The organism is Neobacillus sp. (genome assembly GCF_031988165.1).
GTDB lineage: Bacteria > Bacillota > Bacilli > Bacillales > Cytobacillaceae > Neobacillus > Neobacillus rhizosphaerae.
This window is the reverse complement of record NZ_DALZYO010000010.1, coordinates 51624-136629: the sequence shown is the minus strand read 5'-3', so window position 1 is coordinate 136629 and position 85006 is coordinate 51624. Positions and strand designations below refer to the sequence as shown.

Sequence of the window (85006 nt, the reverse complement as noted above, 5' to 3'; positions counted from 1 at the left end):
TCAACTTTTGCTGTTGTTCCATTGACAAGGACAAAATTTAAATAATTATCTGCGACTGTTCCAGTAACGGTGACGGTTTCTTTATTCAATTTACTTCCATCCGTTGGCGAACCAATCGTTAACTCCGGCGCATCGGCATCATAGGTTACATTTACAGGTGCGGAAGCATCCGTCATCCCTTGTGCTGTAGATGCTTTTGCCGTTAATTGGTTCTCACCCTTATTGAGTTTCACGTCAACAGAATATTTGCCATCATCCTTTGTATCAACAGCCGCAACTTCTACGCCTTTATTAAATATATGAACCTTTGTCTTTGGTGCAGCTTCACCTTTCACAGTTACTGTTTCAACGTTGGTGAACGCTCCATCAACAGGAGAGGTAATCGATGGTTCTGTTACTTCATAATCAACCACTGCACGAATCATATAGTTGCCTTCTGTTTTCGGGGAAGGTGTCCATTCCCCGCTTACCAACTGCCAGCTTCGATACGTATTTGGCCCATCATCATCTGTTGCCAAACCAGGAACATATGGACTGTCTGCGGCTTGGATGTAGACGATATAGAAATCGCCTTCAACAATAATTCCATGGCTGCTTAAATCTACTTGCGTCCATTGACCATTACGAAGGGCTGTAGCATCAAAAGGTCCCGCCAGCTTTTTACCTGGTGCTCCGCCCGGGCCAGAAGCATCATATACGGCTACTTTAAAGGCAGTACCACCTGGATCTGGCCACTCTCCATCCCCGAATCGGAACAAGCCACTTCTAACAAATGCTTTTTTGTTCCCTTTCTCTAAGGACATTTTTACACCCCAGCCATTTCCGGCATCGTAAAATGCACGTGCATTTTCCGCAGTTCCATCGTCATAGCCAATTTCACCTGGATAACCAATGAACGGCTTAATATCGAAATTTTTCTCGATATTTCCTTTTAGTTTAATGCTAGCTTCTTGACTGTAATAATGTGGAGATATGACCTTAAGTGTATAATCACCTTCGTAGGCCGTAATTGAAAAATGTCCGTTTTCATCCGTTTGGACAGGCTGAACATGTGCATCTTCTATAACATATACAGTCGCCCCAGCAACTGGCTGTCCTGATGCCTTATTCTTGATCGTTCCCGAAACAGTTCCCTTCACTTGTTCCTGAAGTGTAAAGTTCGCTGTTTCTTCTCCGTCCTGTGCTATCGTTACTGATTTAGTTTGCGAGTGATGGCCATAGCTTTCAGCAATGACCGTAAATGTTCCTGCTGCATGTGTCATCTCAAAGCTTCCATTTGTCGGATTAGTGGCAACAGAACGACCGGTTTCCACAACCGTTACTTGAGCCTGCATAGGTAATTGCATTGGAGCAGACTTTTCAGTGCTTGCTTCCTTTTTCACCTCAGGCATCATCATAGTTAACTTATCCGGATTGACCTTTTCTTTTTTAACAGAAGCTGCTGCAGACTCATCATTTTCAGTTGTGACGTCCACCTCTGCTTTTTGTGATGTAGCATGTGGTGCATTTGTTAAACGAACATCATCAATATACCAGCCTTGCTTTGTCACACCGCCATCAGTTGTGATGTTGAAAGCTACATAAATTCTTTGGCCAGCATATTCACTTAAATTCACTTCACCGTCAATCCAGCCATTTGACAAATTATTAACGCGAAGCTTTTGAACCCAGTTCACACCGTCTGTTGAAACAAATACATGCCCAAAATCATAGTTTTTTTCAAGCTCATACCATTGCTTAAATTGGAGATAACTGTTTCCTTCAGGCAAATCAATTGGCGGCATCTGTAATGAAGCGTTTGCTTTACTAGCATAATTTCCAGTTAGATTTGTCGCATATACTTTTTCACCGGAAAAAGCTTCCCCAGGACCGTTAGTTGGCTTACCCCACTGCCAAGAATTGTTGGCACCGTAAGAAGTCCAGCCATCAGGATTACTTTCAAAATCAGCAACATAGCCTACAGTAATCCCTGGAAGAACAGTGGCCCTATGTTCACTAACAGATTCATTTCCACCGAAATCAAGAGCTTTCCACTTATATACGAAAGCATTGCCTGAAATGTCTGCACCAGGAATATTCACGCGGTAAGTTCCATTTTTGTAATCGCCGCTAATCCGCTGGGCAGCAACAGTCGTCCATGAACCATCTTGCTTTTGATATTGGAGCGATACATTTGTTACACTAATATTATCAGCAGCGGAAGCTTCTAACGTTAACGGCATACCTGCAAAAACCGCGCCAGGTTGGGAATGTGTTAACACCGGTGCTTCACTGTCCGTTCCTTCTTTCGTTACCTGGCCTTTTAGTTTTCCTAAACCAGAAACAACAGCAGATACGGCATCAAATACATTCAATAATCCTGAGCCATAACCGTTATTTGGTGATGTTGGATATTTGTTGTCAGTTAAAGGAATGGCTGTTGTTTGTAAAATTCGTTCTAGATCATCCACTGTTAAGCTTGAATTTGCTTGCTTAAGTAAGGCAATGGCTGCTGAAACGTGCGGACCAGCCATCGAGGTTCCATTCCATCCGCCTTCATAGCTGCCACCAGGGACAGCAGAACGAATATTGACACCCGGTGCTGAAAGTTCCGGTTTGATTTCCCCATATGGAGAAGGCCCAAGTAAGGAAAAGCCTCCAAGTTTGTTGTTAATATCAGTGGCCCCTGTAGCGACTGCTTCTGGGTAGTTTGCCGGATTAGCTACAGATCCAGGGCCGCCAGGATTACCTAAGTTTGTATTTCCTGCAGAGAATTCCGGGAAGATTTCTGCCGCTCTCCACGCCTGAACCATCGGACGGTACCACTCATCTAGCCCAGGACCACCGCCCCATGAATTATTGATAACATCTGGTGCCTTATCAGGATTTCCACCTGGGGCCATCATCCATTCACCAGCTTCTAATAAATCTGCATCCTCGCCACCATCTGGCGTGAATGCCTTTACCGCAATCCACTTTGCACCTGGTGCGACACCGATGATATTGGAACCATTCGGCTCTGAACCAACCATAGTTCCTGTTGTATGTGTTCCATGCCCGTGATCATCATATGGTGTAGTTTGACCACGAGTTGCATCAAACCAGCTATACGTATTATCCGCTTGACCTGTTGCTGGATTATAACCGCGATATTTTTCCTTTAATGCCGGATGATTCCATTGCACTCCGGTATCAATCGAACCAATGACAACCCCGCTGCCATCGATCCCCATTTCCCAAACTGCAGGGGCTCCTACACGATCAATATTCCATTCGATCGAATTGGTTCCTGCTGCCGGTTCTTGTACAGCTGTACCTGAGGATTTTTCCGGAACGAACAATTGTCTTGTTTCGTTCGGGAGGATTTTTTCAACCTCTAGAAATGCTGCTGCTTTTTCCATTACTTCTTGTGTTGCTGTAACCGCAATCGCATTCACGATATAGTAGGAATGAACATCCTTGGCCTTTCCAGCCTTCACTTGCTCTTCAAGAAACGCTAACACGTCAGACTGTGTTTCTTTTGCCGTTGCTTTTAACTCGGAAACAATTGTGTTTCGCTTTAATGATTTTGTTTTTGCAGGTGTCGCCTTCTGCTGCTTGGCTTTATCCTCAGCTGCCTTGGCAACTTTAGCTGAATCCACCTGCTCTTTCATTTTGATAAGAAAGGTAACTTTATCTTGATCAGCAAATTGCTTGTACAACGAATTCGTTACTTTTTGCTTTGGTGTTGGCAGCTCATCCTTGGCTGAAACACTTACTCCTTTTGTAGCAGCGTCAGCATTCATTTGCGGTTGCAAGAGCAACGGCAATACTAGAATGGCTGTAAGTAGAATCGATAACCATCGGCGTTGTTTTCTTTTCATCCTCTTACCCCCCTAAGTATTCTCCTTCATCAATGAATCTACTACCCTCCTTTCTGGTGCACACTATATGTAAATAACTAGGTGCTACTTTAAAAATAGCCCTTTAAAAATGCCTTTTGTGTCGAATCTTATCGTATAAACTAGAATATTCAGAAATTGATACTTTAGTTGTTATTGGGAAAATTAGAAAATTAGTCCAAAATGAAGTCGACAGTGCTTGTTTCATATTTAAGCTAAATCCTTTTGACTAGTTTCATCATCTTTTTCGAAGATGATGTTCCATTTTTTTCTAAAAACAATTCGATGGTCCTAGTTTAATTAATACATAGAAATGGACAAATACTCACATTCAGTAATTTAATAGTTTTTTTTTCCCCACTCCACATCGTAGAAAACGCAAAGCCGTTCCACGCCACCATCTGCTATGGAGTTACAATTCATTCAAAGAACCAACCTACCATAATTAAGACGGTGTAAGCAGCGCTAAGCGGAGCTTCACCAATTTGTATTCGAAAATGTTTATTTTTTCTCAGATTTCGAATTTGCTTTGTAACTTTTTCAATTGGGGAGCGTCTCTCTAATAACTAAAGAGGAGGTAGCAAAATGGAGTCCTTTAAAGACCAAATATTTTTTCGGTGGTACGAGGATTATAGTGCATCAATTTTTAAGTGCATATATGCTATTGTCCAAGAGCCACAAACAGCAGAAGATCTGATGCAGGAAACCTTTCTTAAGGTATTTGAAAAGTATACAGCATCAAAGAAATAAATAAGGTAAAATTAAGTTATCCAAACGAAAAGGGGTAGTTCCCGCTCCAAAAAGTTGCGGAACTGCCCCTTGATTTATTGCGTTTGCAATGAAAATGATGCAACAGAACGAACCATCTTTCTATGTATCATTACAAAAAAGATAGTTTTTCTAGTTCGAGATTTTTTATCTTTTTACTTTTTTATTGGGGTGACCACGGAAAATAAACTTTCTGTTGGATCAGATACATTAAATTCAATGATCTTATAGCCATTTTCTCCTTCTTTGAACTCGTTTTTCCTTGCTGTTATTAATTGATTGTTATTCATTATTTTTACTTCCTCCCTAACATTTCTCACACAGAAGTTACTATATGACGGAGAATCAAATTTGTGCATGAATTTTAAAACAATTTATCCTATTTTTTTATTTTTGGTTGTAAAACCTAATAAAAACGGCCGTCGACTTAGTCGACAGCCTGAAAATATCTTTCTACCTTAGCTCCATTGAACATAGGTGTATGATGTTTTTTTGACATGTCAAAAAATGCTGAGCCTTATAATTTACTTTGTACCGCTCTTAGCTTTCGCTCCATTGAATGTTCCTTATCCCGCCGGTCATCAATTCGGATATTGGTGCAAACTCTTTGGACACCTTTTTGAAACGGCACTTCATGAATCTCTTGCACAATGTGTAGCAATTGCTTTAGATCGCCTTCAATTAGAGTGCTCATCGGTGTTAATTGAAACTTAATTTGCCCTTCATATTGGTGAAGGACTTTATGAATATCAGCTACATATTCGCTAACACTGGAAGTAGCTGTTCCTACCGGAATGATTGTAATATCAATAATAGCCATATTTATTCCTCCTATTTTCCCATTCTCTCTAAATGATTACAACAGAAAATGGAACTGTCCCCTTCATTATCTCTTTGAAATGAAAATGATGCAAAAGAACCGTCCCGACGCTTCAATCATGTACCGCAAAAAGTTCGGTATGGAAGGTTTGATGGCGCAGGCAATGTGCAGTAATCCTTCTTTTCTGGGGAATCCGCATAGGGCTTCGACAGAACACCCAGTAGTCGCTCCATTACACTGTAATCTTCTTGTTCCACTACGGCTTCAAGCGACTCTTCGACTCGATGGTTCCGTGGGATCACCGCAGGATTACTGTTTTGCATCAACTGCTGCGAGGATGCCTTCGATTCCTCCTGTCTTTCAAGTCTCGCCTGCCATAGCTCATGCCACTGTGTAAATTCTGGCGTCCCAATAAGAACCGTTTCCTCTAGTTTTTCAAAAGTTAAGGCTCGGAAGGTATTGGTATAGTCGGCACGATACTTCTGCATCATACTGAGGAGGCCTTCAACAAGGGATTCATCCTCTTTCTCTTCATTAAATATTCCCAGTTTTGCTCTCATTCCCTCTAGCCAATTAGCTTGATATAACTCCATATAATTTGAAATCGCATCCTGAGCAAGTTTAACAGCCTGCTCTTGATCATCATGCAGCAGCGGCAAAAGGGTTTCAGCAAAGCGCGCCAGATTCCACCCGGCAATATAAGGCTGATTGCCATAGGCATAGCGGCCTTGCCTGTCAATCGAACTGAATACCGTTTCCGGGTCATAATGATCCATGAAAGCGCAAGGACCATAATCGATCGTTTCTCCGCTAATGGTCATATTGTCGGTGTTCATCACTCCGTGGATAAAGCCAACCATTTGCCATTTGGCTATCAGTGCGGCCTGACGCTTGATCACTTCCTGAAGCAGCGTAAGGTATCGATTTTCATCCGCTTCAACGTCTGGATAATGGCGCTTTAGTGTAGAATCAGCTAGGATCTGGAGTTCCTCCACTTGGCCCCATTTTGCAACGTATTGGAAGGTACCGACGCGTAGTTGACTAGCAGCCACTCGGGTGAGAATAGCACCAGGCAGTTCGGTTTCCCGGATGACGGACTCACCGGTGGTCACCACGGCTAGACTGCGGGTGGTAGGAATACCAAGTGCATGCATCGCTTCGCTAATAATGTATTCACGCAGCATCGGTCCAACGGCTGCTCGACCATCGCCCCCACGAGAATATGGCGTTCTCCCTGGTCCCTTGAGCTGAATATCAAACCGCTCACCTCGGGGAGTGGTCTGCTCCCCTAGTAGCACAGCCCGACCGTCCCCTAACATCGTGAAATGCCCAAATTGATGACCGGCATATGCTTGAGCAAGCGGCATAGCCCCGTCAGGAATCCGGTTGCCAGCAAGCACCGCTACCCCAGCTTCGCTTTGCAGTGCTTCGACGTTTAACCCCAGCGATGTCGCCAACGGTTCATTGAGTATGATCAGATTCGGTAAGCGAACAGGGGTTGGGTTGTGCCTGGTAAAAAATGATTTCGGTAGACGAGCGTAACTGTTGTCAAAGTTCCATCCTGTTTCTTTTATGTCTTTTATCATCGGATCTCCTTTTCTTCTTAAGTCTTTACGTATCCTAGTTTTTTCTTATACCTAAAATAAAAATCATAAACATTTCATGATGTTTTTAGTAATTAACTTTCCAAATCAACACAAGGTATCTCCTTTTAGTGTCTTCTATTACCATTTATTATATCCTTTCCACCCATAGATGACGCCCTTTAAATATTTTTTAAATCTGCTGTTCCTCCATCCTTATATATTCCAATTTAATCGCAAAACTGGAGGTTTGTTGAGTATAGCAAGACTTAAATCTACAAAGATAAAAAGCACTGTCAGTAATAATAAAATAATATAATTACATACTTTGAAGCCAGTCAAAATTTTTTATTTTAGTACTTGGTCTAAATCTAACTAGAATCATATATTTTATAGTGAGGATCCAATTTGAGCATTTTTTTTGTAACACATTCCATTTGAAATAGGTGAGGACAAAATGTTTGCTGTTCATTTTTTCGAAAACAAAAACCTTTTATTAACTCAGCTGCTTAACCGAGTACCTTCCGTAGGTGAAGATTTAACAATTAAAGGTCGTAAAGGAAAAGTTGCAAGTGTTATCAGTATGGATGAAAAAAATATCCATGTACAAGTTATCATAGAAATCGTTAAGAAAAATAAACTTATTGTAGATAATTCAAAAAAGAAAAAAAGGTAAATAATATTTGTATACTCCCTCCTTAAGGGATAATAGTGTTATTCAAAAAATTGAGAAGGAAATCAATACCAATTATGCTTTGAAAAGTCGTTTGTAATGATACTAAGGTTAGGTTGAGTAAACATATGAAAACAAAAAGAACGCACATGTTAGATATGTCTAATAGGTGCGTTCTTTGCTGACACTCAAAGTTCAATGAGTACCATAATTATTGCTATATGTGACAATTTGTCCTGTTTATTGGGATGTTATTCGCAATTTTCCACTTCCAAAGTGAACAATTGTATTCTTTCTCTGCTTCCTTAACCTATCGATTAAAGGGGAATCGTCCCCTTACTTATATCAGATAGTTTGAACTAGATAAATATAGTGTTATCCAGTCCATTCTAGTTAAATTAATTATCGAGAACGACTTTTTAACGAAAATAGTGCAAGTATAAAGATTTTTTTACTAGAAATAACTAGTAGAATGAAAATATTAGTCATGCCATCGTCATTATGTCGGCTAGAGCAGTGGGTATGTCAACCTTGGTTACCTGTTATAAACAACTGCTTCCAGCCTTTCAAGAAAAATCGTACCCACAGAGACTCAATATCATGTCTTTAACCACATTTCTTTGATATGATGTACACAAAAATAAAAGGTGAATTGTACCTGCTTTTATTCGCTGATACTGTATATAAAGAGGCAATATTTGAAAAGAAAAAAACATCTCTAAACGTTTATGTTAGTTCAGATAACATTATACCCCACTAGTAATAAAGGAATTAGGATAAAACCCCAATATCATTTCCGCCTCAACGCCTGCAAAATTTCCTGTTCGAGAAACACATGATTCAATATGAACTCGAAAATTTAGTACATTAATTACCTAATAAAAAGGTTTTTGGGAATATTTGTAGAATATAAATCTATAATATAGAAAATAAATAAACTGTCCGTTACTCAACAAATACTCAACTATCCTGAAAATTAAATTTTCCTTCAGAGGAGAGCGTTAATTAATAAATCTATGAAATATAGTTGACTGGATTAAGGTTAGTATCAGTATTGACACTTCCTAACCATTTTCATTCACTGTGGTGCAGCTCTGCTGCATGAGTGGCTAAAGGGCAGGATTCAAGGAACAGGAGGTATAGATATACTTAGTAGAAAATTATTTGCAGCATTTTTAACGTCAATCATTGATTTTTTTATCGTACCAATATTTTTTACTTATGATTCTGATTCCTATTTTTCAATAGGATTAGCGGTAAGTATGGTAACTGTGCCTGTGATATTTGTCGTTGGTGTGCTTACGTCAATGGCAATTGAATCATTAGGTAAAAGTAACCACGTAATTTTTTCTTATGTAAAACATTTGATGTGTGCCATTCTTTGTGCGATATTATTTTCATTCACTAGCTCTGACCTTTTAATAACGGCTTTTTATGTTTCCATTGTTTATGTTACGACCTTCTTTATCATTGATTGCATCATTAAAAATGTTGAAAAAAGAAAAGAACAAGTTATAACAAATTAGGGGGGGGGTTGAGGATTCACCTCCCGAAATAACAAAAAAAAATCAGAGTTGACCTATAAATTGGGTACAACTCTATTTTTTGTTAAAAGCAACAATATAAATTAACATAGCCAGCTAAAAAGAAACCGTTTATATATTTTGTAGAACTCACCATATAGTTAAAAACAAAGACACAAAAATAATCTTTTATTATCTTTAAAGAGAGATCTATATTATGGAAAAAATTTCAATCATTACTGCATAGAAAATAGCAAATAATATTAGTTAGCAGAGTTGGACTATGAACGGAAGAAAAATCTAGGATTAAAAGAATTAGTTTTGGTTGTGCTCAAAAGATTTGGTGAAAGTGTCCCAGACCAAATTTAATAACTTGGGTTGAGATGTTTTTTTCACCAATGGTATTACCAAAGATATAAAAACCCTTTGATAATGAAAATTTTATAACCGAATAAAAATTAGATTGGAATTAAAAGATTAGGTAAACATCTAAACAAGAGAGGATTATTTGGGTCTTTTCCTTTGTAGTAGGGATTAGTTAATTCTTCATTTTTCATATGAAAAGGAGTACGACCGTTAAGTCTTACCTCAGATTGTAGGCAAAAGGCATCCGAATGACTATACGGATGCCTTTTTATTAAATTTATGTTCGTAAGAGCAGAATTTAATCCTAGCCTACTCCCATTATTACGCCATTTTAGGATTTTTCCATAAGCAACTGGCCCTCTTTTTAGTTCATTTTGTTGCCAATAAGACACTTTCTCTGTATCATTACATCAATCTTATATTGTTCGTAAACCGTTACTAATTTAACCGACTCATTTCTTTAATAAGTTTGAAGTCTATAGCATTTTTCCATCGGGCCCTAGTTTATAACCATCAATAGTAGTATTAAACGCCATAGCTCCACTACTATAAAAATAGTACCAATTGCTTCCTATATATTGCCAACCTGTTTGCATGCCACCTGAAGAATTGAAATAATACCATGTGCTTCCAATAGACTGCCAACCTGTTTGCATTGCTCCTGATGAATTGAAGTAATACCATGTGTTTACAATTGATTGCCAACCTGTTTGCATTGCTCCTGATGAATTAAAATAATACCATGTGCTTCTAATAGACTGCGAGCCTGTTAGCATTGCTCCTCCTGAATTGAAATAATACCATTTGCCCCCAACAGACTGCCAACCTGTTTGCATTGCACCTGATGAATTGAAATAATACCATGCACCTCCAATAGATTGCCAACCTGTTTGCATAGCACCTGAAGAGTCAAAATAATACCATGTTCCTTCAATGTATTGCCAACCTTTACCTGAATTCGAAAAATCTATAATTTTGTTCGCATAAAGATCCCATGGTGTTCTTGAACCTTGGTTGTGTGTATAAAGTGTTCTATAACCCTGTCCATCATTTCTAAAGATTCCCATCGAAGGAAATAGAGTATGATATCCTCTCATATTAGTTGTTCCATCTCGATATATTTCAGAGCGAAATTCATAATCGACAGGAGGAGCAAAAGTATAAAATGGATTCCCTGCCTTGTGTAAAAAATTAATATCCACCATAGATTGAGTTTTTTTGGTTACGCCTAAATAAACATTTTCACCTGAAGCTAGTTTTTCAGATTCATAAATATATTGTCCATTCGAATTCTTAGAATACTGTTTAGTAATTCCAACACTTTTAGTTTGTATAACACTTCGATCACTCCAGTTTATTGTTGCAGTTAAAGAAGACCTAGTACTCCCATAGGCATCGATTGTTGTTCTATTATCAGTAGAATAGTAATATTTTGAAGATCCTGGGCCTGGAAGATACCCATTGTACTTATCAGTATTCAAAATCATAGTGTTAATCCTAATCGATGACTGGGATGGTAACGATTGTAAAGCACTAACTATCCGCGAATTAACAAATTCATCCAAGGATATAGGTGCACTTAATTTTGGAAGAGTATTAATTTGTGTAGATATTACAACTATGTCATATGGATTATTTTCTAAATCAGTGATAGCTGTCTCAAGTTCAGAATGTTCAGAATCATGCGTTTCATCTGAATTTTCATTCTCTTCTTCATCAACACTATACTGTTTTATTGGAACACCCTCACGAAATTCTTCTTGTTGTACTCTTTTTGCGTAAGCAATTAACTTATGCTTCAGATCTTGTATCTTTTCGTCGGAGAATTTAACTTTTGTTTCAATAGTATAGTTGTATACCGTATCTTCACTAAGATTTTCATCGACAAACAAGCTGTCTAATACAGTACCAAGAAGTTCTCCATTCCTGTATACATTGTATTCTTCCGATTTTTCTACTGATGGCCAATCTAATACAATACTATTGTCATTAGCAATAACATCAACCCCTATATTTCTATATGTTTCATCCTCAATAGGGGTAAAAACTTTCAAATAAACATTATCAATAATAGTATCGTTATCATCAATAGCAGAAATAGAGTATTCATTTAAACTTCCTTCATCCAATTCTTCTTGAGTAAATTCAGAAATATTACCTAAATAAACTACATCCTCACCACATTTAACAACATACTTTTTTGCCCCTTCAACATCGTTCCAATCTAGTAAAATATGATCTGGCTTTTTTTTAATGACGAACTCACCTAATTTGAAAACACCCTTTTTTTCAGAAACCACACTAGAAATACTACTCCAACCAGCTCCAGTAAAAATTAAAACTAACGACAATAAAGATACCAACAACTTCCTGAATTTCATATTTCAACCCCCTTTCGAGAGTATTCTACCATAAATATTACTATAATTGTAAAAATAAGGTAATTTTATAATATTACTATTTTTTTGTGAGTTTACAAAAAAAACAATAGGATAAATATTGAAAGTATTAATGTTACAAATGGAAAGAATATTGGATAAAATAATGTTAGGTACCCTATAATTTCCTTATACTTCACATTTTAGGTCATTTATGCAGCTTAAACTCTTCCGCTGCATCTTTTTTTAACACAAGAGATTCAATAACAAATGCCTTTTCAAATCCATCTTTTATCGCATTCGTAATCGAACCTGGATTGTTAGCGTCGCCTATTACATAGACATTATGAAAATGTTTGCGATAGGACTCTTCTAATGGATTATAGGCCCCCGTCCCCATGGATAACACAACATGATCCACTTCCAATTCCAATTGAAGTGCTGATAATTCATCCTCGACAATGATGGAATTTGCAAGGATCTTAGCTACTTTTTGACCTTCGAAAATCTCGACATTTGCCTTTTTCAAACGATTTAGGAGCATCAATCTTGTGGGGGCTGAGACTTTTTCACCAGTGGTAGTAGGGATTTCAACCAATGTCACGTCGTTCCCCATTGCAGCAAGCTGTCTGGTTACACTATAACAAACCATCCCACTTCCGATTACTGCGATTCTTTTGTTCCTAAATGCTTTTCGTTCCAAAAGAACATCTTCATAATCACACACATTTGTAAGGTCATTTCCTTCTATATCCGGAATAATGGGTATAGCACCAGTTGCTAAGAAAACAGCATATGGCTCTAAAGATTTAATCATTTCTACTGAAGCCTCAGTATTAAGGCGAACATCAACATGTAATCGTTCCATTTCATTGCGATGATAATCAATCATCCAATTCATTTTCTCTTTTGGTATTGGTGAAGTCACTAGGTTCAATTGCCCACCAAGTTTATTGTCCTTCTCAAATATGGTGACACCATATCCCTTTAATGAAAGAACTCTTGCCGCTTCCATTCCACCAGGGCCACCACCAACGACAGCCACATTCCGCTTTTCCTCTATCGGCTTGATTTCTTTAAACTCTCGTTCTCGTCCTGCCCTAACGTTGACCGAACACTGAACATGAGCAAGGGATCTTGTACAATGAAGACAACAAATACACTTGCGAATCTCTTTTTCGCGGCCTTCCAATGTTTTCTTTGCCCATTCAGGATCTGCGATATGGCCTCGTCCTAATGCAATAAAGTCGGCTCTTCCCTCTAATAAAATGTTTTCCGCGAATTCTGGTTCCCGAATCACCCCAACAGTAATCACTGGGATTTTCACTTCTTTTTTAATTTCCTCTGCAAGGTAAACTCTCCAGCCTTGTTCGAATAACATCGATTCTATTATTTTATCCATAGAATTATAGTTTCCTGCACTGGCATGTAGTCCATCTACTCCTATTTTTTCTAAATATCGGCTAATTTCCTTGCTCAATTTTACGTCTTGTCCACCTTCATCAAACTCATCCACACTTAGTCGTACCGTAACGGGGTAATCCTCACCACATTTTTCCTTGATACCATCAACAATTTCCTCTATAAATCGCATTCTATTTTCAAAGCTGCCGCCATATTCATCGGTACGGAGATTAGTATTAGGACTTAGAAACTGGTTAATTAAGTAGCCGTGCGCACCATGAAGTTCCACGCCATCAATGCCTGCGATTTTACATCTGAATGCACCCATTACAAACTTATTCACTAAATCTTTCACTTCTGCCGTCGTTAATTCCCTTGGTTCTTCTCCTACCGCAGCACAAGTTACCGGACTCGGAGCTACAATTTGTTTTCCACCGGTGAGCTGCGAATTTGATTCTCTACCTGCATGATGAAGCTGAACAAATATTTTTGCATCATATTTATGTACTGCATTAGCTAATCGATGCATCCCTGGTATGAAACGACCTTCATCTATTCTTAGTTGATTCATCGTCCCTTTCCCTAATTCATATTCGATAGATGTAAATTCAACAATAATTAACCCAGTTCCGCCTCTAGCTCTTTCTTCATAATAAGCAATTTGATGGTCTGTGATCTCACCATTAGGACCTGCCAAGTTGGTTCCCATTGCAGGCATCACAATTCGATTCTTCAAAACTAAATTCCCAATGGTTCCATTTTCAAATAAATGATTATACTTCATTCAAACTCCTCCTTAAAGTTTGTTCAATACTTCACATAAGCTATTATAAAAAAAATATTCCCAACACTAATTATAAACGAACGAATCAGAAATACTGTGAAATTGAAGTGACATTTATTTGCTGAAAAGGTATCGGCCATCAGAGTACCCAATAGTCTCCCATTTGCAAGAAGGGCACCTTTTGTCCATGCCTCCCTGATCGTTTCATGCCATACATATTTGCCTACTAGACGGAAATAATACGATTGATATTTCAAGGCAAAAAAGAGGGAGACATTATTATGAACTATCGAATATTTAAAGTGATTAACCAGTTTGCTGGGAATTCTCGTATTTTAGATTTCATTATGATCACCATTTCCAAGAGAGCTCGGTTTGTCTTTCTTTTCGTGTTACTCTTTCTTTGGTATCGCAACTGTTTTTGTAAAAAAATGACATTAAATGTTGGTGTAACAGCTAGCGCGACGTATCTGCTCAGCATGGTGATTAAACTATTCTATTTTAAGTCAAGACCGTTCTTGAACCATGGAGTTCATCTTTTACCTCCGGTCCCATCAAAAAAAGACTCTTCGTTTCCAAGTAAACATACTGCTCTTGCCTTTGCCTTGGCTGCTTCTGTGTTTGTTTATCACCGAATATTGGGCTTGAGCTTGTGGGTGATTTCCATCCTAGTGGGGTTATCACGTATTTGGATGGGACAGCATTACCCTTCAGATATCATCGGCAGCGCCATCCTTGGAAATGTCACCTCCTTCGTGGTTAACCTAACTGAACAGCTTTGGACTCCTTTTGTAACTAGTATCTTTCGTTCGTACACTCATTTACGTTCTTCTTTCCGGCAATTATAAAGTAAACTTGAGGGATCATCCATCTTAGCTTGGATCATCCCTTTCTGATTTTCTTCCTACCTTCACTTTTACCCCACTTTTTTGTTTAGCATTGTTATACTCCCGAATCATGACCTTCGTTTCTTATGTTAATTTTTGATGAGGGAATGGATTATTGCTATACTCAACCTATGAAAGAGTTTCAGTGAAAAATAAGGTGAGTAAATCATGAAGAGATATGCTAATTTGGATCATGTGACAAGTAACAAATCGTTTAAGGATATGAGAAAGTGGCAGAAAGAAAGAAGAACGAAAGTGAAGGATTTATCAGTTAACATCGAACAGTGTCCAGATAAAAAGGTGAAAGAAATAAACGAAAACAGCGGCCAGACCTCTTATACATGGATTGGTCACTCTACCTTTTTGATTCAGCTGAATGGTGTAAATATTTTAACGGACCCTGTGTGGGCCAAACGGATGGGATTTCAAAAACGATTAACAGAACCGGGTATTTCATTAGCAGACCTGCCGGAGATTGATCTAGTTGTCATCTCTCATGGTCATTACGACCATTTAGACTTTCCTACTCTGAAAAAATTAAAAGGGAATCCCCACTACTTTGTCCCTGTTGGATTGAAGTCCCTTTTTTTCAAAAAAGGCTATCAGAAAGTGACCGAGATGAGCTGGTGGGAAAGGGTCGAACACGAAGGAATAACCGTTCATTTCGTCCCAGCCCAGCATTGGACGAGACGGTCGCTGCGAGATATGAATACTTCCCATTGGGGCGGCTGGATTTTTCAAACCCCACAAGAATCGTTTTATTTTGTTGGTGATACTGGCTATTTCAGCGGCTTTCAACAAATAGGAGAGCAATTTACAATTGATACGGTATTTATGCCGATTGGGGCATATGAACCGGAATGGTTTATGGCCGATGCCCATATTGCACCGGAGGACAGTGTCAAAGCTTTCATTGAATTAAAGGCAAAATCCTTCGTGCCAATGCATTATGGCGCCTATCGGTTAGCAGATGACACGGGACCAGAGGCATTAGACAGCTTATACCGTGAATGGGAAACCCAGCAGCTTCCTCAAGAACAATTAAAGGTGCTCTTACTTGGCGAAACCGTGATAGAATCGGGTGCCTAATTTGGCAAAAAGTGCTTATCACGGTTCGTAAAAGGAAACCAAGACCTTACCTAGAAACGTAAAAAGGCAGGTGAATTGAGGTCCTATGATCACCTGCCTCTTTTTTTCAATTTATAAAGACTCATTTTTATTTCCTTTTCCATTTTTCGAAAAAAAACCTCCAAACCTTTGTTCGCCGCTCCTTCTAATACCCGCTGACCAGCTAAAGCAAGTGCACCGGTTAGCTGAGCATCAGCACTAATGGTTAACTTGGATTCTCCTTGGAGTTCAATAATATTTATCCCTGCTTTAGCATCTATCTCCCCAAGAGTACTTTTCCCTTGAACAACTAGCTGATAAAAAGATGGCGACCTCTCATCAACTAGCCGAATTTCAAGAATTAAACGATCTTGAATGGGACCAATATTAATCTCAAATTCAGCTTGGTATACTCCTCTTGAACTTTCTATAAATGACTTACAACCTGGGAGAGAGTTCCTAAGAACTTTTTCATCTTTTATATACTTCCAGACAATTTTCCTTGGCAAACCGAAGTAATAATCGTACTTGACTTTCAACGTTTTCCCTCCAATTGAATACAGGATAAAATAATAAAGGGTCCTTCACCAAGTCATCATTCAATCCTTTTTATCATTCACTATAATTATTATTCAAGGGGGAAATGAAAATGTTCAAAAAATGACATGAAGGCGTGTAATCAACGGTTTACAATACAAAAAGGCATCGAAAAAATCGATGCCTTCTCTTGGTCATTTCATTACTAAAAATCATATCTAATATTTCAAAATTGGTTTTCATATTCGAGCTCGGAGGCTTTGGGAAATAGATTCCCGTTTAGTTTAACGAACTTAGTGTTACGTTTAATTCTTTTGATCTCGAACTGAAAATTTTTATTTTTATCATGATCAATAAGAAAGCGAGCAGAGCAAATATAATTCCACTCCAGATGAGTTGATGTATCCCCAGTTGAGATATAAACCAGCCGCCGATTGAAGTTCCTAAAGTAATTCCCAGATTAGAAAATGAAACAAACAAGCTGTTACCGAACTCGGGAGCTTCCTTCGCCTCAGTGGTTAGCCATGTTTGACTGACAATAAGCCCGCCGGAATGCACTATCCCCCAAATAAATACGATAATAATCATCGGAATGAAATAAGAGCCCAAATAATAAGCGAACAAGTAAATTATCATATATAGGAGAGGGAATAGTATAACGGTCTTTGTTATACTTTTTTGCAAAAAGCCCCCAAATAAAAAATTCCCCAAAATCATGATGAGACCGAAGGCCATCAACATCATACTAATCCAGGAACCATTCATATGTGTAAGTTGTCCAAGATATTCGGCAAAGTAGCTGTACACGGAGAACATAGATGCAAAAATAAAAATAACTGTCACGATATTTAACCACAATTGAGGTTTACGTAATATACTAAGCTGCCTACCATAAGACAATTTTTCCTTAACAGGCATGGAAGGAAGCCAAGCTAATATTCCTACAAAGGCAATCGCACTTACAAAAGCCCCAAACAAGAAAGCAACCTCTAACGAAAACTGTTCCGCGAGATAAGAAGTCAAAGGCACACCAAAAGCAAACCCGACCGTTATTCCAGCAAAAACCTTTGTAACGGCTTTTCTGCTTTTTTCCGGAGGGACAAGTTTTGCTGCAGTTTCAAGGGCTACTGAAAAAAAGACGGGATGAAAAATGGCAGGAAGAATACGGAAAGCTAACATAACTTCGAATTTTGTGGTATAGGCATAAACAAAGTTTGAAATCGTAAAAATAAGTACAGCGGTTAAGAGAATAACTTTACGATTAATACCTGAACCGAGTAATGTCAGAAATGGACCTGAAATAGCAACAACTAAAGCAAATATACTTACAAGTCCTCCTGCCTGTGATGTTGATATATTAAATTTTTGAGTGATCTGGGGTAGAACCCCTACAATTCCCATTTCAGTTGTAATAATGCTGAATACACCTAAAGCTAGCATTATAATCAGTAAAGGGTTGACCTTTTTCATAAAAAAACTCCATTCCTTTGAGCTAAGACTGTAGAAAATGTTCACTTTCTAGTCGCTGTCTCTTTATTATAGTTAAACAAGATTTGCCATTCATAAAATCACATATTCATATATATAGATATGAACAAATAAAAAAAAGAATATCCTCCTTCCATTTAAAGTTCCTTTTGGATGTAATCGACAAATTCCTCTATAGTCTTTTCGTTCCGTCGGTAATACGTCCACTTCCCTATTCGATTTGATTCCAACAACCCAGCTTTTTGCATTGTTAACAAATAACTAGAAATGACTGATTGGGCAAGTCCTGCTTTAGCTTGAATATCTCCTACACATATACCAATTTGAAAATTGAGACCTTGTTGTAAATAGAGCTTTTCATCAAAGAATTCCTCTGGATTCTTTAGCCATAGCATAATTTGACGCCGTGTCTCGTTTGATAAAGCTTTGTATATCAATAAAGGTTCCATAAATACCATTATATCTATTTTTATAGATTTGTAAATATAGAACTACTCAATACATGGATACAAAAACTCTAAGTTAAAAGCTTAACAACTGAAAATAATGTCAAAAATAAAAACTTCACTGTAAGTATAGAATATTTAGTGAATCCTTCCAAACGAACCATTTCATTTGTTCCCGAACCTGAATAATAAAAAGATTGAAGGAGCATCAAATTTAAGGTGCTCCCATTTTGTCGTTGGGATAGAAAACGGAACCCGTTAAGAAGATCTTGTCTCTTTTTGTGTGGAATCAGTCATGAAAGTTCGTCCCATCTGTCGTTGCTTTGACGATGCCCTTGCGAATGACAAAGTCTCCGAGGTGCTCGCCTTCCTGCCGTTCTTTCGCGTAGTGGGAAAGAATGACACTCAGTTCTTTCAAAATTTGCCCCTCACCGATGTTTTCGAGGTACATTTTGCTTAGGCGACTGCCATCATGGGCCGCTCCGAGATACATATTGTATTTTCCTGGCGCTTTGCCGATAAAGCCGATTTCGCCGAGCGCGTGTCTAGCACATCCGTTCGGACAGCCGGTCATCCGAATGGTAATATCTTCGTCCCGCAGGCCGTGATCATCAATAATCTCCTCGATCTCGCTTATCAAAATCGGCAAATATCGTTCTGCTTCAGCCATCGCCAATCCGCAAGTCGGCAGAGCAACACATGCCATTGAGCTACGGCGAAGAGCGGAATAATGCTTTCCATCTGTCAATCCGTATTGTTCAATAAGTTCATTAATCTTTTTCTTTTGCTGGCTAGAGACATTGGCAATGATCAGGTTTTGATTGGCCGTCAGATGGAATTCGCCAGTATGAATTTTGGCGATTTCGCGCAGGCCAGTCTTCAGCTGATATTCATCAAAATCCGCGACCCGGCCGCCTTCGACAAACAGCGTAAAATGCCAGCTTCCTTGAACGCCTTTTACCCAGCCATAGCGGTCGCCGTTATGGTCAAAATGATATTGTCTAGCTTCATCCAGGCTCCAACCGAGGCGATTTTCCAGTTCGGATTTGACAGTTTCCAGCCCGAGTCGATCCACAGTGTACTTAAACCGGGCATTTTTGCGTTCAGAACGGTTTCCGTAGTCGCGCTGAATCGTAATGACTTTTTCAGCCAATTCATTCATTTGGTCCGGTTTACAGAAGCCGATTACTTTTGCGAGCTGCGGATATGTCGCTTTGTCACCGTGCGTCATGCCCATGCCTCCGCCAATCGCCACATTAAAACCAACAAGCTTGCCTTCTTCAACAATTGCAATGAATCCAAGGTCTTGTGAAAAAATGTCAACATCATTGGATGGCGGCACGGCGATACCAATCTTAAACTTCCGCGGCAAATAATTCGGACCATACATTGGTTCAACTTCTTCCACTTCCGGGGTGCTTGCCACTTTTTCTTCATCCAACCAAATTTCATGATACGCTCTTGTGCGTGGCAATAAATCATTACTCAATTTTTTCGACCATTCATATACTTCGGAATGGATTTCAGACTGATATGGATTAGAGGCGCACATGACGTTACGATTCACATCGCCACATGCGGCAATCGTGTCCAAAAGGGCGGCATGTATTTCCTGGATCGTTTTTTTCATATTCCATTTTAAAATTCCATGTATTTGAAATGTCTCTCGTGTAGTTAGTTTCAAGGTGCCATTGCCATATGTTTCGGACAGTTCATCCATGACGAGCCATTGATCCGGTCCTGCTACACCACCCGGCAAACGTACGCGCAACATGAACTGATAGGCAGGTTCAAGTTTTTGTTTTTGGCGTTCATTGCGGAGATCCCGATCATCCTGCAAATAGCTGCCATGATGCTTCATCAGACGGTTGTCATCATCAGGAATTCCTGCGCTGATAGGGTCCTGCATCACTTCCTTCAAAGTGCCGCGCAAATAGTTGCTTCTTTCTTTAATATCTTCAACATCACTTGGTTGACCGTCCGGCGCTTTTAAAATTTGCTTCACCATGTTGAAAAGACTCCTTTCCATCCAAAATCAGTATACATCCCGCTGGTAACGTTTTTGTTGTTGCAAATCGGCAAAATAAGCTTCTGCTTTTTCATGGCTCATGCCGCCTTCTTTTTCGATAATCTTAATAAGAGTTTGATGGACATCATGAGCCATATATTTCTCATCGCCGCATATGTAAACGGCTGCTCCTTCTTCAAGCCACTCGAACAGTTCTTTGCTGTGTTCAAGCATACGGTGCTGCACATACACTTTTTCTTCCGTATCACGCGAAAACGCAACATCCATTTTTGTCAGCACGCCGGCTTTCAGCCATTTTTGCCATTCGGTCTGGTAAAGGAAATCCGAAACGAAATGCTGGTCACCGTAGAACAGCCATGATTTCCCTCCCGCTCCCATTTCCTCACGTTCCTGCATAAATGAACGGAACGGTGCCACACCTGTTCCCGGTCCAATCATGATGATCGGTGTGTTCGGGTTCTGTGGCAGCTTAAAGTTTTCGTTATGCTGAATATAAACCGGAAGTGTATCCCCTGGGTTTAGACTCTCAGCGGCAAAAATAGAGCAAACGCCCTTTCGTTCGCGGCCATGTGCATCATAGCGAACGGCACCGATGGTCAAATGCACCTCGTCAGGATTCGCGCTTAAGCTACTCGCGATCGAATAAAGACGAGCAGGGATTTTTCGAAGAATGGAGACAAACTCTTGGGCAGTTTCGCCCCATTGACCAAAATCACGGACCAAATCAAGCAAATCACGACCTGTAAGATATGCTTTTAATTCTTCCTCATTGCCTGGTGATAACAGCTCATGTAAATCCTCATTCGCTGAAAGCTTTATCGCTTTTTCAAGAAGCGGTTTGGTTAAAACAGTAATTTCAAAATAAGAGATGAGCGCTTCTTTTAGCGGACGAACGTCTCCCTGCTTATTGACCGTCACCATTTCATCTGGATCCCATCTCAATTCCTCAAGAAGTATGTCAACAAGAAACGGATCGTTTTCCGGATAGATACCGAGACTGTCACCCGGTTCGAACGTAAGTCCTGATCCTTCAAGTGATAACTCAAGGTGGCGCGTTTCTTTATTCGAGCCACGTCCATTCAAATTGATGTTTTCAAGCACTTCTGCTTTAAACGGATTGGTTCTGGAGTATACAGATTCTACGGCTTGAGGTGCAGATTCATGAGCTTGATGTGCAGATTCGTGAACTTGAGGTGCACTTCCGTCTTGTGTTTCACTTAAGCTGTCAAGGACTCCATTAAGCCATTCGGCCGCTGACTCATCATAATCAACGTCACAATCAAAGTGCGGATAAAGTCGTATGCCGCCGAGTTCTTCTAGCCGAGTATCAAATTCTTTTCCCGTCTGACAGAAAAATTCATATGAGCTGTCCCCAAGTGCCAAAACAGAAAATCGGAGGTCGGCCAGCTTTGGTGCCCGTTTGCTGTGAAGAAATTCATGGAATGTGAGGGCGCTATCTGGCGGGTCGCCTTCTCCGTGTGTACTTACAACAATGAGTAGGTTTTGGACTTCCTTTAACTTTTTCGTTTTAAAATCGCTCATGGAAGAGACGGTTACTTGAAAGCCGATCCCTTCTAGCTTCCTTGCCGACTTCTTCGCCAGTCCTTGCGCATTACCTGTTTGTGATCCGTATAGAATGGTTATTTCTTTTGAAATTATTTGCTCGTTAATTTGAGCAGGAAGCGTTCTCAACTGTGCACTGGGGATTCCAGAAATGGAGAATAATTGGACCGCGGCAAGGTAGCCGCTTAGCCAGATTTTCTGTGATTCTGTTAACGTCGGTAGAATGCGGTTAAGGAGCTCTACCTGTTCCTGATTAAACGGACTGTTCATTACTTGAAGTTGCAACAATACCCACCTCACAAAGGAATATAAGCTTATCGTACGTCATTTATTTTTTGTTTTCTCTAAAGTGATTGGATATCAATCTGTTTCAGAATTAAGATTGCTTATTCATTTGATTATTGATCACTATTTTTTTTTCCGGTTACGAACAATAGGAACCTTTTATTGGTATAGTGACCTAATACGCCCTTTTTTCTGGGTTACGGGTGTTATGAACCTTTCATAACAACCATTGGCGCTCTTTTTTCTTGGGTACGGGCCTTATGAACCTCTCATAACGACCATAGGTACTCTTTTTCTAGGTTTCGACTACTAAAAATCTGCCACAACCTCCCTGCTTGTTGCCCGTTCGATTACAATATCTTCAATAATTTGTTGGCAGCTCAAAGGGCCAGTGAAGTAAATCGGCTGGCCTTGCTTTTGCCGCTTAAGCACCTCTTGGTTTACTTCAGCGATAAGGAGACCTGAAAATAATAAATAAGGAACGACGATTACCCTGCCGTCAGCTTTTTCACTAATAATCTCCAATCCCTCTCGCAGCCTTGGTTCGGCAGCAGCTAAAAAAGAAACAGAAACACGTTCAATTCCAAGCCGATCCCTGATTCCACCCGCAATCTCGGCAAAGTCAGTTTGAATCCCAGGGTCACTACTTCCCCTTCCAACGATCAATAAACGATCCTGTGGGAACACGTTAACTAAAGTTTTCCTGACAAGTTCAGCCACTGCATCAAGAATTCCCCCCTGTACACCGAAAGGATCCTTTACATTTACCTGAATTTGAGGATATCGGGCCTGCAAAAAAGACAGCGTTCGAGGGATATCCTGTTTTATGTGCCCGGCTGCCAAAAGGAACAGAGGGACAACGGTGATTTCAGTCGCGCCCCTTTCCACACACCGCATGAAGCCTTCCTTAATCAGCGGCTCAGTCAACTCAAGAAAGCTGATTTCCTGTATGGGCACATTTATCCTCCTAATCACTCTTTGGATAAAGGAGTTTACCTCCTCTGTCCCTTTTTCTGAGCGTGTCCCATGGCCAATGTAAAGAATTGCTTTCAAACGAATGCCCCTTTCTGAGCTCATCCGTGGACGACTGGTAAATTCGGCACAATTTCCTCATGAAACCAGTTCAATTTTTTGTGTAGACGGACGACCTCTCCAATAACAATCATGCTTGGATTGGATATCCTCGCTTCTCTCACCAACATATCTATCGTCTCAAGCGTTCCTACCACTGTTCTTTGGTCGGTTAATGTACCCCAATGAATGAGAGCGATTGGTGTCTGCGGTGATTTGCCATGCTCGATTAATTGTTTTACTATGCTCGTTAGGTGTGAAACCCCCATATAGACACAAAGGGTGTCAACTCCATTGGCTAGATGGTACCACTGGTGCTCCGCTTCGACATCTCCTGCCTGGTGCCCGGTAATAAATGCAAAGCTTTTACTCAAGCTTCGATGGGTGACAGGAATACCTGCATATGCTGAAACCGCAATACCAGCCGTAATGCCTGGGACAATTTCAAACGGGACATCATGCCTCACGCATTCCTCGGCTTCTTCACCACCGCGCCCGAAAACAAAAGGATCTCCTCCTTTTAAACGGACGACCTGATAACCCTTTTTTGCGTATTTCACCAGGAAATGGTTGATCGTTTCCTGCTTCATTGTATGGTAATGTGGAAGCTTGCCGCAGTACACCAGTTGTGCCCCTTCTTTCGCATGCTGCAAAAGTTCAGGATTTACTAGCCGATCATATAGGATGACATCAGCTTTTTGCAGGCATTGCAATCCTTTTACCGTAATCAGATCAGGATCACCTGGACCCGCACCTACTAAATAGACCTTGCCACCCATACCCCAAAACATCCTTTCTCAATTAGATCAGGTTCTTTTCTTGAAGGTATTTCAAAATTTGTTCCACAGCGTCTTTCACTGTCAAGAGGTCAGAACGTATGGTGATTTCCGGTCGTTCTGGTGCCTCATAGGGGGAATTGATGCCTGTAAATTCCTTTATTTCGCCGCTGTGAGCCTTAGCATATAGCTGTTTGGGATCACGGCGTTCACATTCTTCCAACGGGCAGTCGACGAAGACTTCAATAAACTCCCCTCTCTCAAAAAGGGCTCGAACCTGGTCACGATCAGATCGGAACGGGGAAATGAAAGCGGTTGTCACGACTGTGCCGCTATCAACAAACAGTTTGGCAACCTCGCCAATCCTCCTGATATTTTCGGTCCGATCCTGGTCCGAAAAGCCAAGATCACGGTTTAAACCATGGCGTATATTATCGCCATCAAGGACATATTCATGGATTCCCTGACGGTGTAGTTCATTTGATACAGCATTGGCAATTGTGGATTTACCAGATCCTGAGAGTCCAGTAAACCATAGTACGCTACTTCCGTGCCCATTTTTAATACGGCGGTCTGACTTTGTTACAGTTGTAGCATGCCAGGTGATATTCGTTGCTTTCGTCATTGTTCAATCTCCTCTCTAAACCGTCTGCTGCTCTTTCAATCCATCAATCAGCACCTCAACGACTTCTTTCCGGCTAAAGGTCGACGGTGGAAGAGTCCCAGAGCGCAGCATCTCTCTTACCTTTGTTCCTGATAGAATGACTCGGTCCTCGTTGCTGTGCGGGCAGGTTTTATCTGACGCCATTCCCTCACATTTATTGCAATAAAAGCTATGTTCAAAGAACAATGGTTTGATACCAAGCTCCTCTACAGTAAATTCACTAAATATGAGTTGTGCATCATAGGTTCCGTAATAATTGCCCACACCAGCATGATCACGGCCGACGATGAAATGTGTGCAGCCAAAGTTTTTCCGTGCGATTGCATGGAAGATAGCTTCTCTCGGTCCTGCATAACGCATGGCTGCAGGATACACACCAAGCTGAACACGATCTGCGGGATAGTAATTTTCAAGCAGGACACGATAGCTTTTCAAACGGACATCGGCGGGTATGTCATCAGACTTTGTTTCTCCAACAAGTGGGTTGACGAATAGACCATCAACCGTTTCCAAAGCGGCTTTTTGGATATACTCATGGGCCCTGTGAATCGGATTCCTCGTTTGGAAGCCAACAACTGTCTTCCAACCCTTTTCTTCAAATAAAGCCCTTGTTTCTCGAGGTTCGAACCACACGTCGCTAAATACTCCTTTTTCTTGTTTTTTCACAAGGGTCACTTCGCCAACCAAGTAAATCGATCCTCTTTCATATAGTCGTTTAACCCCTGGATGGGCAAGTTCGTGAGTTTTATATACCTCAAGTGCTTCTTTGTCTAAATCCGGTTCAAACCATTCAGAAACTTTAATCACTCCATAAACTTGGTTTTCAAATACTAGCTTGATTTCTTCTCCTTCTACAAGTGTTCCGGCCGTTTCATAAGAAACAGGAAGCGTCACCGGAATGGACCAAATCGTTTGGTCCTGAAGGCGCATGTTTGCTACAACAGATTCATAATCGGCTTTTCCCATAAACCCTGTCAGCGGACTGAACAGCCCAACACCGATCAATTCCAGGTCGCTCAAAGCGATTGCGTCAATTTCAAGCTCTTTTTCTACATGGGTAAAATCAAAGTATGGGTCAAATGCATGAATAAGTTTTCCTCCATGAGGTCTTGGTAAAAATGACAACAGAATCAAACCCTTTCTCTTTTTTAAATGGTTACTCGCGAAAAATTTGCGATTTTTAAGAGTTTTTTTGAGGAACCACTCTTTCATTGATGTGCTTTAGGCGAATACCGACGTTTTATTTTTGATAATAAGACTTTTATTTGTGAATACATCTAGGTTATTTGCGAATATCAGATTTTTATTTACGGAGCAAATCTTTGAGTCTACATTCTAGCAATATTATTCTTTTACAACTTTCGGCGCTACCGTTATCGAAGTCCTTCTTTTCATTAATGACAGCACACCGAACACGGAAATCAAGACTCCTCCCATTGCAATGATTGGATAGAAATTATGTTCGATGATCAAATTTATCAGGGTGTAGGACAGGACCATCGATAGAACGGGTGAAACAATCCAAACAGTAAGCATTTGTACAACGATGTCTTTTTTCAATACCGCCCTGCCATGTTTGGCAAAGCCAATTCCGATAATCGAAGATGTCGTAATTTGTGTCAGCGGAACTGGAACCCCGAATAAGGATGCAACGGTAACAATGCTCGCGCCTGTGCCTGAGATCACACAACCTTCTTCAAGTCTGAGGGCCGTTATTTTTTTACCATTTGTTTCGAGAACACGTTGTCCTAGCAGAAGTGCCCCTATTGCCACGAATAATCCACCCCAGAAAATGCCGTTTTCCGTGCTGAGGATTTTGGCACCGACAAGCGGTCCAACCGCATTGGCTACATTATTCATCCCAGCTGAAAAAGCTTCAAACAACCCCATGATTACCACAAGAGCGGCAAGGAATGGAACAGATTTTCGCTCTTCCATCCATCTTTTGAGCCTCTTGTCTTTTAACAGGTAGCAAGCAAGGATGGCAATGACAAAAGCAGCTATAGGTGTAAGGAGCCAAAAAAACATAATCCAGACGAGATTGCTCAGAAATATAGATTGATAAACGATCCCTGCCCCGACCACAGATCCAACAGCAACCTCACTAGTAGAAAGTGGAATTCCAAAGATATTTGCCAAAAATAAAGACAAGGCTGCGGAAGCTAAAACGATCAAGGCAATGGGCACGGTAAAGGTGCTGCTAGGGACAATCCCATTGCCGATTGTTTTGACCACTTCACCACCGCCAAAATAGGCCCCGAGAAATACAGCGATACCGCAGAGAAACAAGGCCAGCCGTTTATTAACCACACCTGATCCATAGGAAATACCCATTGAAGCCGCTGCACCACTCGCTCCAATATTCAATGCAAAAAATAATCCTATCGTAATAGCCAATATTGTAAGCAAAAGAAAATTCCTCCTTTATACCGCATGAACGAGCAGTAATCCCCTTACTTAAAAATTTGATAAAACCTAGAGGGGAATGTGAAGGATTAACGATCTGTAAATACCGATTGGTCTAACCAGCAAATAGTAAAAGGGTGTGCGCCCCCGCTACTATTTGAAGTTTCCATTAGCGATCGTGCAAACCACACTCCGTTTTGTTGCTTCCCGCCCAGCGTCCTGCACGTGAATCACCACTAGCGCCTGTTGGTTGGGTACAAGGAAAACAACCAATGCTCGGGTAGTGATGGTCATGCAATATGTTGTACGGGAGGCCTTTTTTCTTGATGTAAGACCAAACATCATTCCATGTCCAGTGAATCAATGGACAGATTTTAATATTCTGGAATTTTTCATCTTTATTAATGAATTCTGTGTTTGCCCTTAATAGTGACTGTTCTCTGCGAAGCCCCGAGATCCAGGCATGTTTTCCTGCCAACGTCTCTCTTAATGGAATGACTTTTCGGATATTACAGCACTGATTGGGTTCCCTTTTCCATAAAGCCGAACCATATCGTTCCGCTTGTTCGTCGAGACTAAGGTTTGGTTGTTTCCGCTCAATTCTTAACGTCGGGAAACGTTCCTCTATTCTGTCAATGACCTCATAGGTTTCCGGAAAGTGTAATCCTGTATCTAAAAAAACAATATCGGCATCCTGTTTAACCTGCTGAATCAAGTCAATCAACACAATCGCTTCTGCACCGAAACTTGAGGCATATACAATCTCATCCCCAGGATAAGACCGGTAAGCCCACTCTAGTACAGAACGTGCTCCTTTTGTTTCATCATCATAATAAAAACTGTCAGATATTTGGTTCCAATTCTTATAAGTTATAGTTACAGTCATTGCTTCAAACCTCCTATTTACCCACTAAAAAAAGGCAGCCTCCCACGCAGATAAGGTGGAGACCGCCTCTAGTTTTTCTAGTCAGCGATTTTTATTCGAATGAAGACGAACCTTTTCATTTTTCTCAAGTTGCACAATTTTTCCATCTTGGACAATTAGTGTAATTGAGCCAAATTTTAATGCTACCAGCATTTTCTCAAGATATGCAAAGATTTCTTCCCTCTCATCTGATTTCAGCTTGAATCGCCCTCCTTTTAATAAAACATGAACATTAAGACAGGCGTTATGACTGCTGGTTAACACCTTATCATCCAAAATGAAAATCATTTTGCTGGAATTAGCACCTTGCTTTGCAGGTTGCCGGGCTTCATTGGGCCATTCCCTCAGCCACTCTTGATAAGCGTTTTAATAATTGATGAAATTAATCCTATCATACCAATAGGTTTTATGTAAATAAAAATTTTTTAATTTTTTAAATTTTGGATTTTCATTAACTTTTTTACCTTTATTGTAATAAGGTGGAGGGCGATGTCCATGTTAGAAAGCATTTTCATCAAATTGCCTATGAGTTTGTTAGGAAGGAATTAGCAATTGATACAATTCAGCAATAAATTGAAAGCACTTTTTTGATTGGATTGTAAAAAAAACGAGCAGTTCCAAATGGAAACTCCTCTCCTTCATAAAATTGTAATACTCTTGTAACGCAACTGTCAGAATGAATTGCTTAATATTTGATATAGTAAATAGTATGAACATTTAGAAAATTAAGGTAAAGTAACTAGAATGAAACTAAATTATTTTAAAAAGAAAGTAGTGATGTAAATGATCAAAAAAATGCTAACACTTTTGAGCTTAATCATCATGCTTGCTGCAGTTGGGAACGATTTATTCATCCAAAAGGTTAATGCGAAATCGTTAGGTGTGTTACAAAATCAAGAGGATTTGAATCCTATTAAGCTACCTACCACTCAAACGAATCAATTATCAGCTGAACCAGAATTTCCTAATTATCAAGGAAACATTGCCAGTATGAAGCTGCTTTCCACGAAGATTCAAGAGGATAATCAGGAAATATTAAAGATAAATAAGTCAGATGTCGATAAACTTGAAGAAGATATTAGTGTTTTAAATGGAAGGTTAACCGCACAGTCAAACAAAGAAGCTACTACCTCTATTGAAAGTGAATACATAAGTACGGTCATCAATGCAGGAAATAAGTATATTGGAAACTCTGTTTATGTGTTTGGTGGCGGAAGAAATGCCAACGATATTGCCAAAGGAAGATTTGATTGCTCCGCCTTTGTTCATTGGGCATTTGCACAAGCGGGTCTCGAAATCGGCTCTAATACAGATGCCATTAAAAAGGAAGGGCGTCAGATTTCTCCACAAGAAATGCAGCCCGGAGATTTAGTGTTTTTTGATACGTATAAAAAAGACGGACATGTAGGTATTTATATTGGAAATGGAAAATTCATTGGCTCACAAAGCTCTACCGGTGTCGCTATAGTAGAAATGACAAATAGTTATTGGAAAAACGCCTTTAAGGGGCATGTCATTCGAATTTAAGAAAAAAGGCTTACTTTTTACAACTGGGAATAACACTGTCTTTTTAAGCTGTTGATTCGCTAAACATGGATCACAGTCACTAGACATCCCGATTGTTGAAAAATGGAATTTTTACGTGAAATTACAACTTTTAGAAACTAGTTTTGTCAATTTAAGTCTATAGAGGAACCAGAAATAGTTTTTTTATCTAGGACCTTAATGTTAGGCCAATTTGGTCTTGTTTAAAGCCCTAATCTCTCCTATTACTATTAAAAAATAGATAAAACCATCTACTATTATGAGATGTTTTCTATCAAGTAAACTGCTAACTTTTTAAAGGACCTTCCCTAATGCCGCACCATTAATAGATGTATAACTTGAAAAGTGAATACTTTTCTTCCCTTGCTTTCATTATTTGGAAGCTAATAAAACTGGGTTTTCCAGCGATTTAGGACTAATTAACTATTATAAATTCAGACTTTTGTATATATTTCGATTATTGAAATAATGTTATCATTTACATGTACATATTACTATTTTAGGAGGTTGATGGATTGAGGAAATTGAAGAGGACTCTCATTTTTTTGGTTAGTTTTTTGACTGTGGCAGTATCTTCGACAGTCTACGCTGCACAACCGGGATTATCAGATTTCCCCCAACCGGTTGACTCCCAGTCTTGGACTCTTCCAAGGGATATGACGTGGAATGATTACCGTCCCGTTCCTGGGGTTGACTGGAACACTGCAAACATTAAAGCAGAAAGGGTCATCAAGGGTACACTAATCATTGTAGATTTCCAAGACAGAGAGTTTATCTTAAGCCAACCTGTAGGCTCGGAGATAGCCGGTAACCCAATTGGTACTGGAAATATACCTCGCAATCAGCTCGGCAAGTTTTGGGAAGATTTTCTCAACAAGCCTTCACCATCTAATAACTACCGAACAGTAAATGAATACTGGAGAGAGAATTCATTCGGTAAGTGGAAGATCGAACTTAAAGCCTTCGGTCCTTATAAAATGGATGGTAATGAATTCGAGGATGGACTTAACGAGTTCGGGCAAACAGTAAACATGCCTGCTGGTTTCAAAGGAAGAAATCTAAGAACTGAGGCAGTTGCAAAAGCTCAAGCTGATATTGCTGCTTCAGGAGAAAAGTTTGATTTTAATTTTATTGTCCATGCTGGCTACGACGAATCGGGAGTTTGGCAAGAGTTTGGCGAAATGATGTTTCAAAATGCTAATACGGTAACTAATCCATTCGGACCAATTGTTGCCGGTACGAATGTCCCTGGGATGCCTAACTCTGCTGTTACCCGCTATGTCCCATGGACCTCCTGGTATGCTGCTAAAAGTATTTGGTCAAGTGCCGGTGGAGGTACATCTATTCAAGGGGAAAATGATGGTATGGGTACCTTCGCCCACGAATTCGGTCATATCATGACCCTGCTTGATAATTACAACAATCCCTATGCAATTCCTGTATCCAGAACCTACTCCGGTCCATGGGAATTAATGAGTCGCGGTAGTTTCAATGGCCCAGGAGGTCCACACACACGCTGGATGGTCCCATCAACTTTAGGGGCATCCGCTCCATCACACCATATGCTTCGCAATAAAATTAAACAAGGCTTCCTATCACCTGATCAATATCTTAACCTTGACCGTGACAAGCTAGCTGAAACCGGGCCAGTCTTCGCTGATATCCTTGCACGAGAGGTACCGACTGGAAGCGAATTTGGGCGTACCGGATTACAAGGTATCAATATTACCATGGTCGATAACACTCCAGCTAACTCTCTAAACGACGATTGGCGTGCTGACATGCAACGAGGCGCGAAATGGTACAATAACTATACACTGGAAGTAGTCGATCGAGTTGGCTTTGATTCCTTTACCCCAGACTCAGGTGTATTGTTGGCGAAAACAAAGAATAGTGAATCGGCACCTAACATCTGGGTAGTTGACTCTCATAAGGAAGATATCAATCAAATAGACTTCAAAAGGCCTGATGGTTCACCTGCGATGGTTTCCAAGGGGGATTACCAACAGTTGGCAGATGCCCTCTTCAAGGCAGGGACCGCTGACGGCGTTGTCAGTGAGTATACAGATGAGTATAATCGTCTCCACTTCTACATTTTAGATAAGAAATATGACGCTAAAGGTGCTCTTTCTTATCGGGTGGCAGTACGACATATGGATGGTGCGGGTTCATTTGCTCGTGGCGTAGCAGTTACCAACGGTAGTTCAGAATTTGCTACACCAGGGAAGGTAGCAACCTATTACTTCAATGTAACGAATACTGGAAAAGCAACGGACCTTATCCGACTTAATACCCAAACCGATGCTGGCTGGGATATCCAGTTACAACATAATGTAATTGAAGTAGAAGCAGGTAAAACAGTAGCTGTCCCGGTTTATGTGAAGATTCCTAAAGGTGGTAATGTTCAACCGGTTCCGACCAACCTTACCTTTACAAGTACATCAGAGACTGAGCCAGGAAAGACAGCCACTTCCACACGCCGGGTTGGCCCTGGTAATGGAAAATAAGAAAAGCGCAAGCGCCCGTTAAGCGGCGTATGGACTGGAGCACTTTGACTGAGATAAAGGAAACACGGAGAGCGATAGCGATCCGATGTTGACTTATCGTAGGGAAAAGGGCGAAGTACACTAGCCGCTGGGCGCTGGAGCTGGACAATTCTCAAAGTCGAAAATTTTTTACTTTCTCATCTTTTAAAAAAAGCTAGTTTAGGAGGAAGTGCCGTAATGGTACCTCCTCCTCTTTCATTTTTATCGCGCTTCAAGGGACTCTATACATTAGGCTTTGTTCTCTTTGATGTTGATGATTTATTAAACGAAACGAACGGTGACCCAGATAATTTAACAAGCTAAGAATTAGAACAATTATTCAGTTAACATAATAATATTCCAATAAACTTTATTTCATAAACCGAATTGTTAATGTGGCCTTAGATATTAAATAAAACGGGCAGCCTCTTAAGGGAGACTGCCCGTAATTAATTTCATATCTAACATGGCCATTTATAATTGTGCGAATTCACTAACTAACGCATCGAAACGTTTAAGGGCCTGATTAATGGGTTCAGGTGTGGTTAAATCGACTCCTGTTTTCTTTAATAATTCTAGTGGATAATCGGAACTTCCACTCTTTAAAAAGTCTAAATAGGCAGTTAAGGTGGCTTGATCCCCAGTTAATAGCTTTTCGGCAATATGAATAGCGGAGGCAAAGCCGGTTGCGTATTTGTACACATAAAATGGTCGATAAAAATGAGGGATTCTCGCCCAGCCATATTTGACTTCCTCATCGAATACCACATCATCTCCATTGTATTGTCTAAACAAGGATTCGTATAATTGATTAAATACTTCTACGTTTAAAGGTTTACCTGATTCGGCCATTTCATGGGTAATCTTCTCAAATTCAGCAAACATAACCTGCGTATAAAAAGTTCCTCTAAATTGGTCAATAAAATGATTGAGTAAATGCTTTTGGATCTCATCTGTAGTTTCTTTGTTAAGTAGATAGTTTATCAGCAATACTTCATTCACTGTTGAGGCCACTTCTGCTACAAAAATACTGTAACCTGCTGAAATTCTCGGCTGGTGTGAACAGGAATACCAGGAATGCATCGCATGACCAAATTCATGGATCATGGTAAACATACTGTCTAAATCATCATGCTGATTTAATAGGACAAACGGATGTACACCATACACCCCTAAATTGTAAGCACCGGAACGCTTACCCGGTGTTTCCCGCACATCAATAATTCGGTCATCTTTAAATGTTTTCAGTGTACCTAGGTAGTCTTCTCCCAGCGGGGCTAACGCTTTCAAAATCGTTTCATAAGCTTCATCATATGATATTTCCATTTTTATCCCATTTACAAGCGGAACATTTAGATCATATTGACGCAGTTCCTCTATTGCTAGCTTTTCTTTTCGAATCGCGGTATAACGGTGAAGTGGGGCAAGATTTCCTTTCGTTGCTGCAATCAGGTTTTCATATACTTCTTTTGGGACCATGTCTCCGAACAGGCCTTTCTCTAAGGCTGACGGATAGTTCCTTAGGCGTGCAAGGGTTACGTTGGTTTTGACATTGGCAGCTAGGGTGGAAGCAATCGAATTTTTAAGCTGAAGATATGGTTTGTAATAGGCTTTATATGCCTCTTTGCGTTTATTCCTGTCGTCATCTTCAATCAGCTTTGAGTACATGCCACGCGTTAATTCCACTTTCTCTCCTTCATTGTTCGTTACATCGCCGAACTTGATATCGGCATTATTGAGCATATTATAGGTATTGCTTGGTGCACTGAGTGCTTCACCTAAATGGGATAAGATTTCTTCATTTTCCTTAGTTAACACATGTGCCTTATACCGGTATGCTTCAAATAGATCCTTTTCAAAGTATTGCAGCCGCGGTTCGTTTTGAATATATTCCTTCAAGGTGCTTTCTTCCAAGCTTAGTAAATAGGGCATAAAGAAGGATGTTGCTGCACTAAGTTTGACGGCGAGCTGTTTTGCCCGATCTACTAGTGACTGTGCCAATGTATCTCTCGTGTCCACATCTGATTGCAGCATTCCATACACATAAACTAGATTGAATTTGCTTGATACCTCTTCTTTTTCCGATAGATAAAGATAAAGGGAAATTCCATCGTGGATCGCACCATCATATTGTTTTAATTTTGCTGTCATCTGTTCGATGAAGTGATAATCCGCTTCCCAGTATTCTATGGATGGATAAATATCCTCGATATTCCATTTTTCTTTGTCTGGTACTTCTGCCCTGGATTTATATGTGTTCGTCACATGCATCCCCCAATTCTTTTTAAAAGTAACTATATTTTTTATTATAATGTATATTCAACTGGAAAATAGTGTAGGACTGGATTGTTTTCCTTTAAAATCAACATAACTCCTCCCCCCCCCTTCTTTCAAGAATATGTCATTATTTCCTGGTATGCGAGGAAAAGCTTCCTTTTTCACATGTCACCCATTAAAGTGGTAAAATAGTAAAGTAGCGAAACGAAGAATTTTGTCCACTAATTTTACAGACTGAAGGGTTTCCATTGATAAATCTTACAATAAACCATAACGATAAAAGGATTTCGTTCTTCATTACCTTATTTATAGCCTCTATTGGCGGCTTTGTATTTTCATTGCTTCATACCCCGATTCCGTGGCTGCTTGGGTCAATGATTGCCGTATTCATCGCTTCTAGATTTGGTAAAGTTTTGCTTTACTGGCCAAGCTGGATTCGAAATATAGGGTTAATGATCGTTGGCTATTCCATCGGATTATCCTTCACGAAATCAGCTCTTTTTGAAATTGGTGGGAAATTGCCTTCTATGCTTCTGATGACAGTTTTACTTATCGCCTTTTGTTCCGGAATTGCTTTTGTTGTCTCCAAACTTACTGGCGTAGACTATCCTACTGTTCTGACAGGAAGCATTCCCGGCGGCCTGTCACAAATGATTATTTTTGCGGAAGAAATGAAAGGAATCGACATCACGACAGTAACGTTTTTGCAGGTCGCAAGATTGATGATGATTATTTTCTTTGTACCTTTTCTCATTTTCGGACCGTTTTTTAAAAATACACCCACACATTCAGTATCGGATTTGGTCTCTAAAGGTGTCCAAGCACCGGAACATCTTGTTCCAATGATTCTTTTATTTGTTGTCATTTGTGGCCTTTTTGCTTATCTTGCAATGAAATTGAAGTTTCCTACTCCTTTTTTGCTTGGCCCGATATTAGGAACAGCTGCCTTTACAATATCTGGTCTGCATGGACCACAACTGTCACCTGCGATTTTAGACATTTCGCAATTGATGCTTGGCGGCTATATTGGACTGTTACTAAAGCCAGAAAAACTAGAACATAAAGCGAGAATCATTACACTTGCCATCATAAGTGGTCTGGTAATGATTTTAGGCTCATTAGGCTTAAGCTTTCTGCTTGTCTATCACAGCCATATCACCCCATCAACTAGTTTTTTAAGTGTCGCTCCAGGTGGTATGGATCAAATGGGAATCCTTGCCCTCGAAGTACATGCTGATTTATCCATGGTGACAGGATACCAATTATTTCGACTCTTTTTTATCTATTTTGCTGTACCGCCAATACTACGATTGCTATTTAAAATCGGAAGGAGAAAAAGAGTCGGGTCAATTTAATTCTCCGAGACCCCGCTTACCATCACACATTTAATTAAGCGGTTTCCATTTAGGAAACCGCTCAGCCTCATTCATTCTTCATTTTATTAATCCTACCATAAACACTTTCGGTCATTTTTTAAATAGGTATTTCAGATTGGTGTCACAGATTGGTGTCAGGCACCAATAAAAGGTTGAATTTTTTTTACACAGAGTTGTTAAACTAGTTAAAAAATGGAGCGAAAAAAGATGAAGAATAAATTAGCCATTCTAACTGATATTCATGGGAATCGTTCTGCGTTAACAGCCGTTTTAGATGAAATTGATAAAGATAAGGAAATCGAACATATCTATTGTTTAGGAGATTTAGTAGGGATCGGATATGAAACGAATGAGGTTCTCCAACTGCTATTCTCACGTAATAATATTTCTTTTGTCCTTGGGAACCATGATGAAGCAATCCTCGATATTATTTCGGGCAGAGAACCATACAGCAAGGGAAAGGAAAGAGAACATCATAAATGGATTACTTCCCATCTAGATCGAAAATTCATTCCATACTTAACAGAAATCCCCACCACTTTAACTAAAAGTTATAATGGAAAAATATTCCTTTTTGTTCACTACCATTTGAATGAACATAATCAGTTTTTATCAGTGGATAAAGAACCCGCATCAGAGAAACTTGACGAACTATACCGAACATCCAATGCGGATATTATTTGTTTTGGGCATCATCATGTCGTCCACCACTTTAAATCAAAAGAAAGATTATACCTTAATCCAAGTTCTCTGGGCTGCTATCACAAGCCCCTAGCATCCTATGCAATCATAACAATTGGTGAAAAAGGAGAATTAACCGTCACCTTGAAAGAAGTCCCGTATGACAATAAAGAGTTTTTATTGGGTTATAACAGACTAAATGTACCTGATGCTGATTATATTTTGAAATTCTTTCATGGTGATCAACATTTGAATTATTTGTAAGTTTCACTAAAGTTGCTTAGTCCCAGCTAATTAAGCCCTTTCATTTAGCGAAAGAAAAAAGCAGATACCATAGCTAAAAAATGAAAGGCTAACAGGAGCAAAATGGATATATAGTTTTTTTCATCCACTTAAAGAAAAAACTTAGATTAAATTCTCATGGATTTTATTTATCCGAATCTCATGTTTATGACGTCTTCTTTTCAGTCTTTTCGTTTTTTCTTTTTCGTAGAAATAATAAACAATAAAGTAAGAAATAAAGCTAAGGACGATACCAAAAAGGGTCATTCCGATTAAGGCATGAACTCCTCCGTGAAGGAGACCTACCAAACAATGGAAATCACCGTGCAATAATTTTTGAAAAGAAAAAGAGTCATTGTGACCTATTCTGACTCTCATTGGAAAAATAATTTTCCCAATTGTTCTGGCAAAAGGTAAAAGAATAACCGGGAGAAGGGACAGTTTTCCAATAACATTACCAATAATGGATGCAGGTAGAGAACCTTTCGCCAAACGGACAATAGGAACAAACAAGATATATATAAGTGAAGCCGTTGAAATTACTAACATTTCCAAGCCAAAGCCAAGGGCAAATCCCAATGATACCTTTTTCGCTCCACCAGGAGAACGAAGAAGTTTAGTGAAATTTAACTTAAAAGCACGTCCAAGTCGTTGAAAAAAATTATACTTTTTTTGTTTTATGCTCATAAGATAATCTCCCTTTGGAAAATAGTTAAGTTTATTATATTCTAAATAGGCGATTACTTCTAACCTTTTTAAAAATGTTTTTCATTGCGGGATAGAAGCAAGCTTACAATTTACACCAGTAACGTTTGTTCGACCATACAACTTATTTTACACATTAATTATTAAAAATTCATAAATTAAATATTAGATTATCGTTAAATAATATTTTGAAAAAAACTATTCATAAAGCCCACATTCTAAATAGATAAATAACGGAAGAATTGCACGAGGTAGGTTAGGATTGAGTGTTTTTAATTTGCATAGAACTCGATCGATAAAATTGGCATTTAAATATTGGTTAGTTGTCCAATCAATCTTAGTTCCAAGAAATATAAATAAAGTGTGAAGTGTTTTTCCTTCCAATTTGGCTAAAAGGTGGTGAAAAGATATGTATGGATCATATGGTTATGGTGGTGGCTACGGCGGCGGCTATGGCGGTGGAAGTACCTTTGTTTTAATCGTTGTATTGTTCATTCTCCTTATCATTGTTGGAACTTCTTTAATCTAAATTGAACGGTACACCGTTCAATTTTGGTGGTAAATTGTCCAATTGAATTTAATCTTCTAATGAAAGGAGGATGAATTTAATGACATTTGGATTTAGGGGATTTGATCGAAGAGACAGGTTTTTTCGGGATGGATTTAGAAGAAGACGGTTTTTTCCATTTGAAATTGAATTTGAATTAGAAAGAAGAAGACGATTTGAATTCGATAGAAGACGCAGATTCTTTTAAGTAAATATAGAAAGAGTGTGTTTCCTTGGGCCTCCGGGCTCTTTTTTTGAACCAATTTCATGTTCTTCCAGAATTATTACTTTCTCTTCTCCCTTGACGAAGCATGTTTTATTAAAATTCAATAAATATTTTTTTTTTAGGAAAAAGCATGACGAACAACAAAAGCAATACGATTTAGGTTCAATCGCATTGCTTTTGTTGTTGATAGTGGAATGAGTTCGGCAGAATTCTGTATTCCTCACCTGATTTAAAAACCCTTTATATTACTCAATTTGGATAAAGAATCTCATCAATAATTCCGTACTCTTTCGCTTCCTCTGCACTCATGAAGTAATCCCGATCGGTATCCTTAGCCACCTTTTCCACCGGCTGTCCGGTCCGCTCGGATATAATTTGATTGAGGTGCTCTTTTAGCTTTAAGATCCTTCGGGCCGAAATTTCAATTTCTGTTGCCTGCCCTCTTGCTCCACCCAATGGTTGATGGATCATGATTTCACTATTTGGCAGGGCAAAACGTTTTCCCTTCGTCCCGGCGAGCAGTAACATGGCTCCAAATGAGGCTGCCATCCCAGTGCATATCGTTCTTATATCTGGCTTAATGTATTGCATTGTATCAAAAATGGCAAACCCCGATGAAGTTACTCCTCCTGGGCTATTGATATAGAGGGAAATTTCTTTATCCGGTGCGTCTGCTGCTAAAAATAATAATTGGGCCACGACACTATTTGCAGTGTGGTCGTTTATTTCTTCACCAATGATAATAATTCTGTCTTTTAACAACCGTGAATAAATATCATATGAACGCTCCCCACGATTGGATTGTTCAATCACATATGGAATGGTACTCATTAAAAACTCCTCCTTGAAGCGATTAATTGGCTATGCTGCCATACAGAGAGTGCTTGTAGGAGAAAAAGGTTGAAACGACCGTAATTTCCCTGAGGTGACCTTAATAGGAACGTCTTCAATGCTTGTTATGAAAGGAATGGATTGAATCAAGAAGGCTGGGTCTTGATGTTTCAATACTTCATAAAAAATGTCCGAAAGCTGCTCTCTTTCTTCCTCATCCCAAAATGCTTCAAAGGAATACGGTTCTTCTTCTTCACTTGCTTTTTCTAAACGCTTTTTCGCACGATGAAGACTAGCCTTAACAGCCATTTCTGTCGTGTTTAAGATATCCGCTATTTCCTTCAGCTGATATTGAAACGCCTCTTTTAACATGAAGATAACGGCTTGCTTTGGGGTAAAATGTTTCACCAGCAAGTCTACGGTATTCATCATTTCATCCAGTTGATTCGTTACAGCGTTTTTAACGCTGCTGATATCAGCCTCAAACGTTTCATTTTTTCTTTTTCGAAGAATATCAACCCAATGATGGTAGGCAATTTTGTTTAACAAAGCAGGGCTCATCTGTTGCTGCTGATATTTTAATGCCTTCAGATAAGTTTCTTGGGCGATATCGTCTCCATCCCATGAGTTTTGCGCGAGAAAACGGCAATATCGCTGGAGTTTTGGATAATGTTTGATCCAACACCTTTCCTCCTGCTGTAACCTTTCTATTTTGTTATGACAAAGCTTCTGTGACATGGTTTTCACTCCTTTTTGCACTCTCTACCCTATAAACGTTTCTCGGTGAATAAAAAGATATGGGGTCATAAACTTTTTTTATAAGATAAGAAAGAAATTTTCGACTTTGAGAATTGTCCAGCTCCAGGGCGCTTGCGCTTTTCTTATAATATATGCTTTTTATTACAATTATCACATAAATCAGAGGCAGGCAAATCAGCTTCCCTTAATTTCTTAAAAAATTTGTACTTCATTTTTTTGAACTTTTCAATTAATGCAGACCGAAGGGTGTAATCGCTTTCAATATTGAAATAACATCGATGATTCCTTCAAGATTTTTTGAATTGAGAATTTTGGATGATTTTGCTGAAAAAAAGTGGTGGACTATTTTTTAAAGCCTGCTATAATCCATATAGATACTAATCAATATTTTAAAGGTGGGCATTATGGGGAACACTTGTAGGTATGTTGTCAACGCTCTTGGAAAAGGTGGGGAAACATATTATACTCTTTGTAAAGATAAACAAGAATTAAAGAATTGGATTACCAACAATAGAGAGAAAATAATTATGGATGAGATAATGATTACGGATAAACATCAAAGTCTTTTTTCCAAATGGTTCAGTTCTAGAAAACTATATTAAAAATGAGACGCCACTCTATTAGGAGTGGCGTCATTGTTTATTTATTCGTCTATTTCTCGTATTCACTTCCGCAATTCTATCATTACGAATCTTGGATTTCAAAAATAACATATTACTATTTTCCGAAGTCTTCTAATTCTAAATGTACTAGTGGCGCCTTGTGTTCATAGGTTTTCTACACCACTTCTTTTATCTCCACGTCCACGAATTTCCGTTTCTGAATATAGATAAGTCTGATGGATAAGGCTATTCCAGCTGCCAACAATCCGACGGTTAAACCAATCCAGTAGCCTCTTGCTCCCAAGCTGGTAAAATGGGCGAGTAGATACCCAACAGGGAGACAAATCATCCAATATGCGAAGAGGGTCATGATGAAGGAAAGATTCACGTCCTTATAGCCTCTTAATGCTGCCTGAGCTGTTGCCTGTACGGCGTCACAGATTTGAAAAAAGAGCGCAAAGATTAAGAAGTTTGCCGTTAAGTTGATGACGGCTGCTTCATTCGAATATAAACCGGCAACCTGGTAGCGAAATAAAACTAGTAAAATACCGGTAAATATAGCGATTAAGATAGCCAGATAAATGCCGAGCCAACTGTATTGTTTCGCATCCTTATAGCGCCGTGCTCCTACCTCATACCCGACAAGAACAGTTTGAGCCATAGAAATACTGATTGGAATCATGTATAGAAAGGATACGATGTTTAAGGCCGATTGATAGGCGGCAATTGTCGTGACGTTAAACTTACTTAACAAGATTGTCACTACGGCAAACATACTAGTCTCAAAAAATGTTGAAAGTCCCATTGGCACACCAATTTTTAAAATTTCTTTACATTTTTCCCACGAAATTTCCTTCATATTGGAGAAGACTTGGTAGGAACAAAATGGATCTTTGGTTTTCACGATGAATATTGTCATGCCCAATATGGCCCAATAGGTAATGGAAGTAGCATACCCCGCCCCTGCTCCACCTAGCTCAGGAAAGCCCCAATTCCCAAAGATTAGGACATAATTCAAGAAGAAATTAAGCGGCAACGCTAAAAGCAGGATAACCATTACGACTCTTGTTTTTCCTAATGCATAAATAAACGAGCGAAGCACGTTAAAAATAAACAAAGGAAGAAGTCCATAACATAAGCCAACCAAATAATCAAAAGCCGTTTCTTGGACACGAATAGGCAGTTTCATTTTATCTAAAATAGGATCTAGGAAGAAAAATCCTAGAATAATGACGACCGCAGCGATGATTACAGATAGGAATACTCCGTGCTTAACTACCGAGGAAACTTCATGGCTCTTCTTCTCTCCGAAGCGTTGCGCAGCAATTGGTGATACAGCAAGCAGGATTCCACTGATTCCCAAAAAAATCGGGCTCCAAATTGAGGAGCCAATTGCCACTCCGGCGAGGTCGGATGAATTATATTTACCTGACATAATCGTATTGAAAAAAACCATCGAAAACATGCCAAGCTGTGTGATTAAAATTGGAATTAATAAGACAAAAATTTGCTTTGTCTTTTCCTTGATCGTAAAAGTCTGATTCATAAAAGTATACTCCTTAAGATATTAAAGCTAAAAATTACATTATACCCCATTCCCGAGGATTAATCCTCAAAAAAATTTGAAATATCACCTGGTGTCAGGCACCAACTTGATTATTTTTCCAACTAAATCTTCCCTTTGGAGCTATGATTTTCTAAATTAATCTAATTTTCGGAATGGATAGGAGCGGTTGGAAATTTATTTTCCTTAAAAATAGGACCCCGTTAAGGAAGCCCTATTTCTTTACGATTTTCGATGGATTGTTGATTTTATATAACACCGCCACGTCTACAAGGAATTCTTCGGACACGTCTTTACCCTTAGCTAATTTTTTGGCCGTTACTTTCCCATCAAATTCAAGTGAATCTCCCTGGGCAAGTTCAAATTTCTTAAGTGTTTTGCTATGACTGCACCAACCAAGCCCAATGTCGATAGGATTTTCCTGGACAATTTGAACATTTTCTAAAACAACCACTTCATCATTTTCTTCATTAAATGGATTGTAGGTTAGCGCAAACTGTTTGACACTGGCCGTGAAATGGACTTTCTCAGTAGGAAGTTCCAACTTTGGAGCTTTCTCTTTCTTCGCCTTCGGTTCCTTTGTTTTAGCGGGCTTGGGAGCTACTTCCTTTCTCGGAGAGTCCATGTCCTTGGTCGTTTCGGTTTCTTCGACTGCAGTTGATTTAGGTTCTAGTGCCGCTGGTTTATCGCTTGCAGTTGTCAGAGGTTCTTTGTCCTCAACCGTCAACAGGCTTTCTTTTCCGAAACTTGATTGCTGCATTTCTTTCAAATAGGCTGGGTGGATGCAGCTTAAGTTGCCCTCTTGGAATTCAATCACAAGCGTATTAATATCCCCTGCACTCCCGTACGTTTCGAAACCTTTAATGGTCACATGACGCTGATTGTTTCGATCTTTGTACCAGAATTCCTTCTTCGCTTCCTTGGCCGAGGATAGCCCCCATTCCTTCAGCTTTTCTTTATAATGATCCTCATCATGAAAGGTTTCATAGTCCCCTTTTGGCGGAATATATTGCGTTTTTCCTGTCTGTTCAAGTAGAGCTCGCTGTTTAACCATCATTGCACTTCCTTCCACTATGTATGTGGTTTGATTATATCATTTCATGGAAAAAACATTAACCTTGATGGCTCTTTAGGGAAGGATTCGAATGCAATTTCGTTCAAGTAGGAGAGGATGGCTTGTGTACTGCAATGATTTTATATAACAAAAAAAGACTCTGCATGAGAGTCTTTTTCATTTATGTTGGATTTAATTATGCTTTGCGAACGTTAGATGCTTGAGGTCCACGTTGACCTTGCTCAACATCAAAAGTAACTGCTTGGCCTTCGTCTAAAGATTTGAAGCCTTCTCCTTGGATTGCTGAGAAGTGTACGAATACATCGTCTCCAGCTTCGCGTTCGATGAATCCAAAACCTTTTTCTGCATTAAACCATTTTACTTTACCTTGTTCCATTTGTATATCCTCCTGCTGTGCGCATTGCACACAATGTATTACTATCCTTGCTCAAATCTTCAAGACAGAAAGCAATTACACTTTTTCTTCTTGGCGACAAACAAAAATAATTCTCCTTTACTATAACAGAAACTATATGATAAAGCAAACCAATAAAAATCGAAATGGAGCAAGTTTTTTTCGATATTGCTTTTTGCGAACTAGTTTAAAAAATATTGTTGCCCAAAAGCATATATTACAACGAAGAATGGAGTAAACCTAGTTTAATATTCCTTTGAAAACTCATTAGTTCTCGCAAACATATACATTCCAAATGTTTTTCTTATCGATAATATCATGCCCATTAAAATCATATTGGAAAACAAGGAGCTGCCGCTACTAATCGTAGCGTTCCTTCCTCATTGACTTGTATTGCTTTCACCTTCAGTTGATGCCAAAAATCCCTTTAAAGCTTGCTTGTTTTTCTCGAAATCAATTTTTAGAACTGCTCCCACGTTAACCGTTTTATCCTCATATGAATTTTCAATTGGTATCCGAATACTTTCCATTTTTTTCGATTTCCCGGCAAGTAACCCTTTACCGATTGATAAAATAGTTGGCGTATCTACATTTGTATCAATATAAGGGGTAGCGACTCCAAGAATCTTTGGTAGATTAACTAGATTATGAACACTAACTGCTTGTTCTTTAATCTTAGAAACTGCTTCCTGCTGTCTTTCCACCCGGCCAAAATCACTTAAGCGATCATGGCGAAAACGAACATAACCTAACAATTTATCACCATGTAATATTTGTTTACCAGGATGAAGTGTCATCCCGATTCCATAGGACATCTCTTTTGGAATATCGACCTCAATTCCGTTAGGGGCAACGATGTCAACTATTTTTGAAAAACCTTGAAAATCGACAATGGCATAATAATTAATATCGACATCAAAATTTTCTTTAACCGTCTTTCTTACCAATTCAGGTCCGCCAATTGCGAAAGCTGCATTTATTTTTTGCTTGCCATGACCGGGAATATCTACATATGTATCCCTCATAATCGAAGCAATCTTCATACTCTGTGTGTTTTGATTGTAATGAGCAATCATTAACGTATCAGAACGTGCATGCTCCTCACCCCGTGAATCACTTCCAATTAGTAAAATATTAATCTCTCCATATTGAGGCTCCTTGCCTTGGAAGTCCTCAAACGTTTTTAGTTCGTCCTTATACTTGCCATTACTCGCTTCGGACAATCCACTTTTATATTGATAAATACAATAAATAACTACACTTACAAATAATAAAAGAACTGTTAAAAGGATGTTTCTAAGCCATTTTCGTTTCTTTTTTGTTCTTACTCTTTTTTCCATTTGAAATATCACCTATTAGAATCATTTTTATGTTAATGCTTTTGTTGAAATAAATCTAAAACAAGTTTTACAGCGATTGCATCATCTACATATCCAATTGGAAAGATGTAATCAGGAATTACATCTACCGAAATAATAAAATAAATGAGTACACTGCCAATGATGGCAAGCTCAGCAGTAGTACCATTTCTTAAGCGAAACCGCTCAAACAAATCCTTCAGCTGGCTGATAAACGGACCTATGCTGCCAACTTTCATAAGCTTTTTCTTAAAGCCATTAAGAATGGTCTCTTTTCCTTCATCAGTCTGAGAATATTGTTGATATTTCGCCAATTGCTGTTCAACACTCTCAATAGTAAATGTTTTATTGTATAATTCAGAGGATTCTAGAATACTTTGAATGCTGTCTATAGACGAGTGAATATCTGAATTCTGCTGTTCCTGAATTTGGTCAATGGGGTACCCTGCTGCTATAAATAAATCAGCAATAGGAACACTAAGACAGTCGGCCATTTTTTGTAAATGTTCAGGATTTGCTCTTCGTTTACCATTAATAATCCGTGAAATGGTAGCAGTATCAATTTTTGTGAACTCACTAAGTTTTCTCATTGATAACGACCGTTCCTTTAGCAAATCTTTTAATAATAAACCAAGATTACTAGGTTTCGGTTGATCTGACATACTTTTCTCTCCCCTCTTCGGATAAGCCAGGTTTATCTAATGAGATATGAATCTTCTTAATCATTAAAAGAGTAATAAATTAATTGTTCCAGTGAAATATACCTAATCGTTGACATTTTGTCAACAAAAAACCCACTTGGTGAATCTTAAAAGAAAGCTGTAAAAGCAATGATGATAATAATGATCCCACTAATGATTGTTCCGAATTCCCCCAGTGTAAAAGAGCCAATCCGAACGTCAGCTAATTTATGTCCTAATTTAACTCCTGCCCAAACACTAATAATACTGCCAATGGCAGCAGTTAGTGAAATCTCAAGCGGTGAAAACCCAAGTAACCCAGCACCTAAGCCATTGGTAAGGGCATTCGCCGATAATGCTACCCCAAGAAGCAATGCCTCCCCCAAACCAATTTCTCCGGAATTATCCACATCAGCTACCTCTGGATTCCTTAGAATTCCTTTCATGCTTGGGGATTGGTGTTGACCACTTTCAGTACTCACAGCAACTGTTCTTTTTTTACGAGGAGCCCCCAATAGAATAATTCTAATTCCAATAATTAATAGAAAAAACGCTCCAATGATCACAGGGAATATGCCTGGAAGAATTTTTGAAAGCCAAATTCCAAAGGTTATTCCAACTATGCTCATAAGAAAACAAATCAAGCCAATCAAAAGGTTGGCACCTAAACCAATTCGAATCTTTCGAATCCCGTAGGAAATACCTACTCCTAAATTATCGACACTGGATGAAACAGCAAAAGCCAAGATGATTAACCAAGACAATGTAAATCACTCCTTATTTTTTCACATTGTATTAATCAAATTGACCGATTGTGCTTATTTATCTCTAGAATGTTGATAAAAAGTCAACAGTCTCACTAGATTTCCTAGTAAACCAAGTGTGGACCTGCTCTCTTTGATAAATATAAAAGAAGCTTTTTAGCAGTATTTTCGGAAAAATTTCTATCAACAGTTTTTTACGCAAAATAAAGTTATTGTAAAATATATTTTTTTTGAAAAATTTTGTAGAAATAAATAAATTCGATTGTATAATAGACAATAGAATTTTAACGTGAAAATGGTGATAACACATGCGGGCATATAACGAAAAAATAAGTATCTATCATGGAATGGTGTCAACCATCGCTGTGAATCTCGCAAGTAATTTTTTCCCGATTTTTGCGATATCAATCCTTGGGGCAACAAATTATCAAGTAGGGTTTATCAGTTCTCTTCCTCCATTGGTCGCACTGATTATGACAATTCCAGCTGCGATTCTATTAAATCGGTTAGAAGCGCAAAAGAAAACGGTCGCCATGTCCGTTTTAGGGGCGAGGGCGTTATTTTTACTACTAATTGGTGTTATTTTTATCCCTTCTGCCTACCAAGCTTGGGCTTTTTTAATTATTATCGCTTTAATGAATGTGCCTGGGACGATTTCAAACATTGGCTGGCAGACGCTGATTAGCGGGATGATTAAAGATGATCGCAGAGGATCTTTTTTCAGTGACCGAAATCGGCTGTTAACGATTGTTGGAATGATTACAACCTTAATAATCGGTATTGTGATGAAAAAACAAACAGATAATGCTGCTGCCTACCAGTGCTTATTTTTCCTTGCGTTTGTTTTTGGATTATTAGAAGTGTTTTTCTTAATGAAGCATAAGGAAACCGTACAACCGAAGTCGAAAAAAGAGCAAAAGAACGCGTTGATGGATTGGTCCATATTTAAGGATCAGGGATACAAGTGGTTTCTGATTACGGCGTTATGCTTTAACTTCTCCTGGCAGATGGCTTGGGGCCTATTCAATATTTACAATGTGAGGTATGCACATGCGACGATTCTTTGGATTAGTATCTTTTCTGTTGCCAATCAGTTGGTGCAAATCTTCTCCTTCCCATTATGGAAAAAATGGGCAGAACAAAAATCAAACACGTTAATGCTCGTTTGGGTAGCAGCCGGGATGGCAACTGCGCCGTTTTTAACGGTTTTATCTACTAATCTAGTTTATCTTACCTTTGTGCAAATGCAGTCAGGCTTTTTTGTGTCAGGAACCACCCTTCTTTTGTTCAACCTCCTGTTGGAGCAATCTCCAAAGGAAAAAAGGACGTACTGTATAACCACCTATAACGTTCTCTTATCCTTTGTTGCCTTTATTGCACCACAAATAGGAATATGGCTACTAGAAGTAACCGGCATCCAGAAAGCAATGGAAATAAGTTCATTATTAAGATTTATTAGTGCCCTAGTTTTCTTGCTCATGTATATCAGATTCATGAAAAACAAAATACAATTGGGAAAATTGTAAATATTACGATGAAACGTATCATATTTTAGAAGAAGGTGATGATGGAAACAGGAGGTAAAAATGATTAAAATTAATAATCAGATTGTTAAACCTAATGAGCTCTTTCCTGAGATATCAAGCGCTGAACAGAAAACGATTATAAAAAAAATGGGGGCCTTAAATGAAGGCTATGAATACCACACTGTTAATCAATTAAAATTTGAACTTCTATTTAGAGAAAAAACGATGAAGGCAGCAGAAGAACTTAATAAAAGTGGCGCTAAGTTTACCACGTTTAGTTATGCATTTTGTAATAAGAAGTATTGGTATCGTTTAGGTAATGGCGGCTTCCTTCTTAAAGAAAATACTAGCCCTTCATCTGCCATACTAGACATCTTAAAAAATGGATCTCTATATGCATTTGAATGCTCCACTGCCATCGCCATTGTTTTATATATTGCCACTCTCTATTCAATTGGAAACACAAGGTTTAATACTCTCTTCGACCACCTGTATTTGATGGATTGGCAATTTGATGAGGACCTGCCGATTTTGCAAAAGTACGGGGATGATTATCTACCTGGCGATGTACTACACTTTAATAATCCCGATTTTGACCCGAAACAGCCGCATTGGCGCGCTGAAAATGTGATTTATTTTGGTGACGACAAATACTATGGTCATGGAATAGGTATCCGAAATGCAAGTACCATCATTGCCTTTCTCAATAAAAAGAGAAAAGATGAACCAAAGAATTCAGCTTATCTCATGAATATGATTACTAGGCCTAAATATCAATCGTTTTCCTACTAAATGAATTTTTCAAACTGGTTGCTTGATAACAAAGAGCTTGATTGAAGGATATACCTTTCATCAAGCTCTAAACATAGATTGGGTTATTTGACAAAGAGACCTATTTAGGATGGTTGAACTGGAGGGACTAGCTTGATCTCCCGGTTTGCATAAATGGCCTCTATTTCAGCTGATTGTAACAAGGTTTTAATCTCATTTGCTGGTAGTTTCATGGCCACGCCATTTAGGGCAGCTGTATAGGTATGGACAATGGTATAGGGGATTTGCTTTTGCCCGAGATACTTTTCAACATCCTTTCGAAAACGTTCATGACTGTCTTTGACATCCTGTTCAGCCTTTTCAATGGTTAACGGTACTCCGCTTGCTTTTGCCAGGGCTACAGCAACTTTTGCAGGTTTTGTTTTAAAGTGAATAATTATTATTACCTCTTCCTCACTTTTTAAATTGATCTTTGGGTCAATATAAATATTCTGCGTCATTACCTCTTCCCCCTTTGGTTCAATCTGTTCCTCTTTCTCTTGATAGATTTGTGTGAAAAATACACTAAAACCTAACACAGCCAGCAGACAAAAAAACAGTATTCCCTTACCCCGTTTTATCATAGCCATAACAACCTTCCATTAATCGGATAATTATAAGCTACTATTATTAACAACTTATTGTAATTTACTCCCAAAGCTTTTCGTTTTCTTGGTAATATCAATTAAATCAAAGGTACCATACATTTCCTTTTCAGAAAATCCCCAGAATGACCGTCTTAAAGATTTACAATCCCTTACCTTAAATATTTGGTTATAACCTTATTTTACCATCGGTAGCCACCGTCCGCCACAGGCGTACATTTGTCCACGAACGGTGCCTGACACCCTTAAAAAGTTATTCACCGTTTTAAGCCTTTATAAATTTTTAAATGCATCCGCTGCTTTTATGTTTTGTTTTATCATTTTGGTTTCTTTTAACCACTTTGCGGCTTTGTTCCAGGTTTCTGGGTCTTGGTAACCGAATGGTTTTTCTTTCGCATCCATGAGTGGCAGAAGGATTTCTAGGCTCTTTGTTTCGATATCCTTGTCTAGTGGTGATGATTTTTCCTCATGCTTCATTAGAAGGGATAACCCCTCTTCAGGATGGTCCACAACATATTTTTGTCCCTGCGTCATCGCGGCGATAAATTTTTTGAAAACGGCTGGTTTTTCTTTTAATCCTTTTTCACTACCGACCAAAACTAATTCATAATAATCAGGGACACCATAATCCGCAGGATTTAATGTACGCATAGGGTGACCCTCTTTTTCCAGCAGTAATTTCTCATGATTGATATATCCGCCGATAAGCGCATCTGTCTTTTTCGTTGCCATTGCAGGAATTAAATCCCAGCCGATATCGACCATTTTTACTTTCTCCGCATCCCCACCGTCCGATTTCATCATCGTGTGAATGATGGCTTCATCTAATGGAATCGTTGGATATCCAATCGTTTTTCCTTCCAGATCCTTTGGTGATTGAATCGGACTATTCGCAGCGACCATTAGTTGATTCAGTGGATGTCGAACGAGTGCGGCAAACGATTGGACAGGAATTTGCTCTCCACGTGCCACTAAAACCTCTGGTTGGTAGCTGATAGCCATGTCGACTTTATTAGCTGCAACGAGTCTAAGTGGATCATTTGTATCTGCAGGCATTTGAATATCCACGTCCAGGCCTTGTTCTTTAAAATAACCCTTTTCTTTTGCTACAAAAAGAAAAGAGTGCACAGCATTTGGATACCAATCTAGCATTAAGCTTACTTTCTCTAATTTCTCCCCACCTGCTGAATTTTTATCTGCCTCCCCTTTCCCACAAGCAGTTAATAATAAGAATAATAAGAGGCAAAACATGATTAAAAAGCTTTTTTTCATAGATTTTCCCTTCCCTTCTAGTTGCGAATTTGATTTTTTAATAGCATTTTTTCTATGAAACTTATGATTAAAAACAACACGATTCCTAGCAATGAGAGCAGGAATATTGCGGCAAACACGGCGTCCGCCTTTAGATTTCCTGACATTCTCCGGCTAAAATAGCCTAACCCAACACTAGCACCCAGCCATTCACCGATAGTGGCTCCGACCACACAGTAAACCACGGACATCTTCAAACCGGACAGGATAGATGGCAATGCCATAGGTAGCTGAATTTTTTTGAAAATGATCCAACGATTTGCACCCATTGTCAGCAGTAATTCCCTGTATTCAATCCCTCCTGCCTTCAGTCCATCATAGGTACTAACGACAATTGGAAAAATGGCGATTAAAATCGTAACGGCAACTTTACTCCAAATCGAATAGCCAAACCACATGATAAAGATCGGTGAAATCGCAATCAACGGGATCGTTTGCGAAATGACAAGAAACGGGTACAATACTTTTTCTAATGGACGGGAAAAGTGCATCCCTACGCCAAGAAGAAGGCCGCCTCCAAGCGATAAACCAAAACCAAGCAAAACCTCTTTAAGGGTAGCTGGCAAATGGTCCTCCAGCAATAGCTCGCGGTTTTCTATAAGCGACATCCAAATCGCTGATGGGGAAGGCAGGATAAAGGCAGGAATCATCCCTCTTCTGACTACCCATTCCCAACCACATACTAATAGCATGGTTACAAGCAAAAATGGGCAATATTCTCCCAGCCATTTTTTCCAGTTACCTATCATGGTGAATCAGCCACTCCAGTTCTTTTCTCATCGTAATAAACTCAGATTGATAAATTAATTCTGAACTTCTTGGTCTTGAGAGCTTGATGTTGATTTCTTGCAATGTTTCCCGTCCAAGCAAATATATTCGGTCGCTTAACAGGATGGCCTCTTCTAAATCATGAGTGATGAACACCACCGTCTTTTGTAATTCCCCCCACAGTCCTAATAACCAGTTGTGCATGTTTCGTTTTGTCAGCGAATCGAGTGCCCCAAACGGCTCGTCTAACAATAATAGGCCTCTGCCCGTCATGATTGTTCTCAAAAAAGCGACCCGCTGTCTCATTCCTCCAGAGAGTTCATCCGGATAGGCACTTTCCCACTCCGTCAATCCAAACCGGTCTAACCATTCTCGAATCTCGGGAATTCTCCGTTGGCTATTTTCCTTCGACACCTCCAGCGGCAGCAATACATTGTCTAAAACCGTTCGCCATGGTAACAGTAAATCCTTCTGCGGCATATAGCCTACCTTCCCTAACCTGTTTCCAGCGTTTTCTCCATTAATCCAGATTTCTCCCTGGTCAGGCTCTAGTAAGCCGGTAATCAATTTAAATAGGGTACTTTTCCCAGATCCACTTGCACCAATTACGGAGACAAATTCTCCCGCTTTCACATCCATGGATAAATTTTGAAAAATGGGCCTGTTGCCTTCAAAAGCATATGTAAGTTTTTCGATTGAAACAAAAGATGAGTTAGACAGGCCAATCTCCTCCTTCGTAAACCATATCCCAGAACATGTATTCAAACCGCGACGTCGTCAAGAAATGGTCTGTTAAAATAGCTAACTCTCGTTCAGACTTTCCTTCTACCAACCAATCTAGCAAATCAATGAGCCACATGGCTAACGAACCAAATTCATTCGAGGAATACATTTTTACCCATTCACCATATAATGGATGCTCGCTGGAATTCGGATAGTTATCTGCTAGCATTGTGCTAATCTCCCGATAACTCCACATACAAGGCAGCAGCGATGAGATTAATTCCTCCAAAGATCCATTCTGAGCAACATTCAGCATATACCGTGTGTAGGCTAAGTTAATGGGTGAGGGCTTAGTTTCCTCTAGCTCCTGGTGGGTAATGCCCAACTTGGCCGCGTAAGTGCGATGCAGCTCCATTTCTCCGTTTAATGTATCATGCAATAATTTCGCAAAAAATGTCATCGTATCGAGGTCTCTGGCTTTAACCACCCCCAATGCAAAAAGCTTGGAATAGTCGATTAAAAATACATAATCCTGCTTCATGTAACGTATGAATGATTCCACTGGAAGCGCTCCACTCCCCAAGCCAACAACAAAAGGATGCTGATGGATTTTCTCCCATATATCTTTTACTTTTACATTAAGTTGTTGCGAAAATTTCATTTTTGTCCCCCATTTTGCACATTTTTAGGCTGGTTGTTGCTTTTCACCTGATCCCATTCTCTTTAAGAAGCATTTATCAGCGGAAAATTGCTATTTATCAGCGATTTCAACCAATATATCAGCGAAAAACGTTTTTTATCAGCGATTTCAATCAATATTTCAGCGAGATTGTATTTTAACAGCGAATCCAAGATTTATCAGCGATTCATTTTTTCAGACCAAAGTGAATTTAAAAACCCGCTCACCTGGAAATGGAATAAGCGGGTTAAAAACACCTCCCACTTCCCTCAACAGGTATCAACTTGTCCGGGTTCAAAGGGTTCAGAGGCACCCTCCATCTCCAGCCTCAAGGCTTCCCCTAGTGAATGTTTATTTAGTTTTTAAAGATTGATCAGCCATTATTAAGATTTTCTTTCTTAAGAAAATAGTTAAAATCATCAACCCAAGCAGGGCTCCCGCAAAAGAGCTAAAAATGAATAAAGGAATGAAGCTAAAAACGGTTGCTTCTTTCCCAAGTAAAAGAGTTGCAATTGGATAACAAAGAACCGCACCAATAATCCCCGTTCCAATAACTTCACCGATAAAAGCCAAATAGATTTTTCTAGTTTTTAAATATAAAAGAGAGGCCAGCAATGCCCCAACCATACTTCCGGGAAAGGCAAAAACCGAACCAGTACCCATCAAATTTCTAAGTAAGGAGACACATAAGGCCTGAGCAACAGCGTAAAATGGACCCAAAAGGACAGCTGATAAAACGTTTAAAAAATGCTGAACAGGAAATATCTTGGTAAATCCCATCGGAATTGATACCAGGTTACTCGAGATCGTGCCAATCGCGATCAGCATCGCCGTCAAAGTTAATTTATGAGTTTTGTTCATCTGATTTTTTCTCCTCAACACTATCACTTAATGCCCTCGCTGCTACCATAGGTGACGCTTCATGGCTAATTGCTGTGATCACCGAAACACCATCTGCTCCTGCTTCCACGACGGATCTAGCATTTTCGTGAGTGATTCCGCCGATTCCGACGATTGGGATGGTGAAGCCTTCTTTTCTTAATGTTTGGATCAATGTTGTCCCACGGGATGGCTTGGCATCCACCTTTGTTTTCGTCGGAAAAACTGGACCAATCCCAAAATAATCCGCTCCCTCTCTCAGAGCGACCTCGGCTTCTTCAATTGAATGAACGGAAACACCGAGGATTTTATCACCAATTTTTTCTCTTACCGATTTGACAGGCTCATCTTCTTGCCCGATATGAACCCCATCTGCATCAATTGCAAGCGCTAGCTCGATATCGTCATTGACGATAAATGGGATTTGATGATCCCTACATATGCTCTGCAGTTCTTTGGCTAGACTTAACTTTTCAGTACCTGTTAAAGCTCCTTCACCCTTCTCACGATATTGAAAAAGGGTTATACCGCCGGCAATCGCTTCCTCCAAAACATCTTTCGGGTTTTTCAAGCAGTTGTTACTGCCCATAATAAAATAAACTTTCAGTAACGCTCGAAGGTTGATCATGGTCTAGCCAACTCCTAAATATTTTTTCTTTTTCCATATGCCCAATGGTTGGTAGGACCATGTCCGTGACCAATTTCAATCTGGTCTTCAATTGCTGCCTGAATAAATTTTTTCGCTATAACTACGGCATTATGTACTGTAGAGCCCTTCGCCAATTCAGCGGTAATCACAGCCGAAAAGGTACATCCGGTTCCATGGGTATTTTTTGTGTCAACTCGCTTGCTGCTAAAAGTGAAGAATTCCTTTCCATCAAACAGTAAATCACTGGATGATTCAAACTCATCTTTATCATGACCGCCTTTTATGACGACATTTTTCACACCTATTTCATATAGTCGTTTGGCAGCCTCCATTTTCCCTTCAGTGGTTCGGATTTCCATCCCTGTCAGCACCTCTGCCTCCGGGATGTTTGGAGTCACAACTTCAGCAAGCGGCAATAAATGGTTTTTCAGCGCAGAAATGGCTTCCTGTTGCAGCAATGAAGCCCCACCCTTCGCAATCATTACAGGATCGACGACGATATTTTTCCATTGATATTTTTTGAGTTGCTCTGAAACGGCATCGATAATATCTGCACTAAAAAGCATTCCTGTTTTCACCGCATCTGTACCGATATCCTCCCCGATAGCTTGAATTTGTTGAATAACTGCCTCGGCTGTCATCGGATAGACTGCATGAACACCCAAAGTATTTTGCGCGGTAACAGCCGTGAGTGCCGACATGCCGAAAACCTCTAACTCCTGAAACGTTTTCAGGTCCGCTTGAATTCCTGCTCCACCGCCGCTATCAGAACCTGCGATTGTTATGGCCTTTTCAATCATAGTAACCCCCTAAAATTCCCTAAAAGAACTAAATTGATTGATATCTTCAAAAGAAACGAGTGATAATTGGTTCAAAAATTCAATTTGGAAACTACCCGGGCCTAGGTCCGCTGTTTTTCTAGCAGCCTTTTCCGCTGCAATCCCATAGTAAGTTAAAGCAGCCACCGTTGCCCTTAAAAAATCCTTTTCCACTCCCACAAAAGCTCCAATTACAGAGGTTAATAGGCAGCCCGTTCCTGTCACCTTTGTCATAATCGGGTGTCCATTTGAAACTACATATGTTGTTTTTCCGTCAGTTACAACATCCTCTTTTCCAGTGATGACAACCACACAGTTCATTTTTTGTGCAGCAGTAATCGCAAGTTCAGTGATATTCCCTTTGGCATCCCCTGCATCGACGCCTTTAATTTCCCACTTCTCGCCGACCACATTAGCCATTTCTGCGGCGTTACCCCTAATAATGGACACCTTTACCTCATTCATGATTTTTTGCGCGGTTTCCGTCCGATAACGAGTAGCGCCGGCACCAACCGGATCAAAGATCACTGGAACACCCGATTCATTTGCTGCCCTTCCAGCAAGGATCATCGAATCCACTGTTTGTGAATTTAACGTACCAATATTCAAAACTACTGAATTAGCAATCTGTGCCATATCAGCTACTTCTTCCATTGCATACGCCATTACCGGTGAAGCGCCAAGGGCAAGGAGCCCATTCGCCGTGAAATTAGTAACCACGACATTAGTTATGTTATGTACAAGCGGGTTAACCTCTCTTACTTTTTGCAATGTTTCGCACAAGCTGTTTTTTTCCATGTTAAACACTCCTTTTTTTTTAAAATAAAAAAAGCCAGGTCCATAAAAATAGACCTGGCTAGTAAGTATAAGAATAAAATCACTTAACTCAACTACTTTCCTACGCTGGTATTACCCAGATCAGGTCCAAAGGGTTAAAAACTTAAACGTTTTCTCTCAGCCTGATTACAGGGCACCCCTAGTAGATACATTCGTATTAAATTAAATAAATCATAACTCTATTAAATAATACTGTAAAGAAAATTGTGATAAATAAATTCTTATCAAAGGAAAACGCACTCAATAGCATTGAAGAATAAATCCAACCTTTTCAAACCGTTTATTTTTCAAATCGTCTTTGTGGGTGCAGAAATACAGTATTCCAGATTCCCTCAGATTCGTTCCTGAATTGGCATTACCAGCGATTATAAACTCGCTCGGCAAAGCCTAAGAAATCTCTTACTTCAATAACACATCCATCATCAAGTACTGCCTTCCCATTGAACCTACCAAATACTTGGTGCTGATCACTGGCAATTATTCCAATCGAAGTAAAATCAGATCGATCCAAAATAGGATTAAAGTTCATTTCAAACCTACCATCGCTTGATGAAAAGTTCCATTGCGTCATATAATCAAATTTACCACCCTCTTTCTTCGGAATATGAAAGGTCACTTCTGCTAATTTATGTGCACGTCCATCGTAAAAGAGCATATTTTCACTTGCTGCCGAAGTATCACCAAAGCCGTACCCGATATTAAAACCGAACGTTTTTCCATTCGCGACACCTGATGCTGATCCCCAGTACCATGTATTCTTGTAAGTCCAAACACCCCTTCCCCAATCCAGGATGCCAAAGGAAGTAGCGGGATTGAAATGATACTCTTGGCCATCAATGGTGACAACACCATTAGCCCTCATACAGTTAATTTTTTGATTATAATAGAAGGCTTTTGGATCTTCCGCGAATGGAGTTGCAATCACCATCGAATCCTTTGGTTCGTCACTTAAGTTGATGTCACAAAGAAGATCCTTGCCTTTATCAAAATTTTTCATGGAACACTTTAGCCTTCTCGCTGTCCCTTTATGAAGAAATTCAATATGGATTCGTTTATCTCTGTATACAACGTCACCCACTTTTGATGATGAAGGTAACTGCAACTTACCAAATGTAAAGGGCTTGATAATGCTAGTTGTTCTATATCTGGCATTTTTAAAATCCATAAAGGAAACACTTAATAGCCCCATATACGAATTATCTGCAACTGTTAGGGCGACACCAAACTCATCATTCGCAACAAAATAATAATCCCACTCTTTGATTCGATAAGAATGTGCATGGATATCCTCACGACGATATTCGTGCAAAAGGTCTGTTGCATACCCTTTGTCGTTTAGTTCACCCCTGTCATTAAGCAACTTTTGAGGTGTCTCCATTTTTCTTTGCATAAATCTCACCTCACTTATTAATCTGAAAGTTCATCTATACATTTCAATTCGAGAAGCACCTTGCCAAGACCTTTACATTTTGAAAAAAAAGAGTGCCAAATCAACATTGATTTGATACTCGATTTATCGTCAATGAATACCTTTTTTCTACAAGTGGAATTTCCCTCATGCCTTATCGGGCTATATCCATTAGCTCTTTAAGCTCATTTGTAAATCCCTTTACTACTCGATTATCGAACACGGAGACCGGGACACCCATAAAACCAAGTTCCTCTACTTCCTTTTGATAATCAGGGTTTGCTGATACGTTCCTTGTCTCAAAAGGGATTCCTTCCTGTTTAAGTACCTGTTTGACTAAATCGCATTCAATGCAATCGTTTGTGGTATAAACGATTATCTGCTTTTTCATCACTTCTTTTTCCCCTTTCTAAATTTCATAAGGCAAAGTAAAAAACGAGATCTAGCACTACCTCGAGAAATGTCATTTCTTGCGCTTTCCCAAGCAATAATTCCATTATAAACACTTCACGCTAAAATTCTATATTGGCATATAAAAAGAAACAAACCCCGTAAAATCACGAAGTTTGTGTATAAATTTGAATTAAATTCCATTTTGTCCACCTGCGGCGGACACTTAGCCCAAAATGTCTTTCTATGGTGCCTGACACCATTAATTTGAGCCTTTAGTTAAGTCGTTTTTTATTTTTTTTATGTGAGCGAGTATTTCTTCTTTTGTGTCGGGTCTGGTTAGAGCGATGTCGATTGTTGCTTTAATGTAGCCGATTTTGTCACCTATGTCGTAGCGTTTTCCCTGAAAATTGTATGCTAAGACTGTCTTCAGTTTATTTAGCTCATTAATGGCATCGGTAAGCTGTAGTTCATTCCCTTTTCCAATTGGAAGCTTCTCTAATATTTCAAAGATTTCAGGTTGTAATACGTAACGACCCATGATCGCCAAATTGGAAGGAGCGTCCTCTACTTTTGGTTTTTCTATTAAAAAATCAACATTGTAAAGATTTGAACCTCCCATTGAACCCTTTGTCTTAACTATACCGTATTTACTAACATCATCTTCCGGGACATTCTGAACACCGATAACTGAACTTTTATTCTTTTCATAAACACCAATTAACTGCTTCAAACAAGGAATTTCCGACATCACGATATCGTCGCCTAATAAAACAGCAAATGGCTCTTTACCAATAAAACTTTTAGCACAAAGAATTGCATGTCCGAGCCCTTTTGGCTCCTTTTGCCGGACATAATAAATATTTACTAAGCTTGAAATTGACTGGACTTCCTTTAATGCATCTAACTTATTCTTTTTTAATAATGTATCTTCCAGCTCATAGGATTTATCAAAGTGATTCTCAATTGACCTTTTTCCCCTGCCTGTGATCAAGATAATCTCCTCAATCCCCGATGCGACCGCTTCTTCCACAATGTATTGGATTGTTGGTTTATCAACTATTGGTAACATTTCCTTTGGTTGTGCTTTTGTGGCTGGTAAAAAACGAGTTCCGAGGCCAGCGGCTGGAATAATGGCCTTGCGGATTTTCATAACCTGCCTCCATCCATTTTCTATTTTATCTATTTTATGCACATCGACAAACTCGGTTCATGACAAAAGCCTATAAACCAACAACTCCCTTTCCCTATCGGGTCTGGGAGTTAATGGAGTTTTCTTTTAGTGGTCGGTAGATCTTTTTTAAAAATTTGTGCAGCAAATCTGGAAGAATTTTTTTGCGCCGAGTCACTAGGGCGGATACGATCGCCTTTTTTTCATCCTTTGTGACATTCCAGTCATCAGGAATTAATTCAACAATTTCTTCGATTAATAGAATAGGAATAGTTTGAATTAATTTCAGTTGATCAAAAAACTGTTCCTCATCCTCTATAAAGGACACCATTATTTGATGTGTTGCACTTTTTATCATTTCAACTGGTAAGTTTTCCAAATCACTTTGCTGCCAATTGTAAGATCCGAAAACTTCAGCCTGGTCAATAATCCAAAGATGGTAAGAATCTTCTATTTCTTCCCTTAATAGAATATTTTTGCGCGTGCGGTCCTGGTTACACAACCAGTAATCAAATAAGATAATCCCTGCTAATGATGGATGATTAATAATATAGGGGAAACTTGAAACCTGGTGACCATCCAAACAATTAGGAACATACAATGAAGCAAATTGGTACTGTGTGTGGCTCATTTGTAAAAGTTCGGGCAATTGAGAAGAAAATTCTTGTGGAATTTCTACTATTTTGGCATAAGGGATTGGGAGTCCAAGATATCTTCCCAAGCAATAGCCAACCCATTCATTCGGTAATGATTTTTCAAAACCATGTTGAAAATATTTCACTACATAGTCTTTTCCATCACTAAAAGCGATTAAATGAGCATTCGATTTCCCCTCTAGTTTTCTAATGTATTCAATTGGCTCGATCATGGAATATTCACCTCACCTTGGTCAGCAATAACTGTCGGGACCATTTTTTGTAACAAGTCAATATATTGATCCGCGACCACTTGAATGGCAAACTTTTCTTCCACTTTCTGAATCGCCGCCTGTGACATTTGTTGATGTATTTCTGGATGGTCGATAATATTATAGATTTGCTTAACAGCATCCTCGACATTTTGTCCTCGGAAAAGAAGTCCTGTTTCCCCGTTTACCACGATTTCATTAATTGGCATGATATTAGAGGCAACAACCGGCACACCACATATCATCGATTCAATAAAGGTATTCCCGAACGATTCTGCTTTAGTAGTAGCAAGGGTGCATCCGCCAGATTGACGTATTTTCGCATAAACATGTGGCATTTGTTGATAAGGAATGACAGGAAACCACTTGATAATATCGGTAAGGTCCTCCCCTTTCCAAACAGTTGCAAACTCTTCACGCTGGATACTCTGCGCTCCACCGATGATCCAAAATTCAATATCATTACGTTCATTTTTAATCTGTTTGGTAATTTCAACAAGCATGGGCCAGTTCTTACGTTTGTCTAATCTGCCAATCCAACCAATAATTTTTTTACCTTTAGTCAATGTGGGCGCACTAGTGAGATCAATTTCCTCCGCAGGTAACGCCCGGAAAAAGGAAGTATCTACACCATTATTGATGACCTGGATAGGAATGGCATCTGTCAGAATAGAGACCAAACGCTTTTGATATTGTGAAGGAACAATAATTAATTCTGGAAGAATTCCTTTGAAGTTTTTTAAATGGGGCTGTAGCTTAATCAGCTCTGGCGTCCGTGCTTCTATTAAAATAGGACCTTTATATTTCGCTTTTTTAATCCATTTATAGGCAGCACCCGTGTCGACGACAATGATCGCGTCATAGGCATTATCATTAATGATCTTAATAATTTCCTGTTTATCCTTTGTTAAATAAACTTTGGCTACATCCTCCATAATATGGAGACCGCCGTGATCGGTGGTATAGAGAAATTCTGTGTCGATTCCATGCTTTTTAAAATAAATAGCTCGATTTCGCCATCCTGCATTTACTCCGCCAACAGTAAGCAGACGCCAGATTACAAGTACTTTCATATTGTTAGCTCCTTGTATTATATGGGTCCTCCTCATTTTGGGTGGCGATGATTATAGCCTGCCTTCTTTTTCTCTATCGACATGTTAGAGTAGAATCATGTTATTTATTTATATATAGTGTTGGCGTTTTTTCATGCGACTTAGACGATCACGGTATCTTTCCCCTTCAAAACGTTTTCCCCCATCGCTGTGTTTTTCATAGTGACGAGGACTTCCTTCTCCAACAAAACGTCTATCACCTTTGTGACCCCTGTCTTGATCTCGGTCCCGGTCCCGGTCTCTGTCACGGTCGCGAAGTTTTCCATGTTCAAGCGAATCCCAATACTCATCTATTTTTTTCATAACTGCTTCAGGACTTTTCCCCCGAGCCAGCATTGTTTTGACCCATTCCTCTTTGAACACCTTGTGTACTAACCCCTGTAGTTGAACAACATATTTTTCCTCATCCTTCGTTGTTAACAACTTTTTACTTAGTTTTTTTACCTTTTCCTTGTCTGGTCGTTCTGGAAGCAGGATTTGATAAATTTGATGGGATATTTCTTCCATCCGGATGTAGTGGAGCCATTCAGCATATAACTCTGGTGCCATTTCTTGGACATGTGTTAAAAAGATTGCTTTATTTTCCTCCCCTAAGGAGATCAATAATTTTCGGGGAAAAGGATAAACGCGGTCACGCCAAACCGTCCTTGCCACATCGATTACTTTCAAGTTCCCATCTTCCTGTATATAAATTTGCCGTTTATGATGGTCAATCCGGTCAAAGCCAATGCTCTTAAATGTGATTAGCATTTCGATTAGCTTCCTGGAAAGTTCCGGGGTTAGAGGCTGCGATTGAAGGTATTCACGAACATCGACCCCTTTAACAATATCCATCGCGAGAAAGAGTGTCCCTTTCGCATGTATTTTCGGAAAGAGGTTTGTTTCTTGTCCAAGGGATAAGGCAAAGTGTTCACGGTCACAATCTTCGGCATTTCCGAACACCTTTACACAAATATCATCAGAAACTTGAAAGACAGCACCCTGACGACCTTTTCCAAGCATAATTAATGGTGAGTTATTTACAACATCAACATCTGAATTATCAACATTTCTTACTTGGATATCTTTTAGCCAATTATTCAATTGTTTAATATCCATATTTCTCCTCCTTTAAATCCTATAAAAATGGAGAACAAATCGTTTTCCCATGATTTGTGCAAAGACAATATAAAATCCTTGTGTCTTCCTCCATGTTTTCATGCTTGTCTGACTAAAATCCCATTAAACCTGTCACGATATAACCGATAGGAGTCTAATCACTTTTTATATTTAATTCAAAGATGCTATAAAACGTATAGGCAAGTGGCTAAAAATCCAAAATTCTGTATGGGAGAAATGATACTTGTGGAAACTCCTCAAATCATTCTAAAAAAATAGCAGGAAACAAAAAAACACCCTCGCCATAATGACGAGGGTAGCATCAAATCAATAAAAAACACCCGTAGTGTCCGCCTGTGGTGGACAAATAGACGAAAATGTCTTTCTATGGTGCCTGACACCACCTTTTAACGTAACATTACACCTGTTAAGAAGGTTAAAAAGATGTGTGTGCCGAGTTTGACGGTTGGCTGGACTGGTGTGTCTTTTTGTGGGTCGAGGCAGACGATGTCCAGGTTGTTGACTTTTGGATGTCTTCCGGCCACAAGTACCCCTTCTAGCAATTCGGCTGTTGTCATGCCCCCTGGTGTTGAGGCCGGTACCCCTGGGGCATAAGCAATATCAAGGACATCCATATCAACGGTTAAATAAATCGTGTCTACTTTTGCTGCCAGCTCCGCTAAACTTTGTCGGACTGTTTCCTCGATGCCTTTTTTCCTCGCTTGCCCTAATGTTATATAATTGACACCTTTTTCATCAGCATACTGCTTTAAATCTTTCGTATTAAAAAAGCCATGCAAACCAATGTTGTACATATTTGAGCCTTCAACAACACCACTTTCAATCAAGTTCCGCATCGGTGTACCATTGGAAGGACCATTATCGGTCATATCACGTAAATCAAAATGGGTATCAAACTGGAGAATCCCAATTTTTTCGTCGGGCCTAGCCTGATGAATCCCTTTAACCATCATTGCCGTAATGGAATGGTCTCCGCCAATCGCGCACACCTTCGAAGTCGTGAAATGCTGATGAAGCGTTGCCGACGCTTCGATAATATTCTCATGACAGCGGTGGATATCCGTTACATGCATCCGCACATCTCCCGCGTCAACCGCCGTCCTTTCAGACAAATCAACATCTTCATCAAGATTATAGGTAGAAAAGCCTTTCCAAGCACGGCGAAAAGCATCAGGAAATTCAGAGGCACCAGACGCACTAATCGAAGAGCGGGAAAGCGGGACACCAACGATAACAAAATCGGTGTCCTTGCTTTTTACAGGGTCAGCTGCACTTGACAAAGGCTCGATCCATTCGTGAACTTTTGAAACAACTTCTCCCTGTTCTGGTCTCACCCATGTAAAGCTTGGTGGATTAAGTTTAGGATAAAGAAAGCTCTTCATTTAACTGACCTCCCCTGACTACCACCTGACCATTTTTCACCACGGTATCCGTATGGTTTATACCATAGGAGTACTGTAGCTTCATATAATTCTCAACATTAAAAATGGTAATGTCCCCTTTTTTGCCAACTTCTAAACTACCAATCTCACTGCCGCGGTTAATCGCATGTGCAGCATTAATGGTCGTTGCGGTAATGACCTCAGCCGGCGTCATCCCCATTCTTAAGCAGGCAAGATTCATAATAAATGGCAGGGATACAGTTGGTGACGAACCAGGGTTACAGTCAGTCGATAACGCCACAGGCACTCCCAAATCAACCATTTTTCGGCCATTAGCGGATTCAGCCATCAAGAAATACGCTGTTCCCGGAAGCAATACTCCGACGACACCCATCTCCGCCATTGCCTTCATCCCTTTTTCCGATGCCTTTAATAAATGGTCTGCTGAAATAGCACCAACTTCCGCAGCTAGCTCCGCTCCTTCATATGGCTCAATTTCATCGGCATGGATTTTTGGAATTAATCCGTATTTTCGGCCGGCTTCAAGAATCATCCGAGATTGTTCCGGGGTAAAAACGCCATGCTCACAGAAGACATCATTAAATTCCGCCAGTCCAAGTTCGGCCACCTTCGGAATCATTTCCTCAGTCAGCTGCCGTATAAATTCATCAGGGTTTTCTTTATATTCCTTTGGAACGGCATGTGCACCCATAAAGGTAGGAACAACATCAATCACATGATTTTCATTCAATTGCTTCGCTACTTCTAGCTGCTTTAGCTCGGTTTCCCATTCCATTCCATAGCCGCTTTTAGCTTCAACAGTAGTAACGCCATGACGCAAGAACTGATTTAAACGCTCAAAACTTTGTTGAAAAAGTTCTTCATGTGTCGCTGCCTGAGTCCTTCTAGTGGTCGCATGAATTCCGCCGCCGGCGTTCATGATTTCCATGTACGTTGCACCCTGCAGTCGCATATTAAACTCATTTTCCCTGCTGCCAGTAAAAACAAGATGGGTATGCGGGTCTATGAGTCCAGGAGTGACAAGCTTACCCCTGGCATCCACTACCTCTACTTCCGACAAACGGTCTTCATACTTCACTAAAAGTTCTTCATCCTTACCAACTGCTTGGATAACTCCATCTTCTATCCAGACACTACCATCCTCGATGATGCCAAGCTCAGACATCTCCCCCTTAACACGGGGAGTATTGGAACTCCCCTGTAAAGTGACAAGCTGTGAAGCATTCCTGATAAATATTGCCTTACTCATTCAGCTCTCATCCCTTCAGACTTAGTCTTGGTCTTGTTGAAGCATTGGCATTTTTATGCCTTTTTCCTTTGCTGTCTTAATCGCTAGCTCATAACCAGCATCCGCATGACGAACCACACCCATACCAGGGTCAGTTGTTAATACCCGCTCAAGGCGAACTTCCGCATCTTTTGTTCCATCAGCCACAATAACCATGCCGGAATGCTGGGAATAGCCCATGCCGACTCCGCCACCATGATGTAGAGAAACCCAGCTAGCACCGCCAACGGCATTAATCATCGCATTCAAAATCGGCCAGTCAGAAACCGCATCACTGCCATCTCTCATTGCCTCTGTTTCGCGGTTTGGCGAGGCAACAGAACCAGCGTCCAAATGATCACGGCCAATAACGATTGGTGCTGAAACCTCACCGGAGGCAACCATATCATTAATCACTTTTCCAAAACGGGCGCGGTCACCATAACCTAACCAGCAAATCCGTGCCGGAAGTCCTTGGAAACTGATTTTTTCCTGAGCCATCCTAACCCATTTGCAAAGATGCTCATCATCTTTGAACTCGCGTAGCAAAGCTTCATCAATTTTGTGAATATCTTTAGGGTCACCTGAAAGGGCTGCCCAGCGGAATGGTCCTTTTCCTTCACAGAACAACGGACGGATATAAGCTGGAACGAAACCAGGGAAGTCAAATGCGTTTTCTACGCCTTCGTCCTTTGCCACCTGACGGATATTGTTACCGTAATCAAACGTTACGGCACCTTTTTCTTGCATTTTCAACATGGCTTGCACATGTATAGCCATACTTTGTTTAGCAAACTTCACAAACCCAACCGGGTCTGCTTTCCTTAACACTGCTGCTGCTTCTAAAGAATAACCAACTGGGATATAGCCGTTTAAAGGATCGTGTGCAGAGGTTTGATCTGTTAGTACATCAGGATTAAAGCCTTTTTCAATCATTAATGGTAAAATTTCAGCCGCATTTCCTAATAAGCCGATTGATAACGCCTTTCCTTCTCCCTTCGCCTTATGAGCCATTTCCAATGCTTCCTCTAAGTCGTTTGTTTTTACATCAAGGTATGAGGTTTCAATCCGACGGTCAATTCTCGTTTCATCGACATCTATCGCTAAACAAACTCCATCGTTCATGGTAACTGCTAAAGGCTGTGCACCACCCATGCCGCCAAGACCGGCTGTCAATGTGATCGTGTGCTTCAATGTTCCGCCAAATTCCTGACGAGCAAGCTCGGCAAAGGTTTCATACGTTCCTTGAACAATTCCTTGGCTACCAATATAGATCCAGCTGCCGGCCGTCATTTGACCGTACATCATCAGTCCCTTTTTATCTAACTCATGAAAATGCTCCCAATTCGCCCAGGCTGGAACGAGGTTGGAGTTAGCAAGTAATACACGAGGTGCGTCTTTATGAGACTTCCAAACAGCTACGGGTTTACCAGATTGAATTAGCAATGTTTCATCATTTTCTAATTCAAGCAACGTTTTCACAATCGCATCATATGACTCCCAGTTACGAGCAGCTTTACCAATTCCCCCGTAAACTACTAAATCCTCCGGTCTTTCGGCAACCTCTTGGTCAAGGTTGTTCATCAGCATGCGAAGGGCTGCCTCTTGAATCCACCCCTTTGCATGTAGTTCTGTTCCATTATAGTTTTTAATGACTCTCGGTTTCACCGTATTCTTTTCCATCGATTCCACTCCTTATTATCATTTATTTCATTATAAAAATGAAATCTTCTGAAAAATACCACTGAAAACGTAGATAAAAGATAGTATTTTTATCTTAAGATAGATAATATGGGTTTTACAGACAGAACCAATGATAATATTTTTAGAAACAAGTAATATTTTTAGAAAAAAATAGACTCTGGTTTCATCCTGAGCCTATCTCTCCGTTCAACATATCCACTTTTTTCATTCGGAACTCCCGCGGTGACAACCCGATGATTTCTTTAAACATTTTGCTAAAATAATTGGAATTTTGATAACCGACCAGAGCTGAAATTTCTTTCACCTGCTTACTTGTCTCCAGTAATAACCGTTTCGCTTCCTTCATCCTTATTCCAGACAAAACGTCGGTAAAGCTCGAACTCGTTCTCGACGCAAGCAGATGACTGAAATAGGAAGGATTGCGGTCCACATATTTCGCGACGTCTTCCAGTCGAAGGTTACTATTGGAAAAGTTAGCCTCCATATAAGCAATGGCTCGTTCAATCGGATCTTGCTTAAGGTTTTGGATGCTCGTTTCAGCACCAAGAAATAGTCTTTGGATAAATAAAATCAAGTTCTGAACAGTCCGATAAAGAACGGTGTCATACAATATGGAATTGAAAATATAGGGGTAATCCCGCTCCAAATCGTGGTCTTCATGTAAATTGTACGTTTTCATAAATCTTCTTACTTGAGCTAAAATACTCGTCAGTCTGATCCTTACTAGGCCAGGATCAGGATAAGGGTCTATTAATTGTAGGAATTCATTATAAAGCCAATTTTTTATTTGTTCTAAGTCAATGGTAGTAAGCATGTCGACCCATGCCCGTTGTTCAGGAGGTGTCAAGAAAGGGTCGGTGTGAACCCAATCCGGTGAATATTCAAACTCCACTACCTGCTGATATCCCTTGTAATAGGTGAACTCCATCATTTTTCTTATTTGTAGGTATTTCTGATTTAATGTCATGGAATGATCATGGCCCTTATGAATAACGATTGCAAGGGGATCGGAAAATTCCTCCTCCCACCTTCTCATCGCCTTTTGGCACTGTTCCGTTATATTCGAACATGTGTCCTTAAATAAAAGGATCATCATATCACTCAAAGGGAAAATTCCACGTATATCTTTGAAAGGATATTCAGTTAAAAAAGAGTGCAATGTGTCAATTGTTTCGTTGCTCTCCGTCTGAAGGGCTGCAATTTGATAGCTCTCTATGAACGTCGTTTGTGAAAGAAATAAAGCTTCGTAGGAAATATCTTTATAATAATATGAATGACGGCTTCCAGCAGTATTATTTTTTATTGTTAATTTTCGGGAAGCTTTTTGGTAGGCTGACTTTACCTTAGTTGTCGAAAATGGTTTAATCATCAGGTCTAGGGCCTGCATGTCAATCGCCTGTCTTGCCTTTTCAAAGGTTGCTTCCGCACTTGTTAACAGTAAAACGGGGGGGTATATTTGCATCAACTCACGAAAGGTCGACCATTCTCCTTTACTTATCATATCAAGCTCTACTAAAACAATATCAGGGGTTTCTTTTTCAAACAAAACAATAAATTCTTGATAATTTGAAGCCAGTAAAATGTTCGTGACTGGAATCGAAGAGGTTTTCAACAGCCACTTTAACCCCTCCCGCTCATTCAAATCCCGATCGGCAATCAGCCACTTACCTTCCATAAAGAAGTCACCCCTTCTCCCTCAATTATACATAAAACGAAGTAATAGCACGATACATGGAATCTGGCGCAGTTCACGCGGAGATTCCTTTACGAATCCTTTCAAAAAGAGGTTTGGGAGGTGGAAAAAAGCCGTTTGGAAAAATTGATGCTATAACGAAATTAACCCTTACTATGCGGCCTTGAGAACATAATCCCGACCATAATCCCAAAAAGCATCGTAATAACATGAAGCGTCCCTGTTGACCGTGATAAGAAATTAATCATCATTCTATAATCATCATTCACTAAGCTTGATTGAAGTCGCTCGAAAAAGGGCTGGTATATCAAGAAATATGGAAGCAAAATTAAAGGAACAGCCATCCAGTTTCGCCCGATGAAATATTTGGTCATTAGAAAATAAATAATTGTTAGGAGAATTGCAAATCCAAAAACGAACCAATTAATATATTGAAGCGCACGACCAGGTTGATCAAAAAAAGCTACTATATTTATGTATAAAACCCAAAAAAACGCAAATAAAATGGCAAGAATCTGTGTTTTTATTAAAGACCTCATATAACTATCTCTCTCCTTTCCCAATAGTTATTTATTTTACCATAACCCGACAAACGAAGCACTTTCAACACATCATATTAAACAAAACGCTATATTCATGTAATAATTAAAAAAATAATAAGAGTATCAAACCAGAAAAAAGGACAAGCAGGATCTGCTCACCCTTCTTGTCCTTGTTCTTTTCCCTTTTTATTTACTATGTTTAGCCTACGTTTAGACCAAAGTCTGTTGCGATGCGGGCGAGTCCGCCTTGGTAGCCAGAGCCGACTGCTGAGAATTTCCACTCGCCGTTATGACGGTATAATTCACCAACAATAATCGCTGTTTCAACAGAGAAATCTTCTCCCAAATCATAACGAATGATTTCTTGATTCGTTTCTTCGTTGACGATACGGCAGAAGGCATTCGAGACTTGTCCAAAATTCTGGCCGCGTGCTTCAGCGTCATGAATCGTAATAACAAACGAGATTTTTTCTACTTGAGCAGGAACAGCACTTAAATTTACTTTAACTTGCTCATCATCGCCTTCTCCTTCTCCCGTGCGGTTATCACCTGTATGTACAACAGAACCATTTCCACCCTCTAGCTGGTTATAGAAAATAAAATCTCGATCAGAAGCACATTTGCCGTTAGCATCTAATAAGAACACACTTGCATCTAAATCGAAATCGTTTCCGCCATCGTATCGATTCGTATCCCAGCCAAGACCAACAACAACCTTCGATAAACCGGGATTTGTTTTTGTTAAGTCAACCTTCTGACCTTTAGACAATGAAATTGCCATATTAACACCCTTTCGTATTATATTTTTTATGTAACCTTCTAATAAAATAGAAAGCTAATAACAATCTGAATTCATTAGTATAATACCACACATAAAAAAAATGCAAATCCTAAAAATTACTATACCTTCATTAAGTGTACAAAAATCATCTTTAATTTACTACCATTATTTTCATATTTATCATTTTAAATCAGTAGGTCCTCTCTGAACAAGATTATCCACTGAGAAATATGGTTAAATTAAGAAAGTCAAACCAAGGATGGTTGGTTATGCTATAATAAACTGTTAGCAAAACGGGTGAACCGTTTATTTTTAAGCAGGGAGCGAATATTTTTATGATAAAAATTGAAATACCTAACCCAGATATCGTGATTACAAAAAATAGGCAAGTTGGAGAAAAAGTGGAATCCCCATTAAGCAGTGTATATGGATTCATCGATTACAATAAAATTCCCAGGGATAAAGGCGGAATTATCTTATTTTTTAATGCAAACGATGAATTGTTGTTTGTCGGTAAAGCTAGAAAATTAAGACCACGGGTAAAGAGACATTTTGAAGATACTGTTTCCCCGATCAAAATGGTTCGCAATGATGTTTATAGGATTGCCGTATGTGTGGTGGAAGACCCGATGGAGAGAGAAATATATGAAACATATATTATTAATACTCTTCATGCGAAATACAATATCGATAAGGTTTTCTATAAATAATTCTATTTAATGAAAAGAGTGGGTATGAATCTACGGATATGGGTAACCTGCTCTTTTCTTGTTAACTGATATCCCGCTATTTTAACCGATGAATTATTTTCGATTTTTCATTCAATGAAAAAACGCTCCTGCAAAGGCAGAAACGTCATTTAGCATTCCTATTTAAAAAATAATATCACTGTGGCCGCGTTTCGCTTGCAAATACATACAAACTAAGGACTTAATACCCCCTAAACCAAATTCCTCAGACGATTCAACTTTGATGCAAACTCCTTTATCCCTTCCACATCTAAATTTGATTGATCAGAAATGATACCATCTACTTTTTTAACAACCTGTCTTTCAAAAAAGTTCATTTTCGAAACGAGAAATTCTCCGCCAAACAAGCCCATAGCAGCCGAGTTTTTTCGTAAATCTTGTGGAAAAGCATGATTAAATTGCTCGATAGCCATCTCGCCTTCACGCATACAACATAGAAAAAGCCCTAAATCCTTCTCAAGCAGCTTATCATGGTTATTCTTGATAAACTGTTTGATTCTCCTTTGAATGGTTCCGGCATGAATGGAACCGCCGATGAGGACGGTATCAAAATCTTTGAGATCAAATACGGTCTTCTCTTTCTTCAAATCTACCGATAATACTTCTCCTTCAAGATTCTCACTTAATAATCCTACTACTTTTTCTGTAGTCCCGTGGGATGAGCAATAAACAATTAGACTTTTCATGAAAATACCCCTCTCCGAAATTTTACAAAAAAACCAGCCGCGATTACTTATGAATAGGCTTGGTTGTGAATATATTTAATTCCATTATAAATCTTATTGAAGCCAATACCCGTAAAAATATTGGCAAAATTTTTACAACGCACTTATGGTGTCAGGCGCCAATGCCCATCTCCAGCTAAAGCAGATAAAATGGTCCAATTTTCATCTACTAAATATCATTTTTGCAAAATTCCCAATCTCATTGATCGCCTTTCTCGCTTCCGGTAAGAACTCACCGCTCATTTGCCAAACATGCCACATTCCATCCCAAACCTTCATCGTGACCTTTACCCCTGCTTTACGTGCCTGGGCCGCAAGCTTTTCTGCATCACTTTGCAATATTTCATGACTGCCAACTTGTATGAACAGTGGCGGAAGTCCTGTTAAATCGGCAAAAATTGTTGAAATCAACGGATGATCGAGGGCTGCCTCTCCTGCATACATCCGTGCGGTTTTCCTCACACCATCCACGTTCAAATACGGATCTACCCCTCCGTTTTTTTGATAGCTTTCCCCACTGCTTGTTAAATCCACCCACGGAGAAAGACAGACAAGCGCTGCCGGGAGACGTTCATTCTGATTTTTCAGCACCAAAGAAGCGGCGATACTCAAGCCGCCACCAGCAGAATCACCGGCAAAAATAATGTTAGTGGATGGGTAACCATGCTCAAGTAACCAGTGGTAAGAACGGATTGCATCTTCAATCGCAGCCGGAAATGGATGTTCAGGGGCAAGCCGGTATTCCGGTAAAAACACCTTTACCCCAGCAGACTTCCCAATTCTCGCCGCAAGCGTTCTATGTGTTTGAACGGAACAATATCCATAGCCACCGCCATGGAGATAAAGAATAACCTTGTCATTCTTTGAGTCACTATAGGAAAGCCACTCTGCGTAAATTCCATCCATATCAAGCGGCTCAACCATACAGTTTTTTGGCATCCTCAATGCTTTAGAAGCAGTATCTAGCTTTTGACGCCTTTCCTTTATCCCCTTTTTTTGCAAACTTTTACCACCAACTCTTTTTACAGTTAGTTTAATTACTTTTTCTAAAAAAAAACTTTTGAAACTCGGCATGGTCCCTATCTCCCTTTCAAGCTTCGATTTATATATTTTCATTATACTGAAAAAACCTTTTTTACATATAACTTCCAGTCTAAAATTTATCATTTTTATTTCATTTTTCGGAAATCTCGTAAACATTCTGTAACAATTGGTCCATTTCCTATAGTACAATTAAATTAACTGGAAACCATAAACGTGGAGGTTTTTCATGAATCGACTTACTGATCATTTAGTTATTATTTCCTTTGATTGTTTAGCTGCTTTAGATTTTCCTATTTTAAAAGACTTACCACACTTTCAGACCATATTGACAAATGGGGCTTATGTAGAAAATGTCGAATCTATTTACCCTTCTGTCACCTATCCATGTCATGCGACGATCGTGACCGGAAATTATCCGAACCGTCATGGTGTGATTAATAATACCCTCTTGCAGCCCGGTATGCTTTCTCCGGACTGGAATTGGTACCGCAATTGTATCAAAGGTACGACTTTGTATGATGAAGCAAAAAAGGCAAACTTGACGACTTCTGCTTTATTATGGCCAGTGACGGCAAAAGCAAAAATTGACTATAACATGCCCGAGATTTTTGCCAATCGTTCTTGGCAAAATCAAATCCTGGTATCACTAATGAACGGTACTCCCCGTTTTCAATTGGAGCTAAATAAACGCTACGGCCATATCCGCCACGGTTTGAATCAACCGGAATTGGATGACTTTGTCCTAGAATCAACCGTCCATACAATTAAAACAAAGAAACCAAATTTATTGATGGTCCATTTTACCGATTTGGATTCTCAGCGCCATTATCATGGGTTTTCTTCTAAGGAAGCAATGGCAGCGATTCATCGCCATAACGAGCGGTTGGGCAGAATTATTGATGCCTTAAAGGAAAGCGGACTCTATGAAAAATCGACCGTGGTAGTATTAGGCGATCATAGTGCCCTCGATGAAAATAAGGCGCTCCATATCAATGTACTTTTACATAAACAAAGGTTAATCACAACCAATGCAAAAGGTAAGCTAATTAATTGGAAGGCTTATAGTAAAAGTTGTGATGGCTCCGCATATATTTATCTAAAAGACATGCACGATACCACGACATTTAATGAAGTAAAGCTTCTTGTGGATTCATTGCTCCAAGACCCTGATTCGGGAATTGAAAGGGCTCTTACAGGTGAACAAGCTGCTGAAAAAGGGGCAGACGGGACTTGTGCCTTCATGCTTGAAGCCCAAAGAGGTTATTACTTTTTAGAAGATTTTGAAGGGGAGTATATCAAAGCCATTACCCAGGAGGATGTTACGGCAGATAAAAAATATACATTAGCCTGCCATGGATATTCACCAGAAAAAGAGAATTATGGCACGATTTTTATGGCAGCTGGGAAAGGGATTAAACCGATTACGCTCCCAAGGATTCGGCTCATTGATGAAGGCCCGACATTCGCTAGGCTTCTTGGTGTTAACTTAGGAAATACTGATGGACGGGTGATTGAAGAAATTTTGACTTTATAGAGACTAAAAAAAGGAGGAAATTGCATGAGTCGGATGTCAAAGCAAGAAAAAAGCTGGGTATTTTATGATTGGGCAAACTCTGCCTATTCCATTCTCATAACTACCGCCATTTTTCCATTGTACTTTAAAGCAGCGGCCAAAGATGCTGGATTGGCAGCTTCTACTTCCACGGCTTATTGGGGGTATGCCAATTCCTTTGCTACACTGTTGATTTCGATTTGTGCACCCATTTTGGGGAGTATCGCCGATTTCAAAGGGTTTAAGAAGCGATTTTTTGCCTTCTTCTTTGGTCTAGGCATTGTTTTTACCCTGCTACTTTCCGTTGTGCCTAGTAATCAATGGCTGATCTTATTAATCTGTTATATGCTCACCGTCATTGGTTTTGGCGGAACGAATATTTTCTACGATGCCTTCCTTGTCGATGTGACGACAGAAGACCGAATGAATCAGATATCTTCAAAAGGCTTTGCAATGGGCTACATTGGAAGCACGATCCCATTCATTATCAGCATTGCCCTTATCATTTTATCGCAGCAAAACATCATTCCTTTATCGGTGACAGTGGCAAGTCAAGCGGCATTTGCTATAACCGCTTTATGGTGGGGCTTATTCACCATCCCGATGTTAAAAAATGTGCAGCAGGTTTATTATAAGGAACGTGTGCCAAACCCTATTGCAAATGGTTTTAAACAGTTATTCGAAACGTTTAAAAAAATAAAGCTTTATCGTCCTTTATTTCTATTTTTACTCGCTTATTTCTTTTACATTGACGGGGTTAATACCATCATTACGATGTCGACGGCATACGGATCCGATTTAGGTATCACTTCTAATAACCTATTGATTATTTTGTTTGCCACCCAAGTTGTCGCTGCTCCGTTTGCGATTTTATATGCAAGGCTTGCCGATAAATTCAAGGGTAAGACGATGCTTCTTGTTGGGATTTTTATCTATATTGTGATTTGTACGTACGCATATTTCTTAAAAACTACTTTAGATTTCTGGATCCTGGCGATGCTAGTCGCCTCCTCTCAAGGTGGAATCCAGGCATTAAGCCGTTCTTATTTTGCGAAACTGGTACCAAAAGAAAGTGTCAATGAGTTCTTTGGTTTCTATAGTATTTTTTATAAGTTTGCCGCGATATTGGGACCATTCTTAGTCGGATTAACCGCCCAGATAACTGGAAATACAAACAGCGGCGTATTTAGCTTAATTGTTTTGTTTATCATCGGGGCTCTGATCCTCTTGCGCGTACCAGAAGCTAACAGTATCCAAAAATCAAATTCTATTTCTCAATAAATTTTGAGAGACCACACCATGTTGTGAGGTCTCTCATTTATTTACCTTGATTTTTCCAGTATTACTTTTTCATTAACTTTTGAATTGTGACAAGAATCTCATCCAAAACCTCGAGATCGCCTTCTTGAATTCTTTCCACCACACAGCTCTTCATATGGCCTTCCAACAAGATTTTGGCGACACTATTTAGCGCAGATTGAGTAGCGGATATCTGGTTGATGACATCATCACAGTACGTATCTTTTTCAATTAGCCCTTTAATACCACGAATTTGGCCTTCAATACGGTTAAGTCTTGTCACGAGATTATTCTTCACTTTATCGGAATGATGGCTTTTTCGTTGGTTACCCTCATGTGCGCAACAGGATTCATCCAATAGTTCTTCCCCATTATCTTGATCAAAAGACATACGAACGCCCTCCTTTTTTCCTTATTATATCATACCCCGGTATAGTAATTCGACAAGCTGCTCCATTATTTTATTCGAGTAACAACCTACTACCAAAGTATTTGTATTGATTTGTTGACAGCCTTTTTTTAACATGTAATACTTGAACTGAAATTCAAGTTTTCCTAAAAAATTGCCTCAATCATACTCAACCGCTAAGTATAAAAAGTCCATGACTAAAGGAGTTTTTCATGAAACTACGTATGTTAATAAATTTTTTATTCATTATCATTGTCTATTCCGTTTTCAGCTTTTATATTGCCTGGAACGGTTGGATTTGGCTCCATACAGCATTCGGTCTGGAGGATACATGGATTTACGGTTTAATTGTTGGCATCATTTCCTATTCCTATGTCATTGGCCATTTTCTAAAAAGAGTCCCTCTTTTTAAAATAATCGGCTCCTATTGGTTGGGATTGTTTCAATATGCGATCCTATTCCTACCGCTCGCAAATCTTGTGGCATTCATCCTAGATTTCGCTGGTCTTCTGTCAACAACGGTCATAATTTGCATCGGTGCGGTGGTTCTTGCTATCTTTATCCTTCTCTTTAGCTATGGAACGTTTAATGCTTATAACCCAATAGTTAGGAGTTTTTCAATTGTTATCCCAAAATGTGTTAATGACCGTTCCCATCTAAAAATCGCCATGGCCTCTGATATGCATTTTGGCAGACTCTCAGGTTTAGCCCACGTTCGCCGGCTTGTCCGCGAAGTAAACAAACTGAAACCGGATATCATATTATTACCGGGTGATATCATCGACGACGATCCCGAACCCTTTCTCCAAAAGAAAATGGGGGATGTCTTGCAGAAATTATCAGCTCCACTAGGCGTTTTCGGTGTCTTGGGAAACCATGAATATTATGGCGGCGAGATCCCAAGATTTTTAAAGGAAATGGAACGAATTGGTATATCAATATTACTTGATCAAGTAATATTGATTGATAATCTTTTTTATCTTGCCGGGCGAAAAGACAAAACGGATATCAATAGGCTATCAATCGAGAATTTACTAGCAGATATCGACCCATCTTTTCCTCTTATCATGATGGATCATCAACCTGCTGAAATAAAGCAAGCAGAGAAACATCATGTCGACTTGCTTCTTTCAGGACATACACACAGAGGGCAAATGGCCCCGAATCATTTGATTACTCGTAGAATATTTGAACTCGATTGGGGTTATTTGCAAAAAAATCAACTGCATACCATCGTTTCATCAGGGTTCGGATTTTGGGGTCCACCCCTTCGGATTGGTAGCCGGTCGGAAATTATCCAAATTGATATAACATTTTCGTAATCAGAAACATTGTCCATGGATTGGGAGTTGAGGCTCATGATAATTTTTTATGGTAACCTCTCATTTTTTCGTTTCTCTGATTCTTTAATCTCGCTTTATTTGTTCCATATCATTTATAATATTTTCATAACAATTGGAAGGTGTTGATTACTTTGGCAAACCAAGCTGAATCTCCAAATATCTCGGTTAATTCGATGATTTCACTTAAAGGAATCGTAAAAGCGATTTTCAATGATACCATTCATGTACAAATTGGTGGAAAGGTTATTACACTTCCAACATCAGAGTTCCTGCTAGAAAAACCAATACAATAGTTTTCCATACTTTGCTAAATTGATTATTAATTCATCTAAGAAAGCCTCCCACCTAACGTGAGAGGCTTTTTTAAGCATCAAAATCTTAACAATGCTATTTTTTTTGCAGCAGAGATTCAATAAATGGCATATTAAAACTTCCATTCAATAACGACATTTGCTCTTCTTTTTCATGTTCAGCTTGTTTAATTTCTGAAATTTCTTTATGGAGCCGTTCCATTTTGCTGTCTAACTCTTCTGCCATTACAGCGGCCTCTTTTAATTCAGCGACCATTTGGTTCGGCACTTCCTTGTTGTATTTATAATATATTTTATGTTCTAAACTGGCCCAAAAATCCATTGCAATCGTCCGTATTTGAACCTCAACATAGGTTAATTCCTCACGGTCTGACATAAATATAGGTATTTCTAGAATTAAATGAAGGCTTTGATAACCATTTGGCTTTGGATTTTTAATGTAGTCCTTATAATCAACAACTCGAACATCTTTTTGACCGGCGATCATCTTACTTAATTCGTAAATATCAGATTTAAACGAACAAGTAATCCGAATTCCAGCAATATCCCTTACATTTTCTTTAATCGAGGCTAAAGATAAATTATAGCCCTTCCGATATACCTTCTTAAAAATGCTTTCCGGTGACTTAATCCGCGACTTTACATGTTCTATTGGATTATAGTCATGAATATAATTAAATTCATCTTTTAGAATATTTATTTTCGTATTCATTTCGTCTAAAGCAAATTTGTAGGCCATCATAAATCTTGTTAGTTCCACTTTCAGTGCTTTAAGTTCTTTCATATCAATCATTTGCTCAATATTCAATTAGTTACGTCCTCTCCATCGAAGATTAGCCAGTTATTCTGCTGGACTTTTTTTCTCGGTTCGTAATTTTTTCAATATATCTGGTGGAAATACCAAGCGGCACATCACTTTAGCAAGTTCATGGTAATCTGCCTGCTTTCCGCTTTGTTTCTCTTTATCAGGCCCATTTTCCGCTAAAACCATAATCGACCATGTTACTGTATCCATATCTAAATCCTTCCAGGTTAACCCACATTCACTTACTTGTTTCAATCCAGAAAGGATTCTTCCATGAATTTTTCTCCTGGCCACACTCAATACTTCTGCCAATTCTGGATCCTTAGGCAATAATTCAGGCAGCACGCGACGAAGCCCTACTTCTTTAAGTCGATTATTATGGGCTTCCAAAAGTGATGCTAATAAAGCTTCAGGATCACAGGAAAGCCAACTCGGTTCAGGGGGCAGAAGCTTGTCTAATTTATCCTCTAATAGAGACATTAAAAGTTGTCGTTTATCTGAAAAATAACGATAAAAGGTTCCCGTAGCTACTCCTGCATGGGCGGCAATTTCCTTTGCGGTTGTGTGTTCGTATCCCTTAGAAAAAAATAACATATGCCCGCTTTCGAGCAGTGCATTTCTTTTTTGTTGAGCACGTTCCTGTTTAGGGACAAATGGAAAATCGCCAACAAGTATATCCTCACGGTCTGACATTTTATCACCTCATTTCCTATCATAACACAACATAATTAAATGAACCATAGTTCATGTTACGGTTGACAGTCAGCCGAAATCGTGTAATACTTGAACTATAGTTCATGTTACCATCACTTCACTATTTTTCACCCCTTGATTAATGGAATGAGGGTAACATGAACAAAATTTTTTTAAAAGATAATAATCAATAAAGGAATTTACAATATTTTTTGCGAATATTATATGTATCATAATTTTTACTGTCTCCACTAGTTATATGATGTAAAACCTTAGAAAGGTGTTGATTTCTTTGGCCAATCATTCTGAAACAAAAAAAATCGATGTTAATTCAACCATTTCATTAAAAGGAATTGTGAAAGCCATTTTCAACGATACCGTTCACGTTCAAATTGGCGGAAAAATCATTCCGATTCCAGCCACTGATTTTCTGATTGAAAAACCAATACAGTAAAAGCCTTTTCGTTTTCCAATGAAGTCTATCACAATCGTGGTGGGCTTTTTTTATTATGTTGGGTTTTATATCATCTGCCTAGATAACTGGCAAGCTTGAGTGCTTACGCTTTTCAAGTCTGCCCAAATTTCTTTTAAATTTGAAAAACCATTCATCGCGTTATTTCATAACATACAAAAGATATCTCTTTTAACATAGAATTCATATCCTCAGCAAAAAAATACGAAGCGTTTGGTTTCAATGGGATGTGAAGAAATTGAAGAATGTTTGTGAATTCAACCAAGGAATCCGTTCAGTTCAATTGATTCAACGAAATATCGATCTCATTACCGCTGGATTACTTTTAACGGGGCAACTTACCATCTCCCGATTAATTATTGAACCAGGTGGATTTGCTTTATCAGTGGGCGGGCCATTAACTGGCATTGCCCGATTGGAAGGGAAATATGAGAATAAAACATTAAGCTTAGTCATTGACGTTGGAGATATTATTTTAGCAGTATTATTAATTATCGATCAGATTAATGTGTCAGGTATCTTTTTAGGCCCAGGGCGATTTACCATCAATATGACAGGACCCATATTTGGTATTCCTAAACACGATTACACCTTGCCCGATATCGAAAAAGTCTTCACGCAATTCCGCTGGATTGTGACTGATTATTTAAATGTTGATTCCTAATGGTTCAATACTAAATGAAGGGTGTGCTTTTTATGGCTTTAACAGATTTACCCACTATTGAACCATCAAAAGGTGGTATATTTTTATTTTTACTTTCCATCGCTGTCTTTATCTTTTTCTTTACCCAAGCGAAAGAAAGCGATGTCTCCCAGATGAGATAATCGCTTTTTTCTTTATTTTTTTAAGTGTACGGCCTTTTGATAGCAGTCACACGTGACGATATGGTCATTTACCATGCCAACTGCCTGCATAAACGCGTAACAAATCGTTGAGCCGACAAATTTAAACCCGCGTTTCTTTAAATCTTTACTTAATTTATCGCTGATTTCGGTTGTTGCCGGAACATCTTTCATTTCTTTGAAGTGATTTTGAATTGGCTTCCCACCTACAAAAGACCAGATATACGTTTGGAAGGAGCCATATTCCTCGATCACCTGCAAATAGGCCCTTGCATTTGTGATGACCGCATTTATTTTCAGTTTATTTCGGACAATTCCTTCATTATGTAACAATTCTTCTATTTTACACTCATCATACCGGATGATTTTTTCAGCAACAAAGTTATCAAAGGCTTTGCGGTAATTCTCCCGCTTCTTTAAAATCGTATACCAGCTCAGGCCTGCCTGTGCCCCTTCAAGATTTAAATATTCAAATAGCAAGCGATCCTCATAGACAGGGACTCCCCATTCATGATCATGGTAATCGATATATAGAGGATCCTGATTGACCCAGCCACATCTATTCATTTTTGTAACCCCCAAACTTATTTTCCTATTGTTATATTAAAATTATAACAATAAAACCCATTTAATACACTATGGAACTAGCATTGATTTTCCTCCATAAAAAAAGAGTCGAATCACAGCTGTGATCCCACTCTTTTTATAAAATATTATTTTATCCATTCACCACGTTGATTAACTTTGTATCCATTAATGGTTGTGTTTGCAGCCATGCTTCCATTGCTATAAAGGTAATACCACTTCGTTCCAACTTTTACCCAGCCTGTTTTCATTTCTCCATTTGATCCAAGGTAATACCATTTACTTCCATCTTGTAGCCAACCTGTTTTCATTGCTCCATTTGCTGCAAGATAATACCATTTTGCTCCATCTTTTACCCAGCCAGTTTTCATTTCTCCTTTTGCAGCAAGGTAATACCATTTCGCTCCATCTTTTACCCAGCCAGTTTTCATTTCTCCATTTGCTCCAAGGTAATACCATTTCGCTCCATCTTTTACCCAACTAGTTAACATTTCACCATTTCCATCAAGGTAATACCATTTGCCTCCATCTTTCACCCAGCCTGTTTGCATCTCGCCATCTTCATTAAAATAACTCCATTTTCCGGAACTGAAATACCATCCAACGTGTTTCCCATCAAGTTGTGGCATTCCGGCGATATATCCAACACCGCCTTTTTCATTAATACCAATGCCGTCTTTCATCGCTTTCTCTAATGCCACTTTATCCACAGCTGTTCCTTGGAAATTTTGCAGTTCATCACCTGGATGCTGATAGTTATTCAAAATGTAGGAGAACCCATTAAAGTTATCGAGTACACGTAAACCAGTGGCTTCAGCGCCAGCTGGAACGGATAGGACACGAGAAAGTTCTTTTGTATCAATATTGTAAGCCCAAACAAAGTTATTTGTATGCTCGCTGCCATCTTCACCGATAAATAATGTTCTCATTTTTTCTGAATAGCTTAGATTATCTGGTTTGGAAACCTTATTTGGATTTGCTTTATTTCCATAGGCATCTGGAGCAGGAAGATCTTCTCCAACCACAATTGCTTTCATGGAAGAAGCAACATAGTTACTAGAAATAGCATGACCTTCTTTATCGCTTTGACCACCCGTTAAGTTTAATTCAAATGTTCCACCTGCAAGAATTTGCGGTAAGCGAATATCATCTACTGGGTCGACATGCTTTGTATCTTCTAGCATTCCTTTCCCAATCTCAGACATTGCCATATAGACCTTCTTATCTTTTGCGTTAACTGCTAACCCTTCCATTTTTCGGAATTCAGCAGTGGCACCTTTTAAGGCTGCATAACGTCGTGATTCTAAGAATGCGGCAGCTTTTTCCATTCCAGGTTTTACTTTTAAATATTCAATTTTTGCCCCGCTAGAATCTGTTTTAATGGCGGTGAAGCCTTCAGCTGCTTGATCAGCTGTTTCAAAAATATCACTGAATTTTGTCCCTTTGTCAATGATCGTTCTAATTTCATCGTCAGTAGAATGTCCAAGTTTAATCCATTCAAGATTACCCGCTCCACCATTATCGGTACTCGTTTGGACAAATTTAGCAGCATATAAAGTACCAGCAGATAAGTCATTTTCTTTGTCAGCAACATACATAAATGTGACAGTATAGTTACCGTCATCACCGAAAAATGCTGTTTTATTATCAGGCATGACCTGCATTAATTCATGTGAAAAGCGACCAGTGCTGTAGTGTTTTACGACGCTCGTATCGCCATTTGGTTTTACTGAAACTTCAGGAATCCATCCATAATTATAAGGATTCGCTTTTGTTTCATCTCCAAAATATAGCTTTGCAAATGATTTAACATTCGTAGAATCTTTGTCTGTTCCGATTTCAGCTTCGAATTGACGTGCATTTGGTTCATACTCTTCAGAACCTAAATGCGTTCCCCAAGGTGAAGTTGATCCGTTACAGGGAATCCATAGCCCGTTTACCTTTGCGAAATCAATTTTTTTAGCATCCTTTACAGATAATTCACCAGTCTTTTTATTTTGGTTTAATGCTGTTAAAGTCATTGAGGCTGGAACAACTCCGTAAGCAGATTTTCCTGAATTATCAACTGTTTGATATTCAAAATGCGACACGAGGAATAGGTTTCCGCCAACATTCATTAAACTATTGGAATCTGGAGCATCTGAAATATAGAATTTTTCCTTCCCTGGGATACTTTTATCAACTATAGGGTTTCCATTTACATCGATTGGAGTTCCTGCTGGGATTTTCACACCTTTATTTGTTACGATTTTTTCATCTGATAAAAATAATTGTTTATATGTAAGTGGAAAATTCTTTTTTGTTCCATTGCTGTATGTTACATCCATAGATGCCCCGGTGTATGTCTTAACCATTTCTTCAATCGTAGCTGGTGCCTTCATGGAGTTAAATTTAAAAGAATTAATTGTGATATCCTTCCCTGCAGCTGCTGCTGGTGTTAATGCAGGTATCATTAAACCAAGTGCTAATACAACCGATAATCTCTTTTTCATGTTATTCCCTCCCAAAATAGTATTTACCACTCTATTAAACCTTGAAAATATTAAGCTATGATAAATAGAATGTTGAGATAAGTTAAAGAATTGTAAATTTTGTTCAAAAAGATCATTTATTGCCTTTCTTATTTCTTTTTCCCTAGCCTAAAAACCATCATGAGCCTCAACTCCCAACCCTACCATGGAAATAAATTTAGAGAACAAGCCGTAGTCACCTAATAAAGGCGGTGAGAGCAGAGCTCGACTTCACATCTTTCGTCTAGTGAAATGGGTATTTTACTTTAGCTGGTTAAAGTGATTCATTTTTGTGACGCTCCTCCCCTTTTCCACTGAAAAGAGCATCTTAAGGAAAAAAATCTCCTTCAAGATGCTCTACTAAGTAATTCCGTATTTTCTATTCTTCTTTCATTATGACCTTTAAGGCGCTTCCTTCAGCGATACAATGAGAAATGCAAATCCCACAGCCTGTGCAGTGCTGTATTAAAACCACTGGGACACTGTTTTCAATTCTGATAGCTCCGCTCACTGGACATGATCTGACGCAATAATCACACATGACATTTTGATACCCTAGACATCTGTCTTTTTGCACCTTAACGTACCCAAGAGCTGGACTAGCCGCAAAATCAGTGAGGTTTAAAGAACCTGTCGGACATATCTCAATACACTTTTTGCAAAAGGTACATGGCGACTCATTCGGAACCATATAGGGTGTATTCACAAGTTTGGCTCCATTTGCTAGCGTAAATAAGCGGATACTCTGTTCTGGGCAAATATCCTGACACTGCCCGCATCTAGTACACGATGTAAGGAACTCCAGCTCTCCGCAAGACCCGGGCGGGCGAAAAAAGTCACGTTCCATTTCCATTTGTGGCCCAAGGAAATTCCCCAAGAAACCAATCGTCGACTCCCAGTTTAAATTGAGAAATTCTCGTCTGTTTAATCTCTCAGTCATTGAACACCAGCCACTTCCTGATAAAAAGGTTCGTCCTCGAAGTTGGTATAAACAAGGCAAATCGCTAGTACACCGGCAACATCTTTAAATTTTTCAGCCGTTTTATAGCTTTGGTCTACCGTCACGGTTTCGAGCGTGAGGATAACCTTTTTTTCCTCGTGAATATGGTGTACTTCCACACCATCAAGTTTTGTCAGTTGTGCTGCAGCCTGCTCTGCTTGACCAGGGATTGTTTCAACATATATTCCCGAAATAACCATCTATAGCTACCCCCCTCCTATGGTGTGGCAGGAAAGCCTGCTATTCAAAAACAAAAGGCTTTCGCTTACATTTTAATTGGTAAATGCCGTTTTGGTTTTTGTCTCATTTTGCTGGGCATGACACTGAACGCAATTATCTCTAAATATTTTTCCTTTTGTATCATTATCATAGAAGTGGACAGCTGTTGGTGTTGGTGCCCCTGTTCCAGCTTTGCCGTGGCATGCTAAACAGCTATCTTGATGGAGCTTCGGATTCCAACGGTCCACGTGTGTGGCTGGCTGTAATGGTGGTACATTTAATAGTCCCATGGTTGTTGCATCAGGTCTTCCCTTTTCAGTCAGTTGCACGAGTACTGGTTGAGCACTAACTGCTCCTTGGGTTTTTGTTGCTCCTAAGGACCATTGATACTTTGTTACACCAATGGCTATTGCAAGAATAACGATAAACCCAACAATATAAACAATTCCTTTTTCTTTCATGACCTTCTCACCCCCATTATGCCTTCACAATTTTAACCGCACATTTTTTAAAATCTGTCTGCTTGGAAATTGGACAATAACAATCTAAGGTTACGAGATTAATTAGTGTTTCTTCGGCGAAAAATGGCACGTAAATCAGTCCCTTAGGCGGATTGCCTCTTCCAGTTGTCGTTGCCTTCACCTTTACTTCGCCACGACGTGAAATCACGCTCACCATATCGCCTGTTTTGATGCCAAGTGCCTTAGCATCTTCTGGGTTAATTTCGCAAAGTGCTTCTGGGAATGCCTTATGAAGTTCTGGAACCCTTCTTGTCATTGTACCGCTATGCCAGTGCTCTAACACCCGACCC

At 39.4% G+C, this 85006-nt stretch carries 82 protein-coding genes, 1 pseudogene and 2 riboswitches; of the genes and pseudogenes, 22 read left to right on the top strand and 61 right to left on the bottom strand.

Translation table 11 applies throughout. The annotated features are described in order from the left end of the window. The coding region (locus RTR43_RS08035; protein WP_312470942.1) for a S8 family serine peptidase at nt 1-3842 on the bottom strand (3842 nt) is incomplete at its 3' end. Nucleotides 3843-4445: 603 nt separating this feature from the next. Between RTR43_RS08035 and RTR43_RS08030 the strand changes: the two genes are divergently transcribed. Beyond that, nucleotides 4446-4610, top strand: a complete 165-nt coding sequence (locus RTR43_RS08030) for an RNA polymerase sigma factor (protein ID WP_312470940.1) — start codon at nt 4446-4448, stop codon at nt 4608-4610. A 173-nt stretch (nt 4611-4783) separates the two neighbouring features. Here RTR43_RS08030 and RTR43_RS08025 read toward each other — a convergent pair whose 3' ends face one another. The 3 genes from RTR43_RS08025 to RTR43_RS08015 all read right to left on the bottom strand — a co-directional run bounded on the left by RTR43_RS08025 (nt 4784) and on the right by RTR43_RS08015 (nt 7034). Next, on the bottom strand, nt 4784-4918 hold the full coding sequence (locus tag RTR43_RS08025) for a hypothetical protein (protein WP_312470938.1): 135 nt from the start codon (nt 4916-4918) through the stop codon (nt 4784-4786). Nucleotides 4919-5145: 227 nt separating this feature from the next. Next, nucleotides 5146-5448 (bottom strand): MTH1187 family thiamine-binding protein, encoded by a 303-nt coding sequence (locus tag RTR43_RS08020; RefSeq protein WP_312470937.1) that lies wholly within the window; start codon nt 5446-5448, stop codon nt 5146-5148. Between the two features lie 116 nt (nt 5449-5564). Beyond that, nucleotides 5565-7034 (bottom strand): protein adenylyltransferase SelO, encoded by a 1470-nt coding sequence (locus RTR43_RS08015; protein ID WP_312470936.1) that lies wholly within the window; start codon nt 7032-7034, stop codon nt 5565-5567. Nucleotides 7035-7488: 454 nt separating this feature from the next. Between RTR43_RS08015 and RTR43_RS08010 the strand changes: the two genes are divergently transcribed. Together RTR43_RS08010 and RTR43_RS08005 are read left to right on the top strand one after the other, a co-directional pair. After that, a complete protein-coding gene (locus RTR43_RS08010; RefSeq protein ID WP_312470935.1) occupies nt 7489-7707 on the top strand; it encodes a hypothetical protein in 219 nt (72 codons plus the stop codon). 1259 nt (nt 7708-8966) lie between these two features. Then, the gene (locus tag RTR43_RS08005) at nt 8967-9230 is read left to right on the top strand and encodes a hypothetical protein (RefSeq protein WP_312470934.1); all 264 of its coding nucleotides are present in this window, start codon (nt 8967-8969) and stop codon (nt 9228-9230) included. A gap of 839 nt (nt 9231-10069) precedes the next feature. On the opposite strand, the gene RTR43_RS08000 is transcribed toward RTR43_RS08005, so the two are convergent. Further along, nucleotides 10070-11974: an N-acetylmuramoyl-L-alanine amidase family protein gene (locus RTR43_RS08000; RefSeq protein WP_312470932.1), complete on the bottom strand. Its 1905-nt coding sequence runs from the start codon at nt 11972-11974 to the stop codon at nt 10070-10072. 205 nt (nt 11975-12179) lie between these two features. After that, entirely contained in the window at nt 12180-14159 is a 1980-nt protein-coding gene (locus RTR43_RS07995) for an oxidoreductase (RefSeq protein WP_312470931.1), read from the bottom strand. 281 nt (nt 14160-14440) lie between these two features. On the opposite strand from RTR43_RS07995, the gene RTR43_RS07990 reads away from it, so the two are divergent. Next, complete coding sequence (locus tag RTR43_RS07990) at nt 14441-15007, top strand: phosphatase PAP2 family protein (RefSeq protein ID WP_312470929.1); 567 nt, start codon at nt 14441-14443, stop codon at nt 15005-15007. Between the two features lie 204 nt (nt 15008-15211). Beyond that, nucleotides 15212-16135, top strand: coding sequence for an MBL fold metallo-hydrolase (locus RTR43_RS07985; RefSeq protein ID WP_312470947.1), 924 nt, complete (start codon nt 15212-15214; stop codon nt 16133-16135). 89 nt (nt 16136-16224) lie between these two features. Here the strand turns inward: RTR43_RS07985 and RTR43_RS07980 are convergent, their stop codons facing one another. The 12 genes from RTR43_RS07980 to RTR43_RS07925 all read right to left on the bottom strand — a co-directional run bounded on the left by RTR43_RS07980 (nt 16225) and on the right by RTR43_RS07925 (nt 28541). Beyond that, complete coding sequence (locus tag RTR43_RS07980) at nt 16225-16692, bottom strand: SRPBCC family protein (protein WP_312470927.1); 468 nt, start codon at nt 16690-16692, stop codon at nt 16225-16227. A gap of 277 nt (nt 16693-16969) precedes the next feature. After that, the gene (locus RTR43_RS07975; RefSeq protein WP_312470925.1) at nt 16970-18160 is read right to left on the bottom strand and encodes an MFS transporter; all 1191 of its coding nucleotides are present in this window, start codon (nt 18158-18160) and stop codon (nt 16970-16972) included. Between the two features lie 155 nt (nt 18161-18315). Beyond that, the gene (locus RTR43_RS07970; RefSeq protein WP_312470924.1) at nt 18316-18627 is read right to left on the bottom strand and encodes an ArsR/SmtB family transcription factor; all 312 of its coding nucleotides are present in this window, start codon (nt 18625-18627) and stop codon (nt 18316-18318) included. A gap of 286 nt (nt 18628-18913) precedes the next feature. Further along, complete coding sequence (gene cysI / locus RTR43_RS07965; RefSeq protein WP_312470922.1) at nt 18914-20632, bottom strand: assimilatory sulfite reductase (NADPH) hemoprotein subunit; 1719 nt, start codon at nt 20630-20632, stop codon at nt 18914-18916. Between the two features lie 27 nt (nt 20633-20659). Beyond that, entirely contained in the window at nt 20660-22501 is a 1842-nt protein-coding gene (locus RTR43_RS07960) for an assimilatory sulfite reductase (NADPH) flavoprotein subunit (protein WP_312470920.1), read from the bottom strand. A gap of 309 nt (nt 22502-22810) precedes the next feature. Further along, a complete protein-coding gene (locus tag RTR43_RS07955; RefSeq protein WP_312470918.1) occupies nt 22811-23554 on the bottom strand; it encodes a sirohydrochlorin chelatase in 744 nt (247 codons plus the stop codon). Between the two features lie 20 nt (nt 23555-23574). Next, on the bottom strand, nt 23575-24351 hold the full coding sequence (gene cobA / locus RTR43_RS07950; RefSeq protein WP_312470916.1) for a uroporphyrinogen-III C-methyltransferase: 777 nt from the start codon (nt 24349-24351) through the stop codon (nt 23575-23577). Nucleotides 24352-24373: 22 nt separating this feature from the next. After that, complete coding sequence (cysC, locus tag RTR43_RS07945; RefSeq protein WP_312470915.1) at nt 24374-24973, bottom strand: adenylyl-sulfate kinase; 600 nt, start codon at nt 24971-24973, stop codon at nt 24374-24376. Between the two features lie 15 nt (nt 24974-24988). Next, the gene (gene sat, locus RTR43_RS07940; RefSeq protein WP_312470913.1) at nt 24989-26137 is read right to left on the bottom strand and encodes a sulfate adenylyltransferase; all 1149 of its coding nucleotides are present in this window, start codon (nt 26135-26137) and stop codon (nt 24989-24991) included. A gap of 219 nt (nt 26138-26356) precedes the next feature. Next, nucleotides 26357-27421, bottom strand: a complete 1065-nt coding sequence (locus RTR43_RS07935; RefSeq protein WP_312470911.1) for a sulfate permease — start codon at nt 27419-27421, stop codon at nt 26357-26359. Nucleotides 27422-27587: 166 nt separating this feature from the next. Next, complete coding sequence (locus RTR43_RS07930) at nt 27588-28304, bottom strand: phosphoadenylyl-sulfate reductase (protein ID WP_312470909.1); 717 nt, start codon at nt 28302-28304, stop codon at nt 27588-27590. Between the two features lie 81 nt (nt 28305-28385). Then, nucleotides 28386-28541: a YezD family protein gene (locus RTR43_RS07925; RefSeq protein WP_396954546.1), complete on the bottom strand. Its 156-nt coding sequence runs from the start codon at nt 28539-28541 to the stop codon at nt 28386-28388. Between the two features lie 64 nt (nt 28542-28605). After that, nucleotides 28606-28707: riboswitch (SAM riboswitch) on the bottom strand. A 791-nt stretch (nt 28708-29498) separates the two neighbouring features. Between RTR43_RS07925 and RTR43_RS07920 the strand changes: the two are divergent. From RTR43_RS07920 to RTR43_RS07910, 3 genes and pseudogenes are all read left to right on the top strand, one after another. Continuing rightward, nucleotides 29499-29870, top strand: a pseudogene (locus tag RTR43_RS07920) (C40 family peptidase); the annotation flags it as partial. A 533-nt stretch (nt 29871-30403) separates the two neighbouring features. After that, nucleotides 30404-32395: an immune inhibitor A domain-containing protein gene (locus tag RTR43_RS07915; protein ID WP_312470906.1), complete on the top strand. Its 1992-nt coding sequence runs from the start codon at nt 30404-30406 to the stop codon at nt 32393-32395. A 216-nt stretch (nt 32396-32611) separates the two neighbouring features. After that, nucleotides 32612-32737: a hypothetical protein gene (locus RTR43_RS07910; RefSeq protein ID WP_312470905.1), complete on the top strand. Its 126-nt coding sequence runs from the start codon at nt 32612-32614 to the stop codon at nt 32735-32737. Nucleotides 32738-32887: 150 nt separating this feature from the next. On the opposite strand, the gene pepF is transcribed toward RTR43_RS07910, so the two are convergent. Further along, a complete protein-coding gene (gene pepF, locus RTR43_RS07905; RefSeq protein ID WP_312470903.1) occupies nt 32888-34684 on the bottom strand; it encodes an oligoendopeptidase F in 1797 nt (598 codons plus the stop codon). Between the two features lie 254 nt (nt 34685-34938). Here pepF and RTR43_RS07900 point away from each other — a divergent pair, with 254 nt between their 5' ends. Both RTR43_RS07900 and RTR43_RS07895 read left to right on the top strand, forming a co-directional pair. Further along, the gene (locus RTR43_RS07900; protein ID WP_312470902.1) at nt 34939-36045 is read left to right on the top strand and encodes an AbrB family transcriptional regulator; all 1107 of its coding nucleotides are present in this window, start codon (nt 34939-34941) and stop codon (nt 36043-36045) included. Between the two features lie 228 nt (nt 36046-36273). Continuing rightward, the gene (locus tag RTR43_RS07895) at nt 36274-37011 is read left to right on the top strand and encodes a metallophosphoesterase family protein (RefSeq protein WP_312470901.1); all 738 of its coding nucleotides are present in this window, start codon (nt 36274-36276) and stop codon (nt 37009-37011) included. Between the two features lie 141 nt (nt 37012-37152). Here the strand turns inward: RTR43_RS07895 and RTR43_RS07890 are convergent, their stop codons facing one another. Continuing rightward, nucleotides 37153-37716: a DUF2062 domain-containing protein gene (locus RTR43_RS07890; protein WP_312470900.1), complete on the bottom strand. Its 564-nt coding sequence runs from the start codon at nt 37714-37716 to the stop codon at nt 37153-37155. A 427-nt stretch (nt 37717-38143) separates the two neighbouring features. On the opposite strand from RTR43_RS07890, the gene RTR43_RS07885 reads away from it, so the two are divergent. Together RTR43_RS07885 and RTR43_RS07880 are read left to right on the top strand one after the other, a co-directional pair. Beyond that, on the top strand, nt 38144-38263 hold the full coding sequence (locus RTR43_RS07885) for a YjcZ family sporulation protein (protein WP_312470899.1): 120 nt from the start codon (nt 38144-38146) through the stop codon (nt 38261-38263). A gap of 79 nt (nt 38264-38342) precedes the next feature. Then, nucleotides 38343-38489, top strand: a complete 147-nt coding sequence (locus RTR43_RS07880) for a hypothetical protein (protein ID WP_312470898.1) — start codon at nt 38343-38345, stop codon at nt 38487-38489. A gap of 267 nt (nt 38490-38756) precedes the next feature. Here RTR43_RS07880 and clpP read toward each other — a convergent pair whose 3' ends face one another. The 8 genes from clpP to ytaF all read right to left on the bottom strand — a co-directional run bounded on the left by clpP (nt 38757) and on the right by ytaF (nt 46534). Further along, a complete protein-coding gene (clpP, locus tag RTR43_RS07875; RefSeq protein WP_312470897.1) occupies nt 38757-39338 on the bottom strand; it encodes an ATP-dependent Clp endopeptidase proteolytic subunit ClpP in 582 nt (193 codons plus the stop codon). Nucleotides 39339-39368: 30 nt separating this feature from the next. Continuing rightward, nucleotides 39369-40076: a sigma-70 family RNA polymerase sigma factor gene (locus RTR43_RS07870; protein WP_312470896.1), complete on the bottom strand. Its 708-nt coding sequence runs from the start codon at nt 40074-40076 to the stop codon at nt 39369-39371. A gap of 798 nt (nt 40077-40874) precedes the next feature. Next, nucleotides 40875-42245 (bottom strand): MATE family efflux transporter, encoded by a 1371-nt coding sequence (locus RTR43_RS07865; protein ID WP_312470895.1) that lies wholly within the window; start codon nt 42243-42245, stop codon nt 40875-40877. A 232-nt stretch (nt 42246-42477) separates the two neighbouring features. Then, on the bottom strand, nt 42478-43320 hold the full coding sequence (locus tag RTR43_RS07860) for a hypothetical protein (RefSeq protein ID WP_312470893.1): 843 nt from the start codon (nt 43318-43320) through the stop codon (nt 42478-42480). Nucleotides 43321-43513: 193 nt separating this feature from the next. After that, nucleotides 43514-43714: a cold-shock protein gene (locus tag RTR43_RS07855; protein ID WP_024027764.1), complete on the bottom strand. Its 201-nt coding sequence runs from the start codon at nt 43712-43714 to the stop codon at nt 43514-43516. 398 nt (nt 43715-44112) lie between these two features. Beyond that, nucleotides 44113-45072 carry an LCP family protein gene (locus RTR43_RS07850; RefSeq protein ID WP_312470891.1) on the bottom strand — a complete coding sequence of 320 codons (960 nt, stop codon included), beginning with the start codon at nt 45070-45072 and terminating at the stop codon, nt 44113-44115. 32 nt (nt 45073-45104) lie between these two features. Next, entirely contained in the window at nt 45105-45752 is a 648-nt protein-coding gene (locus RTR43_RS07845) for a helix-turn-helix domain-containing protein (RefSeq protein ID WP_312470889.1), read from the bottom strand. A gap of 146 nt (nt 45753-45898) precedes the next feature. Beyond that, nucleotides 45899-46534 carry a sporulation membrane protein YtaF gene (gene ytaF / locus RTR43_RS07840; protein WP_312470888.1) on the bottom strand — a complete coding sequence of 212 codons (636 nt, stop codon included), beginning with the start codon at nt 46532-46534 and terminating at the stop codon, nt 45899-45901. 308 nt (nt 46535-46842) lie between these two features. Between ytaF and RTR43_RS07835 the strand changes: the two genes are divergently transcribed. Both RTR43_RS07835 and RTR43_RS07830 read left to right on the top strand, forming a co-directional pair. Further along, nucleotides 46843-48060 (top strand): MFS transporter, encoded by a 1218-nt coding sequence (locus RTR43_RS07835; protein ID WP_312470886.1) that lies wholly within the window; start codon nt 46843-46845, stop codon nt 48058-48060. Nucleotides 48061-48120: 60 nt separating this feature from the next. Further along, a complete protein-coding gene (locus RTR43_RS07830) occupies nt 48121-48852 on the top strand; it encodes a protein-glutamine gamma-glutamyltransferase (protein ID WP_312470885.1) in 732 nt (243 codons plus the stop codon). A 104-nt stretch (nt 48853-48956) separates the two neighbouring features. Here the strand turns inward: RTR43_RS07830 and RTR43_RS07825 are convergent, their stop codons facing one another. The 22 genes from RTR43_RS07825 to RTR43_RS07725 all read right to left on the bottom strand — a co-directional run bounded on the left by RTR43_RS07825 (nt 48957) and on the right by RTR43_RS07725 (nt 69636). Next, complete coding sequence (locus RTR43_RS07825; protein WP_312470883.1) at nt 48957-49460, bottom strand: protease inhibitor I9 family protein; 504 nt, start codon at nt 49458-49460, stop codon at nt 48957-48959. Between the two features lie 288 nt (nt 49461-49748). Further along, nucleotides 49749-50747, bottom strand: coding sequence for an ABC transporter substrate-binding protein (locus tag RTR43_RS07820; protein ID WP_312470882.1), 999 nt, complete (start codon nt 50745-50747; stop codon nt 49749-49751). Between the two features lie 17 nt (nt 50748-50764). Further along, nucleotides 50765-51535, bottom strand: coding sequence for an ABC transporter permease (locus RTR43_RS07815; protein WP_312470881.1), 771 nt, complete (start codon nt 51533-51535; stop codon nt 50765-50767). Continuing rightward, a complete protein-coding gene (locus tag RTR43_RS07810) occupies nt 51525-52319 on the bottom strand; it encodes an ABC transporter ATP-binding protein (protein ID WP_312470880.1) in 795 nt (264 codons plus the stop codon). The genes RTR43_RS07815 and RTR43_RS07810 overlap by 11 nt, the downstream gene beginning before the upstream one ends. Further along, the gene (tenA, locus tag RTR43_RS07805; RefSeq protein WP_312470879.1) at nt 52267-52938 is read right to left on the bottom strand and encodes a thiaminase II; all 672 of its coding nucleotides are present in this window, start codon (nt 52936-52938) and stop codon (nt 52267-52269) included. The genes RTR43_RS07810 and tenA overlap by 53 nt, the downstream gene beginning before the upstream one ends. Nucleotides 52939-53307: 369 nt before the next feature. Beyond that, nucleotides 53308-53817, bottom strand: a complete 510-nt coding sequence (thiW, locus tag RTR43_RS07800) for an energy coupling factor transporter S component ThiW (protein ID WP_312470878.1) — start codon at nt 53815-53817, stop codon at nt 53308-53310. Continuing rightward, complete coding sequence (gene thiE / locus RTR43_RS07795; protein WP_312470876.1) at nt 53801-54463, bottom strand: thiamine phosphate synthase; 663 nt, start codon at nt 54461-54463, stop codon at nt 53801-53803. The genes thiW and thiE overlap by 17 nt, the downstream gene beginning before the upstream one ends. Before the next feature lie 14 nt (nt 54464-54477). Continuing rightward, complete coding sequence (gene thiD / locus RTR43_RS07790; RefSeq protein WP_312470874.1) at nt 54478-55284, bottom strand: bifunctional hydroxymethylpyrimidine kinase/phosphomethylpyrimidine kinase; 807 nt, start codon at nt 55282-55284, stop codon at nt 54478-54480. Nucleotides 55285-55293: 9 nt separating this feature from the next. After that, nucleotides 55294-56100: a hydroxyethylthiazole kinase gene (gene thiM / locus RTR43_RS07785; RefSeq protein ID WP_312470873.1), complete on the bottom strand. Its 807-nt coding sequence runs from the start codon at nt 56098-56100 to the stop codon at nt 55294-55296. 80 nt (nt 56101-56180) lie between these two features. Then, nucleotides 56181-56290: riboswitch (TPP riboswitch) on the bottom strand. A gap of 89 nt (nt 56291-56379) precedes the next feature. After that, entirely contained in the window at nt 56380-56523 is a 144-nt protein-coding gene (locus tag RTR43_RS25635; protein ID WP_396954545.1) for a DUF1963 domain-containing protein, read from the bottom strand. Then, a complete protein-coding gene (locus tag RTR43_RS07780) occupies nt 56495-57529 on the bottom strand; it encodes a DUF2804 domain-containing protein (protein WP_312470870.1) in 1035 nt (344 codons plus the stop codon). The genes RTR43_RS25635 and RTR43_RS07780 overlap by 29 nt, the downstream gene beginning before the upstream one ends. A gap of 172 nt (nt 57530-57701) precedes the next feature. Beyond that, nucleotides 57702-57938: a glutaredoxin family protein gene (locus RTR43_RS07775; protein ID WP_312470868.1), complete on the bottom strand. Its 237-nt coding sequence runs from the start codon at nt 57936-57938 to the stop codon at nt 57702-57704. Between the two features lie 261 nt (nt 57939-58199). Further along, nucleotides 58200-59090 carry a UTP--glucose-1-phosphate uridylyltransferase GalU gene (gene galU, locus RTR43_RS07770; protein WP_312470867.1) on the bottom strand — a complete coding sequence of 297 codons (891 nt, stop codon included), beginning with the start codon at nt 59088-59090 and terminating at the stop codon, nt 58200-58202. A 94-nt stretch (nt 59091-59184) separates the two neighbouring features. Continuing rightward, nucleotides 59185-59976, bottom strand: a complete 792-nt coding sequence (locus RTR43_RS07765) for a HipA family kinase (protein ID WP_312470866.1) — start codon at nt 59974-59976, stop codon at nt 59185-59187. Beyond that, entirely contained in the window at nt 59973-61088 is a 1116-nt protein-coding gene (locus RTR43_RS07760; protein ID WP_312470865.1) for a glycosyltransferase family 4 protein, read from the bottom strand. The genes RTR43_RS07765 and RTR43_RS07760 overlap by 4 nt, the downstream gene beginning before the upstream one ends. Nucleotides 61089-61196: 108 nt before the next feature. Continuing rightward, nucleotides 61197-62225 carry a serine/threonine-protein kinase gene (locus tag RTR43_RS07755; protein WP_312470863.1) on the bottom strand — a complete coding sequence of 343 codons (1029 nt, stop codon included), beginning with the start codon at nt 62223-62225 and terminating at the stop codon, nt 61197-61199. Between the two features lie 407 nt (nt 62226-62632). Beyond that, nucleotides 62633-63628 (bottom strand): agmatinase family protein, encoded by a 996-nt coding sequence (locus RTR43_RS07750; protein WP_312470862.1) that lies wholly within the window; start codon nt 63626-63628, stop codon nt 62633-62635. Further along, nucleotides 63606-64898: an imidazolonepropionase gene (gene hutI / locus RTR43_RS07745; protein WP_312470861.1), complete on the bottom strand. Its 1293-nt coding sequence runs from the start codon at nt 64896-64898 to the stop codon at nt 63606-63608. The genes RTR43_RS07750 and hutI overlap by 23 nt, the downstream gene beginning before the upstream one ends. Before the next feature lie 21 nt (nt 64899-64919). Further along, entirely contained in the window at nt 64920-66599 is a 1680-nt protein-coding gene (gene hutU, locus RTR43_RS07740; protein WP_312470860.1) for a urocanate hydratase, read from the bottom strand. A gap of 184 nt (nt 66600-66783) precedes the next feature. After that, nucleotides 66784-68295, bottom strand: coding sequence for a helix-turn-helix domain-containing protein (locus RTR43_RS07735; RefSeq protein ID WP_312470858.1), 1512 nt, complete (start codon nt 68293-68295; stop codon nt 66784-66786). Between the two features lie 161 nt (nt 68296-68456). Next, nucleotides 68457-68852, bottom strand: coding sequence for a hypothetical protein (locus RTR43_RS07730; RefSeq protein WP_312470856.1), 396 nt, complete (start codon nt 68850-68852; stop codon nt 68457-68459). A 202-nt stretch (nt 68853-69054) separates the two neighbouring features. Beyond that, complete coding sequence (locus tag RTR43_RS07725; protein ID WP_312470855.1) at nt 69055-69636, bottom strand: TerD family protein; 582 nt, start codon at nt 69634-69636, stop codon at nt 69055-69057. Between the two features lie 335 nt (nt 69637-69971). Here RTR43_RS07725 and RTR43_RS07720 point away from each other — a divergent pair, with 335 nt between their 5' ends. Further along, nucleotides 69972-70346, top strand: a complete 375-nt coding sequence (locus tag RTR43_RS07720; protein WP_312470853.1) for a nucleotide excision repair endonuclease — start codon at nt 69972-69974, stop codon at nt 70344-70346. Between the two features lie 230 nt (nt 70347-70576). On the opposite strand, the gene RTR43_RS07715 is transcribed toward RTR43_RS07720, so the two are convergent. Next, nucleotides 70577-71071 carry a flavodoxin domain-containing protein gene (locus RTR43_RS07715; RefSeq protein ID WP_312470851.1) on the bottom strand — a complete coding sequence of 165 codons (495 nt, stop codon included), beginning with the start codon at nt 71069-71071 and terminating at the stop codon, nt 70577-70579. A 201-nt stretch (nt 71072-71272) separates the two neighbouring features. Then, nucleotides 71273-72184, bottom strand: a complete 912-nt coding sequence (locus RTR43_RS07710; RefSeq protein ID WP_312470849.1) for an alpha/beta hydrolase — start codon at nt 72182-72184, stop codon at nt 71273-71275. 196 nt (nt 72185-72380) lie between these two features. Here RTR43_RS07710 and RTR43_RS07705 point away from each other — a divergent pair, with 196 nt between their 5' ends. Together RTR43_RS07705 and RTR43_RS07700 are read left to right on the top strand one after the other, a co-directional pair. Beyond that, the gene (locus RTR43_RS07705) at nt 72381-73688 is read left to right on the top strand and encodes an alkaline phosphatase family protein (RefSeq protein ID WP_312470847.1); all 1308 of its coding nucleotides are present in this window, start codon (nt 72381-72383) and stop codon (nt 73686-73688) included. A gap of 24 nt (nt 73689-73712) precedes the next feature. Further along, entirely contained in the window at nt 73713-74987 is a 1275-nt protein-coding gene (locus tag RTR43_RS07700) for an MFS transporter (protein ID WP_312470845.1), read from the top strand. A 61-nt stretch (nt 74988-75048) separates the two neighbouring features. Here the strand turns inward: RTR43_RS07700 and RTR43_RS07695 are convergent, their stop codons facing one another. Further along, nucleotides 75049-75396, bottom strand: coding sequence for a metal-sensitive transcriptional regulator (locus RTR43_RS07695; protein ID WP_312470843.1), 348 nt, complete (start codon nt 75394-75396; stop codon nt 75049-75051). 230 nt (nt 75397-75626) lie between these two features. On the opposite strand from RTR43_RS07695, the gene RTR43_RS07690 reads away from it, so the two are divergent. Together RTR43_RS07690 and RTR43_RS07685 are read left to right on the top strand one after the other, a co-directional pair. After that, a complete protein-coding gene (locus tag RTR43_RS07690; protein ID WP_312470841.1) occupies nt 75627-76736 on the top strand; it encodes a metallophosphoesterase in 1110 nt (369 codons plus the stop codon). A 152-nt stretch (nt 76737-76888) separates the two neighbouring features. Then, nucleotides 76889-77050 carry a hypothetical protein gene (locus tag RTR43_RS07685; RefSeq protein ID WP_312470840.1) on the top strand — a complete coding sequence of 54 codons (162 nt, stop codon included), beginning with the start codon at nt 76889-76891 and terminating at the stop codon, nt 77048-77050. Nucleotides 77051-77144: 94 nt separating this feature from the next. Here RTR43_RS07685 and RTR43_RS07680 read toward each other — a convergent pair whose 3' ends face one another. Next, entirely contained in the window at nt 77145-77876 is a 732-nt protein-coding gene (locus RTR43_RS07680) for a GTP pyrophosphokinase (RefSeq protein WP_396954544.1), read from the bottom strand. A gap of 33 nt (nt 77877-77909) precedes the next feature. Further along, nucleotides 77910-78566 carry a TetR/AcrR family transcriptional regulator gene (locus tag RTR43_RS07675; RefSeq protein ID WP_312470839.1) on the bottom strand — a complete coding sequence of 219 codons (657 nt, stop codon included), beginning with the start codon at nt 78564-78566 and terminating at the stop codon, nt 77910-77912. Nucleotides 78567-78858: 292 nt separating this feature from the next. Between RTR43_RS07675 and RTR43_RS07670 the strand changes: the two genes are divergently transcribed. From RTR43_RS07670 to RTR43_RS07660, 3 genes are all read left to right on the top strand, one after another. Further along, nucleotides 78859-79020 (top strand): hypothetical protein, encoded by a 162-nt coding sequence (locus RTR43_RS07670; protein WP_312470837.1) that lies wholly within the window; start codon nt 78859-78861, stop codon nt 79018-79020. A gap of 256 nt (nt 79021-79276) precedes the next feature. Then, complete coding sequence (locus RTR43_RS07665; protein WP_312470835.1) at nt 79277-79702, top strand: hypothetical protein; 426 nt, start codon at nt 79277-79279, stop codon at nt 79700-79702. Nucleotides 79703-79734: 32 nt separating this feature from the next. Then, nucleotides 79735-79863 carry a hypothetical protein gene (locus tag RTR43_RS07660; RefSeq protein ID WP_264760479.1) on the top strand — a complete coding sequence of 43 codons (129 nt, stop codon included), beginning with the start codon at nt 79735-79737 and terminating at the stop codon, nt 79861-79863. A 12-nt stretch (nt 79864-79875) separates the two neighbouring features. Here RTR43_RS07660 and RTR43_RS07655 read toward each other — a convergent pair whose 3' ends face one another. The 6 genes from RTR43_RS07655 to RTR43_RS07630 all read right to left on the bottom strand — a co-directional run. Continuing rightward, nucleotides 79876-80448 (bottom strand): DNA-3-methyladenine glycosylase I, encoded by a 573-nt coding sequence (locus tag RTR43_RS07655; protein ID WP_312470833.1) that lies wholly within the window; start codon nt 80446-80448, stop codon nt 79876-79878. Between the two features lie 146 nt (nt 80449-80594). After that, complete coding sequence (locus tag RTR43_RS07650; protein WP_312470831.1) at nt 80595-82958, bottom strand: alkaline phosphatase PhoX; 2364 nt, start codon at nt 82956-82958, stop codon at nt 80595-80597. 397 nt (nt 82959-83355) lie between these two features. Then, nucleotides 83356-83916 carry a 4Fe-4S dicluster domain-containing protein gene (locus tag RTR43_RS07645; RefSeq protein ID WP_312470830.1) on the bottom strand — a complete coding sequence of 187 codons (561 nt, stop codon included), beginning with the start codon at nt 83914-83916 and terminating at the stop codon, nt 83356-83358. Then, nucleotides 83913-84176: a chaperone NapD gene (locus tag RTR43_RS07640; protein WP_312470827.1), complete on the bottom strand. Its 264-nt coding sequence runs from the start codon at nt 84174-84176 to the stop codon at nt 83913-83915. Before RTR43_RS07640 ends, RTR43_RS07645 begins: the two co-directional genes overlap by 4 nt. A gap of 72 nt (nt 84177-84248) precedes the next feature. After that, nucleotides 84249-84656 carry a nitrate reductase cytochrome c-type subunit gene (locus RTR43_RS07635; protein ID WP_312470825.1) on the bottom strand — a complete coding sequence of 136 codons (408 nt, stop codon included), beginning with the start codon at nt 84654-84656 and terminating at the stop codon, nt 84249-84251. Nucleotides 84657-84672: 16 nt separating this feature from the next. Next, the coding region (locus RTR43_RS07630) for a molybdopterin dinucleotide binding domain-containing protein (RefSeq protein WP_312470823.1) at nt 84673-85006 on the bottom strand (334 nt) is incomplete at its 5' end.

Coding starts and splice junctions, on each gene's coding strand:
- RTR43_RS07880 (WP_312470898.1), top strand. CDS start 38,343: ATGACATTTGGATTTAGGGGATTTGATCGAAGAGACAGGTTTTTTCGG.
- RTR43_RS07700 (WP_312470845.1), top strand. CDS start 73,713: ATGAGTCGGATGTCAAAGCAAGAAAAAAGCTGGGTATTTTATGATTGG.
- RTR43_RS07645 (WP_312470830.1), bottom strand. CDS start 83,916: ATGACTGAGAGATTAAACAGACGAGAATTTCTCAATTTAAACTGGGAG.
- RTR43_RS07870 (WP_312470896.1), bottom strand. CDS start 40,076: ATGTCACAGAAGCTTTGTCATAACAAAATAGAAAGGTTACAGCAGGAG.
- RTR43_RS07715 (WP_312470851.1), bottom strand. CDS start 71,071: ATGAAAAGTCTAATTGTTTATTGCTCATCCCACGGGACTACAGAAAAA.
- RTR43_RS07635 (WP_312470825.1), bottom strand. CDS start 84,656: ATGAAAGAAAAAGGAATTGTTTATATTGTTGGGTTTATCGTTATTCTT.
- RTR43_RS07695 (WP_312470843.1), bottom strand. CDS start 75,396: ATGTCTTTTGATCAAGATAATGGGGAAGAACTATTGGATGAATCCTGT.
- RTR43_RS07815 (WP_312470881.1), bottom strand. CDS start 51,535: ATGATAGGTAACTGGAAAAAATGGCTGGGAGAATATTGCCCATTTTTG.
- thiE (WP_312470876.1), bottom strand. CDS start 54,463: ATGATCAACCTTCGAGCGTTACTGAAAGTTTATTTTATTATGGGCAGT.
- RTR43_RS08005 (WP_312470934.1), top strand. CDS start 8,967: ATGGTAACTGTGCCTGTGATATTTGTCGTTGGTGTGCTTACGTCAATG.
- RTR43_RS07690 (WP_312470841.1), top strand. CDS start 75,627: ATGAAACTACGTATGTTAATAAATTTTTTATTCATTATCATTGTCTAT.
- tenA (WP_312470879.1), bottom strand. CDS start 52,938: ATGAAATTTTCGCAACAACTTAATGTAAAAGTAAAAGATATATGGGAG.
- RTR43_RS08000 (WP_312470932.1), bottom strand. CDS start 11,974: ATGAAATTCAGGAAGTTGTTGGTATCTTTATTGTCGTTAGTTTTAATT.
- RTR43_RS07885 (WP_312470899.1), top strand. CDS start 38,144: ATGTATGGATCATATGGTTATGGTGGTGGCTACGGCGGCGGCTATGGC.
- RTR43_RS07820 (WP_312470882.1), bottom strand. CDS start 50,747: ATGAAAAAAAGCTTTTTAATCATGTTTTGCCTCTTATTATTCTTATTA.
- RTR43_RS07855 (WP_024027764.1), bottom strand. CDS start 43,714: ATGGAACAAGGTAAAGTAAAATGGTTTAATGCAGAAAAAGGTTTTGGA.
- RTR43_RS07765 (WP_312470866.1), bottom strand. CDS start 59,976: ATGATCGAGCCAATTGAATACATTAGAAAACTAGAGGGGAAATCGAAT.
- RTR43_RS07845 (WP_312470889.1), bottom strand. CDS start 45,752: ATGTCAGATCAACCGAAACCTAGTAATCTTGGTTTATTATTAAAAGAT.
- RTR43_RS08030 (WP_312470940.1), top strand. CDS start 4,446: ATGGAGTCCTTTAAAGACCAAATATTTTTTCGGTGGTACGAGGATTAT.
- RTR43_RS07865 (WP_312470895.1), bottom strand. CDS start 42,245: ATGAATCAGACTTTTACGATCAAGGAAAAGACAAAGCAAATTTTTGTC.
- cysC (WP_312470915.1), bottom strand. CDS start 24,973: ATGACGAAAGCAACGAATATCACCTGGCATGCTACAACTGTAACAAAG.
- RTR43_RS07750 (WP_312470862.1), bottom strand. CDS start 63,628: ATGAAGAGCTTTCTTTATCCTAAACTTAATCCACCAAGCTTTACATGG.
- RTR43_RS07710 (WP_312470849.1), bottom strand. CDS start 72,184: ATGCCGAGTTTCAAAAGTTTTTTTTTAGAAAAAGTAATTAAACTAACT.
- RTR43_RS07775 (WP_312470868.1), bottom strand. CDS start 57,938: ATGAAAAAGCAGATAATCGTTTATACCACAAACGATTGCATTGAATGC.
- RTR43_RS07760 (WP_312470865.1), bottom strand. CDS start 61,088: ATGAAAGTACTTGTAATCTGGCGTCTGCTTACTGTTGGCGGAGTAAAT.
- RTR43_RS07930 (WP_312470909.1), bottom strand. CDS start 28,304: ATGACTGTAACTATAACTTATAAGAATTGGAACCAAATATCTGACAGT.
- galU (WP_312470867.1), bottom strand. CDS start 59,090: ATGAAAATCCGCAAGGCCATTATTCCAGCCGCTGGCCTCGGAACTCGT.
- thiM (WP_312470873.1), bottom strand. CDS start 56,100: ATGGAAAAAAACAGCTTGTGCGAAACATTGCAAAAAGTAAGAGAGGTT.
- RTR43_RS08010 (WP_312470935.1), top strand. CDS start 7,489: ATGTTTGCTGTTCATTTTTTCGAAAACAAAAACCTTTTATTAACTCAG.
- RTR43_RS07860 (WP_312470893.1), bottom strand. CDS start 43,320: ATGATGGTTAAACAGCGAGCTCTACTTGAACAGACAGGAAAAACGCAA.
- cysI (WP_312470922.1), bottom strand. CDS start 20,632: ATGGTGAAGCAAATTTTAAAAGCGCCGGACGGTCAACCAAGTGATGTT.
- RTR43_RS07975 (WP_312470925.1), bottom strand. CDS start 18,160: ATGAAAAAGGTCAACCCTTTACTGATTATAATGCTAGCTTTAGGTGTA.
- pepF (WP_312470903.1), bottom strand. CDS start 34,684: ATGCATGTGACGAACACATATAAATCCAGGGCAGAAGTACCAGACAAA.
- RTR43_RS07640 (WP_312470827.1), bottom strand. CDS start 84,176: ATGGTTATTTCGGGAATATATGTTGAAACAATCCCTGGTCAAGCAGAG.
- RTR43_RS08020 (WP_312470937.1), bottom strand. CDS start 5,448: ATGGCTATTATTGATATTACAATCATTCCGGTAGGAACAGCTACTTCC.
- cobA (WP_312470916.1), bottom strand. CDS start 24,351: ATGGGTGGCAAGGTCTATTTAGTAGGTGCGGGTCCAGGTGATCCTGAT.
- RTR43_RS07825 (WP_312470883.1), bottom strand. CDS start 49,460: ATGGCTATGATAAAACGGGGTAAGGGAATACTGTTTTTTTGTCTGCTG.
- RTR43_RS07910 (WP_312470905.1), top strand. CDS start 32,612: ATGGTACCTCCTCCTCTTTCATTTTTATCGCGCTTCAAGGGACTCTAT.
- RTR43_RS08015 (WP_312470936.1), bottom strand. CDS start 7,034: ATGATAAAAGACATAAAAGAAACAGGATGGAACTTTGACAACAGTTAC.
- thiD (WP_312470874.1), bottom strand. CDS start 55,284: ATGATTGAAAAGGCCATAACAATCGCAGGTTCTGATAGCGGCGGTGGA.
- RTR43_RS07730 (WP_312470856.1), bottom strand. CDS start 68,852: ATGAGGTCTTTAATAAAAACACAGATTCTTGCCATTTTATTTGCGTTT.
- RTR43_RS07705 (WP_312470847.1), top strand. CDS start 72,381: ATGAATCGACTTACTGATCATTTAGTTATTATTTCCTTTGATTGTTTA.
- RTR43_RS07725 (WP_312470855.1), bottom strand. CDS start 69,636: ATGGCAATTTCATTGTCTAAAGGTCAGAAGGTTGACTTAACAAAAACA.
- RTR43_RS07895 (WP_312470901.1), top strand. CDS start 36,274: ATGAAGAATAAATTAGCCATTCTAACTGATATTCATGGGAATCGTTCT.
- clpP (WP_312470897.1), bottom strand. CDS start 39,338: ATGAGTACCATTCCATATGTGATTGAACAATCCAATCGTGGGGAGCGT.
- RTR43_RS07995 (WP_312470931.1), bottom strand. CDS start 14,159: ATGAAGTATAATCATTTATTTGAAAATGGAACCATTGGGAATTTAGTT.
- RTR43_RS07650 (WP_312470831.1), bottom strand. CDS start 82,958: ATGAAAAAGAGATTATCGGTTGTATTAGCACTTGGTTTAATGATACCT.
- RTR43_RS07890 (WP_312470900.1), bottom strand. CDS start 37,716: ATGAGCATAAAACAAAAAAAGTATAATTTTTTTCAACGACTTGGACGT.
- RTR43_RS07735 (WP_312470858.1), bottom strand. CDS start 68,295: ATGGAAGGTAAGTGGCTGATTGCCGATCGGGATTTGAATGAGCGGGAG.
- RTR43_RS08025 (WP_312470938.1), bottom strand. CDS start 4,918: ATGAATAACAATCAATTAATAACAGCAAGGAAAAACGAGTTCAAAGAA.
- hutI (WP_312470861.1), bottom strand. CDS start 64,898: ATGAGTAAGGCAATATTTATCAGGAATGCTTCACAGCTTGTCACTTTA.
- RTR43_RS07970 (WP_312470924.1), bottom strand. CDS start 18,627: ATGGAACCTTTATTGATATACAAAGCTTTATCAAACGAGACACGGCGT.
- RTR43_RS07660 (WP_264760479.1), top strand. CDS start 79,735: ATGGCTTTAACAGATTTACCCACTATTGAACCATCAAAAGGTGGTATA.
- RTR43_RS07850 (WP_312470891.1), bottom strand. CDS start 45,072: ATGGAAAAAAGAGTAAGAACAAAAAAGAAACGAAAATGGCTTAGAAAC.
- RTR43_RS07720 (WP_312470853.1), top strand. CDS start 69,972: ATGATAAAAATTGAAATACCTAACCCAGATATCGTGATTACAAAAAAT.
- RTR43_RS07675 (WP_312470839.1), bottom strand. CDS start 78,566: ATGTCAGACCGTGAGGATATACTTGTTGGCGATTTTCCATTTGTCCCT.
- RTR43_RS07655 (WP_312470833.1), bottom strand. CDS start 80,448: ATGAATAGATGTGGCTGGGTCAATCAGGATCCTCTATATATCGATTAC.
- thiW (WP_312470878.1), bottom strand. CDS start 53,817: ATGAACAAAACTCATAAATTAACTTTGACGGCGATGCTGATCGCGATT.
- hutU (WP_312470860.1), bottom strand. CDS start 66,599: ATGGAAAAGAATACGGTGAAACCGAGAGTCATTAAAAACTATAATGGA.
- RTR43_RS07990 (WP_312470929.1), top strand. CDS start 14,441: ATGAACTATCGAATATTTAAAGTGATTAACCAGTTTGCTGGGAATTCT.
- RTR43_RS07830 (WP_312470885.1), top strand. CDS start 48,121: ATGATTAAAATTAATAATCAGATTGTTAAACCTAATGAGCTCTTTCCT.
- RTR43_RS07835 (WP_312470886.1), top strand. CDS start 46,843: ATGCGGGCATATAACGAAAAAATAAGTATCTATCATGGAATGGTGTCA.
- RTR43_RS07780 (WP_312470870.1), bottom strand. CDS start 57,529: ATGCAAAGAAAAATGGAGACACCTCAAAAGTTGCTTAATGACAGGGGT.
- RTR43_RS07755 (WP_312470863.1), bottom strand. CDS start 62,225: ATGGATATTAAACAATTGAATAATTGGCTAAAAGATATCCAAGTAAGA.